The organism is Betaproteobacteria bacterium (genome assembly GCA_016720855.1).
Taxonomy (GTDB): domain Bacteria; phylum Pseudomonadota; class Gammaproteobacteria; order Burkholderiales; family Usitatibacteraceae; genus FEB-7.
Map to the genome: position 1 here is coordinate 1,071,375 of JADKJU010000002.1, position 114,020 is coordinate 1,185,394.

The 114,020-nt window shown below is 66.1% G+C and carries 106 protein-coding genes and 6 pseudogenes (2 of these 112 cut by a window edge); 73 read left to right on the forward strand and 39 right to left on the reverse strand.

The window, feature by feature from the left end:
* Positions 1-69 carry the end of a succinate--CoA ligase subunit alpha gene (gene sucD, locus IPP91_12505; protein MBL0142891.1) on the forward strand. It extends 807 nt beyond the left edge of the window, so 69 of the gene's 876 nt are visible here — the last part of the coding sequence; its start codon lies beyond the left edge, outside the window; it ends in the stop codon at positions 67-69.
* Positions 70-113: 44 nt separating this feature from the next.
* A complete protein-coding gene (locus tag IPP91_12510) occupies positions 114-1,157 on the forward strand; it encodes a cyclic nucleotide-binding domain-containing protein (protein ID MBL0142892.1) in 1,044 nt (347 codons plus the stop codon).
* Positions 1,158-1,159: 2 nt separating this feature from the next.
* Here IPP91_12510 and IPP91_12515 read toward each other — a convergent pair whose 3' ends face one another.
* On the reverse strand, positions 1,160-2,083 hold the full coding sequence (locus IPP91_12515; GenBank protein ID MBL0142893.1) for a class II glutamine amidotransferase: 924 nt from the start codon (positions 2,081-2,083) through the stop codon (positions 1,160-1,162).
* A gap of 224 nt (positions 2,084-2,307) precedes the next feature.
* Between IPP91_12515 and IPP91_12520 the strand changes: the two genes are divergently transcribed.
* From IPP91_12520 to IPP91_12530, 3 genes are read left to right on the forward strand one after another with little or no spacing between them, the layout of a single operon-like run.
* Positions 2,308-7,956 carry an SBBP repeat-containing protein gene (locus IPP91_12520; GenBank protein ID MBL0142894.1) on the forward strand — a complete coding sequence of 1,883 codons (5,649 nt, stop codon included), beginning with the start codon at positions 2,308-2,310 and terminating at the stop codon, positions 7,954-7,956.
* A 38-nt stretch (positions 7,957-7,994) separates the two neighbouring features.
* Entirely contained in the window at positions 7,995-8,663 is a 669-nt protein-coding gene (locus tag IPP91_12525) for a hypothetical protein (protein MBL0142895.1), read from the forward strand.
* A 59-nt stretch (positions 8,664-8,722) separates the two neighbouring features.
* Entirely contained in the window at positions 8,723-9,244 is a 522-nt protein-coding gene (locus IPP91_12530; protein ID MBL0142896.1) for a hypothetical protein, read from the forward strand.
* Here IPP91_12530 and IPP91_12535 read toward each other — a convergent pair.
* Positions 9,226-10,382, reverse strand: a pseudogene (locus IPP91_12535) (IS3 family transposase). The gene IPP91_12530 and the pseudogene IPP91_12535 overlap by 19 nt on opposite strands.
* A gap of 130 nt (positions 10,383-10,512) precedes the next feature.
* On the opposite strand from IPP91_12535, the gene IPP91_12540 reads away from it, so the two are divergent.
* From IPP91_12540 to IPP91_12555, 4 genes are read left to right on the forward strand one after another with little or no spacing between them, the layout of a single operon-like run.
* Positions 10,513-12,351, forward strand: coding sequence for a hypothetical protein (locus IPP91_12540; GenBank protein ID MBL0142897.1), 1,839 nt, complete (start codon positions 10,513-10,515; stop codon positions 12,349-12,351).
* A 13-nt stretch (positions 12,352-12,364) separates the two neighbouring features.
* Positions 12,365-12,541, forward strand: a complete 177-nt coding sequence (locus tag IPP91_12545) for a hypothetical protein (GenBank protein ID MBL0142898.1) — start codon at positions 12,365-12,367, stop codon at positions 12,539-12,541.
* A gap of 20 nt (positions 12,542-12,561) precedes the next feature.
* Entirely contained in the window at positions 12,562-13,863 is a 1,302-nt protein-coding gene (locus IPP91_12550) for a hypothetical protein (protein MBL0142899.1), read from the forward strand.
* Between the two features lie 9 nt (positions 13,864-13,872).
* On the forward strand, positions 13,873-14,493 hold the full coding sequence (locus tag IPP91_12555; GenBank protein MBL0142900.1) for a carboxypeptidase regulatory-like domain-containing protein: 621 nt from the start codon (positions 13,873-13,875) through the stop codon (positions 14,491-14,493).
* A 72-nt stretch (positions 14,494-14,565) separates the two neighbouring features.
* Here the strand turns inward: IPP91_12555 and IPP91_12560 are convergent.
* Positions 14,566-15,674: pseudogene (locus tag IPP91_12560) on the reverse strand (IS3 family transposase).
* A gap of 332 nt (positions 15,675-16,006) precedes the next feature.
* Positions 16,007-16,348, reverse strand: a complete 342-nt coding sequence (locus IPP91_12565) for a hypothetical protein (GenBank protein ID MBL0142901.1) — start codon at positions 16,346-16,348, stop codon at positions 16,007-16,009.
* 595 nt (positions 16,349-16,943) lie between these two features.
* Here IPP91_12565 and IPP91_12570 point away from each other — a divergent pair.
* Positions 16,944-18,122 carry a hypothetical protein gene (locus IPP91_12570; GenBank protein ID MBL0142902.1) on the forward strand — a complete coding sequence of 393 codons (1,179 nt, stop codon included), beginning with the start codon at positions 16,944-16,946 and terminating at the stop codon, positions 18,120-18,122.
* 83 nt (positions 18,123-18,205) lie between these two features.
* Positions 18,206-18,595 (forward strand): Ig-like domain repeat protein, encoded by a 390-nt coding sequence (locus IPP91_12575; GenBank protein ID MBL0142903.1) that lies wholly within the window; start codon positions 18,206-18,208, stop codon positions 18,593-18,595.
* Between the two features lie 37 nt (positions 18,596-18,632).
* Here the strand turns inward: IPP91_12575 and IPP91_12580 are convergent, their stop codons facing one another.
* Together IPP91_12580 and IPP91_12585 are read right to left on the reverse strand one after the other, a co-directional pair.
* Entirely contained in the window at positions 18,633-19,397 is a 765-nt protein-coding gene (locus tag IPP91_12580) for an ATP-binding protein (GenBank protein MBL0142904.1), read from the reverse strand.
* 27 nt (positions 19,398-19,424) lie between these two features.
* Positions 19,425-20,921, reverse strand: a pseudogene (locus IPP91_12585) (IS21 family transposase).
* A gap of 190 nt (positions 20,922-21,111) precedes the next feature.
* Here IPP91_12585 and IPP91_12590 point away from each other — a divergent pair.
* Genes IPP91_12590 through IPP91_12620 form a run of 7 tightly spaced genes read left to right on the forward strand, consistent with a single transcriptional unit; the run spans position 21,112 to position 28,234 of the window.
* Complete coding sequence (locus IPP91_12590) at positions 21,112-21,603, forward strand: hypothetical protein (protein ID MBL0142905.1); 492 nt, start codon at positions 21,112-21,114, stop codon at positions 21,601-21,603.
* Positions 21,546-22,751, forward strand: coding sequence for a hypothetical protein (locus tag IPP91_12595; protein ID MBL0142906.1), 1,206 nt, complete (start codon positions 21,546-21,548; stop codon positions 22,749-22,751). The genes IPP91_12590 and IPP91_12595 overlap by 58 nt, the downstream gene beginning before the upstream one ends.
* A gap of 17 nt (positions 22,752-22,768) precedes the next feature.
* Positions 22,769-23,410 carry a hypothetical protein gene (locus IPP91_12600; GenBank protein MBL0142907.1) on the forward strand — a complete coding sequence of 214 codons (642 nt, stop codon included), beginning with the start codon at positions 22,769-22,771 and terminating at the stop codon, positions 23,408-23,410.
* Positions 23,407-25,971 (forward strand): hypothetical protein, encoded by a 2,565-nt coding sequence (locus tag IPP91_12605; GenBank protein MBL0142908.1) that lies wholly within the window; start codon positions 23,407-23,409, stop codon positions 25,969-25,971. Before IPP91_12600 ends, IPP91_12605 begins: the two co-directional genes overlap by 4 nt.
* A gap of 39 nt (positions 25,972-26,010) precedes the next feature.
* On the forward strand, positions 26,011-26,967 hold the full coding sequence (locus tag IPP91_12610) for a hypothetical protein (protein ID MBL0142909.1): 957 nt from the start codon (positions 26,011-26,013) through the stop codon (positions 26,965-26,967).
* 2 nt (positions 26,968-26,969) lie between these two features.
* Entirely contained in the window at positions 26,970-27,527 is a 558-nt protein-coding gene (locus IPP91_12615; protein MBL0142910.1) for a hypothetical protein, read from the forward strand.
* A gap of 38 nt (positions 27,528-27,565) precedes the next feature.
* Positions 27,566-28,234: a hypothetical protein gene (locus IPP91_12620; GenBank protein ID MBL0142911.1), complete on the forward strand. Its 669-nt coding sequence runs from the start codon at positions 27,566-27,568 to the stop codon at positions 28,232-28,234.
* Positions 28,235-28,561: 327 nt separating this feature from the next.
* Here IPP91_12620 and IPP91_12625 read toward each other — a convergent pair whose 3' ends face one another.
* The 4 genes and pseudogenes from IPP91_12625 to IPP91_12640 all read right to left on the reverse strand — a co-directional run bounded on the left by IPP91_12625 (position 28,562) and on the right by IPP91_12640 (position 30,741).
* The gene (locus IPP91_12625; GenBank protein MBL0142912.1) at positions 28,562-29,125 is read right to left on the reverse strand and encodes a hypothetical protein; all 564 of its coding nucleotides are present in this window, start codon (positions 29,123-29,125) and stop codon (positions 28,562-28,564) included.
* 36 nt (positions 29,126-29,161) lie between these two features.
* A complete protein-coding gene (locus IPP91_12630) occupies positions 29,162-29,449 on the reverse strand; it encodes a hypothetical protein (GenBank protein MBL0142913.1) in 288 nt (95 codons plus the stop codon).
* Positions 29,446-30,237: a CPBP family intramembrane metalloprotease gene (locus tag IPP91_12635; GenBank protein ID MBL0142914.1), complete on the reverse strand. Its 792-nt coding sequence runs from the start codon at positions 30,235-30,237 to the stop codon at positions 29,446-29,448. The genes IPP91_12630 and IPP91_12635 overlap by 4 nt, the downstream gene beginning before the upstream one ends.
* A gap of 255 nt (positions 30,238-30,492) precedes the next feature.
* A pseudogene (locus IPP91_12640) lies at positions 30,493-30,741 on the reverse strand (IS3 family transposase).
* Between IPP91_12640 and IPP91_12645 the strand changes: the two are divergent.
* Positions 30,742-30,966 (forward strand): annotated as a pseudogene (locus IPP91_12645) (transposase).
* A 484-nt stretch (positions 30,967-31,450) separates the two neighbouring features.
* Here the strand turns inward: IPP91_12645 and IPP91_12650 are convergent.
* Together IPP91_12650 and IPP91_12655 are read right to left on the reverse strand one after the other, a co-directional pair.
* A complete protein-coding gene (locus IPP91_12650) occupies positions 31,451-31,831 on the reverse strand; it encodes a PIN domain-containing protein (GenBank protein MBL0142915.1) in 381 nt (126 codons plus the stop codon).
* Positions 31,812-32,081, reverse strand: coding sequence for an AbrB/MazE/SpoVT family DNA-binding domain-containing protein (locus tag IPP91_12655; GenBank protein ID MBL0142916.1), 270 nt, complete (start codon positions 32,079-32,081; stop codon positions 31,812-31,814). Before IPP91_12655 ends, IPP91_12650 begins: the two co-directional genes overlap by 20 nt.
* 192 nt (positions 32,082-32,273) lie before the next feature.
* On the opposite strand from IPP91_12655, the gene IPP91_12660 reads away from it, so the two are divergent.
* From IPP91_12660 to IPP91_12690, 7 genes are all read left to right on the forward strand, one after another.
* On the forward strand, positions 32,274-32,672 hold the full coding sequence (locus IPP91_12660; GenBank protein MBL0142917.1) for a DUF2384 domain-containing protein: 399 nt from the start codon (positions 32,274-32,276) through the stop codon (positions 32,670-32,672).
* Positions 32,669-33,382, forward strand: a complete 714-nt coding sequence (locus IPP91_12665; GenBank protein ID MBL0142918.1) for an RES family NAD+ phosphorylase — start codon at positions 32,669-32,671, stop codon at positions 33,380-33,382. Before IPP91_12660 ends, IPP91_12665 begins: the two co-directional genes overlap by 4 nt.
* 179 nt (positions 33,383-33,561) lie before the next feature.
* Positions 33,562-34,089, forward strand: a complete 528-nt coding sequence (locus tag IPP91_12670; GenBank protein MBL0142919.1) for an ORF6N domain-containing protein — start codon at positions 33,562-33,564, stop codon at positions 34,087-34,089.
* Positions 34,090-34,348: 259 nt separating this feature from the next.
* The gene (locus IPP91_12675) at positions 34,349-36,031 is read left to right on the forward strand and encodes an NAD(P)H-dependent oxidoreductase subunit E (GenBank protein ID MBL0142920.1); all 1,683 of its coding nucleotides are present in this window, start codon (positions 34,349-34,351) and stop codon (positions 36,029-36,031) included.
* A gap of 185 nt (positions 36,032-36,216) precedes the next feature.
* Positions 36,217-39,036 carry a formate dehydrogenase subunit alpha gene (gene fdhF, locus IPP91_12680; protein ID MBL0142921.1) on the forward strand — a complete coding sequence of 940 codons (2,820 nt, stop codon included), beginning with the start codon at positions 36,217-36,219 and terminating at the stop codon, positions 39,034-39,036.
* 58 nt (positions 39,037-39,094) lie between these two features.
* Positions 39,095-40,072, forward strand: coding sequence for a tripartite tricarboxylate transporter substrate binding protein (locus tag IPP91_12685; GenBank protein ID MBL0142922.1), 978 nt, complete (start codon positions 39,095-39,097; stop codon positions 40,070-40,072).
* On the forward strand, positions 40,072-41,136 hold the full coding sequence (locus IPP91_12690; GenBank protein MBL0142923.1) for a tartrate dehydrogenase: 1,065 nt from the start codon (positions 40,072-40,074) through the stop codon (positions 41,134-41,136). The genes IPP91_12685 and IPP91_12690 overlap by 1 nt, the downstream gene beginning before the upstream one ends.
* Before the next feature lie 48 nt (positions 41,137-41,184).
* Here IPP91_12690 and IPP91_12695 read toward each other — a convergent pair whose 3' ends face one another.
* Positions 41,185-41,988: a hypothetical protein gene (locus tag IPP91_12695; protein MBL0142924.1), complete on the reverse strand. Its 804-nt coding sequence runs from the start codon at positions 41,986-41,988 to the stop codon at positions 41,185-41,187.
* A gap of 83 nt (positions 41,989-42,071) precedes the next feature.
* Between IPP91_12695 and IPP91_12700 the strand changes: the two genes are divergently transcribed.
* From IPP91_12700 to IPP91_12710, 3 genes are read left to right on the forward strand one after another with little or no spacing between them, the layout of a single operon-like run.
* Positions 42,072-42,953: an SPFH domain-containing protein gene (locus IPP91_12700; GenBank protein ID MBL0142925.1), complete on the forward strand. Its 882-nt coding sequence runs from the start codon at positions 42,072-42,074 to the stop codon at positions 42,951-42,953.
* A 7-nt stretch (positions 42,954-42,960) separates the two neighbouring features.
* Positions 42,961-43,320: a hypothetical protein gene (locus tag IPP91_12705; protein ID MBL0142926.1), complete on the forward strand. Its 360-nt coding sequence runs from the start codon at positions 42,961-42,963 to the stop codon at positions 43,318-43,320.
* A gap of 6 nt (positions 43,321-43,326) precedes the next feature.
* Entirely contained in the window at positions 43,327-43,509 is a 183-nt protein-coding gene (locus IPP91_12710) for a hypothetical protein (protein MBL0142927.1), read from the forward strand.
* Positions 43,510-43,516: 7 nt separating this feature from the next.
* On the opposite strand, the gene IPP91_12715 is transcribed toward IPP91_12710, so the two are convergent.
* The 9 genes from IPP91_12715 to IPP91_12755 are packed head-to-tail and all read right to left on the reverse strand — an operon-like array spanning position 43,517 to position 55,237.
* Positions 43,517-44,725: an MFS transporter gene (locus IPP91_12715; protein MBL0142928.1), complete on the reverse strand. Its 1,209-nt coding sequence runs from the start codon at positions 44,723-44,725 to the stop codon at positions 43,517-43,519.
* Positions 44,722-45,711: an NAD-dependent epimerase/dehydratase family protein gene (locus tag IPP91_12720; GenBank protein MBL0142929.1), complete on the reverse strand. Its 990-nt coding sequence runs from the start codon at positions 45,709-45,711 to the stop codon at positions 44,722-44,724. The genes IPP91_12715 and IPP91_12720 overlap by 4 nt, the downstream gene beginning before the upstream one ends.
* A 5-nt stretch (positions 45,712-45,716) precedes the next feature.
* Complete coding sequence (locus IPP91_12725) at positions 45,717-46,562, reverse strand: glycosyltransferase (protein MBL0142930.1); 846 nt, start codon at positions 46,560-46,562, stop codon at positions 45,717-45,719.
* 24 nt (positions 46,563-46,586) lie between these two features.
* A complete protein-coding gene (locus IPP91_12730; protein ID MBL0142931.1) occupies positions 46,587-47,750 on the reverse strand; it encodes a radical SAM protein in 1,164 nt (387 codons plus the stop codon).
* Positions 47,751-47,779: 29 nt separating this feature from the next.
* Positions 47,780-51,958: an amino acid adenylation domain-containing protein gene (locus IPP91_12735; protein MBL0142932.1), complete on the reverse strand. Its 4,179-nt coding sequence runs from the start codon at positions 51,956-51,958 to the stop codon at positions 47,780-47,782.
* Between the two features lies 1 nt (position 51,959).
* Positions 51,960-53,144 (reverse strand): radical SAM protein, encoded by a 1,185-nt coding sequence (locus IPP91_12740; GenBank protein ID MBL0142933.1) that lies wholly within the window; start codon positions 53,142-53,144, stop codon positions 51,960-51,962.
* Positions 53,050-54,174, reverse strand: a complete 1,125-nt coding sequence (locus IPP91_12745; GenBank protein ID MBL0142934.1) for a hypothetical protein — start codon at positions 54,172-54,174, stop codon at positions 53,050-53,052. The genes IPP91_12740 and IPP91_12745 overlap by 95 nt, the downstream gene beginning before the upstream one ends.
* Positions 54,171-54,443 carry an acyl carrier protein gene (locus IPP91_12750; protein MBL0142935.1) on the reverse strand — a complete coding sequence of 91 codons (273 nt, stop codon included), beginning with the start codon at positions 54,441-54,443 and terminating at the stop codon, positions 54,171-54,173. The genes IPP91_12745 and IPP91_12750 overlap by 4 nt, the downstream gene beginning before the upstream one ends.
* Entirely contained in the window at positions 54,440-55,237 is a 798-nt protein-coding gene (locus tag IPP91_12755; GenBank protein ID MBL0142936.1) for a class I SAM-dependent methyltransferase, read from the reverse strand. Before IPP91_12755 ends, IPP91_12750 begins: the two co-directional genes overlap by 4 nt.
* A gap of 117 nt (positions 55,238-55,354) precedes the next feature.
* Between IPP91_12755 and IPP91_12760 the strand changes: the two genes are divergently transcribed.
* Complete coding sequence (locus IPP91_12760; GenBank protein ID MBL0142937.1) at positions 55,355-56,911, forward strand: AMP-binding protein; 1,557 nt, start codon at positions 55,355-55,357, stop codon at positions 56,909-56,911.
* Positions 56,908-57,681 (forward strand): 4'-phosphopantetheinyl transferase superfamily protein, encoded by a 774-nt coding sequence (locus IPP91_12765; GenBank protein MBL0142938.1) that lies wholly within the window; start codon positions 56,908-56,910, stop codon positions 57,679-57,681. The genes IPP91_12760 and IPP91_12765 overlap by 4 nt, the downstream gene beginning before the upstream one ends.
* A 45-nt stretch (positions 57,682-57,726) precedes the next feature.
* On the opposite strand, the gene IPP91_12770 is transcribed toward IPP91_12765, so the two are convergent.
* Complete coding sequence (locus IPP91_12770; protein MBL0142939.1) at positions 57,727-58,494, reverse strand: TIM barrel protein; 768 nt, start codon at positions 58,492-58,494, stop codon at positions 57,727-57,729.
* Between the two features lie 40 nt (positions 58,495-58,534).
* Between IPP91_12770 and IPP91_12775 the strand changes: the two genes are divergently transcribed.
* Together IPP91_12775 and IPP91_12780 are read left to right on the forward strand one after the other, a co-directional pair.
* The gene (locus IPP91_12775; protein ID MBL0142940.1) at positions 58,535-60,370 is read left to right on the forward strand and encodes an ABC transporter ATP-binding protein/permease; all 1,836 of its coding nucleotides are present in this window, start codon (positions 58,535-58,537) and stop codon (positions 60,368-60,370) included.
* The gene (locus tag IPP91_12780) at positions 60,367-60,774 is read left to right on the forward strand and encodes a hypothetical protein (protein MBL0142941.1); all 408 of its coding nucleotides are present in this window, start codon (positions 60,367-60,369) and stop codon (positions 60,772-60,774) included. Before IPP91_12775 ends, IPP91_12780 begins: the two co-directional genes overlap by 4 nt.
* Before the next feature lie 47 nt (positions 60,775-60,821).
* Here IPP91_12780 and pepF read toward each other — a convergent pair whose 3' ends face one another.
* Entirely contained in the window at positions 60,822-62,681 is a 1,860-nt protein-coding gene (gene pepF / locus IPP91_12785) for an oligoendopeptidase F (GenBank protein ID MBL0142942.1), read from the reverse strand.
* A 162-nt stretch (positions 62,682-62,843) separates the two neighbouring features.
* On the opposite strand from pepF, the gene IPP91_12790 reads away from it, so the two are divergent.
* From IPP91_12790 to IPP91_12820, 7 genes are all read left to right on the forward strand, one after another.
* Positions 62,844-63,125, forward strand: a complete 282-nt coding sequence (locus IPP91_12790) for a type II toxin-antitoxin system mRNA interferase toxin, RelE/StbE family (protein ID MBL0142943.1) — start codon at positions 62,844-62,846, stop codon at positions 63,123-63,125.
* A complete protein-coding gene (locus IPP91_12795) occupies positions 63,125-63,385 on the forward strand; it encodes a helix-turn-helix transcriptional regulator (protein ID MBL0142944.1) in 261 nt (86 codons plus the stop codon). The genes IPP91_12790 and IPP91_12795 overlap by 1 nt, the downstream gene beginning before the upstream one ends.
* 131 nt (positions 63,386-63,516) lie before the next feature.
* Positions 63,517-63,867 carry a type II toxin-antitoxin system RelE/ParE family toxin gene (locus IPP91_12800; protein MBL0142945.1) on the forward strand — a complete coding sequence of 117 codons (351 nt, stop codon included), beginning with the start codon at positions 63,517-63,519 and terminating at the stop codon, positions 63,865-63,867.
* On the forward strand, positions 63,854-64,141 hold the full coding sequence (locus IPP91_12805; GenBank protein ID MBL0142946.1) for a helix-turn-helix transcriptional regulator: 288 nt from the start codon (positions 63,854-63,856) through the stop codon (positions 64,139-64,141). Before IPP91_12800 ends, IPP91_12805 begins: the two co-directional genes overlap by 14 nt.
* A gap of 136 nt (positions 64,142-64,277) precedes the next feature.
* Positions 64,278-65,270, forward strand: a complete 993-nt coding sequence (locus tag IPP91_12810; protein MBL0142947.1) for a hypothetical protein — start codon at positions 64,278-64,280, stop codon at positions 65,268-65,270.
* Between the two features lie 62 nt (positions 65,271-65,332).
* Positions 65,333-66,562 (forward strand): hypothetical protein, encoded by a 1,230-nt coding sequence (locus tag IPP91_12815; protein ID MBL0142948.1) that lies wholly within the window; start codon positions 65,333-65,335, stop codon positions 66,560-66,562.
* Positions 66,562-66,882, forward strand: a complete 321-nt coding sequence (locus IPP91_12820) for a hypothetical protein (protein MBL0142949.1) — start codon at positions 66,562-66,564, stop codon at positions 66,880-66,882. Before IPP91_12815 ends, IPP91_12820 begins: the two co-directional genes overlap by 1 nt.
* A 78-nt stretch (positions 66,883-66,960) precedes the next feature.
* Here IPP91_12820 and IPP91_12825 read toward each other — a convergent pair whose 3' ends face one another.
* Positions 66,961-67,623 (reverse strand): SDR family NAD(P)-dependent oxidoreductase, encoded by a 663-nt coding sequence (locus IPP91_12825; GenBank protein ID MBL0142950.1) that lies wholly within the window; start codon positions 67,621-67,623, stop codon positions 66,961-66,963.
* A gap of 141 nt (positions 67,624-67,764) precedes the next feature.
* Between IPP91_12825 and IPP91_12830 the strand changes: the two genes are divergently transcribed.
* Both IPP91_12830 and IPP91_12835 read left to right on the forward strand, forming a co-directional pair.
* Positions 67,765-68,364, forward strand: coding sequence for a hypothetical protein (locus IPP91_12830; protein MBL0142951.1), 600 nt, complete (start codon positions 67,765-67,767; stop codon positions 68,362-68,364).
* Positions 68,361-69,056 carry an aspartate/glutamate racemase family protein gene (locus IPP91_12835; protein MBL0142952.1) on the forward strand — a complete coding sequence of 232 codons (696 nt, stop codon included), beginning with the start codon at positions 68,361-68,363 and terminating at the stop codon, positions 69,054-69,056. Before IPP91_12830 ends, IPP91_12835 begins: the two co-directional genes overlap by 4 nt.
* A gap of 16 nt (positions 69,057-69,072) precedes the next feature.
* Here the strand turns inward: IPP91_12835 and argG are convergent, their stop codons facing one another.
* From argG to IPP91_12850, 3 genes are read right to left on the reverse strand one after another with little or no spacing between them, the layout of a single operon-like run.
* Entirely contained in the window at positions 69,073-70,416 is a 1,344-nt protein-coding gene (gene argG, locus IPP91_12840; protein MBL0142953.1) for an argininosuccinate synthase, read from the reverse strand.
* Between the two features lie 58 nt (positions 70,417-70,474).
* Entirely contained in the window at positions 70,475-71,278 is an 804-nt protein-coding gene (locus tag IPP91_12845; protein ID MBL0142954.1) for an alpha/beta hydrolase, read from the reverse strand.
* Positions 71,275-72,573 (reverse strand): O-acetylhomoserine aminocarboxypropyltransferase, encoded by a 1,299-nt coding sequence (locus tag IPP91_12850; protein MBL0142955.1) that lies wholly within the window; start codon positions 72,571-72,573, stop codon positions 71,275-71,277. The genes IPP91_12845 and IPP91_12850 overlap by 4 nt, the downstream gene beginning before the upstream one ends.
* Before the next feature lie 100 nt (positions 72,574-72,673).
* Here IPP91_12850 and IPP91_12855 point away from each other — a divergent pair, with 100 nt between their 5' ends.
* The 25 genes and pseudogenes from IPP91_12855 (at position 72,674) to IPP91_12975 (ending at position 98,475) form a co-directional block, all read left to right on the forward strand.
* Complete coding sequence (locus tag IPP91_12855) at positions 72,674-73,576, forward strand: serine hydrolase (protein ID MBL0142956.1); 903 nt, start codon at positions 72,674-72,676, stop codon at positions 73,574-73,576.
* A gap of 267 nt (positions 73,577-73,843) precedes the next feature.
* Complete coding sequence (locus IPP91_12860; protein MBL0142957.1) at positions 73,844-74,278, forward strand: universal stress protein; 435 nt, start codon at positions 73,844-73,846, stop codon at positions 74,276-74,278.
* Between the two features lie 58 nt (positions 74,279-74,336).
* A complete protein-coding gene (locus IPP91_12865; GenBank protein ID MBL0142958.1) occupies positions 74,337-75,143 on the forward strand; it encodes a hypothetical protein in 807 nt (268 codons plus the stop codon).
* 69 nt (positions 75,144-75,212) lie between these two features.
* Positions 75,213-75,935 (forward strand): (Fe-S)-binding protein, encoded by a 723-nt coding sequence (locus IPP91_12870; GenBank protein MBL0142959.1) that lies wholly within the window; start codon positions 75,213-75,215, stop codon positions 75,933-75,935.
* Between the two features lie 222 nt (positions 75,936-76,157).
* Positions 76,158-77,570, forward strand: coding sequence for an iron-sulfur cluster-binding protein (locus IPP91_12875; GenBank protein MBL0142960.1), 1,413 nt, complete (start codon positions 76,158-76,160; stop codon positions 77,568-77,570).
* A 30-nt stretch (positions 77,571-77,600) separates the two neighbouring features.
* Positions 77,601-78,275, forward strand: coding sequence for a lactate utilization protein C (locus IPP91_12880; protein MBL0142961.1), 675 nt, complete (start codon positions 77,601-77,603; stop codon positions 78,273-78,275).
* 124 nt (positions 78,276-78,399) lie between these two features.
* A complete protein-coding gene (locus IPP91_12885) occupies positions 78,400-79,653 on the forward strand; it encodes a citrate transporter (GenBank protein MBL0142962.1) in 1,254 nt (417 codons plus the stop codon).
* Positions 79,654-79,657: 4 nt separating this feature from the next.
* Positions 79,658-81,037 carry a cation:proton antiporter gene (locus tag IPP91_12890; protein ID MBL0142963.1) on the forward strand — a complete coding sequence of 460 codons (1,380 nt, stop codon included), beginning with the start codon at positions 79,658-79,660 and terminating at the stop codon, positions 81,035-81,037.
* Positions 81,038-81,171: 134 nt separating this feature from the next.
* A complete protein-coding gene (locus IPP91_12895; protein ID MBL0142964.1) occupies positions 81,172-82,311 on the forward strand; it encodes a twin-arginine translocation signal domain-containing protein in 1,140 nt (379 codons plus the stop codon).
* A 117-nt stretch (positions 82,312-82,428) separates the two neighbouring features.
* Positions 82,429-83,007, forward strand: coding sequence for a TRAP transporter small permease subunit (locus IPP91_12900; GenBank protein MBL0142965.1), 579 nt, complete (start codon positions 82,429-82,431; stop codon positions 83,005-83,007).
* Positions 83,004-84,350 carry a TRAP transporter large permease subunit gene (locus IPP91_12905; protein ID MBL0142966.1) on the forward strand — a complete coding sequence of 449 codons (1,347 nt, stop codon included), beginning with the start codon at positions 83,004-83,006 and terminating at the stop codon, positions 84,348-84,350. The genes IPP91_12900 and IPP91_12905 overlap by 4 nt, the downstream gene beginning before the upstream one ends.
* Before the next feature lie 16 nt (positions 84,351-84,366).
* Entirely contained in the window at positions 84,367-85,731 is a 1,365-nt protein-coding gene (locus tag IPP91_12910; GenBank protein ID MBL0142967.1) for an amidase, read from the forward strand.
* Positions 85,732-85,744: 13 nt separating this feature from the next.
* Positions 85,745-85,924 carry a hypothetical protein gene (locus tag IPP91_12915; GenBank protein ID MBL0142968.1) on the forward strand — a complete coding sequence of 60 codons (180 nt, stop codon included), beginning with the start codon at positions 85,745-85,747 and terminating at the stop codon, positions 85,922-85,924.
* Positions 85,925-85,937: 13 nt separating this feature from the next.
* A complete protein-coding gene (locus tag IPP91_12920) occupies positions 85,938-86,915 on the forward strand; it encodes a D-glycerate dehydrogenase (protein MBL0142969.1) in 978 nt (325 codons plus the stop codon).
* Positions 86,916-86,995: 80 nt separating this feature from the next.
* Positions 86,996-87,860: pseudogene (locus IPP91_12925) on the forward strand (NAD(P)-dependent oxidoreductase).
* Between the two features lie 71 nt (positions 87,861-87,931).
* Positions 87,932-88,561 carry a glutathione S-transferase N-terminal domain-containing protein gene (locus IPP91_12930; protein MBL0142970.1) on the forward strand — a complete coding sequence of 210 codons (630 nt, stop codon included), beginning with the start codon at positions 87,932-87,934 and terminating at the stop codon, positions 88,559-88,561.
* Positions 88,562-88,684: 123 nt separating this feature from the next.
* A complete protein-coding gene (locus IPP91_12935; protein MBL0142971.1) occupies positions 88,685-89,050 on the forward strand; it encodes a hypothetical protein in 366 nt (121 codons plus the stop codon).
* Between the two features lie 43 nt (positions 89,051-89,093).
* Positions 89,094-89,558, forward strand: a complete 465-nt coding sequence (locus IPP91_12940; GenBank protein ID MBL0142972.1) for an RNA polymerase sigma factor — start codon at positions 89,094-89,096, stop codon at positions 89,556-89,558.
* Positions 89,555-90,310 (forward strand): anti-sigma factor, encoded by a 756-nt coding sequence (locus IPP91_12945; protein MBL0142973.1) that lies wholly within the window; start codon positions 89,555-89,557, stop codon positions 90,308-90,310. Before IPP91_12940 ends, IPP91_12945 begins: the two co-directional genes overlap by 4 nt.
* 124 nt (positions 90,311-90,434) lie before the next feature.
* Positions 90,435-91,151, forward strand: coding sequence for a hypothetical protein (locus tag IPP91_12950; GenBank protein ID MBL0142974.1), 717 nt, complete (start codon positions 90,435-90,437; stop codon positions 91,149-91,151).
* A gap of 100 nt (positions 91,152-91,251) precedes the next feature.
* Positions 91,252-95,130 (forward strand): ATP-dependent RNA helicase HrpA, encoded by a 3,879-nt coding sequence (gene hrpA, locus IPP91_12955; protein ID MBL0142975.1) that lies wholly within the window; start codon positions 91,252-91,254, stop codon positions 95,128-95,130.
* A gap of 79 nt (positions 95,131-95,209) precedes the next feature.
* A complete protein-coding gene (locus IPP91_12960) occupies positions 95,210-95,638 on the forward strand; it encodes a PH domain-containing protein (GenBank protein ID MBL0142976.1) in 429 nt (142 codons plus the stop codon).
* A gap of 7 nt (positions 95,639-95,645) precedes the next feature.
* Positions 95,646-96,830 (forward strand): pyridoxal phosphate-dependent aminotransferase, encoded by a 1,185-nt coding sequence (locus IPP91_12965; protein MBL0142977.1) that lies wholly within the window; start codon positions 95,646-95,648, stop codon positions 96,828-96,830.
* A gap of 2 nt (positions 96,831-96,832) precedes the next feature.
* Positions 96,833-97,285, forward strand: coding sequence for a DUF2214 family protein (locus IPP91_12970; protein ID MBL0142978.1), 453 nt, complete (start codon positions 96,833-96,835; stop codon positions 97,283-97,285).
* A complete protein-coding gene (locus IPP91_12975) occupies positions 97,282-98,475 on the forward strand; it encodes a class I SAM-dependent methyltransferase (protein ID MBL0142979.1) in 1,194 nt (397 codons plus the stop codon). The genes IPP91_12970 and IPP91_12975 overlap by 4 nt, the downstream gene beginning before the upstream one ends.
* Here the strand turns inward: IPP91_12975 and IPP91_12980 are convergent.
* The 9 genes from IPP91_12980 to IPP91_13020 form a co-directional block, all read right to left on the reverse strand.
* Positions 98,472-99,503: an ATP-binding cassette domain-containing protein gene (locus IPP91_12980; protein MBL0142980.1), complete on the reverse strand. Its 1,032-nt coding sequence runs from the start codon at positions 99,501-99,503 to the stop codon at positions 98,472-98,474. The two genes, IPP91_12975 and IPP91_12980, sit on opposite strands and share 4 nt — an antisense overlap.
* Before the next feature lie 64 nt (positions 99,504-99,567).
* Positions 99,568-100,590, reverse strand: coding sequence for an ABC transporter ATP-binding protein (locus tag IPP91_12985; GenBank protein ID MBL0142981.1), 1,023 nt, complete (start codon positions 100,588-100,590; stop codon positions 99,568-99,570).
* The gene (locus tag IPP91_12990) at positions 100,539-100,964 is read right to left on the reverse strand and encodes a hypothetical protein (protein MBL0142982.1); all 426 of its coding nucleotides are present in this window, start codon (positions 100,962-100,964) and stop codon (positions 100,539-100,541) included. Before IPP91_12990 ends, IPP91_12985 begins: the two co-directional genes overlap by 52 nt.
* Positions 100,961-101,377 carry a RidA family protein gene (locus tag IPP91_12995; protein ID MBL0142983.1) on the reverse strand — a complete coding sequence of 139 codons (417 nt, stop codon included), beginning with the start codon at positions 101,375-101,377 and terminating at the stop codon, positions 100,961-100,963. The genes IPP91_12990 and IPP91_12995 overlap by 4 nt, the downstream gene beginning before the upstream one ends.
* A complete protein-coding gene (locus IPP91_13000; GenBank protein ID MBL0142984.1) occupies positions 101,374-101,772 on the reverse strand; it encodes a hypothetical protein in 399 nt (132 codons plus the stop codon). Before IPP91_13000 ends, IPP91_12995 begins: the two co-directional genes overlap by 4 nt.
* A gap of 12 nt (positions 101,773-101,784) precedes the next feature.
* Positions 101,785-102,696, reverse strand: coding sequence for an ABC transporter permease (locus IPP91_13005; protein ID MBL0142985.1), 912 nt, complete (start codon positions 102,694-102,696; stop codon positions 101,785-101,787).
* Positions 102,696-103,682 carry an ABC transporter permease gene (locus IPP91_13010; protein MBL0142986.1) on the reverse strand — a complete coding sequence of 329 codons (987 nt, stop codon included), beginning with the start codon at positions 103,680-103,682 and terminating at the stop codon, positions 102,696-102,698. Before IPP91_13010 ends, IPP91_13005 begins: the two co-directional genes overlap by 1 nt.
* A gap of 88 nt (positions 103,683-103,770) precedes the next feature.
* Positions 103,771-105,357, reverse strand: coding sequence for an ABC transporter substrate-binding protein (locus IPP91_13015; GenBank protein MBL0142987.1), 1,587 nt, complete (start codon positions 105,355-105,357; stop codon positions 103,771-103,773).
* Complete coding sequence (locus IPP91_13020; protein ID MBL0142988.1) at positions 105,354-106,934, reverse strand: ABC transporter substrate-binding protein; 1,581 nt, start codon at positions 106,932-106,934, stop codon at positions 105,354-105,356. The genes IPP91_13015 and IPP91_13020 overlap by 4 nt, the downstream gene beginning before the upstream one ends.
* Before the next feature lie 221 nt (positions 106,935-107,155).
* On the opposite strand from IPP91_13020, the gene IPP91_13025 reads away from it, so the two are divergent.
* The 6 genes from IPP91_13025 to IPP91_13050 all read left to right on the forward strand — a co-directional run bounded on the left by IPP91_13025 (position 107,156) and on the right by IPP91_13050 (position 113,094).
* Positions 107,156-107,839: a hypothetical protein gene (locus IPP91_13025; protein MBL0142989.1), complete on the forward strand. Its 684-nt coding sequence runs from the start codon at positions 107,156-107,158 to the stop codon at positions 107,837-107,839.
* Positions 107,840-107,846: 7 nt separating this feature from the next.
* The gene (locus tag IPP91_13030; GenBank protein ID MBL0142990.1) at positions 107,847-108,638 is read left to right on the forward strand and encodes a DUF2189 domain-containing protein; all 792 of its coding nucleotides are present in this window, start codon (positions 107,847-107,849) and stop codon (positions 108,636-108,638) included.
* A gap of 78 nt (positions 108,639-108,716) precedes the next feature.
* Positions 108,717-109,799: a 4-hydroxyphenylpyruvate dioxygenase gene (hppD, locus tag IPP91_13035; GenBank protein MBL0142991.1), complete on the forward strand. Its 1,083-nt coding sequence runs from the start codon at positions 108,717-108,719 to the stop codon at positions 109,797-109,799.
* Positions 109,800-109,887: 88 nt separating this feature from the next.
* The gene (locus tag IPP91_13040) at positions 109,888-111,228 is read left to right on the forward strand and encodes a homogentisate 1,2-dioxygenase (GenBank protein MBL0142992.1); all 1,341 of its coding nucleotides are present in this window, start codon (positions 109,888-109,890) and stop codon (positions 111,226-111,228) included.
* Positions 111,225-112,223, forward strand: a complete 999-nt coding sequence (locus IPP91_13045; GenBank protein MBL0142993.1) for a fumarylacetoacetate hydrolase family protein — start codon at positions 111,225-111,227, stop codon at positions 112,221-112,223. The genes IPP91_13040 and IPP91_13045 overlap by 4 nt, the downstream gene beginning before the upstream one ends.
* Positions 112,224-112,227: 4 nt before the next feature.
* The gene (locus tag IPP91_13050) at positions 112,228-113,094 is read left to right on the forward strand and encodes a phenylalanine 4-monooxygenase (GenBank protein MBL0142994.1); all 867 of its coding nucleotides are present in this window, start codon (positions 112,228-112,230) and stop codon (positions 113,092-113,094) included.
* Here the strand turns inward: IPP91_13050 and IPP91_13055 are convergent.
* Together IPP91_13055 and IPP91_13060 are read right to left on the reverse strand one after the other, a co-directional pair.
* Positions 113,067-113,810, reverse strand: a complete 744-nt coding sequence (locus IPP91_13055; GenBank protein ID MBL0142995.1) for a Crp/Fnr family transcriptional regulator — start codon at positions 113,808-113,810, stop codon at positions 113,067-113,069. The genes IPP91_13050 and IPP91_13055 overlap by 28 nt on opposite strands.
* Positions 113,811-113,834: 24 nt before the next feature.
* Positions 113,835-114,020, reverse strand: the final stretch of a protein-coding gene (locus IPP91_13060; GenBank protein MBL0142996.1) for a response regulator. The gene runs 639 nt beyond the window's last position; the window shows 186 of its 825 coding nt (coding positions 640-825); its start codon lies off the right edge, out of view — the gene reads right to left on this strand; the stop codon is at positions 113,835-113,837.

The window sequence follows — 114,020 nt, forward strand, 5'->3', positions numbered from 1 at the left end:
GAGGAGTGCGGCATCAAGGTGACGCGAAACCCCGCCGAGATGGCCAAGCTCCTCAAGTCTGTCCTCTAGAAGGCTCCCCGCTTCCTTGGGGAGAGGGATTGGGGGAGAGGGCCATGCCGCAATCATTCCTGCAGTTGCTGGCACCCGAAGCGCGCGAGCTGCTCCTCGCCTCCGCCCGCCCCGTCTCGTTCGTGAAGGGCGCGACACTCGTGCGTCACGGCGACGCCGCCCGTGGCGCTTTCATCCTGCGCGAGGGTGAAGTCGAGGCCCGCGTCCCCGCGCCCGGCGGCGAGTGCATCGTGGTCGCCCGGCTTGCGAGCGGAGACATCTTCGGCGAGATGGCCCTCATCGAAGCCGGGACCTGCACCGCCACGGTGGTTGCGACGGACCATGTGGACGGCTGGTTCCTCGCCTTCGAGGATTTCCGCGCCGTGGTGACCCAGCGCCACCGCGCCGCCCGGGAACTGCAGCACGCCGTGACGCTGGTGCTGGCGGAAAGGCTTCGCGCCGTGAACGTGCGGATGGTTGCGCTCGCCTCTCACGAGGATCGTCCCGCGCGCGCCGCTACGGCCGCGGAGCATCCCCTGGCGGACATCGAAAGGTCGCGGCGGGGGACTTACGACCTCGCTGCATTCCTTCCGCGCCTCGCGTTCTTCGACCATTTTCCCGCCGAGGAGATCGACGAGGTGGTCGCCGCGGCCCGTGTCCTGGAACTTCCGCGCGGTGCGATGCTGCACGCGCCCGGCGGCGCCGCGGATGCGGTGTTCATCGTGGTGCGAGGCGCGGTGGAGGTCGTGCGCCCCGTGGATGGTCGCGAGCGCCGCGTCGCCGTCCTCGGGCCCGGAAAGCCGCTCGGATTCATGGGCGTGCTGCTCGGAACGCCGCACGGCACGCACGCCTGGGCACGCGAATCATCGACCGTTCTCGAGATACCCGCGCAGGCCTTCCGCACCCTCTACTTCGGCGAAGGGCCGTCGTCATCGCGCCTTCGCGCCGCCGTGCAGCGCAGCCTGCTGGAATCCCTCGGCCGCACCAACCGCGCCCTCACGCGGCTGGCCACCCACGAGCGGCTGGCGGCGTGCGCAAGCCAGGCTGCGCATTTCGAGGCGGCCGGCGCGGCGCAACTCTGGGCCGAACGCGGCGCAGCCCCGGCGTAAGTTCAGTCGAGGTAGCGAAGCGTTGCGGTCGGCCGGCCGTCGCGAACGCCCGCGTGCAGCACGGAATACTCCGGCACCTCGACCCACGAGGCCACGTCGCGCGTGAGCGGCTCGGAGGCGATGAGGATCGAATTGGCGGCCTCGGCGCCGCCGGTCATCTTCCACTCGCCATCGTGCAGGCCATAGTCACGGCCCAGCGTGTACCACAGGCTCAGGAAGCTGAGGTTCGCCTCGTGCAGGCGCGCCGGATCGTCGGTGGCATAGCGGCCGAAATCGAAGCAGTAGCGCACCGCCGCCACCTGCGTGCCGTCGGCGACGAAGAGGTTCACGGAAGAGGAATGGTCGATGCCCAGCTTCCCGCGCTCCTGGCGGATGATGGCCAGCGCCCGCGCGATGGCGTCGACCAGCTCGTCGCCCGCAGGAACGGCGAAGGGGTTGCGAAGCCCGGAGAGGATGAGCGCGTAGATCCACTCGCTGTCGGTGGTGCCGCGGATGTAACGCGAGAGGACGGGGGGCACGTGGGCCGCCAGCGCGGGCTTGAGCTCGGCGAACCGGGCGAGGTCGCCGTTGTGCGCCATCGCGATCGGCGAACCGGGGAACTGGAACGGATGGACATTCGCGAGCGAAATGTCCACGGCCGTGCTGTAGGCCACGCCGCGCACGTGGGCGAGCACCGAGGAGGCCTCGACCTTTTCCGCGAGGCCCTTGAGGTTGCGGTCGAAGACGGGCAGCGCCGTCGAGGTGTAGGACCAGGGCCTGTCCGGCTCCCGGGACTGCCGGTCCCACGCGCGCAGGCCGAATCCCGCAAGGTTCAGCATGTGCAGCATCTTGGGCATGTAGCTCTGCCGCACCAGCGCGGAATCGGGCTGGTAGAGCAGGTCGTCCAGCAGGACGGGCTCGCCGAGGTAGAGGAGGGCGCGGCACATGATCCCCGATTCTGGCACAGGCGGGCGCCCGGCTTCGTTTGGCCCCGCCTTGCGAGGTCCGGTTCGAACGGGCGGCTGCCCCCGCTTGCGGGAATGTATGCCTATGTGTTAAGCTTGTACGGTTTAACAATTTACTATCATCAATTTCTGAGTCGCTTGCCGCCAAGTCACCCACCCGGCCCGTTCGAAGGTCCGGGTTCCCCGTCGAAGCCTGAGGACAGCCCATGAAGGCCCGTGATTTCTGTGCCCGCGTTTTCCTTGCCCTGACCTTGGGGGCGGCCGCGCTCGCCGTCCAGGGGGCGCCGACGGTATCCCTGTCGTCGCCCGCCGCCGGAGCCAAATTTGGCGCTCCGGCCACTGTCACGCTTACCGCGACGGCGACACCGGCTGCGGGCACGACGATCAGCAAAGTCGAGTTCTTCCGCGGCACGACGCTCATCGGCACGGTCACCGCGTCTCCCTATACCTACATCTGGACCAACGCCGCCATCGGCAGCTATTCGCTGACGGCCAAGGCCACGGCGAGCGATACGTCGACGAAGACTTCCACGGCGCGCTCGATCACGGTGAGCACCAACGTGCTGCCCACGGTGAGCATCACCGCCCCCGCGAACAACGCCACCTTCTCGGCACCGGCGGGCATCACGATTTCCGCGAACGCGACCGATACCGATGGAACGATCGCGAAGGTCGAGTTCTTCAGCGGCACGACGCTTCTCAACACCGACACGGCTTCGCCCTATTCCTTCGCCTGGGCCGGCGTCGCGGCGGGGACGTACTCCCTTACCGTCAAGGCCACCGACAACTCCGGCGGCGTGAAGACATCGACTGCCGTTGCCGTGACGGTGACGAATCCCGCGCCGCCGACCGTCAGCCTCACCGCGCCTGCCAACAACGCCACGTTCGCGGCCATCGCGAGCGTCACCATTTCGGCGACGGCGACGGCCGCCACGGGGGCCACGATCAACAAGGTGGAGTTCTTCAACGGCTCGACGCTGCTGAACGCCGACACGACTTCGCCCTACTCCTACGCGTGGACCGGCGTCACCGGGGGAACGTACACCCTTACCGCCAAGGCCACCGACAGCAGGGGCCTCACCACGGTCTCCGCGCCGAGAACCATCACCGTCACCGCGCCGCCGCCGCCCACGGTGAGCCTTGCTTCCCCCGCGAACAACGCGACGTTTTCGCCGCCGGCCAGCATATCGCTCGCGGCCACGGCGACGCCGGGAAGCGGCGCCACGATCAGCAAGGTCGAGTTCTTCAACGGCGCGACGCTGCTGAACACCGACACGACTTCGCCCTACGCCTACACGTGGACCGGGGTCGCCGCGGGCAACTACACGCTGACCGCCAGGGCCACGGACAACAAGGGCTCCGCAACCACCTCGGCACCGGTGGCCGTGGTCGTGTCGGTGCCTCATCAGCCGCCGACGGTCTCCATCACGTCACCCACCACGGGTGCCCCATATACGGCGCCCGCAGCAGTACCCATCGCCGCCACGGCCAGTGCTGCCGCGCCAGCCACGATAAGCCGGGTGGAGTTCTATCAGGGGGCGACGTTGCTGGGAACTGCGCCCACGCCGCCATTCACCTTCAACTGGACCAGCGTGCCTTCGGGCGGCTATTCGATAACGGCCAAGGCGATCGACAGCACCGGAGCCTCCTCCGTTTCGATACCGGCGTTCGCCTCCGTCGACGGCGCCGACAGTTGCGCGACCGCGCCGCCGCTCAGCGCGGCTGAAACTGCCACCAAGCTCGCGTTGCTGGACAAGCTGCCGATGACGTTCGAGGCGAACGCGGGGCAGGCCCATGCGGACGTGCGCTTCCAGGTGCGCGGGCTCGGGTACCAGCTCTTCCTCACGCCATCGGAGAGCGTCCTCGCGCTGCAGCGCATCGAGCACGAGAAATCACTTCCGGGGGCACGGATTGCGAAGATCTCCCGCGCCGAAAGCGTTGCCGTGCGCATGCGCTTCCTCGGCGCCAATCCCCGACCTGCCGTCGTGGGGCTCGAGCCGGCAGGCAATCGCAGCAACTACCTCGTCGGCCGCGATCCGGCGTCGTGGCGCACCAACGTGCCGCATTTCGCCAAGGTGCGCTACGAAGGCCTCTATCGCGGCATCGACCAGGTGTTCTACGGCACCCAGGGTCACCTCGAGTACGACCTCATCGTGGCGCCGGGGGCGAACCCGCGGGCCATCCGCTTCGCCCTCGAAGGGGCGGAACGGGTTTCCCTTGATCGTGACGGCGACCTGATCCTCGAGACACCCCTCGGCAATCTCGTCCAGAAGAAGCCCGTCGCCTACCAGGACTTCGACGGCGAGCGTCGCCCGGTGGAAGCGCGCTACAAGCTCGCCGGCAACCAGGTGTCCTTCGCGGTCGGCAAGTACGACCCGCGGCACGCGCTGGTGATCGACCCCGTCCTCGTCTATTCGACCTTCGCGGGCGGCACCGACAACGGTTCCGGCGCGAACGCCATTGCGCTCAGCCGCTGCGGCGAGGCATTCATCGCCGGCTGGACCTACGCGACGGATTTCCCGACCACCGCGGGCGCGCTTCGCCGCGCGGCCATCACCGAGGGCCAGATGGGCTTCGTCTCGAAGCTCAACCAGGCCGGAACCGCGCTGCTCTACTCGACCTACCTCACCGGCACCATCGTCGATCTCGGCGACGGCTTTCCCTACTCCCAGAACACGGAGGCCACGGCCATCGCGGTGGATGCGTCGGGGCATGCCTTCGTCGCGGGCACCACCAATGCCACGGACTTCCCGACGACGCCGGGAAGCTGGAACGTCGTGCCCGTCTATCCCGGCTCGCCGGGCGGGTTCACGGCAAAGCTCAATACGGACGGCACCGGGTTCGTGTACTCGACCCATGTTCCCGTGGGCCTGGAGGCCATCGCAGTGGATTCAGCCGGAAGCGCCTACATAACGGGCGGCCGTATTGTGTGGAAGCTCGACGCGGCCGGCGCGTCGACGACCTACGAATTCCTGGTCGGCGGTTCGGGGTATTCGCCGTCCGACGAAGCACAGGCAATCGCGGTCGATGCCTCCGGCAACGCCTATGTGGCCGGGATCACTTATTCCAGCGACCTGCCCGTCACCGCAGGCGCGTTCCAGACGACACGCCCCAATCCCTCGGAGACGAGCCGCACCACCGGGTTCGTGAGCAAGATCAATCCGGGCGGCACCGCGCTCGTCTACGGCACCTACCTCGGCACGGCGGGGCTCACCTATCCCTTCGGCCTCGCGGTCGATGCGGCCGGGAATGCCTATGTCACCGGCATGGTGACCGACAAGACGGCGATCCCGAACTTCACTGCGCCATTCACGTCGTTCAACAACAACGTGAACCTTCCCGGCAACCTGCACGCGTTCATCGCCCGGTTGAACGCGAGCGGGGGAAGCCTGGGCTACTTCTCGCGCATCGGCGGCGGCAACTGCAATACGGTCAACTGCACCGCCGCCGATACCCGTGGCCTGGCGATCGCGGTGGACCCGGCCGGCAGCGCGTGGATTGCCGGAACCACGACATCGAACCAGATTCCGCTCGTGAAACCGCTGCAATCCACGTTCTCGGGCAGCAGCCTGAGCGGCGCCGATCTCTTCGCGGCCAAGCTCACGCCGGGCGGAACGTCGCTCGCCTTCTCGACATTGCTGGGCGGGGAAACCACCGCGGCCCCCCCGCTCAACGGTCCCGGGAGCCCCCTCGCGACCGGCATCGCGATCGATTCCATCGGCTCCGCCTACGTGACGGGGATGACGAACAAGTCGGACTTCCCGACGACGGCGGGGGCTTTCCAGGCGACGCTTGGCTCAACGGCGGGCATCAGCGCGTTCGTCACCAAGATCAATGAAACGAAGGACACGACGACCCTGCTCGCCGTCGCGCCGAATCCCGGCGCCGTGGGCGCCGCGACGACGATGACCGCGACCGTCACGGGCAATGCGCCCACGGGCACGGTCACCTTCCGCGACGGCGCGTCGACGCTCGGCACGGGCGCGGTCAGCGGCACCACCGCGCAGCTCGTCACATCCACGCTCGCGGGCGGCGCGCACTCGCTCACCGCCTCGTACGCGGGCGATGCGCACAACAACCCGAGCGCCTCGGAGGCCGTCGTGCTGAGCCTCACCGATCCGCTCACGCCGCCCACGCTCGGCATGTCGGGAATTGCCGACGGCGCCGCCTTCGTCACCAATTCCGGAAACACCTGGACGAGCGGCACCGTCACCGTGAACGCGAACGCCGCGCCCGGCAACACACTTACGCGGGTGACGATCTACCTCGGCGGCAGTTACGTCTATTGGAACGTCGCCAGCCCCACGGCCTACCAGGTCTGGAACCTGCCGGCCCTGGCCCCGGGCGTCTACACGATCTTCGCCACCACGCAGGACAACCAGGGCCACACCACGACCACGCCGGCAGTGCGCTTCGTCGTGAATGGCTCGAGTGCCACCCCGCCCACGGGCGTGGCGATCACCGCGCCGCTCACCGGGGCGAGCTTCATCTCGCCCGAGACCGTTTCGATGACGGCCACCGCCTCGCCCGCCTCCGGCAAGACGATTTCGAGCGTGAGCTTCTACGCGGGGGCGAACGTGGTGGCGGTGGCGAATGCCAGCCCGTACACGGCCCCGTGGACGAACACGCAGCCGGGGGCCTACTCGCTCATGGCGCTCGCCACCGACAGCGCGGGGGGCCTCACGCTCTCCGCTCCTGTCTCGGTGACGGTGAGTGCGCCGCAGCCGCCCGTGGTTTCGATCACCACGCCTGCGGACGGCGCCACCTTCACCTCGCCCGCCACCATCGCGCTCGCCGCCACCGCCACGGCCGCGGGGACGGCGACGATCGCGAAGGTGGAGTACTTCAATGGCGCGGCACTCGTGGGATCCGCGAATGCCGCACCCTTCGCCTTCACCTGGACCAACGTGGCGGCCGGCACCTACGCGATCACCGCCAAGGCGACGGACAGCCGAGCGGCCACGGCCACCTCCGCCCCGGTGAGCTTGACGGTGGCCGCCGGTCCCCCGCCTCCGCCGGCACTTGCCATTGCGGCCGCGCCGGGCCTGGACGGCTCGACGGTGAACGAGAAGACGATGCTGGTGAACGGCACCATCACCGCTCCTGCCAACTCCGGGGTGACGGTGAACGGGATGCTCGCGACCGTGGGCACGGCAGGGGAGTTTGCCCTGAACGAGGTGCCCTTGAGTGCGGGGGCCAATACGATCACGCTCACGGTGACCACGCAGGACGGGGACACGGCGAGCCAGGTGATCACCATCAACAGCAGTGGCGCTACGGCACCCTTTTCCGTGAACGTGGACGAGCCCGACGGGATTGCGCCGCATACGGTGACGTTGTCCGTGAGCGGAGGGGGCACTCCGGTGGCCACGATCGAGTTCGACGTGGACGGCAACGGGACGGTGGATCTCACCACAACCGGTATTCCGCCTGCGGGGGTGCAGGCGACCTACAGCACGGCCGGGACGGTGAGGCCGAGGATCACGTTCAAGGATGCCTCCGGCACTGTGATCTACACGACCACGAAGCAGGTGCACATCGTGGACCCGGCGGACAAGTACGATCTGGTGAAGGGCGCATTCTCGGACATGGTCAACCGGCTCAAGGCGGGAACCAACGCCACGGCGCTCAATCTCTTCTTCGGACATGCCAAGGCGACCTACCAGGATGTCTTCGATAAGCTCGGCACTGACTTGCCGTCGATCGCCAACCAACTGGGAAGCGTCAAGAGTATTTCGTTCTCCCATTCCCGGGCAGAGTTGATCCTCTCCCGCGACGCGAATGCAAGCACCTCCGTGTTCCCGGTCTACCTGATGCGCGGGGAAGACGGGATCTGGAGAATCGAGTCGATGTAATTCGGCGCGCGCGCGAGCCATCAAAAAGGAATCAGATCATGAAGCTGCACAGAATCTTGTCCTGCCTGGCCGTCCTGCTGGCCGCCTCAATTGCCCTTGCCGGCGATGCGAGAGCCAGCGGGGGATCACCTCTTTCCTTCGGCAAACCCGATTTCGAACTCACCGGAACGGTATATGACACCACGACGAAGCAGCCGATCGAGGGCGCCTACGTGGTCGCGCTGTACTACAAGAGCATCGTCGGACCGGCGGCCATGGACATCTGGTGCGTGAAGACGCGTGGGATGTACACGGGAAAGGACGGGACATTCCACTTCCCGGTGGAGAAGCTGGACGGCGACAGCCCGCTTTCCGTGAACGCGATCAAGCCTGGTTACTACAGTGACAGGCCCGTAGTGCCCTCGCCGGAGGTGAGAAAGAAGCAGGGGCGCGAGGCCTACACGGGGCGCGATCTACCCTTGATTCCGCAAAACCCCGCCAAGCCGGAATATCGCTTCGGATCGGGGGACGTGTACTGCAATCACGCCGAGACGAAGCAGGATGCGGCGGCGGGGGTCGAGTTCCTCAAGATCGAGTTGAGCGAGTGCGTGCGACTCAATGCGGACAAGCAGAGCATAAGAGCGGTTGAGGGAATGATTCGAGATCTTGAATCGCGCCCCGAGGTGGCACCGGCCAAGCCCTCGCCGAGGGTGGAAACAGTCAAGTGAAGCTCTTGGCGGCCATGCCAGGACGTATTCCCGTGATCATTCACCAGAGACAGACTGACATGAACAAGATAAGAGTGCTTTCGCTGGTTGTTCTTGAGATTGCTTGCGTCGCTGCGGGGCAAGTCGCATATGCATTTGATCAACACACCCATGGCGCAATGACATCGGAGGCTATGGCGAGTTCGAGTTTCACGCGGGATCCCAATGCAAGCATTGTGCTGAAGCGACTCGGGTTGTTCGACTTTACGCCGGACTTTGCGGGTCGCTATCCCGGCCTTGGAACTAGATACATCGACATGGGAGCCGACGTTCGGGCACGCGACAGCCTTTCAATCGAGGCTGAAATGATACGAACGCTGTCATTTAAGAACATCACGCAACTCACTATCCCCGATCAGTTTACGATCACAGGCTGGTTCATGCGCGGGGCGATTCGTGAGGACGACAACACGCTGGAAACACCTGGTGGAGACGAACCCGGTGGAATCTTTGATCGAGTCTTCGGTCACTTCTTCGATCCCCAGATCGACCGTGGACTGGAATTCCCCCGCTTCTCCGGACACTACGCTAAGCCCGCATGAGTACGTTCGAACTCCATCGGGCTGACCTGCCCAAGCGTCGAATGTCGGCGCCGGGAATTGTAGAACACTTCGATGTAGTCGAAGATGTCGGCGCGCGCGACTTCGCGCGTGGCGTACGTCCTGCGATAGACACGTTCCTTTTGAGCGAGGCGAAGAAGCCTCGACCGCGGAGTTGTCCCAACAGTCGCCGCGCTTGCTCATGCTGCAGGTGATGCCCTCGGCCGACAGCAGGCGCTGGAAGTCCTCGCTGGTGTATTGGCTGCCCTGGTCGGAATGGTGCAAAAGCTCCGAAGGTTTGCCGCGTCGCCACAGCGCCATTATCAACGCGTCCAGCACCAGTTGCGCGGTCATGGTGGGTTGCATAGACCAGCCGACCACGCGCCGGCTGAACAGATCCACCACAACGGCCAGGAACAACCAGCCTCGCCCGTCCAGATGTAGTGAAATCGGCTGCCCACTTCCGGTTCGGGCAGCAGCGGCGAAGTCTCGCTCCAACACGTTCGGTGCGATGCTGTGTTCCGGACGCAATCCAATGTCGGTAGGCATGCGCCGCGGCTTGGGCTGCGCGCTCATGCCAGCCCCTCGCATCAGTCGCGCCACCGATTCTCGCTGCAGGATTGGCCTGCGACGACCATGTCCTTCCAGACCCGCGGCGAGCCGTAGGTCTGGTGACCAGGCGAAGCTTTCCCGGATCAGCACCAGCAAGCCCGCGTTGGCGATCGAGCGCACGCTCGGCGAGCGTCCAAGCCACTCGTAGAACCCACTCGACGACACCTCGAGCAAGCGGCACATCATCCGGGTCGGCCACACCGGCCGATAGCGGGCTACAAACACATACCTCACGTTGGTTCCTTCGCGAAGTAGCCCAGCGCTTTTTTTAGAATGTCGCGCTCCATTCGAACTTTCGCCAACTCTCGCCGAAGCTGCTCGTTCTCCAGCTGCTGCGCAGCCTTCAACGGCAATGCCCGGTCCTTCTCGTATCGACCTGCCGCGAAGTTGTCCACCCACCCCTTCAGGACCGAACGCTCCACGCCAAGCTCAGCGCAACCGCCGACACCGATCGTCCAGGTTGCTGTGTGAGTTTCACTCCCTCGCGCTTGAACTCGGCCGTAAACTTCCGTCTTTGCTTCGTTGCCATCGAACACCTCCAATTGCCAGTTTGGCATCATCAGATGTGTCCGGGGAAACGGGGGAATTCCAGACTGACGGTTCCGCTACTCAGCGCTCAACCGCGCGCCGTGGATTGGGCCATTCAAGCGGGCGCTACCGTGAAGCCGATTCTTGGTGGCAACAGGGAGAACCACTACAAGGTCTCGGATGCCCGGGAGGCCATGTGGCGTGCGCTCACGCTGAAGAAGGTCGGGGCCGGCGGAAGCCTGAGCGATGACGTGTGGCCCTCGGACTGGCAATCGGCCAGCAAGGAGGAGTTGCGCAAGGCCTACTGGGCGACGACGTTTCGTGCCCTTGGCGATGCGGCGCACCTGTTGCAGGACATGGCGCAGCCACAGCATACGAGGAACGACGCCCATTCCGGTCGCGCCTGCGTACCGGGCGTCGGATGTATGGGAGGTCACGACAGCTATTTCGAAAAGCACCTGCGGGCGCGCACATTGCGGGAGAGCTTCGTCTACCTTAAGGAGGGTATCGGGGGCGTTGATCTCTCGACTCTTGAAATCGGGATTGCCCCTGATCAGCTCGAGTACCAGGGATATGCGAAACCGGCTTTCAACAGCTACAGCGACTATTTCGCTACGGCGGTTCAGGGAGGAAACGCGAATGGACGGGGCCTCGCAAACTACAGTAACGCAGGCTTCTATTCCGTAGGCACCAATATCAACAGTGGCGCCGCGGCCGCCTATCCTCATCCCAACCCGACCGGCAGCGGCCTCGGTTACACAATTATCTCCGAGCCCGAGCTCAGGGACGGCGCCAAGAGACCGCTTGCCGGCAGTGTCATCTTTCGCGTGGGAGCGGTGCTGGACAACGTGACCGGCGCTCCGGAGCCGAACGTGAAGCTGGCGGCGATCGGAGCCTGGGACCAGTTCCTGCAGCAAAGGAACTCGACCTGGGGAAGCTACACACTCAACTACTACAACTACGACGACCAAGCGAAATTGCTCGTGCCCCGTGCCGTTGGTTACTCAGCCGGCCTCATCGACTACTTCTTCCGCGGCCAACTCTTCGTGGGCCCGCCGGCGGAGGGCGTCTTTGGTCTCATCGATCACGGCGATTCCGCCTCGAACTGCAAGGACACCTGCGGCTTCAAGACGATCAAGCTGAACCTGGCCAACAGCACGCCCGACATCGTGCCCTCGGGAGTCGGACAGGCGGCACAACCCCAGACGATGCCCGGCGGCACGGTCGTGGCAGTAGCCAAGTACCGACGCAACGGCGCGTGCTATTCAGCCGACCTGTCGAATGAATATGTCGAGGGAAGCGGGACGCTGCCCGAGACGTACTACGGCAACTGCGTGACGTCGGCCGTCGAGGACATCGTGGTCTCCGACCCCCTTCCGTCGCAGAGCATCCCGCCCTGCAATGCGTCCCTGGGCGGGGATTGCCAATCGAAGTCGATTCGGCTGGTATTCAACTTCGCCAATCCGATTCCGGTCAATGCCACGGACCTTCGCCTGCAGGTGGTCTACCGCGGTGCACTGGGAGCGGAGGCGGATGCGGTCGTGGTTCAGACGGTCGATTTGGCCGAGCCTAGCTACTACATTCCTGAACTCGACCGACTACATCAAGCTCGCAGATCGTGTCTTCACTCGGGACGAGATTGCCGCCTCCAGCGGGTTGTTGGAGCAGGTCCGGCCGACGAACTGCGTCGTGAACAACCAGCTTCTCGACAGTTGTCTCAGGCCGCTCGCGTTCGATTTCCCGCTCAAGGTGGGCCTTTCGCCCCCCGCGCCGGCAATTGCGCCGACGGTGCCCATTGTCCTGCCGGGCGTCCGGTCGTATGTTCGCCTGGCACTACTGGTTCCTCGGGACGCGACGGCTCCGTTCGATCATTCCGCGAGTTCATGCGTCCCGAGCGCAACACTCAATGCAAACGGAAGGGTATTCCAGGTGGACTATCCGCCGGTGGCGGGGTCGCCAGGCGACTATGAAGAGAGGAAGACGGTGATAAAGCTGCCGGTCCCCGTGCGCGGAGTCAGGAGCTGGGAGATGGTGGAGTGTGTTCTCAACGGGGACTTCTCGGATCCCACCGCTCTCGATGATCGCAAGACAAAGATGACCGTGCTGTCGGGGGGCGAACTGGTTCCGGTACCGGTTTCCGGGTTCACGTTCGGGAACTAGGCTGCACGACTGCTGCGTCCGTGAATTTCTACGCGGGGGCGAACGTGGTGGCGGTGGCGAATGCCAGCCCGTACACGGCCCCATGGACGAACACGCAGCCGGGGGCCTACTCGCTCATGGCGCTCGCCACCGACAGCGCGGGGGGCCTCACGCTCTCCGCTCCTGTCTCGGTGACGGTGAGTGCGCCGCAGCCGCCCGTGGTTGCCATCACCACGCCTGCGGACGGCGCCACCTTCACCTCGCCCGCCACCATCGCGCTCGCCGCCAATGCCACGGCCGCGGGGACGGCGACGATCGCGAAGGTGGAGTTCTTCAATGGCGCCACACTCGTGGGATCCGCGACGGGTGCCCCCTTCGTCTTCACCTGGACCAACGTGGCGGCGGGCACCTACGCGATCACCGCCAAGGCGACCGACAGCCGGGCGGCGACGGCCACCTCCGCCCCGGTGAACTTGACCGTGGCCGCCGGTCCACCGCCCCCGCCGGCACTTGCCATTGCGGCCGCGCCGGGCCTGGACGGCTCGACGGTGAACGAGAAGACGATGCTGGTGAACGGCACCATCACCGCTCCTGCCAACTCCGGGGTGACGGTGAACGGAATCTTGGCAACAGTGGGCACCGACAACCAGTTCTCGGTGAACGACGTGCCGTTGAGCGCCGGAGCCAACACGATCACCCTCGTGGTGACCACGCAGGATGGCGACACCGCGAGCCAGGCGATCACGGTTACGAGCAGCGGAGCGGCGGCACCATTCACCGTCTCGATCGACGAGCCCGACGGAATTGCGCCGCACACGGTGACGTTCACGATCACCGGGGGCGCTACACCGATCACGTCCATCGAGTTCGACGTGGACGGCAACGGGACGGTGGACATCACCACGCAGGGCATTCCGCCGGCGGGGGTGGAGGCAACGTACTCGAGTGCGGGGACGGTGCGGCCGAGGGTCACTTTCAAGGATGCCTCGGGCAGCGTGATCTATACCACGACCAAGCAGGTGCACATCGTGGATCCCATCGCGAAGTACAACATTCTCAAGGGCGTCTACACGGACATCGTCGGTCGACTGTCAGCCGGAAACGGGACATCGGCAAGCGGGCTCTTTGTCGAGGACAGGCAAACGGACTATCAGGACTTCTTCACACAGATCGGGTCGAATCTGGCGAGCGTCGCAGGACAGCTCGGGCAGCTCAGGGGCGGTTCGATTACGGGCAACCATGCCGAGCTGGTTGTTGTTCGAACCACGGCCGATGGCCCAACGGCCTTCATCATTCACGTCATTCGAGGCGCCGATGGTATCTGGCGCGTCGAGAGCATGTAGGGAGAACACATGAAGATCAGGCTCAGGCACATGGCGTGGGTAGGGGGGCTAGCCATCCTTTTCGGCTTGTACAGCGTCTACGCGGCGCAGGGCACCGTCATCGACGGCTCGACCGGCAAGCCGATGGCGGGCGTCCATGTCGTGGCCTCATGGACCGGCTCAGTGTCGATAGCCGTTCAGCCGTTCACGCGCTGCTACCGCGCCGAGGCGACGGTCACCGACGAGCGTGGCCGATTCAGCCTGTCGACCTTCTCCGGCAACTGGAATCCGATTCTGTGGGATAGGAACCGTTCGGTCTGGGTTCTCGCGCCAAGTTATACGATCTCGGACAAGAGTGACTTCGGCGAACTGAAGATCGTTCTGGAGCCCGCCAAAGGAACAAAGTCGGAGCAATTCAAATCCCTGCCGAGCAGCTACGTACTTGGATGCGGCGTCGACAATCGACAATTTCTGCCGTACTTGTTGGCACTGCACAAGGAAATGCTTCGCCTTGCCAGTACGCGTGACGAGCGACGGGTCGCATCCAGCAGGCTCTTTGATATCGAGGAAATTGAACTTGGTGAAAGGGAGGCATATCGACGGCTGAACGCCAGATCGCGCCTCGAGAATCTTGGAGGTGGCAATGATTGAGATTACCAAGGGCAGGTTATGCCTATTTATGCTGATGACCGCTTCTGACCTGCATGGGGATTTCCGGGCCATTCATAACTTGGAAATGGCCCCCGCGGTTGTGGAATCGTAGCGTAGCTTGAATTCAACGGGCGTGAGGTAGTCGTGACTCGAATGCGGACGCACATGGTTGAAGTGTCGGCGCCACTGCTCGATCACGACGCGGGGCCTCCTCGCGGCTTCGGAACCACTCGAGGCTCAGGCACTCGTCCCGGAATTTCCCGTTGAAACTCTCGTCGGTGCCGTTTTGCCAAGGCTTTCCGGGATCAATGTGGGCCGTATGGATGCCGGAGCGCGTCAGCCACTCGAGAATGGCGCGGCTGACGAATTCGGGGCCGTTGTCGGAACGCAAGGCCGTCGGCGCTCCGTGCAGACTCACCAGGCGCGAGAGCACCTCGATCACTCGATTCGAGCGGATGCTCCCGGCTACGTCGATCGCGAGGCATTCCCGGGTAAATTCATCGACTACCGTCAGGCACTTGATCTGCTGGCCGTTGGCGCAGGCGTCGAACACGAAGTCATAGGCCCAGACATGGTTCGGGGCTAGGGCGGCAAGGGACGCGGGCGGCTCGTCGCAATGCGGCGTCGCGGCCGGCGCCGCGGCAGTTGCAGTCCTGCCGACTTCCAGAGGCGATGAGCTCGTTCTGGCCCCATCCCGTGGCCCTCGCGTCCCAGAAAGATCCGGATGCGCCGATAGCCATAGCGCGGATACTGCGCCGAGAGCCTGCGCATGGCCGAAATCGCCGGCACGTCTCTTTCGGCTCGAATCGACTGGTATCCCATCATCGATCGCGCCACGCCAATCAGCCCGCACGCACGTCTGGTCGAGTGGCCGCGCTGCACGGCCAACACAACCTGCTCACGACGCGCCTGCGGGCTTACCACTTTCGCCGGTTGATTTCCTTCAGGGTATCGATCGCCATTTCCCGCTCGGCGAGCATGCGTTTCAACTTGGCGTTCTCGGCCTCCAGGGCGCGCAGCCGTTTGACGTCCGCAGGCTGGAGCTGTCCGAAACGCTTGCGCCAGCTGTACAACGTCTGGTCGCTGACCTTGTACTTGCGCGATACGTCGGCAATCGTAGTCCGGTCGGCCTCGCGCAACATCGCGACCATCTGTTCTTCTGTAAATCGGCTTTTCTTCATGGGCTCCTCTTGGCAGAGCAGGAGCCATTCTCTCAAGTTATGATCGGTCCGAAAAACCCAGGCAGGTCACTTCCATGGCCTCGCAGGGTTATGAAGTTTCGACACATGCAGCGCTTACCAATGCTGGGCTGGCGAAGACGAGCTTGAGTGCGTCCGGGAGCCTACTCAAGCGAGACCTAGGCATTCTTCCTTGGATAGTTCAACAACCCGATCAACCTTTTACTTCTGACAGCGGCTCATTTCACTTCAACTTCGGGGACGGCCAGGTGTTTGCCATTGCGCAAACCGATTACGAGGTCAAGACCCTCCGTGAACTACAGCTTCGAGGAGAGCTACTTAGCATTAATGGCTGGCTCATGCGAGGGGCGATTCGTGAAGACGACGGCGCGGACAATGTCCGTCGTTTGGTTGGGATTCCTGTGGACGATCCCTTCCCGCCGTTGATAAATCGATTCTGCAATCATTTCCTTGATCCGGTCGTTCAGAGAACGCAGTATGGTCGCGCGCTTTCCAATTTCTGCTTCTGGGAAAGCCCTGTATTCGATTCCGCCCAGTGGACCCTTGGGAGCCTGGAACCATTCGCTTCGATGCCGGCTGAGTGGACATTGCGGCGCAATCACTACACCGTTGTCGATGCCCGTGAGGCGATGGCGTGCACTTACCTTGACCGACAAGGCGGGAAATGCACTGGCAAGGCAGGTCGGGTCCTACACGTTTGCCTTCGAAGAGCTCCGTCGCTTCTATTGGGCCACGACGTTTCGAGCGCTGGGGGATGCCGTGCATGCCATTCAGGATATGGGGCAACCTCAGCACACTCGAAACGAGAGCCACGGATTCATGGATAGTGGGTACGAAAAATACATCGATGCTCGTGCCAGGCAGCTTCCCGAATACAAGATCGATGGCTTTCAGTTGATCGCAACAAAGGGGACGCCGCCTGTTCTCGCTTACGACAGTGGCTATCCCATTCCCCGATTCAAGCGCTATAGCGATTACTGGAGCACTCGGCTGGGACCGAATTCGGATGCGCGCTATGCAGGCTTGGCCGACTACTCCAACCGCGGCTTCTTTACGATCGACTCCAACATCGGCAATTCGACCTACCCGCTTCCTTCACCCTCGGCCTCGAGCTACGGCAGGATTAGGGCGGATTCGGGTTACTTCGGGACATCGGCTACGTATCTAATGGGCAGCGTGCCGGATGACCTGACGAACTCCTTGGATCCCGTGTCGATGTCGACCGAGGGCGTGTTTGTCGGACTTGTAGGAATGACGCCAACTGTTCGGCGGCAGTACACTCTGTCCAAGCGAAACTACGACGACCGGGCGAGCTTGCTCATTCCGAGGGCAGTCGCATACAGCGCGGGATTCCTCGACTATTTCTTCCGCGGCACGATGCAGATCAGCCTGCCGGACGACGGCGTGTACGCCGTCATGGACCAATCGCAGTTCACGCCCACGATGTCTTCGAGCGGCTTTACGAAGGTGAAGTTGAAGCTCGCCAACACGACGCCGGCGATCGGCACCGGGCAGGGTTCGGCCCAGGACATGACTGGCGGGCGGCTCGTGGCGGTGGCGAAGTTCCGGCGAGCGAAGACGACCTATTCCACGGACCTGAGCGGGGATTGCGGGGCGCCGAACCAGTCCTTCCCCGCATGTCGCGGCGACGTGGAGGACATCGTCGTGTCTTCGGCCGTCACGCTGCCGGACGGTTCGCCCGTGACGTCGGCTACCCTCGTGGCCGGCGCCGCCCCTCAGGAGTTCCACTTCACGTTTTCCGAAGCCATCCCCCTCAACGTGACGGACCTGTACCTGCAAGTGGTCTATCGCGGGCCGCTGGGGAGCGAAGCCGACGCGGTGGCGGTGACCACGAAGAACACCCCGGAGCCGACCCACCTGTCGATCTTCAACCTCACGGACTCAGTGGCCTGCTACAAGGGTGCTTGGTTCAAGCTCAACGCGGACGGATCGGTTCTGGCGACGGTGGCGGCCACGATCGTCGCCGATGGCAACAATCCCGCAAGTCTCGCTCCGCAGACATTCTCGCGCTCGAGCGTGACGTTCAAGGGGCCCTTCACGTACCCGCTCTCCGCCAACGGGCCGCTCGCCACCGTGACCAATATCGCGCCGGGCTCGTTCTACCGGCTGGCGGTCCTCACGGACGACCAGAAATCGTTCGACTACGACATCCAGAACTACGAGTTCTATGCCGAACGGCCCCTGAGCACGGCGGCGAACTCGATCGACTACGACACGGGCACGCCGAACACGATGAGCAGCCTCCTCACGAAGATCCGGGATGCGAACACCTTCGTCTATGGATTCGGGTATCGCTTCCTCGGTGCCGATTGCGCGAACACGCCGAGCCCGCCACTGGACGCCGCTGCTGCCGGCGGCGGGACCTTTGCGACCCCGACGCTGGTCCCGGTCACCACGCTGGCGTTCTAGGCGATCGTCGCTACGTTGCGGTGCCCGGTCATCCGAGCGCAGTCAGTTGCTCCGCCGCCGGGACTCGCGGCCTGGCGGTAGCGGTGAACCCGGCCGGCAGCGCGTGGATCGCGGGCAACGCCCCCACGGGCACCGTCACCTTCCGCGATGGCGCCGCGACGCTCGGCACGGCCGCGGTCAGCGGCACCACCGCGCAGCTCGTCACATCCACGCTCGCGGGCGGCGCGCACTCGCTCACCGCCTCGTACGCGGGCGACGCGCACAACAACCCGAGCGCCTCGGAGGCCGTCGTGCTGAGCCTCACCGATCCGCTCACGCCGCCCACGCTCGGCATGTCGGGAATTGCCGACGGCGCCTCCTTCGTCACCAATTCCGGAAACACCTGGACGAGCGGTGCGGATTCCGGTGAAGTCGGGCCGGCGTTCCGGCGGAAGCCGGGCCATCGTTCCGGTCGATGCCGGGCCGTGGCGTGATGCGGGTAGCGCACTGTCGCTGAGTTGATGGGAGGCGTCAATGTGCCTTGGTGCGTGTTGGTGGTTTCGGGTTGGTGGTCTTCTGCTTTCGCATCGAGTCGCCCTTGAGGGCGAGGCGATAGCTGTTGTGAACGAGCCGGTCGAGGATTGCGTCGGCAAGGGTGGGGTCGGCCAGGTGCGTGTGCCACTGTTCGACGGGCAGTTGGCTGGTGACGATGGTGGAGCGGCGGTCATAGCGGTCGTCGAAGATTTCCAGGAGGTCGCGCTTGGTCTGCTCGGCGAGCGGGGTGAGGCCGAAGTCGTCGAGGACCAGGAGGTCGACCTTGGCCAGGAGCTTGAGGAAGGCGGAGCGGTTTTGCAGCGCGTGATAGCGGGCGAGTTCATCGACGAGCCGCGGCAGGCGGAAGAAGCGCACCGAGAAGTCCGCACGGCAGGCCGAGTGGGCGAGCGCGCAGCCCAGGAAGCTCTTTCCGACGCCGGTGGGCCCGGTGATGAGCACGTTCAAGTGTTCGGCGATCCAGGCCAGGTCGCGCACCCGGACCATGGCGCCGGGGTCGAGGCCGCGAAGGGCGCTCGTGTCCATGTCCTCGATGACGGCGCCCTGCGGCAAGCGAGCCCAGCGCAGGCGCTGTGCCAGGCGAGCCGAACCGCGCTCGGTGATCTCGTGCTGGATCATGAGCCCGAGGCGCTCCTCGAAGGTAAGTTGCGAACGATCCGGGGTGCACAGTTGCTGCTCAAGGGCGGCGGCCATGCCGCGCAGGCGCAGTTGCTGGAGTTGCTCGACGAGCGGTTGGGTCAGCATCGATGTCCTCTGGGGTGGGTGACGGGCCTACTGGAAGTACTTCTCGCCGCGCACGTTGTCGTGCTCCAGGGGAGCGCGGCCTGGGCGGGCGGGGCGGGCGCGGGCGTGTTGATGAGCGTTCGAAGCGAGCGGTAGCTGAAGCTGCGGATCGCAACCGCCCGCGTGGCGGCCCCTCGAGCGCCTCGGGGCTGAAGTCGCGCGCAAGGCGAAGGATCCCCAGGCTCGAGCGCAGGCACTCCTCGGGATGGCGCCTGCGGTGCAGTTGCTCGGTGAGCACCTCGGCGGTGGCCGGTCCGATGGCCAAGGCGCGCTGCATCAAGCGCTCGTGGGTGAGGTCGATGACGGCGCTGTGCCGCTCGGGACGATGATCGGCGAGGGTCACGAACTGCCCGCGCGAGGGCGCACGCAGGTGCGTGGCGACCAGGTGCTGGCGATGGAAGATCTCAATCACACGCGCGCTCAGGCGTACCTCGACCGTGCGTCCGACCAGCTTGTAAGGCACGGAGTAGTAGGCGCGCTCGACCTCGACGTGATAGTCCAGGTGCACCTTGGCCTTCTTCCAGGTGGCGAATTCGTAAGGCCTGTGCGGAAGCGGGCGCAGCGCCGCACGCTCGATGTCGGCAAACAGGCTCGCGCGGCACCCTTCGCGCTTCTTGAAGGGGCGAGCGTTGAGATCGGCCACGAGGAGCGCGATCGCGGCATTGAGTTCGCCAAGCGAGAAGAACGTCCGGTTACGAAGACGGGCAAGGATCCAGCGCTCGACCACCAGCACGCCCGCCTCGACCTTGGCCTTGTCGCGGGGCTTTCGCACCCGCGCCGGCAGAATCGCCACCGCGTAGTGCTCGGCGAAGTCCTGGTAGGCGGGATTCAAGTCCGGCTCGTAGCGGTGCGCCTTGTGGACGGCGCTCTTCAGGTTGTCGGGCACGAGGGCACGAGGAACGCCGCCGAGGAATTCCAGAGTGCGCACCTGGGAGCCCAGCCAATCGGGCAACGCCTGCGTCCAGGTCGCTTCCGCATAGGTGTAGCTGCTCGCGCCCAGGACGGCCACGAAGATCTGGGCCGCGCGCAGCTCCCCGCTCGTGCGATCCACGACCGGCATCGTCTGCCCGGCGTAATCGAGGAAGAGCTTGTCGCCGGGAACGTGGTTCTGGCGCAGGACCAGATCCTGGTTGGCGAGCCAGCGCCGGTACTGGTCGCAGAAGACGCTGTACTGCCAGCCATCGGGGAGCCTCGCCTTGTACTCCTGCCAGAGCAATTGCCGCGTCACCCCGGGGCGCTTGACGCATGCAGAAACGCGAAGTCCGGCTGCGGGGTGCGAGACAGCGGCACCTCGCGCTGGTAGAGCCGCGCCTGAAGGCCCGCCTCGTCAAGCCCGGCCGGCAGCGGCCAGCCCACGCCCGCCGCGTGCGCGCGGCGCAGGCACTCCTGCACCGTCGAACGGGCGCTCCCGACGGCCGCGGCAATCTCGCGGTCGCTCAGACGGACTTCAAACTTGAGACGCAGAACCTCTCGGATCTTCCGCATGGGTAACCTCGGTTGCGCCACCGCCGGACTCCTTCCAGATGGGAAAGGAGCCCACGGTAGCCCTGGTTACCCGCATCACCCCGGCCGGCATGGACCGGAACGCTGGCCCGGCATGCTCCGGAATGGTGGCCCGGCATGCTCCGGAACGCTGGCCCGGCATGGACCGGAATCCGCAAGCGGCACCGTCACCGTGAACGCGAACGCCGCGCCCGGCAACACACTTACGCGGGTGACGATCTACCTCGGCGGCAGTTACTTCTATTGGAACGTCGCCAGCCCCACGGCCTACCAGGTCTGGAACCTGCCGGCCCTGGCCCCGGGCGTCTACACGATCTTCGCCACCACGCAGGACAACCAGGGCCACATCACGACCACGCCGGCAGTGCGCTTCGTCGTGAATGGCTCGAGTGCCACCCCGCCCACGGGCGTGGCGATCACCTCACCGTTTCCCGGGGCGAGCTTCATTTCGCCCGAGACCGTTTCGATGACGGCCACCGCCTCGCCCGCCTCCGGCAAGACGATTTCGAGCGTGAGCTTCTACGCGGGGCGAACGTGGTGGCGGTGGCGAATGCCAGCCCGTACACGGCCCCGTGGACGAACACGCAGCCGGGGGCCTACTCGCTCATGGCGCTCGCAACCGACAGCGCGGGGGGCCTCACGCTCTCCGCTCCTGTCTCGGTGACGGTGAGTGCGCCGCAGCCGCCCGTGGTTGCCATCACCACGCCTGCGGACGGCGCCACCTTCACCTCGCCCGCCACGATTGCCCTCGCCGCCAATGCCACGGCCGCGGGGACGGCGACGATCGCGAAGGTGGAGTTCTTCAATGGCGCCACACTCGTGGGATCCGCGACGGGTGCACCCTTCACCTTCACCTGGACCAACGTGGCGGCGGGCACCTACGCGATCACCGCCAAGGCGACCGACAGCCGGGCGGCGACGGCCACCTCCGCCCCGGTGAACTTGACCGTGGCCGCCGGTCCACCGCCCCCGCCGGCACTTGCCATTGCGGCCGCGCCGGGCCTGGACGGCTCGACGGTGAACGAGAAGACGATGCTGGTGAACGGCACCATCACCGCTCCTGCCAACTCCGGGGTGACGGTGAACGGGATGCTCGCGACCGTGGGCACGGCAGGGGAGTTTGCCCTGAACGAGGTGCCCTTGAGTGCCGGGGCCAATACGATCACGCTCACGGTGACCACGCAGGACGGGAACACGGCGAGCCAGGTGATCACGGTTGCGAGCAGTGGCGCTGCCGCGCCCTTCTCGGTGAGCGTGGACGAGCCCGACGGGATTGCGCCGCACACGGTGACCTTCAGCGTGACGGGGGGATCGACCCCGGTCACCTCCATCGAGTTCGACGTGGACGGCAATGGGACGGTGGATCTCACCACAACCGGTATTCCGCCGGCGGGGGTGCAGGCGACTTACAGCACGGCCGGGACGGTGAGGCCGAGGATCACGTTCAAGGATGCCTCCGGCACTGTGATCTACACGACCACGAAGCAGGTGCACATCGTGGACCCGGCGGACAAGTACGACCTGGTGAAGGGCGCCTTCTCGGACATGGTGAACCGGCTCAAGGCGGGAACCAACGCCACGGCGCTCAATCTCTTCTTCGGACATGCCCGGTCTACCTACGAGGACGTGTTCACGAGGCTGGGCGCGGACCTTCCGACGGTAGCCAATCAACTCGGGACAGTGGAGAGCATCAACTTCTCGAAGAGCTCGGCCGAGGTGATCATGTCCCGAATGGTGAACGGCACAAAGCAGATATTCATGATCTACCTGATGCGCGGCGAGGACGGCATCTGGCGGATCGAATCGTTGTGAGGCGAACGGAGAGCGACATGGAAACGAGACAGGTGAAGACCTTCGTGGTGGCCGCGGCGATGATCGTGTGCGGAATGTCGGGGAGCACGCTCGCAGCGGGGGGCAACCCACTTTCCTTCGGCAAGTCGGACTTCGAGATGACGGGGCGCGTGTACGACGATGCGACCAAGGAGCCGATCGAGGGGGCGTATGTGGTGGCGCTTTACTACGAGGGCATCGTCGGACCGGCTGCTTTGACAAAGCGGTGCAAGCGCGCCAAGGGAATGTACACCGGCAAGGACGGCACGTTTCATTTCCCGGTTGAGAAACTCGATGGCCTGAATCCTGGGATGGCCATGGCGATCAAGCCTGGCTACTTCAGCCTGTGGGCCGTGCTGGCGGAACCGGAGGCCTGGCGCAAGCAGACAAAGGAGGCCTACACGGGCCGCGACCTGCCGCTGAAGAAGCAGGATCCCCAGAAGCCATCGTGGCAGCACGGTCATGGCGATGTCTATTGCACGGGAGCCGATTGGCGCGAAGACGTCGAGGCGGCGATCGAATTCATAACGATAAGGCTTGCTGAGGCAAAGCGCTTGGGCGCCGGAATTCAGGGAACTAGGGCGATAGAAAGCATGATTGAAGACCTACAGTCGCTTCCATCGAGAAAGAGGGGCAAGTGAACATGACGAAGCGGATTGGTCGTCGTTTCTACTCTGGCGTGGCGAGATCATGGATGGCCGCATTTGCGTTGTCTTCACTCACAATTGCCAATGCGTTCGATTTGGCGACGCACGCAGCGATGACGTCCGAAGCAGCTGCCGCCTCGCAGATTACGCGAGATCCGAATGCAAGCACGATACTCAAACGTCTGGGCATTGTGGATCTTCCGTTCAGCTCGGGTCAGTTGGATAGGAGTCTCGGAAAGAACTACGTGTATCAAGGTAGTGTGCCATCCCCGGCGGCGGGAATAGCTATCGAGGCCAGAGTAATGGGCCGCATTCGAGATTCGCGAACGGGGCTACAAGTTGCCGACGACTTTTCCGCCTCGGGTTGGTTCATGCGCGGCGCGATTCGCGAAGACGACAACACACTCGAAACCCCTGATGGCGACGATCCGGGCGGCGTGTTCGACCGCGTGTTCGGACACTTCTTCGATCCCGTCCTCAATCGCGGATTGACGGTACCGCTGCTCGGGACTCAACCCAGAGCGGTTGAATGGGCGCTATCGGATGCGGCTCGCGTCCAACCGGTTATCGGCAGTGGCCGCGCCAACCAGTTCAAGATCGCCGATGCCCGCGAAGCGATGTGGCGTGCCCTTACGCTGAAAACCGGCTCATGGACGGACGCCGTTGTCCCGAGCGGCTGGGACACCCTTCCCGCGACGAAGGAGGCCATTCGCAAGGCCTACTGGGCTACGACGTTCCGGGCCCTGGGCGACGTCGTTCACCTGCTCCAGGACATGGCGCAGCCGCAGCACACGAGGAACGACGCTCACTCGGGGCGGCTTTGCGCGCCCGGCGTCGGTTGCTACGGCGGCCATGCGAGCTTTTTCGAGAACTATCTTGCTGCACGGACAATCTCTGAACCGACTTTCTCTCTTGAAGAGGGTCTGGGTGGCGTTGTTCTCTCAAGCCTGCAAGTCAACATCAGTTCGCCTCAGCTTGCCTATGCGAACTACCCCCCGCCGCGATTTACGAACTATGCCGACTATTTTTCGAAGGGAACCAATGCGGAAGGACAGGGGCTCGCGAATTACAGCAATCGTGGCTTCTATTCATTTGGCACGAACGTCAATAGCGCCGCGGCCGCTCAATATCCCGATCCTAGCCCGACAGGCAGCGGCCTGGGCTTCAGGACGGTGACGAGCGGCTTGACGGACCGGCTTGGCAAGGCGGTGACCGGGAGCGTGACGTTTCGCACCGGTGCTGTTCAGGACAAGGTGATCAATGCCACGGCGATCGATGTCAAGCTCGCGACCACCGGGATGTTCGACCAGTTTCTGATCGAACGAAATGCGGGTCCGAGCCAGTACACGCTCAACTATGTCAACTACAACGAGCATGCGGACCTGCTGGTACCCAGGGCTGTCGGCTACTCGGCCGGCCTTGTCGACTACTTCTTTCGTGGGCAGATGTACGTCGCCCCACCTGTCGAGGGCGTCTATGCCGTGATCGATCACGGAAGCGCTGCCTCGAACTGCGAGAACACCTGCGGCTTCGCGAAGGTCAACCTGAAGGTGGCGAACGCCACTCCTCCGATCTTTCCGCCGGCTCCTCAGGGCCCGGTAGAACCGGTCGCACAGACGCTGGGTGCCGGCATGCTCGTTGCCGTCGCGAAATTCCGACGGAACACCTGCTACACGACCAACCTCTCGGGCGAGTACGACAGCGCCACCGGCGAGACGGTCGTCCAGTACTACAACCGCTGTGTCGCCTCGCAACCGGAGGAGATCGTGGTGTCGGAGTCCCAGAACGTACTGAACCTTCCGGCCTGCGACCGCACTGTGTTGGGAGATTGCCCGGGCAAGGCGGTTGCGAAGGCGTTCAATTTCCCGACGCCGATCCCGATCAACGCGGCATCAATCGCGCTACAAGTCGTGTTCCGCGGGTCGTTGGGGTCGGAGGCCGATGCGGTCGTCGTCGAGACGGTGGACGTGTCGGAGCCGACCTACTTCACCTACATGAACGCGACGGACTACATCAAGATCGAGATGGGCCTCTACACTCGTAGCCATGTGATCGGGGATCCTTCGCTGCTTTCGAAAGTGGAGCAAGCGATGCCCGGTTGCATCGTCAACGGCCAACTCAAGGACACGTGCCTTCAGCCCTTCCCCATTTCTTTCCCCCTCAGGTGGGGCAATCCGGGCACCACCGTGGTCAATGCGCTGCTCGACCTCGCGCAGCCCGGCACCTTCAGCCGCTTCGCGATGCTGCTGGATCCCCACCAGTATGCCGCCATTGACCAGAGCGGCACGCCCTGCGAGCCCAAGTTGCCCGTCAACGTCCTCTGGCGGCTAACGCAGGAGCGGCTCATCAACATACCGGGCCAAAATGCGCAGGAGTTCCTTGTCACCGACTCACTAAGCGTTCGGGGGGTCAAGAGCGATGGAATGGTGGTTTGTCACAACCAGGGAGACGGATTGAGCCAGTCGCTCCCCACGCCGGTACTTTCGACGATGCCGGCCTTGGTCGGAAACAACGCGAATCCGGTGCCCATTCAGCAATTCGCGGTCGGGCCTTGAGGGGAGGGTGCCGAACCGCGCGGCCACGATAGCGGCACCGTGAGCGCCGGAACCGCCCAGCTCGCCACCACGCAGGACAACCAGGGCCATACCACGACGCTCGCCTCGGCGCGCTTCGTGGTGAACGCCTCGGGTTCCACGCCGCCCACGGGTGTGGCGATCACCGCACCGCTCGTCGGGGCGAGCTTCATCTCGCCGGAGACGATCTCGATGACGGCCACGGCCACCCCCGCCTCCGGCAAGACGATTTCGAGCGTGAGCTTCTACGCGGGGGCGAACGTGGTGGCGGTGGCGAATGCCAGCCCGTACACGGCCCCGTGGACGAACACGCAGCCGGGGGCCTACTCGCTCATGGCGCTCGCAACCGACAGCGCGGGGGGCCTCACGCTCTCCGCTCCTGTCTCGGTGACGGTGAGTGCGCCGCAGCCGCCCGTGGTTTCGATCACCACGCCTGCGGACGGCGCCACCTTCACCTCGCCCGCCACCATCGCGCTCGCCGCCACCGCCACGGCCGCGGGGACGGCGACGATCGCGAAGGTGGAGTTCTTCGATGGTGCGACACTCGTGGGATCCGCGAATGCCGCACCCTTCGCCTTCACCTGGACCAACGTGGCGGCCGGCACCTACGCGATCACCGCCAAGGCGACGGACAGCCGAGCGGCCACGGCCACCTCCGCCCCGGTGAGCTTGACGGTGGCCGCCGGTCCCCCGCCTCCGCCGGCACTTGCCATCGCGGCCGCGCCGGGCCTGGACGGCTCGACGGTGAACGAGAAGACGATGCTGGTGAACGGCACCATCACCGCTCCTGCCAACTCCGGGGTGACGGTGAACGGGATGCTCGCGACCGTGGGCACGGGGGGGGAGTTTGCCCTGAACGAGGTGCCCTTGAGTGCCGGGGCCAATACGATCACGCTCACGGTGACCACGCAGGACGGGAACACGGCGAGCCAGGTGATCACGGTTGCGAGCAGTGGCGCTGCCGCGCCTTCTCGGTGAGCGTGGACGAGCCCGACGGGATTGCGCCGCACACGGTGACCTTCAGCGTGACGGGGGGATCGACCCCGGTCACCTCCATCGAGTTCGACGTGGACGGCAATGGGACGGTGGATCTCACCACAACCGGTATTCCGCCGGCGGGGGTGCAGGCGACTTACAGCACGGCCGGGACGGTGAGGCCGAGGATCACGTTCAAGGATGCCTCCGGCACTGTGATCTACACGACCACGAAGCAGACGCACATCGTGGACCCGGCGGACAAGTACGACCTGGTGAAGGGCGCCTTCTCGGACATGGTGAACCGGCTCAAGGCCGGAACCAACGCCACGGCGCTCAATCTCTTCTTCGGGCACGCCAAGGCGACCTACCAGGATGTCTTCGATAAGCTCGGCACTGACTTGCCGTCGATCGCCAACCAACTGGGAAGCGTCAAGAGTATTTCGTTCTCCCATTCCCGGGCAGAGTTGATCCTCTCCCGCGACGCGCATGGAAGCACCTCCGTGTTCCCGGTCTACCTGATGCGCGGGGAAGACGGGATCTGGAGAATCGAGTCGATGTAATTCGGCTCGCGCGCGAGCCATCAAAAGGGAATCAGATCATGAAGCTGCACAGAGTCTTGTCCTGCCTGGCCGTCCTGCTGGCCGCCTCAATTGCCCTTGCCGGCGATGCGAGAGCCAGCGGGGGATCACCGCTTTCCTTCGGCAAACCCGATTTCGAACTCACCGGAACGGTATATGACACCACGACGAAGCAGCCGATCGAGGGCGCCTACGTGGTCGCGCTGTACTACAAGAGCATCGTCGGACCGGCGGCCATGGCCATCTGGTGCGTGAAGACGCGTGGGATGTACACGGGAAAGGACGGGACATTCCACTTCCCGGTGGAGAAGCTGGACGGCGACAGCCCGCTTTCCGTGAACGCGATCAAGCCTGGTTACTACAGTGACAGGCCCGTAGTGCCCTCGCCGGAGGTGAGAAAGAAGCAGGGGCGCGAGGCCTACACGGGGCGCGATCTTCCCTTGATTCTGCAAAACCCCGCCAAGCCGGAATTTCGCTTCGGATCGGGGGACGTGTTCTGCAATCACGCCGAGACGAAGCAGGATGCGGCGGCGGGGGTCGAGTTCCTCAAGATAGAGCTGGCGGAGTTCATTCAACTGGGGGCGGATGAAAAGACCATTCAGGTGACCAGGAGAATGATTCAAAGGCTCGAGTCGCGTCCAGAAGTCGCTCCCGCAAAGCCTGCGCCGACAGTGGAAACAATCAAGTAAGTGTCATGCGCTCCACCGAACAGCTTTCCCAGTGACGTTTCTCCGTGACTCGATGAGACCGAAGACATGAAAATACTCGTGCTGATAGGATCTTGCATTGCATTATTTACGGCGGGTGGGGGCGCATGGGGGTTCGATCAACGCACGCACGCTGCGATGACGTCAGAGGCGATTGCGAGTTCGCGTTTCACGCGCGATCCCAATGCGAGCACTTTGCTGATGCGACTCGGGCTATTCGACTTTACGCAGAACTTTACGGGTCGCTATCCCGGCCTTGGAACTCGATACATCGACTTGGGCGCCGACGTTCGGGCACGCAACAGCCTCTCAATCGAAGCTGAAATGATTGAACAACTGTCGAGGAAAGCCATTACTGAACTCACCATTCCCGACCAGTTTACGATCACGGGCTGGTTCATGCGCGGGGCGATTCGTGAGGACGACAACACTTTGGAGGCGCCCGCGCCGATAGGGGACGAGCCCGATGGTGTCTTCGATCGGGTCTTCGGCCACTTCTTCGATCCCCGGAACAATCGCGGGCTGACCTTCGTCGGCGTGAACATCGGGTCGAGAGCCCCGGACTGGGCGCTTCAGTCCGACGCCACGGTGCTGAGCACCTCTGGCGTCCGGAAGAATCATTTCAAGATCTCCGATGCACGCGAGGCCATGTGGCGCGCGCTCACGCTTCGCGACGGAAGTGGAGCGCCGGTGACCGCCGTGGAAAGCATCACGCAACCGGCCGATCTCAGAAAGGCCTATTGGGCGACCACGTTCAGGGCGCTGGGCGATGCGGTGCACCTGATCCAAGACATGGCGCAGCCCCAACACACGCGAAATGACATCCACTCCGGAAGAGGTTGTGTTCCGAGCGTGGGCTGCCTTGTCGGGCACGATAGCTTTTTCGAGAGATATCTTCGGCAGCGGACGCTAAGAAGCGACCAGTTCCAGCTGGAAGAGGGCTTCGTAAAACCATTGCCCGTCGGAAGCGTTCCCAAGATCAAGAAGGCGCAACTCAAATATGACGGCTACACCAAGCCGTCCTTTGCAAGTTACGCCGATTACTTTGGTACCTCGATAGGCGATGACAACGCTGCCGGCAAGGGACTGGCGAACTACAGCAATCGGGGTTTCTACAGTTTCGGCACCAACATCGGAAGCGCCGCGGCGATACTTTCCTATCCTTCCCCGAGTCCCATGTTGTTCAAGCCAGCTCAACTGCCGCGATTTGGACGCGGTATGAATCGGCCTCGAACGTGCGCGCGGTGCAGCAATAGTGCGCTCGCTAGTGACCACACCAGCAGCGCCGAAGCTGAGGCCTCCACCCCGTACGCTCCACCGCTCAGCCACGCGGGGCCGCTCATCGCGCCGTGCAGCCAGCCCTCGGCGGCATGGCCTGAAACTGGCACCGAGAACACGGCCGAGAACAGGTAGTTCCAGGCGAAGTGCATGCCGATGGGCAGCCACAGGCGCTGGCTGAGTTGATAGGCAGCCGTGAAGGCGAGTGAAGCCGCTGCTGTCACCAGCACGCCCATCACGCTGATATCGCCTGGCAGGTGGGCGACCACGAAAACCAGGGTCGAGAGCATCAGCGCACGCCAGCTGCCCCAGGCATGCTCGGCAATGCGGAAGATTACGCCGCGGATCAACAATTCCTCGAACACCGAGACCAGAAGCATCTCGGGGATCTGCTTGAGGAGCGGGAAGGCGTCGCCGTAGCCCTCGATGCGGTATACACCGAGCCCACCCAGTGGCGCAAGGGTGAGCAGCCCCAGCACCACGCCGAGCCCGGCACCGCGCGTCCATTCGGCCAGCGCGCCCGAGCCGCCAAGTTCGTTGACTTCACGCCGCTCGACCCGGTTCGCATAGGCCCAGTAGCCCATCGCACAAGCGAGCGCCGCCACCAAGTTCGGCCAACCGACGAGCCTGTCCTTGGGCAGCAAGGCTTCCAACAGAGCGAAGCTCAGCGCCAGCGCCAGAAACATTGCCAGCGATGCGGCGAGCATCCGCGCGAGCGGATGGCGGAGTGCCCGACGCCAGCGCGGGCTGGACCCGGACTTAGGTGACGGGTAGGTTTGGGGAGTGGGCGTCATGTCGGAGGACGTTGTGCCTGGAAACGCTGAGGGTCCACCTCAGAACGTGAAGCGGGTGCCAACGGTCAGCGCGTTGCCCTTGATTTTGTCGGAAATCTTGTCGTAGCTTTCTGGAGTTACCAGGATTCAGTGGACACCCTTCCTTCTGGCGTTGTGTGCCACCTCGAACTACTCCGGGCTCAAGCCGCCTAGGTGGCTTTGACGGCGGGTCTTATTGTAGAAGGCCTCGATATAGTCGACTAAATCGGCGATAGCGAGTTCACGATTCTTGTAAATGTGCTTCTTGATTAGCTCCTTCTTCAAACTGTTGAAGACGGACTCTGCGACGGCATTGTCCCAGCAGTTGCCTTTGCGGCTCATGCTGGGCTCGAGGTGATTGGCACCACAGAAGCGCCGCCAGGAGTCGCTTCCGCACTGTACACGAGCCTTGCCTTCGGTCAGCGTTGCCGCATGCTCGGCGTGCGGCCATCGATGGGCAGCGTCGGCGACGCCTACGACAACGCGATGGCTGAAAGTTTCTTCGCCAGCCTCGAGTGCGAACTGCTCGACAGGAAAAGCTTCGAGACCAAGTCGCAGGCCCGGCTGGCCCTCTTCAGCTACATCGAGGGCTGGTACAACCCGCGGCGGCGACACTCCGCGCTCGGCCGGGTATCGCCGGCCACGTTCGAGAGCAATCACGCCGCACAGACGTCCCTGAAAGCCCGAAATGCAGCGCTTGAACCCGCTTGAAATCCAAGCGGCAGACCGTCCGCGGAACCGGGTCAACTCCACTCGATGCGCCCGTTCAGCCACGGACAGTGCGGATCGGCGTGTTCATGCCGGATACCGAGAACCCGGAGTGCGAAGCGAAGGAGCCTTGCCGTGAATACGCTCTCGTTGTTGGTGCGAATCGACCAAGGCTTGCCGTATCGCTCGATCGCATCCAATAGCGCCCGAAGAAGGGTCACGGCCGCCTTGGCCGCGAGGGCGCGAAGGGTAACGGATAGACGGCGGCAGGAACGAAGTGCCGTCCGCGTGAGGTTCCGCGAAGTGGGGCGAAGACGGGCGCGAGGAAGATGAACCATACGAAGAGGACGAGCATGCGCGGGCAAAGCCGCGGATTCTACGTGGGCCCCACCGTTTCTGGTCAGAGGCGGGTCGCGCCGTCGAGTTTGGCCAGGTTCCTGTCGAAGGTCCCGAGAGGAACGTGCCCCGCCTTGACGGCCAACTCGAGCATCAGGCAATCGGAAAATCCGAGCGCCGGCTTGGCGCGGAAGCGCGCGAGCGCGGATGCCACGACTTCGGGGTCCTGGAGCGTGAGCTGCTTGTGTTCCAAAAGCATCTCGATGGCGCCGGCGATCCGGCGCGAATCGAGTTCGTATACGGAGGACAAGACCCAGGTCGCCCCCGCGAGTGCAAGGACGGAGACCCATGCCCCATCGATAACGAACGACTCTGCCGCCATCGCTTGCCTGGCGTTATCCCGGACGATAAGCCGGACAAGGACGTTAGTATCGACCGCGCGCATGGCGCTTCCGGATGTGCTTGGCGATGCCCGCCTTCATGTCTTCGACCGAGGCCTGCGCGGGGGGTCCGCCGGGGAACAGGGCCTTGTGAATGTCGTCGGAGGAATACCGCCCTGCGTGGCGAACCACGACTCGCCCCTCTTCTTCGACCCATTCGATCACCGAGCCCGGGCCGACGCCCAGCTTGCGCCGGACCTCGGCGGGAACAGAAATCTGTCCCTGCCGGGTGAGCTTGGAGTGTGCGATGGCCATGGGGTAAATTACCACGGTAATGTACGCGAGCGCAATCGATTTGCGACACCCGGAGTCCCGGTGAAGTCGACCAACCCCGGCGTCCCCGGGCCATGCACGGCCTGGCAACGGCCTCGAAGGGCTGGCGCTTCGGGTCGGCGGCGTTGCACATGAAAGAGTTGGCGTGTAATATTGCAGATGAAAGGACGCCCGATGCCCGCTTCCCCCTCTCCCGTACGTCGTACCCGCCCCCGCCGCGAGCCCGCCGCGGATGCCGTGCTCACGAAGGCGGTCCTGCGTGCCGGCGGGCTCCTCGCCCTGACCAACGCGGTTCTGGCGCGCACCCTGGGCGTGAGCGAGGCGGGCGTTTCCCGCCTCTCGACGGGCCTGCGCACCATCGACCCGAGCAGCAAGGAAGGGGAACTCGCGCTCCTGCTGATCCGCGCCTACCGGTCCCTCGATGCACTCGTGGGCTCGGACGAGGCGGCGCGGCGCGCGTGGATGACGAGCCACAACCGCTTTCTGAACGGCAAGCCCGTGGCCCTCATCGAGCGCGCGGAGGGGCTGGCCGCGGTGGTCGTGTACCTGGACGCCATGCGGGCGCCTGCGTGAAGCCGGCCTGGAAGGCCACGTGGTTCGAGCGCGGGGTGCGTTCCAGGCAAGCGGCCCTCTGGCGCGGCGTGGAGGCGCAGCATGTTGTCGCCACGATGCGCCTCGTGGACGGTCTCGCCGAGCAGGAAATGCTCGAATCCCTGATCGAGGCCAGCAAGCCGCCCGTGCCGGCTGGCGCGCAGGGCTTGCATTTCCTGCTCTTCACCCCGTTTCGCTACCGTTCGCCGATCGCGTCGCGCTTCCGGGGCGTAACCGATCCCGGCGTCTGGTATGGGGCGGAGGAGATCGAGACGGCCTGCGCGGAAGTGGCCTACTGGAAGTGGCGCTTCCTGCAGGACAGCGAAGGGCTCCAGGGACGCACGCTGTACACCGGGCACACGTTGTTCATGGCGGGGGTGCGAGGCCGTTGCGCGGACCTGACTGCGCAGCCCTGGAGCGCCTCGGCCAGGACCTGGAGCCACAAGAGCGACTACGCGGGGTGCCGGATGCTCGCGCGCGAGGCTCGCGATCGGGCCGTGAAGTGGATTCGCTACGCCTCGGCGCGCGCGGAGCAAGGCATCTGCGGCGCGGTGCTCGAACCGGAAGCCCTGTCGATCGCCGAGCCCCTGCGCCAGCAGACGTGGGCCTGCAGCACGACGCGCGAAGGGGCGTTCATGAAGCACGCGGCCAGCGGGCAGGCCCTGGAGTTCCCGGCGGCCCGGTGGGCGTGAGTCCTTGTGCTTGGCTCGGGTCAAGCCCAAGCTGCCCGCAATCGCCACCCGCCTCGCAGGGCCACGACCAATGCCGAATTGCAAAATCCCGGCCGGGTTGATCGGGATTTCGGGAAGGAAGCGGCCAACCAGCTCGTCAGAATGATCGCCCGGTCCATCACGGGACGGGCTCGTCTGCCGTGTCACCCACTGCCGCCACGCCCGAGAACGTCGCATCCCTCATCCTCTTCCTGAGAGGGGAGAAGGTGCTGTTGAGCGAGCATCTCGCCGCGCTCTACGCAGTGCCCGTCAAGGCGCTGAATCAGGCCGTGAAGCGCAACATCGAGCGATTCCCGGAGGATTTCATGTTCCAGCTCACGACCGGGGAGGCGAATGCGATCCTGCGTTCAAGGTCACAATCCGTGACCTTGAAACGGGGTCGGAACGTCAAGTACCTCCCCTATGCCTTCACGGAGCAAGGCATCGCGATGCTGTCGAGCGTCCTGCGCTCGCCGAACGCGGCGGAGGTAAATATCGCGATCATGCGCACCTTCGTCCAGTTGCGCCGCCTCATGGACTCCAATCGGGACCTCGCGCGCAAGATCGAGGCGATGGAGCGGAAGTACGACGAACAGTTCGCGGCTGTCTTCAACGCCATCAGGCAATTGATCGCCGATGACCGGGAACGAAAGGCGCAGCCCAAGCGTCGTATCGGATTCAATACCTGAGGCGAACATGCCCAAGGCGCGCCTTCCGACCAAACCGTGCCGGTTCTCCGGGCAAATCGGCCAACTTGGCGCAGCGGGGCCCTTGCGCCTCAAATCGGGCTCGCGCCTCCTCGGGACGCGCTTGACTCGGGTCAAGCCCAATTTAGGTGCGATTTCGGTAGTCTAGTCACCTGAATCCCCAGCCCTTGCCCCGACGCGAGGGTGCCGCCCCCCGGACTGCCAGCCAAGCCGGTCCCGTGTAGACAACCAAGAGCACGCCATGAGCGACCGCGTCGCCATTCCGCTTTCGAAGATCCGCAAGGCCCGTCCCACGCCGAAGGGCCGCGCCGTCGAGGCCGTTGCCCGCGGGGAGATTGCCTCGCTCCTGGGCGCCGCACCCCTCGAACGCGAATTCCTCATCGAGAACCTGCACAAGGTGCAGGACCGCTTCGGGAGCCTCTCGGCCGCGCACCTGGCCGCGCTGGCGGAACTGATGAAGCTCTCGCAGACGGAAGTGTTCGAGGTGGCCACGTTCTACCACCACTTCGATGTCGTGAAGGAGGGCGAGGCGGCGCCGCAGAAGCTCACGGTGCGGGTGTGCGACACGCTCTCCTGTCAGATGGCCGGGGCGCAGGGCCTCCTCGATCGCCTCAAGATCACGCTGGGTCAGAATGTCCGGGTCGTCTCCGCGCCGTGCATCGGGCGCTGCGAGCAGGCGCCGGCGGTCTGCGTCGGCCAGAACGCCTTCGGGAATGCGACGGTGGAAAAGGTCGCCAACGCCGTGAAGGAGGGCAACGCGAAGGCCCCGAGAACCTCCCATATCCCGTACGCGGAATACCGGCAGAAGGGCGGCTATGCGCTGTGGGCCGATTGCGTGGGCGGCAAGCGCGACCTCGAGAGCGTCCTCAAGACCATGGAGGACGCCGGGCTTCGTGGCCTGGGCGGCGCCGGCTTCCCCACCGGCCGCAAGTGGCGCATCGTCCGCGCCGAAGCGGGCCCGCGCTACATGGCCGTCAACATCGACGAGGGCGAGCCGGGCACCTTCAAGGATCGGTACTACCTCGAACGTGACCCGCACCGCTTCCTCGAGGGCATGCTCGTCGCCGCCTGGGCGGTGGGCGTGGAGAAGATCTGGATCTACCTGCGCGACGAATACCACGGCTGCCGCGAGGCGCTCGAGCGCGAAATCGCGGCGCTCAAGGCCGACCCGCCGGGACCGCTGCCGCAGATCCACCTTCGCCGCGGCGCGGGCGCCTACATCTGCGGCGAGGAATCCGCGATGATCGAGTCGATCGAGGGCAAGCGCGGCATGCCGCGCCTTCGCCCCCCGTACGTCGCGCAGGTGGGCGTCTTCGGCCGCCCGACGCTCGAGCACAACTTCGAGACGCTCTTCTGGGTGCGCGAGATCCTGGAGAAGGGCGCCGGGTGGTTCGCCTCCCAGGGGCGAAACGGCCGCAAGGGGCTGCGCTCGTTCTCGGTGTCCGGCCGCGTGAAGAAGCCGGGCGTGCACGTGGCGCCGGCGGGTATCACCGTGAAGGAACTCATCACGGAATTCTGCGGCGGCATGCTCGACGGCCACGAGTTCCACGCGTATCTCCCCGGTGGCGCCTCGGGCGGGATCCTGCCGGCCTCGATGGGCGACATTCCCCTCGACTTCGACACGTTGCAGCCGCACGGGTGCTTCATCGGCTCGGCGGCGGTGATCGTGCTCTCGAACCAGGACAAGGCGCGCGACGCTGCGCTCAACATGATGCGTTTCTTCGAGGACGAGTCCTGCGGCCAGTGCACCCCGTGCCGCGTGGGTACCGCGAAGGCCGCGAAGCTCATGCAGGCGCCGAAGTGGAATGCCGCGCTCCTGGAGGAACTCTCGCAGGCGATGGCCGACGCCTCCATCTGCGGGCTGGGGCAGGCGGCGCCCAACCCCATTCGATGCGTGATCAAGCACTTCCCGGACGAAATTTGACGCGCCGGCGCACGCAATGGGCCAAAGACGGGGACACGGATGAACACGGATGAACACGGATTGATTGGAGTTGATTCCGATCATGTCGGTCGCGATGGCGAATTGCGCCACCGTGAATGCAGGATTCCATTCGCTGTTATCCGTGTGCATCCGTGTTCATCCGTGTTCCAAAGGGGTACCGCCAAATGAACGCGATGAACGAGCCGGTTGCGATGGCCGAGACGATCGACTTCAAGCTGAACGGCGAGACGATCTCCGCGATCGAAGGCGAGACGATCATCCAGGCCGCGAAGCGCCATGGCGTGGACATCCCGCACCTTTGCTACAAGGAAGGCTACCGCCCCGACGGCAACTGCCGCGCCTGCATGGTGGAGATCAAGGGCGAGCGCGTGCTGGCGCCGTCGTGCTGCCGCAACCCGTCCAAGGGCATGGATGTCTCGAGCGTCTCGGAACGCGCCGTGCACTCGCAGAGGATGGTGCTCGAGCTCCTGGAGAGCGACGCGCCCGCGGCGGACCTGAAGCCCGGCAACAACGAGTTGCGGTACTGGAGCGGGAAACTGGGCGTGGGCAAGCCTCGCTTCGAAGCCCGCCACCAACCTGCCGGCGACCCCTCGCACCCCGCGATGTCGGTGAACCTCGACGCCTGCATCCAGTGCACGAGATGCGTGCGCGCCTGCCGCGAGGAGCAGGTGAACGACGTGATCGGCTACGCGTGGCGAGGGTCGGAAGCGAAGATCGTCTTCGACTTCGACGACCCGATGGGCGACTCCACCTGTGTCGCATGCGGCGAGTGCGTGCAGGCCTGCCCCACGGGCGCGCTGGCGCCGGCGAAGAACGCCTACCTCGTGAAGGCCGACAGGACCGTCGATTCGGTCTGCCCGTTCTGCGGCGTGGGCTGCCGGCTGACCTACCACGTGAAGGACAACGAGATCGTGCGCGTGGACGGCATCGACGGCCCCGCGAACCACGGCCGCCTGTGCGTGAAGGGCCGCTACGGCTTCGATTACGTGCATCACCCACACCGTCTCACGAAGCCGCTCATCCGCAGGCCCGATGCGCCCAAGCACGCCGGGTTCACCGTCGATCCCACGCGCTGGAGCGAGGTGTTCCGCGAGGCGACATGGGAAGAGGCGCTCGATCTCGCAGCGGGCGGATTGAAGAAGGTGCGCGACCAGCACGGGGGAAAGGCACTGGCGGGCTTCGGAAGCGCCAAGGGCTCCAACGAGGAAGCCTATCTCTTCCAGAAGCTGGTGCGCACGGGCTTCGGCTCGAACAACGTGGACCACTGCACGCGCCTGTGCCACGCCTCGTCGGTGGCGGCGTTGCTGGAAGGCATCGGCTCTGGTGCGGTCTCCAACCAGGTCTCCGACGTCGCCAAGGCCGACTTCATCTTCCTCATCGGCTCCAACCCAACCTCGAACCACCCGGTCGCGGCCACGTGGATCAAGAACGCGGTGCAGCGCGGCGCGAGGCTCGTCCTCGCCGATCCGCGGCGCACCGACATCGCGCGTCACGCGTGGCGCGTGCTGCAGTTCAAGCCGGACATGGATGTCGCGCTCCTCAACGCGATGATCTTCACGATCCTCGAGGAGAACCTCACCGACCCGGAATTCATCCGCACCCGCACCACGGGCTTCGAGGCGCTCAAGGAGAATGCGAAGGGCTTCAGCCCCGAGGCGATGGCGCCGCTGTGCGGGATCGAGGCAGGGACGATCCGCGAGGTGGCGAGGGCGTACGCGACCTCGAAGGGCTCGATGATCCTCTGGGGCATGGGCATTTCGCAGCACGTGCACGGCACCGACAACGCGCGCTGCCTCATCGCGCTCGCCCTCATGACGGGCCAGATCGGGCGTCCCGGCACGGGGCTGCATCCGCTGCGCGGCCAGAACAACGTGCAGGGCGCCTCAGACGCGGGGCTCATCCCGATGATGTTCCCGGACTACCAGCGCGTGGACAACCCGGAAGTCAACGCGCGCTTCGAGAAGTACTGGGGGCAGAAGCTCGATTCGAAGCCGGGACTCACGGTGGTCGAGATCATCGACGCCGCGTGCGAAGGGAAGATCCGCGGCATGTACGTGATGGGCGAGAACCCGGCGATGTCGGATCCGAACGCGCACCATGCGCGCGAGGGCCTCGCGAAGCTCGAGCACCTCGTGGTGCAGGACATCTTCCTGACCGAAACCGCCTACCTCGCCGACGTCGTGTTGCCGGCTTCGGCGTGGCCGGAGAAGACGGGCACCGTCACCAACACCGACCGCATCGTGCAGATGGGGCGCCGCGCGCTCGACATGCCGGGGGAAGCGCGCCAGGACCTGTGGATCACGCAACAGATCGCCAACCGCCTGGGCCTGCCGTGGAACTACGAGGGTCCGGAGAGCGGCGTGGCGCAGGTGTTCGAGGAGATGCGCGGCGCCATGAACTCGATCGGCGGCATCTCGTGGGAGCGGCTCGAGGCGAATTCGAGCGTCACCTATCCGTGCCGCACCGAGAGCGATCCGGGGCAATCCGTCGTCTTCACCGACAAGTTCCCGACCGGCGATGGAAAGGCGAAGTTCGTCCCGGCGGACATCATCCCGGCCAACGAGCGGCCCGATGCCGAGTATCCCTTCGTGCTCATCACCGGCCGGCAGCTCGAGCACTGGCACACGGGCTCGATGACGCGCCGCGCGTCGGTGCTCGACGCGATCGAACCACGGGCGGTGGTGTCGATGCATCCGCTGGACCTCGATGCGCTGGACGCGCTTCCCGGCGACGTGATCACCGTGGCCTCGCGCCGCGGCGAGATTTCACTTTCCGCGCGCGCCGACGACGGCACGCCGCGCGGCAGTGTCTTCATCCCGTTCGCCTTCTACGAGGCGGCGGCAAACCTGCTCACGAACCCGGCGCTGGATCCGTTCGGCAAGATCGCGGAGCTCAAGTACTGCGCGGTGAAGGTCTCGAAGGGCGGCAAGCTCGCGGAACTCGCGAGCTATGGCGGGGGGCAGTCCTTCGCGCCGGTTACCTGAACCGGACGCGGCCCGCGTTCTGATATTGTTTTCGGTTCATCAAGAAAAGAGGCATTCCATGCGCATTCTTCGCAGCCTGACCGCGTTCGTCGCGGGTTCCCTCGTCGCCGTTTTCCCGCCTTTCGCGCTTGCCCAGGCCTGGCCCGCGAAGACGGTCAAGATCATCGCCGTCTTTCCGCCGGGCGGCTCGGTGGACCAGGTGTCGCGCATCTTCGCCGCCCAACTCACCACGCAGCTCGGACAGCAGTTCATCGTCGAGAACAAGGGGGGCGCATCCGGCTCCATCGGAGCGGCGGCCGTCGCGCAATCGCCGCCGGACGGCTACACCTTTGGCGTGGTGTTCGACACGCATGGCGTGAACCCATCGCTCATCCCCAACATGTCTTTCAGCACCACGAAGGACCTCGCCTCGGTGATGCTCGTGGGCACCTCTCCCATGGCGATCGTGGCCCATGTGGGACAGCCCTACAAGGATTTCCGGGATGTCCTTGCCGCGGCCAAGGCGAAGCCGGGAAGCGTCGCCTATGGCTCCATAGGCTCGGGCAGCCTCGGTCACCTCGCGATGACGCAGGTCGGAAACCAGCTCGGCCTGGAATTCAATCACATCCCCTATCGCGGGGGCGGCCCTCTCATGACGGATGCCGTCGGCGGGCAGGTGCCCCTGGCGATCGGCACGGTGTTCCTCGTGAATCCGCACGTGAAGGGAGGCAAGCTCAAGGCGCTGGGCGTGACGTCGGCGAAAGCCTCCGCGCAGATGCCCGGCGTCGCACCGATCGCCGATCAGGGCGTGCCCGGGTTCTCGGCTCTGGCCTGGTGGGGCGTGATCGCGCCCGCCGGCACGCCGCCTGCGATCGTGAAGCGCATGCACGACGAGCTCGCCAAGGCACTCAAGGTTCCCGCCGTGGCCGACAAGCTGACGGCGCAAGGCATGGACATCATCGGCGGCGAACCGGCGGAGCTCGACCGCTTCCTGAAGTCCGAGATCGACCGCTGGGCCAAGGTGATCAAGGACAACAAGATCAAGGCGGGCGACTGATGCGCCAATACCGGATCGCGGTCGTCCCCGGGGACGGCATCGGCAAGGAAGTGGTGCCCGAGGGCCTGCGGCTTCTCGCGGCGGTGGAGAAGAAGGCGGGCGGTTTTCATTGCGAGGCGACGCACTTCCCGTGGGGTTCGGACTACTACCGCGCTCACGGCGAGATGATGCCGCCGGACGGCAACGAGACGCTCAAGCCCTATTCCGCCATCCTCTTCGGCGCAGTGGGCGACCCGGAGCTCCCGGACCACCTCACGCTGTGGGGCCTCAGGCTCAAGATCTGCCAGGGATTCGACCAGTACGCCAACGTGCGGCCCACGCGAATCTTCCCGGGCATTGCGAGCCCGCTGGCCAACCGCGGGCCCGGCGACATCGACTGGGTGATCGTGCGCGAGAACACCGAAGGCGAGTACTCCGGCGCCGGCGGGCGCGTGCATCCGGGCCTGCCGATCGAGGTGGCGATGGAAACCTCGGTCTTCACGCGCGTGGGCGTGGAGCGCGTGATGCGCTTCGCGTTCAGGCTGGCGCAATCGCGGCCCCGCAAGCACCTCACCGTCATCACCAAGTCCAACGCCCAGCGCCACGGCATGGTGCTGTGGGACGAGATCGCGCGCGAGGTGGCGAAGGAATTTCCCGACGTCGCCGTGCGCAAGCTCCTCGTGGATGCGGCGACCACGGTGATGGTCCAGGACCCGCGCTCGCTCGACACGATCGTGGCGACCAACCTGCACGCCGACATCCTCTCCGACCTCGCCGGCGCCCTCGCGGGTAGCCTTGGCATCGCGCCGACGGCCAACCTCAACCCCGAGCGCGTCTTCCCGTCGATGTTCGAGCCCATCCACGGCTCGGCCTTCGACATCACCGGCAAGGGCGTGGCCAATCCCATCGCCACCTTCTGGACGGTGGCGATGATGCTCGAGCACCTGGGGGAAAAGCCAGCGGCCGACGCGATCATGGCGGCGATCGAGCGCGTGTGCCGCGACGGCAAGGCGCTTCCCCGCGACATCGGCGGCACGGCCCGCACGACGGAAGTCACCGACGCAGTGATCGCCGCGCTGGGTTAAGAAAATGGGGACAGACCCCTTTTCCGAAAAGGGAGTCTGTCCCCTTTTTCAGCCGAGGCCGAGCAGGCGCGCGACGGCTTCCCTGGCGGTCATGCCCTCGGTGACGCCCAGCCGCGCGGCGGTCTCGTTCACGCGCGAGAGCACGCCGTCCTCGTAGGTCGAGCGCCCGTCGCCGATACGCGCGCTCCCGCTCCAGACCGTGGCGGCCGCAATGCCCCGCGGGTCCAGCGTTGGCAGCCGCGCGAAGCCCGCGCCATCCTTGCCGCCGCCCGCGTCGTTGAAGAAGGCCGCGAACACATCAATCGCGAGGATGGCATCGGGCTCGCCGCCCGGAAGCCCGCCGTGCGAGCCGCTGACCACGATGGCGCGGGCGTCCCGGGGTTCCAGGAGGGCGACGGAATCGAGCGCCCAGGCCGGGCGGTGGCCCACGTTGGGGATGGAAACGCGTGTCTCGCCGATGTCGGGGATCGTAAGCACCTGCGGGGCATGCGCGTGGGCGAGGTGGGCCACCGCTTCGCGCACCGGCTGGCCGGGACGGCAACCCAGCGCCGCCGCCGCGTCGTTCACGGTGGATAACACGCCGTTGGCCATCGTGTCGGCGCCATCCGCGATGCGCGCGCTCTGGAAATCGACGGCGCAGGCAGCGATGCCCAGGCCGCCCAGCCAGTAGACGCCGCCCACGCCCGAGGCGCTGCGGCCGATGCCGGCGTCGTTGAAGACCACGGCGCGAACGCCGGCCCGCGCGGCAAGCCACGCCGGGTAGAGGCCGCCATGGGAGCCGCATACCGCCACCTGGGCGCGCGCCTGGGCGTCGAGCTGGATGGCCGAATCGCGTATGAGAGGAGGATGCATGCCCCGATTCTAGCGCGCTTGACGACGCGCCCGGTTTGTATCAGTATGATATCACTTCAATAGCCCCCGCCGGGAGGTGCCCGATGAACGAGTATCGCAAGCCAGGCAACTTCGAGAAGCCCGCCACCACCTTCAACGGCATCTTCATGCTCATGGTGCTGTTCGGATTCGTGGCGCTGCTGGTCACGGCCATCGCGGGCGTGCGATCGCCGGCCCTGGCCGTGCCCCTGGGGCTCGCCATCGCCTTCATTGCCGGCGGCTTCTTCATGCTCCAGCCCAACGAGGCGGTCGTGCTCACCCTCTTCGGGGACTATTCCGGCACCGAACGCAACGCCGGTCTTCGCTGGACATGGCCCTGGCTCATCCGCAAGAAGTTGAGCGTGCGCGCGCGCAATCACAACGTGGACACGCTCAAGGTGAACGACAAGCGCGGCAACCCGGTCGAGATCGGGGCGGTCGTGGTGTGGCGGGTGGAAGACACCGCGCAGGCGCTCTTCGACGTGGACGACTTCGAGCATTTCGTGAAGGTGCAGAGCGAATCGGCGCTGCGGCACGTGGCCACGCGCTACAACTACGACGAGGGCGAGGAGCACGGCGCGCACGAGGTGACGCTGCGCGCCGGGGCCGACACGGTGGCGGGCGACTTGCGCGACGAGTTGCAGGCGCGCGTGCAGCTCACGGGCGTGAAGATCGAGGAGGCGAAGCTCACGCACCTCGCCTACGCGGCGGAGATCGCGGGCGCGATGCTGCGCCGCCAGCAGGCCGAGGCGGTGATCGCCGCGCGCTCCAAGATCGTCATCGGCGCGGTTTCGATGGTCGAGATGGCGCTGAAGAGCCTTTCGGAAAAGAACGTGGTCGAGCTGGACGACGAGCGGCGCGCCGCGATGGTCTCCAACCTCATGGTCGTGCTCTGCTCGGAGCGCGACACCCAGCCCATCGTGAACACGGGCACTCTCTACCAGTAGGCGCGCGATGAATCCCGTCCATGCCGGCGTCGTGGGACTCTCGCTCGCCTCGATCCTGCTTCTTGCGCTCGCCTGGCTCATCGGCGTGCAAGGCATGCTTCGCCTCATCTCGAACTACCGCGCGCATCCGGAGCGCTATCCGGATGGTGCGGGCCTGGGGCGCTGGATGGGTTGGACGCTCACCGCGGGCGGCGCCTCGTTCGGGCTCCTCGCGCTGGCGGTGGGCAGCGAGGCGATTTCCCCCCTTGCCTTGGGACCGTGGGCGGGTGCGACGGGACTGGCCCTGGGGGGGTTGGCCTTCGCGGGGCTTTCGCGGTACCGCCGCCGGGCGCCGCCGGGCGACGGGTCAGGAAAGGCGCGTCCCTAGCCGGCGATGGCGAGCCCCGACAAGAAGGCGTTCCTGCTGCGCATCGACCCGGAACTCTGGGCCGGAATCGAGCGCCTCGCCCAGTCGGAGCTGCGCAGCGTGAACGCGCAGATCGAATACCTCCTGCGCGATTCGCTGGAGCGACGCGGCATCCGCCCGGCGGGCGCGAAAAGGGCGCGCAAGGCCTGAGGCAGCCCTACTGCTCCTCCGGCGGCTTCACGCGCCGGAATTCGCGCCACAGGGCGAGGTCGTAGCCGACCTTCGCGATCCCAGCGACCACCAGAGGCACGCCCAGCCCGGCGGTCTGCATGAGGACGCCCGCCAGCATCGGCCCGAGCGCCCAGCCGCAGGAGCACACGAGGTTGGTGATCCCCGCCGCCGCAAGCCTCTCCGCGGGCTTCACCACCGCCATCACGTACGACTGGCGGGTGGGGACGTCCATCTCGTTGAGCGACTCGCGCAGCAGGAAGAAGAAGGCGGCCCACCCGAAGTCGTCGGCCACGACGATGGTGAAGAGGAGCAGGCTCGAGGGCATATGCGTGAAGACCATCGTGTTGATGAGCCCGATGCGCTTCGCGAGCCACGCCGCCGCGATGTGCGAGGCGGCCGACAGCAGGCGCCCGGCGCTGAAAAGGATCGCGACCGTGGCGGCGGAGGCGCCGAACCGCTCGGAAAACCAGTAGGCGAAGATCGCGGAGCCGATGAACCCTCCGCCGAGGGCATCGACGAAGAAAAGCGCGGAGATCTTGGCGACGATCGGCCGGCTTTCCGGCGAAAGGTCCCTCAGCCTCGAGGTTGCCGCATGGCCCACGCGCGGCGGAAGGCGCGAATACAGGATCGCCGAAGCGACATAGAGCGCGCAGAAGAGGCCGAGCGTGAGCTTCATGCCGGCGAGCGTCCCGATTCCCGACGCGTGCTCGAGCAAAGTGGGCAGGCCGGCCAGGAGCCCGCCGACGGCATAGCCGGCGTCGAGCAGCACGTTGTACCAGGCGAAGACGCGCGTGCGGTCGCCGTCGGTCGTGGTCGCGGGAAACATCGCCTGCTCGAGGATGGGAATGGCGCCCCGGTCGCGGCCGTTCACGTTGAACATGCCCACGAACGCGGCGGCGACAATCACGGGAAAGGCGTCGGTCGCGAGGAGCAGGGCGCAGCCCAGAACCGGAAGGCCGGAGAGCGCCACGAGCAGGCTTCGCTCCGAGTAGCGGCTGCCGGCGAGCATCGTGAGTAGCGTGGCTGTCGCGGCCCCCCACAGCGCCGCTGACAGCACGATGCCGATCTGCGTCGCCGAAAATCCGAGCTTCGCGCAGTAAAGCCCGATGAGCACCGCCATCATCCCGATGGCAAGGGCGCGCAGGAACGCGCCGGCGTAGAGGAGGCGGCGAAGGCGCGCCGGGCTGCTTGTCACCGGCCGATGATACCCGGCCGGTCCGGGGCTCGACGGGGTGCCGGGTGCGCGAGCGCCTGCCCCCACGCCACCGCGCGAGACACGCCGTCGCGCAATGCGATCTTGGGCGCGAAGTCCAGCAGGGCGCGCGCTTTTTCGAGATTGGCCACGTAGCGGATGACCTCGCCGGCCTGCGGCTGCGCAAGGACGATTCTCGGTTGCTTTCCTAGGCAGTCGCCGACCCAGGCGGCCAGTTGCAGCAACGAATGACCCTCCCCGGACGCAAGATTGATCGTCTGGTTCCGGACGCGCCCGTCACCCAGGCGCTCGATCCCGCTTACGATTCCGTCTATGCAGTCGTCCACATGGGTGAAATCGAGCACCTTCCCGGCTCCGAAAACGGTGATCGATTGGTCGTCGGCGATCCTGCGGATGAACAGCGGAACGACCCGCTCCATCCGGTCGAGGTCGTTGTCGAAGCGCCCGTACACGTTGCTTAGCCGGAAAACGAGATATGGGAGACCGTAGCAGCGCGAATAGGCGTAGACCATCGACTCGACGGCAATCTTGCCGGCTGCATAGGCGCTTGCGGCGCCGCTGAAGTCGGCATCGCTTTCACGCGCGCTGGAGCAGTGCAGGTCGCCGTACACCTCGCGGCTGCTTGCGAAGACGATGGGAACGGAAAGGCGGCGGCAGTACTCGAGGACGAGGTGCGCCATCGACACGTTGGCGAGCGCCCGGCGCGGGTCCTGCACCAGTTCATGCACCTTCGCGTGAGCCGCCAGATGCACGACGATGTCCGGTCGCTCTTGCCCGAAGCCGGCGAAGTCCGCCGCCGGATCCATGCCGCCGACCGGCTTTTCCAAGTCGCGAAGCTCGCACCGGAACGCGTTCGTCCAGCCGTTTGCACGGCAATCGACGCCGGTCACCTCGTGGCCCCTTTCAACGCATCGCAGCGCCAGGTTGGTTCCGATCTGCCCGCTCGAGCCGGTGACAAGTATCCGCATCGCCTTCACTTTTCCGTCACGTCGTAGCCGGCATAGTAACGGCCCAGGAAAACGAGCTTCGCCGAGCGAAGCAGCGGCTGGATCTCGCCCGTGGCGAGAAACCGCTCCGCCGTCGCCACTTCGGATCCGGAATAGACGTCCCGGTTGTTCAGCATGATCTGCGCATGGAGCCGCTCGTACTGGTCGAGTATCCGCCAGAGGTGGGATTGACGGTGCCGGCGGTGCTTGAGAAACGGTTTCGCCACGTGCCTGCCGCCGTAGCCCCGGGCGGCCGCGGCGAGCCAGAAGTCCCAGTCGTCGAAGCCGCTCACGTTGGCGCGGTATCCCCCCAGGTCGGCCCACATCGCCTTCCGGAACAGGGCGCAGTACGCGAACTGATTGAAATACTTGAGATGCTGCAGGTCATAGCTCCCAGCGGCCCACACGCGCTCGATGTCCCCGAAATCCTGCCGATCCGGGTACACCAGGGCAATGTCGGGCTCCGCATCGAGGATCGCCGCGCATTCCTCCAGCATCGTCGGGGCGATCAGGTCGTCTGCATCGAGCGGGAGGATGTACCGCCCGAGCGCAGCGCCGATCCCGCGATTGCGCGCGGCCGCCACCCCGGCGTTCGCCTGGCAAACGAGCCGCAGGCGGCGCTCCGCGCTTGCGTCCACCAGGCGCCGGATCACTTCCCGCGTATCGTCGCTGCTGCCGTCGTCCACGAACACGATCTCGAAGTCGCGAAGCGTCTGCGCGAGGACGCTCTGTACGGTCTGCGCGAGGAATGCGGACGAATTGAAGCAGGGAATGACCACGCTCACCGACACCGCCGGGGCGTCCGGGGGGGAGGAGGGCGCGGGCCTGCTCATGATGTCCGGGCGGCCGAGCGCATGTCACATGCCCCGTGTGTAGAGGAGATTGCATTTTGCGCAGACCGGCATCAAGCCGCACCGCGAAACCGTTTCCCGAAGCTGGCTGAAGCGCGCTCCTTCCCAGACCTCGGCAACCGTGCTTTCGTCCAGGTTGCCGACGCGGAACTCGGGGAAGAACTTGCACGAGACGACATCGCCGTTTGGAAAGATATCCATCCGCGTGAGGATGGACCCGCAGCTCGTCTTGTTCTGGGCGGGCTTGTCACTGCCCGCGATGAAGGCCGGCATTTCGCCCGGATCGAGCCTGGGGTTGTAGCGGACCTGCAAGCGCCAGTCCGCAGCATCGATGCGGGCGAGTTCCGCGCTCAACTCGTCCAGCCGGTCCGGCATCAGCCTGTACTTGTACGAGTGCCAGCTGGGCTTGCCGCAAGCCTCCCATGCGAAGTGCTCCGCGAAGAACCGATCCATTTTGGCGGAGGTCTCGTCGGAGATGAACCACGGGAAGCTCACGTAGACGGTTTGCGCGCCCTCCTGCTCCAGGAAACGCACGAACTCGAACAACCGCGTCACCATGGCGTCGGTGATGACGAAGTTGACGGTGATCTGGCCGGGGAAGACGCCGGCCTTTTTCTGCGCGACCAGCAGGCGAAGCCCCGACATCGCTTTCGCGAACGCGCCCTTGCCGCGTACGCCGTCATGCTCCGATTCGAATCCGTCGATCGAAATGGACACTTCGAGGTGACTGGCGATCTTCAGCAGCGACGGCAGGCGCCTCTCGATCAGCGTGCCGTTCGTGCAGACGGAGGTCCACCGCGGGTCCCCGGCGAGCAGATCCACGAGCCCGTCCCATTCCCGGTAGACGAGGGGCTCGCCTCCCCAGAGATAGACGTTGGAGCCCAGGGCACGCGTAGCCTCCAGCACCCTGGCGATGACGGAGAGCTTCAGGTCGTCTCGCTTGCCTGCCGGTGAAAGCTGGTGGTGATACCCATCCTCGTTCCACTGGTAGCAGTGCGCGCAGCGCAGGTCGCATCGGTTCGTCAGCTTGAACGCCACTTCCTCCGGCAAGGGCCTCGCCTGCGAACCGCTCGCCTCCCGGCTGCGACCTCTCTCGAGCAGGTTCGGCAAGATCCGCCGCATCCTCTCGAAGGTTATCGGGTCGAGCGCGGGACCGGGTTTCCTGGGCATCTTCGTTCCGTGAATGGAAGGGGCGCGCGTCAGCCGCCCGGCAACGCTTCGTCGAGGCAGGCCTGCATCAGCCGCGCCGTCGCCTCGGGCGTATCCCTGATGTACGAGTCGTGGTCGCCGGGAATGCTGTGAACCGCGAGCCCGCCGGCGGCAAAGCGGCGCCAACCCTCGGCGAGACCCTGCCGATGATTTGCGGAACTGACCAGCAATGTCACGCGGCCGTCGTAGGGTTGCGGTCGATAGCGCATGGCCAGGTCGACATAGTTGGACTCCGCGCCGGCGATCCGCTCCGTCCCCGGAGCCGGCTTGCCGACGCGCTCGACGGCGGCGAGCCAGGGGTCCGCCACGCGTTTCAGGGTCCGTGCCACATTGACGCCGTAGCGCAACGAGCGCAGGGGCCCGAAGGGGGGGCGATCGCGAATGTGGTCGTGCAATACCCGGCGCAAGTCCGCGGCGCCGTCACGCGCGACGGCTTTCCGGGCGCGCAGGAGCGTCCGGGGAGCCTCGATATATCGATAGTGCGCCCCACCGGCGAAGCTCGGGCACCACGTATCCATGAGGAGCAGCAAGGCAATCGCCTGCCCTTGCGCGAGCAGTTGCCGGGCCATCTCGAAAGCCACGACGCCGCCGACGCACTCGCCCCCGAGCGCGTAGGGGCCGCGCGGCTGCATGCCACGAACGGTGCGGACGTAGGCTTCCGCCATTTCGGTGACAGAAGCATGCGGTTGCGTTCGTCCGTCGAGGCCGTGCGCGAGCAGGCCGAAGACAGGCTGTTCGCGCTTCAGATGTCGCATCAGTTGCGCGTAGAGGGTCATCTCGGCCATTCCCCCGTGCCCGCCCGGGACGAGGAACAGCGGCGTTCCCGCCTGGCTGCGCTTGATCTCCACGAGATTCGACTCGCCGCCGATGGGGCTTCGCGGCAGTTGCAGGGCCGACTTCTCGCAATTGCGGAGCTGCGCGGCCATGCCGGCAACCGTCGGATGCTCGTAGAGACTGACGAGCGGCAGACTCGTCAGGAATGCGTCCTCGAGGGTCGCCACGAGGCGAAGCGCCGCGAGCGACGTTCCGCCGTGGTCGAAGAAGTCGTCATCGAGGCCGATCGACCCGACTGCCAGGACCTGCGCGAACGCGTCGGCCACGGCGCGCTCGACCTCGTCGCGAGGCAAGGCGGCAACGTTCGTCCGCGCCACGGGTGCCGCGCCGGGTGGTGGCAGGGCTTCCCGATCGACCTTGCCGCTGTCAGTGAGCGGAATCGACTCCAACGCGACGAATGCGGACGGGACGTGGGATTCCGGGAGTCGCGCACGAAGGAAATCGCGAATGCTCCGGAACAGGTCGTCGGGCGCCGCCTCGTCCGTCGCGGGGACAAGATAGGCGACGAGGCACTTGCCGCCGGGGGAACGCTGCCGCGCCACGACGGTGGCCCGCTTGACGAGCGGACTGCGGCAAAGGACCGCTTCGACCTCGCCCGGCTCGACGCGGAAGCCGCGTATTTTCACCTGGTCGTCGGTCCGGCCGAGGAACTCGAGGCTGCCGTCGCGACGGTACCGCACGATGTCTCCGGACCGGTAAAGGTAGGCTCCGGGTCGGTCGGGAAACGGATTCGGGATCAAACGCTCACCGGTCGAATCCGCATCGCCGACGTAGCCCTGCATGAGGCCGTCGCCGCCGATGAATGCCTCGCCGGCGACGCCGATCGGAACCGGCTGTCGAAGGGGGTCGAGCACATAGACCTGCGTGTTGGAGACGGGACGGCCGATGGGGATGGGTCCATCGCCAGCCCGGTGACCGCGTTCGACCGGGTGAAACGTCGTAAACGTGGTGTTCTCCGTCGGGCCATAGCAGTTGATGAGCCGGCAGCCTTCGGCACGCTGCAGGAAGAGCTCTGCATGCGCGACCGAAAGGACTTCGCCGCCCGACAGCAGCTGCCGCACTCCCGCCAGATCCGCGAGATGCGATTCGACCATGAGCTCGAAGAGCCCGGCGGTGAGCCAGAGGACGCTCACCCGGTGACGGCGGATCATGCGCGCGATCTCCTGCAACGACGGCTTGCCGGCGGGCGGCAGCACGAGCCTCGCGCCATTCAGCAGGGCACCCCAGATCTCGAAGGTCGACGCATCGAAGGAAACGGGCGCGAGCTGGAGAAGGACTTCCCGGGGCCCCAGCTCGGCGTAATTGGCCGCCTTCACGAGCCGCACGACTCCCCGGTGCGTGATGCCGACTCCCTTCGGACTCCCCGTCGATCCCGAGGTGGCCATGACGCAGGCGAGGCTCGAGGCCGCGATTTCCACGGCAGGGGCTTCGGGGCTGCCCGAGTCGATGGCCTCGCGCTCGCGGGCGAGATGAATCACCCGTACGCCTGGTCCCGAGGCGCCGCGTTCGAGCGATCCGTCCGTGACCACCATGCCGACCGCCGCGCGTTGCAGGATCCCGGCAACGCGCTCGGCGGGGGACGAGGGCTCAACCGGCACATAGGCGGCGCCCGCCTTCAGGATCGCCAGCAAGGCGACGATGAGCGAAGGCGACGATTCGATGCAGACACCCACCCGCGCCCCGGGCACGACGCCGACCGCTTCCAGGTAGCGCGCGAGCCGGTTGGCGTGCCTGTCGAGCTGCGCGTACGTGATCTCGCCGCCGGGGAAGACGAGAGCGGTGGCGTCCGGGGACCGCTGCGCCCGGGCTTCGAACACGCGCGGTATCGCCATGTCTCGCGGGTAATCGACCGTCGTGTCGTTCCACTCCTGCAACACCTGCCGCGTTTCGGCGACCGACATCAGGGGCACCGTCGCAATGCTCTCGCCGGGATCGCGGACGATGCCCTCGAGCAGCGCGCGAAAATGCTCGAGCAGCCGGGCCATCGCGGCGGCGTCGAAGAGATCCGCGTCGTACTCCAGCAACGTGGACAGGCCGCTCCCGCTTTCGAGCATGAAGAGCGTCACGTCGAATTTTGCCGTGCCGTTGCCGATGTTCCAGGCGTCCACCTCCAGATCCGGAAACGGCCATGCGGACCGGGGCAGGTTCTGGTAGGCAAACATGACCTCGAACAGCGGCGATGCGTGCGTCCGCTGCGGCTCCCCGAGCGCCTCGACCAGCATCTCGAACGGCAGGTCCTGGTGCGCGTAGGCGCCGAGGACCGTGCGGCGCACGCGGGCGAGGAGTTCGCGAAAGTCCGGCTGCCCTGCAAGCGAGGTGCGCAGGGCCAGCGTATTCGCGAAGAGGCCCACGAGGTTCTCGATCTCCGCGCGATTGCGATTCGCGACGGGCGTGCCCACGATCACATCCTCCACGCCCGTGTATCGGTGTAGCAGGGCCTGGAAACCCGCCAGGAACGTCATGAACGGCGTTGCCCCTTCGCGGGCGCCGAGACGCTTCAAGGCATCGGTCAGCTCCTGCGAAAGCGCAAGTGACCGGCATGCGCCGCGCCGCGTTCGCGCCGGATTGCGCGGGCAATTCGACGGCAGCCGCAGCACCGTCCGCGGGCCGCGCATCTGCGTCGTCCAGTAGTCCAGCAAGGGCTTGCGCGAATCGCCCTCCAGCCATCGGCGCTGCCAGGCGGCGACGTCCGCGTATTGCAGCGAAAGCCCGGGGAGCGGTGAGGGCGCTCCAGCGAGGAAGGCGCCATAGAGCGCGCAGAGTTCGCGCATGAACACGTCGAACGACCACCCGTCGAAGGCGAGGTGATGCATCGTGAGTACCAGCAGATGCTCCCGCGGCGTCAGCCGGAAGAGGCGGGCTCGCAGCAACGGCACGCGGTCGAGGTCGAAGGGCTCTTGTGCCTCGTGCTCGGCCTGGCGCTTCGCCTCGTCCTCCCGCAGCGCCGGCTCGAGCATGCCGAGGTCCACCACCGGCAGCGTGAAGGCGGGGGGCGCATGAATGCGCTGGACGAGCTGCCCGTCCACCGTCCGGAGCGTCGTCCGAAGGACTTCGTGGCGCTCCAGCATCCCGGACAGGCTTCGCTCGAGGTCACGAACGGAAAGCGATCCGGACAGGCGGCAGGCGACGGTTTGATTGTGGATCGGGCTGCCCGGCGCCAGTCGCTCGAGAAACCAGAGTCGCTGCTGGGCGAACGACGCCGGAAGCGTAGCGTCCCGGGACATGGGCTCGAGCGGCGGGGCGGCCCGCTGGGACTGCAGGACCGAGCGCACCGCCTCCCAGAGCGCTTCCCGCCCTTCCCTTCCGGCGCGCGAAGCGGGGCCGCTTCCCGGCATCTCAGCTCTCCCCGGCCCGCGGGGTGCCCAGCGCACCTGCGCCACCATAGTATCGGCAGCAGGCCGTGCAGATGGGAAAAAGCCGGTCCCGCAAATGCGACTGCACTTGCTTCAGGCGCGCGCCGCGCCATATCTCGAGCAGGCCCTGCTCGTGGATGTTGCCGATCGGGAGATCGTAGAAAGTGTGGCAGGTCGTCACGTCGCCGCGCGCGGAAATCTCGGCGCAGACCCACGGGACACCGCACCGGGATTTCCGGTCGGCCATTCCGTCCCAGTCGGCGCCGAAATAGCTGCGGATATTCCCGACCTCGAGCGTCTTTGGCTGGCTGTAGAAGGAGATCCCGCGTTCGGCGCAGGCCCGGGAGACATTCTTCATCTGCTCCGTGAGGCGTTCCATGTCGATGCCGGCGAAGGTCGCGGGGTCGCGAACGTACGCATCGGCGCAGGGCGTCGACTTGACTCCGAACCCGGTGGCCAGCACCTGCGCGTACGCCCTTGCCTGTTCCGCGGTCGCGTAGCTCTGCAGTTCGATGCTCACGCAGGAAAGCATCGAGAGGTCGAAGGATCCGAGGAAGAACTCCTCGACGTATTCGTGGTTGGCTGGCGTCACGACGAAGGTGACTCCGAGTTGCGGGAAGGCGCCGCCCTTCGCGCGCCGGACTTCGCGCAATTTCTCCAGCCCGCGCAGGACCCGCTTGTGGACGCCGCGGCCCCGCTGCCGGTCGTTGACCTCTTCCGGGCCATCCAGCGAAACCCAGAGCCGCGTGGGCGCGGTCGTGACCAGGCGCTCCGCGTGCTCCTCCAGGAGCATCCCGTTGGTCGGGAACGCGAGGCCGCAGCCGCCTTCGCGGATCAGCGCGATGACATCCCAGATGCCGGGATAGAGCAGCGGCTCGCCGCCGAAGAACTCGAACGCCGGCCGGGTCGGCAGGCACTCCCGCACCGTGCGCAGGACGAGCGGGAGTTCCAGCATCGCGGAATCGGCCCGCGCGTGATATGCGCCGGTCTCGCCCCACTCGTAGCACATCCGGCAACGCAGGTTGCAGTGCTCGAGGAGCTGGATGACGACCCAGGAAGGGGCCCTCAACGTCTCAGACAGCTTCACGGGCCTGCCTTCGCTGCAGTCGCTCGGCGTACGCGCGCGGATAGTCGGTTCCGGTGCGCGCCCTGCCGACGATGTTTGCATGCAGGCGTTCGAGAACGGACTCGTCGCAGTTTGTCTCGCGCCACGCCGCATACGAGATGCCGAAGCCCAGGTGCTCCCAGATTCTTGCGTTGCTTTCCTCCGCATGGCCATACGGCTCGAGAAGCACGACCGGGGTGCCCGAGTCCAGCGAATCGATCAACGTGCATCCGCCGGGCTTGCTCACGATGGCCTTGCTGCGGCGGATGACGTCGTGCAGCACATGGTGGTCGGGAGTTTGCCGATAGCGGATGTCGTCCGCATCGAGCACTTCGCCCATGGGAGGAAAGTCGTGCCCGCCGCCTGCGTTCCGGCTCCACGGGTGCCATTCGGGATCGAGCATGAAGCATCGGTCGCGGGGCCGCCTGCCGGCCGCCTCGGCAGGGTCGTCGATGACAACATCCAGCGCGTACCGCGTCCTCGCGAGATCGCTGGCCATGCCCCGGTACGTGCCGATTCCCCAGCCGCCCCCGTGCACGACCAGGCGGTCGTCCCGCCCGGCGAACGGGATCGGCGCTTCATCGGCAACCGGAATCCTGAACACGAGCTTCCTCTCGTCCCAATTCCACAGCCAGACCTCGTTGCCGGCCGCCTGCAGGTCGCGATGGATCCTGAACGAGGCGGACATCTCCGCGTCGATCCGGCAGTGATCGACGTCGAGCGGCGCGCCGCCCGCCATCTGCCGGTAGTCCTCGATGAGCGGCAGCCAGAACCCCGACCATACAATGAAATGCCGGCGTCCCTCGCCTGCCCATCGCTCGAGCAGGCGCCGGGCGCGGACGGCATCGATGCAATCGGAGACGGGGCGCGCCATCCGGTGCGCGATCTGCGCCAGCGCAAAGCTCTCGTGATGCGCCTTCTTGTGCGCGAGGTGCGCGCGCAGGTGCTCCGGCGTGAAGTACTCCTCGAGGACTTCCGTTTCCGCCTCGCATTGCCGCCGGCGCAACCGGCGCTCGATGAGCAACGCCGGGATGTGCGTTCCCAGCCCGACCCCGGAGGTGAGTATCGTCACCTGGGGATGCCGGGGTCTCAAGCCGGGCTCGCGGGCGGGTAGCTCGGCGGCATCGTGTCCAGGAAGAGCGCGAGCGCGCTGATCGAGTTGAGCGCTGAATACTCGAGCTGCTCGAAATCGATCCGGATCGCCAGGCGCTCCTCGAGCTCGAGCATGAACTGCAGCAGCTCCAGCGAATCCAGGCCGACGTCCTGGAGAATGTCCGCGGTGTCCGGCAGTTGCGCGGATAGATCCGGGGTGCCCCGCAACTTTCCGATGATGTCCTTGATGGTGGCGACGGTGGCTGTCAAGTCGATCGCCCTGCCTGGAGGCGCCCGTCGCCGGCCGCAAGCCTCTCCTTCTTCACCGCCAGTCCGATGCCCATGTACGGCCCCATGGCGCCGTATTGATCGGTGTATTCGGAGCAATCGAAGCCGGCGTCGGCTTTCACGTCGTCCCACACCCGCGCGATGCCCGGGCAGTTCACGTTCGCGATATCGTGAAACGCGATCATATTGGTGCTGTCCCTGACGGAGGCGAATTCCCTGCGGCACTGCGACTCTTCATGGTGGGAGTCGATGAAAACCAGGTCGATGGGCTTCAAGCGATCCACGAGCGCGGTGAATCCGGCGCCCTGCGTGTTCATGCACGCGAACTCGGCGCGCGGATTGAGTTTCCCGTATTCGATCATCGCCGGACAGGGAATGATATCGACGCCGACGGCAAAGGCCAGGGGAGAGAAGCGATCGAGGACCTCGACTGTCGCGACAAAGGAGCCGCCGTGACGTATGCCCAGCTCGAGATACGATTCCACCTCGAGCCCGCCCAGCCGTGCGAGATACCTGCCGAACTGCACGGGGTATTGCCAGATGCGCAAACCGTATCCGCAGAAAGGGTGGAGAGACTCGGGAAACTCGTTCAGGCCCTCGTCGTTCAGGCCGAGATCCGGAAGCAGCCTTTCCAGGTTTCCGGGCAGGGCGAGGTATTCGGGGGTCTTGTCGCGGATCAGGGATATGCGCCGCAGGTCCAGCGGCGCCGGATGCAGCCCTTTCAGCGTTCGCCATCCGCTCTGCTGTGCATTCCAGCCGGGAGTCTTCGTCGCCATAATGAGGTGCCGTGACGCAACGGTCGCGAGGCGCAATGATGCAAATGTCAGTTTAGCAGCGATGATGGGAAAGTCGATACTCGGCCACCTCGCGCGACGCGGAAAGGACACGTCCGGATGACCCCCCGCTCCCCACTGCTCCACGGCTACCTGATCGACTCCGCCCGCCGCCTTCCCGACAAGGTCGCGCTGGTGTGCGAGCGCATGCGCGTGACGTACGCGCAGCTCGATCGGCAGTCGGATGCGCTCGCGCGAGCCCTGGCCGGGCGTGGCGTGAAACGCGGCGACCGGGTCGCGGTGTTCGGCGAGAACAGCGTCGAGACGGTCGTCTCGTTCTGGGCCGTGCTGAAGGCGAACGCGGTCGTCTCGCTCATCAATCCCCGGACGAAGGCGGAGAAGCTCGCGTATTGTCTCGATGACCTGCGGGCGGCCGCGCTGATCGCCGAGGCCCATCTTGCGGACGTGTTCGTCCCGGCGATCGCCCGGGCGAAGCGCCCGGCGACGGTCATCGTGTCCGGCGAGCTCGATCCGGCGCGCGCGAAGGAGCTCACGGGCTGCACGACGTTCGCCGAGGCTCTCGGCGCAATGCCCGGCGACTGCGCGGTTGCTTGCACATCGATCGACATCGACCTCGCGGCGATCATCTACACGTCCGGGAGCATGGGAGAGGCGAAGGGCGTCATGCTCACCCACCGCAACATGCTCACGGCGGCGACTTCGATCAACGCCTATCTGGGGAATGTGGAAGACGACGTCATCCTGGGTGCGCTGCCGCTCGCGTTCGATTACGGCCTCTACCAGATGATCCTTGCGTTCGCCGTCGGCGCGCGGCTGGTCCTGGAACGCTCGTTCGCCCTCCTTCCCCGGGTCGTTGCGCGCATGGAAAAGGAGGGCGTGAGCGCGTTCCCTTGCCTGCCGACGGTCTGCGCGTTGCTGGCGGAGATGCCCACGCTTGCGCGATTCGACCTGTCCCGCATCCGCTATGTCACGGTCAGCGGCGCCGCGCTGCCGCAGAAGCACCTCGCGCTGCTGAAGCGGGTATTTCCGGCGGCGCGCATCTTCTCGATGTTCGGGCTGACCGAATGCAAGCGGTGCACGTACCTTCCGCCAGAGGATCTCGACCGGAAACCCGGGAGCGTCGGCATCGCGATTCCCGACACCGAACTCTGGCTCGTGGACGAGAACGATCGCGAGGTCGGACCGCACCAGGTCGGGCAGCTGGTCATCCGCGGGGCGACGGTGATGCAGGGCTACTGGGGAGACCCGGAGCTGACGGCCACGCGCCTCAGGCCCGGGAAGCTGCCGGGCGAGCGGGTGCTCTACACCGGCGATCTGTGCACGCGAGACGAGGAGGGCTATCTGTACTTCGTCGCGCGGATGGACGACATCATCAAGTCCCGCGGCGAGAAGATCGCGCCACGCGAAGTCGAGGCTGCGCTCATGGACATTCCCGAGGTGAAGGAAGTCGCCGTCATCGGCGTCCCCGATGAGATCCAGGGGCAGGCGATCAAGGCATTCGTGGTCATCGACCAGGGCGCGTCGCTTTCGGAGACGCAAGTCCTTGCCGAGTGCCGGCGCCGGCTCGCGGCGGTCATGGTGCCGCGCTACGTACGCTTCGTCACCGGGTTGCCGAAGACTCCCACCGGAAAGATCGACAAGTCGGGGCTCTCATGACGACACCCGACACCGAATCGGGCCGGCCTGCCACGCCCGAAACGCGGATACCCCGGCAATCCCTGCCACTCGCACCTTCCTTTCCGCCCGAACTTGCGGCGGACGAGGTCCATGTGTGGCGCCTGGACCTGTCGGGGGATTGCCCGGAGGATTCCGGTCGATGTCGGCACGAGTGCGATCTGCAGCGCGCTGCCCGCTTCGTGCTCGAGCGCGATCGCAAGCGCTTCCTTCGCGCGAGGTACGAGATGCGGCGTTTGCTGGGGGGCTACCTCGACATCGCGCCTGTGCAGCTGGTCTTCGCATTCAATCCGCATGGAAAGCCGATGCTGGATCCCCGGTTCGGGCTCGGCTTCAACTTCAGCCACTCCGGCGATCTGGGACTGCTCGCGATCGGCCGCATGTTGCGGATCGGGATCGACATCGAGAAAACCGCCGCCAGGCCCGACATGCGCCGGTTGGCGCACAAGGCGTTCACGCCAGGAGAAGTGGCCTCGCTGGCTGGCGTGGGGGACGGGGAGCTGCTCCTTTCCTTCCTGACGTGCTGGACGCGCAAGGAAGCCTGCCTGAAGGCGCTGGGAATGGGGCTTGCCCTCGCGCCGGAATCCCTGCACGTGGGGACCGACCCGGATCGCCGGCGCATCGCCGGCAGCGACGCGACAGGCGGAGAGTTCATGGAGGTCGCAAGCGTCATCCGGGACGATCGCTGCGTCGCGGCGCTGGCCGTCGCGGGCGGCTACTCGGAGGCGAGGATCTTCGATCGGCCCCCTTGAGGCGAGGCCACCCCGGCAGAGCCCGGGGCTTCGCAATCGGCCGGTTCAGGTCAGCCAGCCGAGCGTATCGGCCGTGGCTTTCGAGGGCCGGTACTCGGCAGACGTCCAGCCTCCGTATCCCATGGCGTCAAGGCGCGCGAAGCAGGCGGCGATGTCGACCTTTCCCGTGCCCGGCTCGTTGCGCCCGGGAGCGTCGGCGAACTGCACGTGGCGGATCACCGGGGAGAAGCGCGCGAGGCCCTCGACCGGGTCGTCGCCCATCATCGCCGCGTGGTAGATGTCGTACTGCAGCCCCACGTTGTTCGCCCCGGTTTCGGCCACGAGGTCGGCGCCGTCGGCCGGCCGGGGCACGACGAAGCCGGGCGCGTCGACGGTATTGATGGGCTCCAGCAGCAGCGTGCGGCCGGCGATCCCGAATTCACGTGCCGCGAACCGGAGGTTGGAAAGGAGCGTTTCGCGCAGCAGCGCCGGATCGGCGCCCGGCGGGGCCTTTCCCGCGATGCAGTTGATGCGCTCGTTTCCGAGCACCTCGGCGTAAGCGATCGCCTTGCGAACACCCTCGCGGAAGTCCGCCTCGCGCCCGGGCAGGCAGGCCAGGCCGAAGTCGCCGGCGGAAGTGTTGCCCATGGGAAGGTTGAAAAGCACCATCTCGAGGCCGTTGGCCTTCAGCAGCTCGGCGAGCTCGCGCGCGTCCCACGCATAGGGCTGCGCGAACTCCACGGCCTTGAAGCCCGCGGATGCGGCGGCGCCGAAGCGACCCGTGAAGGGGTGCTCCGGAAACAGGAAACCCAGGTTGGCGGCGAATCGCGGCATCGTCTCGCTGCTACTATAACGGACGAAGCGCCCCGTCCCGATGAGCACCGCCACCGTCCCCCAGGAATCCCCGAAAGCCGCCGAGCCCCCCGTCACGGGCGATGCGGGCGTGATCGCCAAGCTCCTGCCCTACCTGTGGGAGTACCGCGGCCGGGTGATCCTCGCGCTCGTCTTTCTCATCACCGCGAAGTTCGCGAACCTGACGGTCCCGCTCGTCATGAAGGCCGTGGTGGACGGCCTGTCGGGCCCCAAGGCGGTGCTGGCGGTGCCGATCGTGCTGCTCGCCTCGTATGGCCTGCTGCGCCTGTCCTCCACGCTCTTCAACGAGCTGCGCGACATCGTGTTCGCGAAGGTGGCGCAGCGCGCCATGCGGCGCGTGGCGCTGGAGGTCTTCGAGCACATGCACTCGCTCTCGCTCCGGTTCCATCTCGAGCGGCAGACGGGCGGGCTCACGCGCGACATCGAGCGCGGCACGCGCGGCATCTCCACGCTCCTGAACTTCATGGTGTTCAGCGTGCTGCCGACGTTCTTCGAGATCGCGCTGGTGACCGGGTTCCTGATCGTGAAGTTCGACGTGTGGTTCGGCGTGATCACCGTGGGCGCGCTGGTCCTTTACATCTCGGCCACCTTCGTGATCTCGGAGCGGCGCATCCACCACCGGCGAACCATGAACGAGATGGACTCGAAGGCCAACACGCGCGCCATCGATTCGCTCATCAACTACGAGACGGTCAAGTACTTCGGCAACGAATCCTGGGAGGCGAGGCGCTACGACGAGAACCTCTCGCGCTACGAGCACGCCGTGGTGACGAGCGAGACCTCGCTCGGATTCCTGAACGTCGTGCAGGCGGCGATCATCGCGCTCACGGTTTCGCTCCTCATGTGGCGGGCCGCCGACGGCATCGTGAACGGCGCGCTGACCCTGGGCGACCTGGTCATGGTGAACGCGCTCCTCATCCAGCTCTACATCCCGCTCAACTTCCTGGGCGTGCTCTATCGCGAGATCAAGCAGTCGCTCACCGACATGGAAAAGATGTTCCGCCTCATGTCCGTGAACCGCGAGATCCAGGACAAGCCCGGCGCCCCGGCGCTCGCGGTGGGCGGCGGCGCCCTGCGCTTCGAGGGCGTCGATTTCAGCTACGACGGAAAGCGCCAGATCCTGTCGGACGTGGATTTCGAGGTGCCGGCCGGCAGGACCGTCGCGGTGGTGGGCGCCAGCGGCTCGGGCAAGTCCACGCTGGGACGCCTGCTTTTCCGCTTCTACGACGTGCAGAAGGGGCGGATCACCATCGACGGGCAGGACATACGCGACGTGACGCAGCTCTCCGTGCGCTCGGCGATCGGCATCGTTCCCCAGGACACCGTCCTCTTCAACGACACGATCTACTACAACATCGCCTACGGGCGAACGGGCGCCACGCGCGACGAGGTGGTGGAGACGGCCAAGGTGGCCCACATCCTCGACTTCATCGAGCGCCTGCCCGACGGGTGGGAGACCTCGGTGGGGGAGAGGGGTCTCAAGCTTTCCGGCGGCGAGAAGCAGCGCGTATCGATCGCGAGGACGCTCCTCAAGAACCCGCCCATCATGATGTTCGACGAGGCCACCTCCGCGCTCGACTCGAAGACCGAGAAGGCCATCCAGGCCGAGTTCGCCGAGATCTCGAGGAACCGCACGACGCTCATGATCGCGCACCGGCTTTCCACCATCGTGGATGCCGACCAGATACTCGTGATGGAGGCGGGCAGGATCGTCGAGCGGGGGACCTTCAGGGAACTGATCGCGCAGGAGGGCCGCTTCGCCGAGATGTGGCGGCTGCAGCAGCAGGAAGAGGCAGAAGGCGCCGACAAGGCGCAGACCGGGGAGGCAATCCGATGAGGAAGAAGGCAGGCAGGGGCGCGGGGCGCGCAGTCGTTGCCGCGTGCGCGGCCGCATTGCTGGCGGGCTGCGCCGCACCCCCGCGCGAAGCGCACGACGGTGCCATCGTCGTCCTCAAGATCGACCGGGCGGCGTGGAATGCGCCTTTGGAGGAGCGCCTCTTCCGCCTGGACTTCGACGCGAAGGCGGCGTTGTGGATCCGGCGGCAGGCGGGCGTGCTGCAGGCCCCCGAGAGCCAGGACGCCTACTTCTCGCAGATCGAGGTGCTGGAGGATGAGGCCGGGCGCGAACTCAGGTCCCGCGCCCTCTGCGGGGGAAGCGCGCAGTTCGTGTCCTACCTCGACGGGGCATCGGGACAAGGCGGAATCACCGCGATCTTCCGGTGCCGCCTGCAGCTCTTCTGAAGGCTGCTCGCGGCGTCGCGGCACTCACGGACGAGCTGGGAAGCGGCCTACTTCTTCCGCGCGAGGATTGCCTCGATCTCGTCCATGATGAGGTTCATGCGGGCAACGAGCGCACGGTACGGGGCGGGGGTGGCGAGATCCACGCCCGCGGCCTTCACCAGTTCGTGGGGATAATCGGAGCTGCCCGCGGAGATGAGCTTGAGGTAACGCTCCTTCGCGCCGGGCTCGCCCTTCAGGACCGCGTCGGCGAAGAGCGAGGAGGCCGCGACCGAGGTCGCGTACTGGTACACGTAGAACGCCCGGTAGAAGTGGGGAATGTAGGCCCACTCGACGGTGTAGAGGTCGTCGATCTTCACCACCCCCTCGGCATCCCCGTGATAGCGGCGCAGGATGTCGCCGTAGATCTTCGTGAACGTCTCGCCCGTGAGCGATTCGCCCTTGTCCACGCGCCCGTGCACGTCGCGCTCGAACTCCGCGAACATCGCCTGGCGGAAGAAGGTGGCGCGCAGGTTCTCCAGCGCCGAGCCCAGGTAGAGCATCCGCTCCTCGTCCGACTTCGCGCCCTTCAGGACGCTTTCGAGCAGGAGCGCCTCGTTGAACGTGGAGGCGATTTCCGCCACGAAGATGGCGTAGTCGGACGTCACGAACGGCTGCGTCCTGTTCGAGTAGTACGAATGCATCGCGTGGCCCCACTCGTGGGCGAGCGTCGTCACCGACTCGTAGCTGTCGGTGTAGTTCATGAGCACGTACGGGTGCACGTCGTAGGCCGAGCCCGCCATGTGCGCGCCCGGGTTCTTGCGCGGACGGGGGTAGGTGTCCATCCAGCGGCTGCCGAAACCCTTGGCCATCGCGGCGACATAGGCCTCGCCCATGGGCTTCACGGCCTCGAGCGTCATGCGCTTGCCCTGGTCGACTGGATAGCGCAGGTCGCTCTTCACGAGCGGCGGGTAGATGTCGTAGTAGCGCATCTCGCCCGGGGGGATGCCCAGCATCTTCGCGCGCAGGCGGAAGTAACGATGCAGCGTCGGCAGGTTCGCGCGCGTCTCGGCGATGAGCGTGTCGTATACCGCCGGCGGCACGCGGTTGTTGTTGAGGGCACGGGCGATCGTGTCGTCGTACTTGCGAACCTTCGTGTACGCCGTGTCCTGCTTGAGATGCTCGTAGAAGGTGACGCCGAAGGTGCGCTCGTACTCCTTCCAGCGGCCCCAGAAGGCATCGAAGACCTTCTTGCGGTCGTCGCGGTTCGGCAGTTCGCGCAGGTCGCCGTACGCGGACTGGTCCACCGTCACCTCGCGCCCGTCGGCGAGGTTCACCTTGGGCCAGGGCAGGTCCGCGCTCGCAAGGATTTCATAGGTGGCGCTCGCCGCGCCGGTGGCGAGGCCCAGCGTCGCAAGGATGGCCTCCCCCTTGTCGTCGAGCGTGTGCGGCGCCATGCGCAGGACCTGGTCGAGGGGCTGGCGGTAGATCGCGAGGCCCTTCTCCTGCTTCTGGAAGTCCGAAACCTTCGCTTTCCCGAGGTGCAGGATCTCCGGCTTCAGGAACGAGCTGGCCTCGTCGTACTTCGTGGAGAGCACGGTCGAGCGTTGGCGTAGCTCGAGGCTCGAGGGGACGCCGGTGTCCTCCGCAAAGCGTTCCGAGGCGTAGAGGTCCAGGCGGTAAAGGCGCTTGGCAATGTCGGCGTCCAGGTCGAGGCAGGTCCTGAAGCGCTTCGCGGATTCACCGAGGTGGCCGCGGCACGTCATGAGGTCCTTCAACTGCGATTCCATCCTGGCGGAGTCTGCGTTCCACGCTTCGACGGACGGGTAGACATCGCCCAGATTCCAGCGGTCCTCGGGCTTTTCCGCGGCGAGGACGGGGATGGCGAGGATTGCGAGTGCTGCGGCGAGGAGGGGGGTAGGCATTTTCATGGGCGGAATGATGCCCGAAAGGCCGGCGCCGTGTAACGCAATGGATTGCGCGCTCGCCAGGTCGCAAAGGCGATCGTGGCCGGCCGCTCAACTCGGTCGTTGTGCCGCTTGAGTGATGCGCCGTGAGTTGACATACCATATGTGATATAGGCACAATATGGCATGTGGCGCATTGAAGAACATCGTCGAGTCGACAAGCAGGCCGCATTGGTCCCCCAGGAGATCCTTAAGCGCTACGAGAAGTGGAAAGACATTGCGTCCATGTCTGGGCACCTGGGTCTTCGACTCATCAAGGGATTCCACGATGAGGCGCTTTCGGGAGAATGGAAGGGTTTCCGATCCTCCCGGCTCGGAGATCAATGGCGCGTCATTTATCGGGTGGTGGCTGAAGAGCTGTTGTTTCAGGTGGCCTCGGTCACCGCCCACGACTATCGGAGGCCATGATGAAAGACTTTCGCCCTGCCAAAAAACGCGTAACCGTTACTGTCGGAGAGTCGGTTCGCATCGTTCGCGAGTTGCAGGAACTGAGCCAAAACCAGCTCGCCCAGGAATCGGGAATTCCCCAAGCCACCATCTCCGCCATTGAGAACGGACGTGTTCGTCTTGGCGTCGAACGTGCCAAGGTGTTGGCGCAGGCCCTCAAGTGCCATCCCGGAGTGCTGGTGTTTCCGGGCTGGGAGATGCCACATGAGAAAGCGGCATAACAATTCGTTCGAGCGGTCCGTGGCAAATCGTGGGTCGCGTCCGGCCGCGGCAAGGCAGCGGTGGTCGGCCGCTCAGCTCAACCGTCTAGGCTCGCACATCAGCAACGCGAGTTGTGGCAGCGCAGTAACATATTTGTTATGCTGCGCAAGCGGAATGCACGATCACGTACTGCAGCGAAGTAGTGCAGGACGAGATTCTCGCCTTGCCCGACACGCTGGCTGCGCGGTATGTGGTTCTCACTCGGCGAATGGTTGCCCTGGGACCCAATCTCGGCGAACCGCATACCAAGGCATTCGGTGAACGTCTGTTCGAGCTTCGCCTAAAGGGTGCTGAGGGCATTGCGAGGGCTTTCTACTGCACCCTCGTCGGCAGGCGAATCGTCATGCTCCACAGTTACATCAAGAAATCGTCAAAGACACCTCGGCGGAAGTTGGAGATCGCCAGAGGGCGAACAATCGAGGTCAAACATGCGAACCCATGAACAGATCGTCAAGAAGCTTATGCAACGGCCCGGCGTCCATGCTGGGGTGGACCGCATTGAGCGCGAAGAAGCGGCCCTGCTGGATGCTCTTCTGAAGGCGCGCCAGGAGGCCGGGTTGACCCAGGCGCAAGTTGCCGAACTAATGGGTACGCAGGCGCCGGCTGTAGCTCGCCTGGAGCGCGCGCTTGCCACTGGAAAGCATTCCCCATCGGTCGCCACGCTTCGCAAGTACGTCAAGGCATGCGGCAAGAGGCTTGTGCTGCAGGTGGCGTGAGCGACCCTCACCACGCGTTGGAGCGGACCGTGAAGCGTTGTGGGCCGCGTCTCGCCGCGGCTTGGTCGTCGTGGTCGGTCGACGAATCGGCGCGAGTGACGCTGCAGAAACTCGGCATTCGAGAAAGGAAATGGCAATGAGGACGGCAAGTCGATTGATCGCGTTGGTTGCGGGACTGTTGGCGGTGATCCTTTCCACGGGCGCGATGAGCGCTTCGGACGAGCCTTCCGTGGACCAACTCATCAAAGAGGCGCGGGAGCTGATCTGGAAATGGAACGGGGAGCGGGGCATCCTGATCGAGGCGGACAAGCTGATCAACGAAGCGCTTCGGCGGGATCCGAAATCCGTCGAGGGGCGCATCACGAAAGCGAAACTCCTGGTCCGGGTCGCCAATTCGAGCAATCCCCCCCGTACCCAGCCTCTCGAAATGGCCGAGGCTTACCTTAAGGAAGCGCTGGCGCTCGATCCCGGCAACGCGGACGCCTATTCCGCCCTCGGCTTCGTCTACCTGCACGGGAACCGTCTGCCCGATGCCAAGGCGGCGTTCCTGAAGAACAATGAGCTCAAGCCAGACGATGCGTGGAGCAAGCTCGCGCTCGCGGAGTACTACAAGAAGGCTGGCGACGAGAAGAATTGCGTTCGATTCAGCGAGGAGGCCGTCGCCTTGGCCAGCCCCACCGACGAGACGCTCCTCAAGGCCGCACTTTTCCACATCCACGTGCATTACAGCCGGATCGAGCCGGACCGCAAGAAGGCGGACGACTCGTTCAGGAAACTGCTGAAGTTGAGCCCGGAGGACGCATTCCTGCGCGGGGACCACGCGCGCAACCTGATGCTTCACTTCAGCGATTTCAACGCCGGTGAGACGCTGATCAGGGAAACCCTGGTCATCCAGGACTACCCGCATGCGCGCCAGACGCTCTCCCTGGCGCTCTACGGCAAGTGGGCGGTCTATCGCAAGGCGGGCGCCGCGCCGACCAAGGTGGAGACCGCGTACCGGGAAGCCCAGGCGAACGATCCCAATGGGGCATACCTGCCGGGGTGCGCGTTGAGCTATCCCTCGATGAAAGTTTTGGTGGAAGCGCTGGAGTCGAAGCGCCTTGCCGGCATGCCTCATCAACGGTGCTAGATTCGCATGACGCGGATCAGCCAGGGCCAATAGTCGGGAATCCGACTCCCCGGGAGAACCTGATGGCAACCGACTCGCCCGGTGTATCCACTCCCATCCGTGCCGGGTTGTTCATCCGGCTCGTCTACAGCGTTGCGTTGCTGGCGTTCCTTCTGTCGGCGCTCGTCGGCGCCTCGGGTTGGATTTCGCTCGCGATCGGCGGCGGGGTGGCGGGCGGCACCGGCCTCACCGGTTTCCTGATCATCGCTGCGTTGGTGTTGTTCCGAAACTACCAGGTGCTGCGATATCCGGCGGCACTGGACGCGCGGCCGCCGACCGCCTTCGGCACGTTCCTGCGCAACGCGGGTGTGCTTGCCATGCTTGCGGGGGCCGCGTCGGGAGTGGGGCTCTTCCTGGTGAAGCCCATCACGCTCCTGGTATTCCGGTCCGCCGGAGACGCGGGCATCGGCTATTTCGTCGTCGGCCTCGCGCTCGTGGTGCTCGCCAATCTCGGCTGGCTTGGCTGCCTGGCCTTCGAACTGAGCCGCGCCTGCGGGAAACCGCTGCCTCCTGAAATGGAGTCGCCGCCGTGGTGGAAGCGCCGCCAGGATGTCGCCGTGCTGGGCGTGCTCGTCGTCGCCGCGATCGGCGCACCGCCACTCCTGCGTCAGGGGGCGGGAAAGCAATGCCGCGACAACGATCTCGCGAACTGCGAGTCGCCAATGAAGAAGGACTTGCAGTTCTTTGGGGATCCTTCCCACCCGCAAGCGCCTGGGCAACCGTCCCAGACGGCGGTGTTCGAGGTCCTGGAGACCAAGGTCCACGAACCGGAGTTGATCATCAAGGGCGATGACTGGTCGTCCGTCTCCTGGGACAAGGAGGGCTACGCGAAATGCCGTTCGCTGTTGAAGAGCGCAGATGACCGCGGCAGGCCCGAGCTGCGCGGCTGGCAGCTTTTCGTAAACGATCCCAAGGGGACCAGGAAGGCGCGCGAGTTCGGGGCGCTCTTCTGCAATGCGGAGGCGTTGTGGTTCGTCGACTATGCCCAGGTCCCGGGGCACGTCATCCTGACCAAGTTCACGATTGCGGGCGAATTCGTGTATCGGCTGAAATTCGAGAAGCCCAGGGAGCCAGGCCCCTACGACGGGCACTTCATGAATCCGACCTTCCGCGCCGAGGACGGCTACCTGTACTTCGAGTGGTGGAACACCAACCAGTCCGGTTCGGACCGGCACGTGAAGAGCTCGATGAAGGCGAGGGTGCGCGAGCCTCTGCCTGTCGTGCCGGCCGCCCCGCCGGGTGGACAGCCCTGATGGCCGTGACCGGAGTGGCCGTGCTGATACTCCTGGCGGCCATGGCCAGCGGGTGGATGTTGCGTGCGCTTCTTCTCAGGACGCTTCGTACCAGGCACCCGCGTGAGTTCGAGGCGCTGGGCAACCCATCCGCCCGTCATCTCTCGTCGATGTTGCCCCGCCACAACGAAATGCACGTTCAATTCTGGAAGTATCTCTGGGAAGGGAAGGTCTTTCTGCTGAAGGACGACCTGGCCACGGGTCTCGCATGGGCTGCGTTGACTTCGGACGTCACATTGGTGGCAAGCGTGGTGCTCCTCTTCTGGTCTGCCTGGAAATGACGCCGTCCAACGGGGCCTGACTGGCCGCAGCGCATGGTGGGACGCCCCGCGCGTGGCCAACCGGGCCTGTGGATGGAGTCACCACGCGATCTCCCGCCGGTCATGGAAGAACTTTCCGGTGGCGCTCGTCGGCGCGTCGAGCGCGAGCCACACGATCCCTTCCGCGCCGGACTCCACCGTGCCCGGCGCTTCCTCGCCCCCCATGTCGGTCCTGACCCAGCCCGGGCAGACGCTGTTCACGCGCAGGGAGCGCGAGCGGCCTTCCATCGCGAGCTGGATGGTGAGTGCGTTCAGCGCCGCCTTCGAAAGACTGTAGCCGGGCGACCACGAGTCCATCCCGGAGAGCGAGCCCGAGACGCTGGAGACGTTCACCACGAAGCCGCCCTTGCGGATGAGGGGCCAGAACGCCTGCGCCATCCGAAGCGCACCGACCACGTTCGTTTCCAGGGTTGCCCTGAGCGTCTCGCGCGACAGTTCGAGGATCGAGCGGCCCTTGTCGAGCGCCACGGCCGCGTTGTTCACGAGCCCGTCGATCCGTTCCCACTTCGCGGCGACTGTCGTCGCGGCCTGCTTCACGCTCGCCTCGTCGTTCACGTCGAGGGCCACGGCCTCGCCGTAAGGATTGGGTTTCCCCTTCCGTGAGGCTGCGATCACCTTCACCCCACGCGCCGCGAGCTGCTTGCAGGTTTCCAGGCCGATGCCGCGGTTGGCGCCGGTGACCAGGACGACCGCTTCTCCCATCCTTGCTGCTCCTCGAGAATCACGGATCCGGGAGTAATATCACGCCCTGATTGCGCAGCCAATCCAGGATCGCATGGACCGCTTCGACCTCTCCCGCTTCGTGACGGCCCAGGAGGGCCGCTACGAGAGGCCTTCTCGTCGATGACGCCGGGCACGTCCACCGTGGTGATGCTGGCGCTTTCGCCATTGATCGCGTGGCGCGTCTACGTCCGCATTCGCAGGATGGTGGGGCGCCAGCGGCTCTCCCGGATCCGGCCCTGGATCACGGTGACGGTCTTCTCCCTGCTCGTGGTGCTGATCGGCGTTACGTCGTTTGCGCATCCCGTGGCCCTCGCCATGCTGGTCGCCGGAGTGGGCGCGGGAACGGCCCTCGCCGTCTATGGACTGCGCCTGACGCGATTCGAGTACACACCGGGGGGAATCTTCTACACGCCCAATGCGCACCTCGGGATCGCACTGTCGCTCCTCTTCGTGGGCCGCCTGCTGTATCGCGTGATCGAGGTGTACCCGATGGCCTCGCATTCCGCGGCGCAACCCCCCGACTTCGTGCGCAGCCCCCTGACGCTCGTGATCTTCGGCACGCTGGCCGGCTACTACGTCGCCTATGCCGTCGGGCTCATCCGGTATCGCCGGCGCGTGCTGCGCGATCGGGCGGATTGTGCGGAGGGGGCCGCATCCGGGGAGGAGCGAGCCGCATCAGGGGAGGGGCGGGCCGCATCCGAGGGGGAGGCGCTCGAATGAAGACCATCGGCCTGCTCGGCGGCATGAGCTGGGAATCCACGGTTCCGTACTATCGTTTCGTCAACGAGGCTGTCCGGGATGCGCTGGGCGGCCTGCACTCCGCGAAGGTGCTGCTGCTGAGCGTCGATTTCCACGAACTCGAAACGCTGATGCGCGAGGGCCGCTGGGACGGCGTGGGCCGCGAACTTGCGCAGGCGGCCGCCACGCTCGAGGTGGCGGGCGCGGATTTCCTCGTCCTGTGCACGAACACGATGCACCGGGTGGCCCCTTCCATCGAGGCGGCGGTGAAAATCCCGCTGCTGCACATCGCGGACCCCACGGCCGAGGCGATCCGTCGCGCAGGCTGTACAAAAGTGGGCCTGCTCGGCACGCGCTTCACCATGGAAGAGGACTTCTATCGCGACCGCCTGGAGTCGAAGCACGGTATCGGCGTGCTCGTTCCGGCCGCGGCCGACCGGGACGTGATCCATCGCATCATCTTCGACGAGCTTTGCCTCGGCATCGTCCGGGACGCCTCGCGCGGCGAGTATCGCCGGGTCATCGCGGAACTGGCGGGGCGGGGCGCGCAGGCCGTGGTGCTGGGTTGCACCGAGATCGCGATGCTCGTCGAGCCCGCGGATTCGCCCGTGCCCCTGTTCGACACCACGGAACTGCACGCCCGGGCGGCGGCGCGGATGGCCCTGGCGGGCTAGCCGCGCGGCGCGGCGACTACTTTTCCTCGACCCCGGAACCCGAGAGCCTGGGCAGGTCCGTGCCGAGGGACGGCGCGAGAAGCCCCGTCTTCGCGTAGGTGACGAGCTTCTCGCGCGTGTCCACGATGTCGAGGTTGCGCATCGTGAGCTGGCCGATGCGGTCCTGCGGCGTGAAGAACGCCTCGCCCTTTTCCATCGTGAGGCGCTCGGGCTTGTAGGTGAGGTTCGGGCTCGTCGTGTCCAGGATCGAGTAGTCGTTGCCGCGGCGCAGTTCAACCGTCACCTCGCCCGTGATCGGGCGCGCGACCCAGCGTTGCGCGGTGTCGCGCAGCATCATCGCCTGCGGGTCGAACCAGCGGCCCTGGTAGAGCAGGCGCCCGAGGCGCCGGCCCTGGTCGCGGTACTGCTCGATCGTGTCCTCGTTGTGGATGCCGGTGACGAGCCGCTCGTAGGCGATGTGCAGCAGCGCCATGCCGGGAGCCTCGTAGATGCCGCGGCTCTTCGCCTCGATGATGCGGTTCTCGATCTGGTCGCACATGCCCAGCCCGTGGCGACCGCCGATCTCGTTGGCGGCGAGGAGGAGCGCCACCTCGTCGCCGTAGGTCTGGCCGTTGAGGGCGACGGGCACGCCTTCCTCGAAGCGGATCGTGACCTCCTCGGCGCGGACCGTGACGTCGTCGCGCCAGAAGGCCACGCCCATGATCGGCTGGACGATCTTCACGCCCTTGTCGAGAAACTCCAGGTCCTTGGCCTCGTGCGTGGCGCCGAGGATGTTGGAGTCCGTGGAGTACGCCTTCTCGGTGCTCATCTTGTAGCCGAACCCCGCGCGCTCCAGGTATTCCGACATTTCCTTGCGCCCGCCCAGCTCGTCGATGAAGCGCTGGTCGAGCCACGGCTTGTAGATGCGCAGGTTCGGGTTCGCGAGCAGGCCATAGCGGTAGAAGCGCTCGATGTCGTTGCCCTTGAAGGTGCTGCCGTCGCCCCAGATGTGGACGTCGTCCTCCTTCATGGAGACGACGAGCATCGTGCCGGTCACCGCGCGGCCCAGGGGCGTGGTGTTGAAGTAGGCCACTCCCGCCGTCGTGATGTGGAAGGCCCCGCACTGCAGCGCGGCGAAACCTTCCGAGACGAGCTGGCGGCGGCAGTCCACGAGTCTCGCGTTCTCGGCGCCGTACTGCAGCGCGCGGCGCGGGATCTCGTCGTAATCGGGCTCGTCGGGCTGGCCCAGGTTCGCCGTGTAGGCATAGGGGATCGCGCCCTTCGCGCGCATCCAGTGCAGCGCGGCGCTGGTGTCGAGGCCGCCGGAGAAGGCGATGCCGACTTTCTCGCCCGCGGGAAGGGATTGCAGGATCGTTGCCATCGTTCGGGGTTCCGGGAGGAAGGCGGTTGCCGGGGAATCCCGTATTTTGCCCTAAACGCTACGCGGCACCGGCTTCGCGAAGGTGGGAGCGCAGCGCGGCGGTCACCTCGCGCGGCGCCTCGCTCGTCATCGCGTGTCCCGTGTCGAGCGCCAGGAGCTTCGCACCCGGAATCCCCTTCGCGAGTGCCTGCCCCGCCTTCAGCGGCGTCATCGTGTCGCGCCGGCCCGCGATCACCAGCGTCGAGACGTTCAACGCGCGGATCGCCTCGATCGACGGCGCGTAGCCGTGGCAGGCCGCGAGGTCCGCATGCTGCACGCCCGGGTGCGCCCGCGCCACGAGCTGCCGGCTCGCGCCGGGCAGCGTAAGCCCCGGGATGGCGCTCGTCGCAAGCGCCGCCTGGCGCGCATGTCCCCACGCAGTCTGCATGTCGAAGGCGGCTGGAGAGTCTTCCCTGGCGGCCGCGAGGAACGCGTCGCCCACCGGCATCGGCACGCCGGCCCCGAGCAGCGCCAGCTTCGCAACGCGCCCCCCGTGCCGCAGCGCCGTGTCGAGCGCCACCAGCGAGCCCATGCTGTGGCCGACGACGTGCGCCCTTTCCGTGCAGGCCGCCTCGATGAAGGCCGCCACCCAATCGCCCATGGCCTCGATGGAGTTGCGCATGGTTCCCGGACTGCGTCCGTGGCCGGGCAGGTCGACGGCGAGCGATGCGAACCCGTGGTGGGCGAGGTAACGCGCCTGGTAGTGCCACACGCTGTGGTCGAGCGCTGCGCCATGGATGAAGACGATGGCCGGCAGGTTCGGGTCGAAGGGCCGGCCGCCGGTGTAGGCGTAGGCGGGGTAGCCCTGGACGATGAAATTCATTTCTGCGAAGCGCGCAGCGCGCGCGAAAGATCCTCGATGAGGTCGTCGGGATGCTCGAGACCGATCGACAGGCGCACCGTGCCGGCGGTTATGCCCGCGGCCTGGAGCGCCGCGTCGTCCATGCGGAAGTGGGTCGTGGAGGCAGGGTGGATCACGAGCGACTTCGCATCGCCGATGTTGGCCAGGTGCGAGAAGAGCGTGAGCGCCTCGATGAACCTGCGCCCGGCCTCGCGCCCGCCCTTGAGTTCGAAGGAAAGGATTGCGCTGCATCCGTTGGGGTACAGCCGCTTCGCGAGTTCGTGGTCGGGGTGTCCGGCCGCGTCCGGGTGATGCACGCGCGCCACGGCCTCGTGCTTCGCCAGGAACCCGGCCAGCGTCGCGGTCGACTGCACGTGGCGCGGCATGCGCAGGTGCAGCGTCTCCAGCCCCTGCAGGATCTGGAACGCGGTCATCGCCGCCATGCACGCGCCGAAGTCGCGCAAGCCCTCGCGCCGCGCGCGCAGCAGGAATGCGGACACCGTGGACTCCTCGCTGAACACCATCCCGTGGAAGCCCTCGTAGGGCTCGGTGAGCGTGGGAAATTTTCCCGAGGCGTCCCAGTCGAACCTTCCTCCATCCACGAGGACGCCGCCGATCACGACTCCGTGCCCCGACAGGAACTTGGTGGCCGAATGCATCACGAGGTGCGCGCCCATGTCGAGGGCGCGGCCCAGGTAGGGCGTGGTCACCGTGGCGTCCACGAGGAGCGGGATGGCGTTCTCGTTGGCGATCGCCGCGAGGGCGGGGATATCGAGCACGTCTACCGAGGGGTTGCCCACCGACTCCCCGAAAAGAAGCCGCGTGTCGGGCCGGATCGCGCGCCGCCACGCATCGATGTCGCGCGAGGGCACGAAGGTCGTCTCGATGCCGAAGCGGGGCAGCGTGTAGTGCAGCAGGTTGTGCGAGCCCCCGTAGAGGCTGGCGGACGACACGATGTGCCCGCCCCGGCCCATGAGGGTCGCGATGGCCAGATGCATCGCCGCCTGACCGCTCGCCGTGGCCACGGCGCCCACGCCGCCTTCGAGCGCGGCGATGCGCTCCTCGAATACGGCAACGGTCGGATTGGACAGGCGTGAGTACACGTGCCCCGGCAACTCCATGTTGAAGAGCGCCGCCGCGGTGTCCGTATCCGGCAGGACATAGCTCGCCGTCTGGTAGATGGGGACGGCCCGGCTGCCGGTCGCCGGGTCGGGCGATTGGCCGGCGTGGACCGCGAGCGTGTCCGGATGGGCTGTCTTTGGGGAGGAATGGGCCATCGAATCAGGGATTTGGGAAATCTTCTTGAACTTTCTTATCTTGTCACGGACCGGACATCTTTGCTATGGTGTCGGTTGCCTCGATCCCCCACCGGTCCCCATGAAGCGCGTCGCCGCTGTTTTCGTCCTGCTCGCCCTTGCCACCGCTTCGTTTGCGGCGGACAAGTCTGCTCCCAAGGCGAAGGCCGCGAAGGCTTCGAAAGCCGTGTCCGATTTCGACAAGGACGGCGACCCGAGGCTCATGTCCACGGCCGCGCTGGTGCTGGACGCGAAGACGGGCGAGACGCTTTTCGCGAAGAACGCGGACGTGGTGCATCCCATCGCCTCGATCACCAAGCTGATGACGGCGATGGTGGTTCTCGATGCGAAGCTGCCCATGGACGAGGCGGTCCAGATCTCTTCCGAGGATCTCGATACCCTCAAGGGCACGAAGTCGCGCCTGCCGGTGGGCGCGCATTTCCGCCGCGATGACCTGATCCGTATCGCGCTCGTCGCTTCCGACAATCGCGCGGCGGCCGCCCTCGGGCGCAGCTATCCTGGCGGCATCTCCGCCTTCGTCGACGCGATGAACGCGAAGGCGAAAGTCCTCGGGCTGGGCGCGACGCGGTTCGTGGATTCCAGCGGCCTCGACCCGGAGAACGTCTCGAGCCCCGCGGATCTCGGCCGGCTCGTCGCCCGGGCCTCGACCTACGAGATCATCCGCGACTACTCGACCACGCCGGCGCTCGATGTGACGCTTCCCGATACCGGGCGCAAGGTGAATTACCTCAACACCAACGCACTGGTGCGCGCCGGCACCTGGGACATCGGTCTGTCCAAGACCGGCTACATCAGCGAGTCGGGCAAGTGCCTCGTCATGCAGGCGATGATCGCCAATACGCCGATCGTGATCGTGCTCCTCGATTCCTGGGGCCGGCTCACGCGCATCGGCGACGCCAACCGCATCAAGCGCTGGCTCGAGAAGAACCCCGCCAAGCTCGCCGCCGCATTGCGCGCCGGCTGATTCCTCCGCGCTGAATTCCTCGGCGCGCCACCGTCGAGCGCGAATTTCCTGACGCTCGTGTTTGGTGCGGGGCGAGGCCCTTCCTCTTCGCCAGCCTCAGGACCGTACAGGGCCTCGCCGAAGTGATCCCGTTCATCGAGACGCACGGGTTGCCGCGCACCGTGGACCGAATGCGTCCGGCCGGCCCGCGCCCGTTGACTGCGGTCAAGCGTGCCGCGCGCCGTGCGGCTACCATGGCGGCATTTCCGCGAGATTCCAGGAATGCCCATGGCCATCACCTCACCCGCCCTCATCCTGCTTCCCGTAGACGGCTCGGCCTCGTCCGTGCGCGCCGCGAATCATTGCGCCACGCTCGCGAAGGCTTTCGGCGCGACCGTGATCCTGCTGAACGTGCAGCCCGAGATCGAGGACTGGCAGACCCACGGCGTCGGACGCCAGGCGGCCGAGGACCACCTCGCGGCGCTGGCGAAGACTGTCACCGCGGAGCCCGCGAAAGCGCTCGCCGACGCCGGTATCGCCTTCGAGTCGATCGTCGAGAGCGGCGACGCTCCCGAGGTCATCGCGCGCGTGGCGGAAGAGCGCAAGTGCACCTCGGTGGTGATGGGCACGCGAGGCCAGAGCAAGCTCAAGGGCCTGCTCATGGGCTCCGTCGGGATGAAGGTGATCTCCCTCGTCCAGGTTCCGGTCACGCTGGTCCACTGACGGGGTGGCGGTATCATCTGCGTATCCGGTTCCCTGCCGATCCATCGAGGATGACAACATGAAATTGCGCCTTCCCCGCGGCCTCGTGCCGCTTATCGCCGCGCTCGCCCTGGCCGGGTGCGCTTCCAACCCGCCGCCTCCTGCCTCGGTGGCCCCGGACGGTCCTCCCCAGGCGATGCTCTGGGTCGGCAACAGCTTTTTCTACTACAACAACAGCATGCACGGGCACGTCGCACAGCTCGTGAGCGGCGGCGACAAGTCCGTCAAGCACCGCGGCGTCTCCGTGACGATCAGCGGCTCGGGCATCGATTGGCACGACATGTCGAGCTACCTCTCCGGCGGCATCGGCAGGTACTCGTTCCTGCCGGGCAACCAGATCAGGTTCAACCCGCCCGGCCGGCAGTTCGACGCCGTGATGTTCATGGACTGCAGCCAATGCCCGATCCATCCGCAGCTCGGCCCCATCTTCCATGAATATGCGAAGAAGAACGCGGACATCATTCGCGCGTATGGCGCGAAACCCGTGCTCTTCATGTCCTGGGCCTACAAGGACAAGCCCGAGATGACGCAGCAGCTCGCCGAACAGTACGTCAAGGCGGGCAAGGAAAACGGCGCGCAGGTCGTGCCGGCGGGCCTCGCGTTCGCCAAATCGATGGCGAGGAAGCCGGACCTGAACCTCTACGCGCCCGACCTGCGGCACCCGAGCCTCGCGGGCACCTACCTCGCCGCGTGCACCGTGTACGCCTCGCTCCTGGGCAAGTCGCCCGTGGGCAACACCTACACGGCAGGCCTGCCCGCGGACGTCGCCGTGCACCTGCAGCAGGTGGCGTGGGACACGGTCAAGGAATTCGGCGCGAAGCAGTAGTCGGGCGCGCAGCCTCCGGCTGCGGCGCTGCAGCGTGAGGCCCGTTCTTCGCGCTGATACACTGCGGCCATGAAAGTCGGCCTCTTCGTCACCTGCCTCGTGGACCTCGTGCGGCCCGGCATCGGGTTCGCGGCGCTGAAGCTCCTCGAGGGCGCCGGCTGCGAGGTCGTGGTGCCGGAATCGCAGACCTGCTGCGGGCAGCCGGGCTACAACTCCGGGGGTCGCGAGATCGCGAAGACGCTTGCGCGCAAGGTGCTCGCCGAGTTCCGCGGCTGCGACTACGTCGTGGCGCCCTCGGGCTCCTGCTCCGGCCAGATGAAATGGGCGACCGTGCACGACCTCTTCCAGGGCGAGCCGGACCTGCCGGAATTCGAGGATCTCTCGGCAAAGTGGTACGAGCTTTCACAGTTCCTCGTGCAGGTGCTCAAGGTCGACAAGGTGCCTGGGAGATTCACGGGCAGCGTCACCTATCACGACAGCTGCGCGGGGCTGCGCGAGCTGGGCGTGAAGATGGAGCCCCGCTACCTGCTGCAGATGGCGGGCGCCTCCATCGCCGAAATGGACGGCTCGGAACGCTGCTGCGGGTTCGGCGGGACGTTCTCCATCAAGCTGGGCGAGATCTCGACCCGCATGTGCGAGAACAAGTGCGAATCGATCCGCGCATCCAAGGCGGGCGCCATCGTGGGCGGTGACCTCGGATGCCTGCTCAACATCGAGGGGCGGCTGCGGCGCACCGGGGACAAGGACACGAGGGTCCTCCACTTCGCGCAAGTGATCGCTGGTGGTGAGTGATGCGGGCGCAAGGCGTTGGAACACGGATGAACACGGATAAAGGCGGATGAACACGGATAAGCACGGAACAGAATGGATTCGCGTCCCTGCGATCGCCGTCGCGAAACTCGAGGCGCGCATGGGGTTTCCATCACTTGCTTCCGTCCGGGGTCATCTGTATTCATCCGCCTTTATCCGTGTTCATCCGTGTTCCCAAGGTCTACCCCCGAGCGGAGCGTAAGGATGCAGATCCAATCCATGTTCTTCAAGCAGCGCGCGTCGGAAAAGCTCGACGACGCGATCCTGCAGGGGAACATGAAGAAGGCCAAGGGCAAGTTCGTGGACGGGCGCGCGAAGGCCGTGGCCGAGTTCGGCGTGTGGGAAGAGGTGCGCACGCACGCGGCGATGGTGCGCGACCGCGCGCTTGCCAGCCTCGATGCCTACCTCGTGGAGTTCGAGAGGAACGCGACCAGGCGCGGCGCCGTGGTGCACTGGGCCGAAAGCGCCGAGGAGGCGTGCGCGATCATCGCGGACATCGCCGCGAGGAACGGCGTGAAGAAGGTCACCAAGTCCAAGTCGATGGTCTCGGAGGAGGTGAACCTCAACGAGAAGCTGGAGGCGGCCGGCGTCCAGGTCGTCGAGACGGACCTGGGCGAGTACATCCTGCAGCTCGCCCACCAGCCGCCCTCGCACATCGTCGCCCCCGCCGTGCACATGTCGAAGGAGCAGGTGGCGGATCTCTTCGTCGCCGCCCACCACAAGCCGCGCCTCACGGAGATCCCGGCCATGGCGCGAGAGGCGCGCGAGGCCCTGCGCGGACACTTCCTCACCGCGGACATGGGCATCTCGGGGTCGAACTTCGTCATCGCCGAGACGGGCACCACGCTCACCGTCACCAACGAAGGCAACGCGGACATGGTGACGACGATTCCGCGCATCCACGTCGTCATCACCGGCATCGAGAAGGTGATCGGGACGATGGAGGATTTCGCGACCCTCATCCGCCTGCTGCCCCGTTCGGCCATCGGCCAGACCATCGCCAACTACCTCACGGTGACCACGGGTCCGAAGATGCCCGGCGACGTGGACGGCCCGGAGCAGATGCACATCGTGCTCGTGGACGCCGGCCGCACGAAGCTGGTCGGCAGCGACATGCAGGAGATGCTCCGCTGCATCCGCTGCGGGGCCTGCATGAACCACTGTCCGGTCTACCAGAACGTGGGTGGCCATGCCTACGGCTGGGTCTATCCCGGCCCGATGGGCTCCATCCTCACGCCGGTGTACGTGGGCCTCGAGAACGCAGGCGACCTTCCCAACGCGGCGACGTTCTGCGGCGAGTGCGCGGTGGCCTGTCCGGTGAAGATTCCGTTGCCGGACCTGATGCGCAAGCTGCGCGAGCAGCAGTTCGACCGGAAGTTGAGGCCGTGGCCGGAGCGAATGGTGATCGCGGCGTGGAGCTACTCCGCGACGCGCCCGGGACTCTATTCGCTCCTCACGAGGATCGGCGCGCGGGTCGCAAGCTGGATGGGCGGCTCCGAGGGGCTCATCCATTCGCTGCCGGGGATCGATGGCTGGACGAAGGGGCGGGACATGCCTGCTCCCGAGGGGAAGACGTTCAGGCAGTTGTACAAGCAGAAAGTCGCGGAACACGGATGAGCACGGATGGAATCACGCGGATGAACACGGATGAGTTCCGGACGAGGGACTGTGGGCGCTAGGGAGAACATTCTCGCGAGGATCCGCAAGGCGCAGGGGCGCGGCGGGCCGGAGCCGACCGCCGCCGAGCTGGCGCAGGTGCGCGAGACGATCGCGCGCCACGAGATCGGGCCGCAGCCGGCCTTCGCGCATGCCCCCGACCGATTGGCGCAGTTCCGCAGGGAATGCGAACGGCTGGGCACGACGCATGCGACGGTGGCCTCGGAGAGGGACATTCCCGCCGAAATCGCGCGCTACCTCGGCGCGGGCGGGCTCGAACCGCGCGTCGTCGGCTGGCCGGAATTCGCGAGCCTCGACTGGAACGGCGCCGGGATCGCATTCGAGAATCGCCCGGCGGGCGGCGACGACCGGACCGGGCTCACGGGGTGCTTCTGCGCCATCGCCGAGACCGGCACGACGCTGCTGCTTTCCTCGCCGGAAACACCGAAGGTCACGGCGCTCCTGCCCGAGACCCACCTGTGCATCGTGCGCAAGGACCGGGTGCTCGACACGATGGAGGATTCGTTCGCGCTCCTGCGAAAAGAAGTCGGCGAGCCTCCCCGATCCGTGTTCTTCGTCTCCGGCCCTTCCCGCACCGCGGACATCGAGCAGACCATCGTGATCGGCGCCCATGGTCCGTATCGCGTCCACATCATCATCGCCTGACCCTGACCCTGACCAGACCACGAACCGGCGAACCGACATGAACCGAATTCTGATGTTCGCGCTTGCCGCGCTTGCCTGCTTCCCGGCCCTTGCTGCCCCGGCGGCCTACACGCCCCAGCTCGTGATGCTGGGGCCCGTGCCGCTCGACTTCATCCTCTTCGCCTCTGTGTTGCTGAGCATCGCGCTCTTCCATCACTACACCTTCCTCGTCGCCGTGACGGGGCTCGCCGTGATCACGCTCTACAAGGCGCTCCTCACGGGAACGCCGTACGGAATGGGGATCGCGGGGATCGCGGGCGTGTTCGGGCACGAGTGGGTGACGCTCGTGAACCTCTTCTGCCTGCTCATGGGATTCGCGCTCCTGTCGAAGCATTTCGAGGATTCGCATGTTCCCGAGGTGATCCCGCGATTCCTTCCGGATGGCTGGAAGGGCGGGTTCGTGCTCCTCGTGCTGGTGTTCATCCTGTCTTCGTTTCTCGACAACATCGCCGCTGCGCTCATCGGCGGCACCGTGGCGGCGGCGGTGTTCAAGGGGAAAGTCCATATCGGCTACCTCGCGGGAATCGTCGCCGCCTCGAACGCGGGCGGGGCCGGCAGCGTGGTGGGAGATACCACGACGACGATGATGTGGATCGACGGCGTGAACCCGCTCGAGGTCATCGATGCCTACATCGCGGCTGTCGTGGCGCTGGTGATCTTCGGGGTGATCGCCGCTCGCCAGCAGCAGGCGCATGCGCCCATAGTCAGGGATGCGAATGAAGGCGTGCATATCGACTGGGCACGCGTCGCCATCGTGGTCTTCATCCTGGTCACCGCGATCACCGCGAACGTCGTCGCGAACATCTGGTATCCCGTGGCGATCGACCACTTCCCGGTGATCGGCGCGACGGTCATCGCCGCCATCCTCGTGACGGCACCACTGCGGCGGCCGGACTGGTCCCTGCTGCCCTCGAGCCTCAAGGGCACCGTCTTCCTGCTCTGCCTCGTCTCGTGCGCCGCCCTCATGCCCGTGGAAAAGCTTCCCCCCGCCTCCTGGCAGAGCACGCTCGGGCTGGGCTTCGTCTCGGCGGTCTTCGACAACATCCCGCTCACCTCCCTTGCCCTTCACCAGGGCGGCTACGATTGGGGAATGCTCGCCTATGCGGTGGGCTTCGGCGGTTCGATGGTCTGGTTCGGTTCCTCGGCGGGCGTTGCGCTCTCGAACCTGTTCCCCGAGGCGCGCTCCGTGGGCCAGTGGCTGCGGCACGGCTGGTACGTGGCGATCGCCTACGTGGTCGGCTTTTTCGTGCTGCTGATGGTGCTGGGCTGGCATCCCGGGCCGAAGCGGGTGAAGGGGCAGCCCGTTCCGCTTCCCGCCATCCTCCAGCCCGCGCGCTGAGGCGGTGCGTTCGCAGCGCCTCTTCGTCGCGGTCGCCGCACTCGCCGCCTTCGGTACGGGAGAGGCGTTCGCGGCGGGCTCGGCCGCGGCGGGGCAGACCTTTCTCTGGCTCGCCGCCATCCTGTTCCTGGCGCGGCTGTCTTCGCTGGTCGAAAAGGTGGGCATTCCGGGGGTGCTGGGCGAACTGCTGATGGGGGTGGTGCTCGGCAACCTGGGGCTGCTCGGGGTCACCATTTTCGACACGATCGCCGACGACACCACGATCGCGGTTTTCGCCGAGCTGGGCGTGGTGATCCTCCTCTTCCAGATCGGCCTCGAGACGACAGTCGCGGACCTCGCCAGGGTAGGCTGGCGGGCGCTCTCCGTGGCCGTGATCGGCGTCATCGTCCCCTTCCTGCTCGGAACCTTCGTCGTCGGCCCGCTGCTGCTGCCGGGGCTCTCGTTCAATGCCTACCTTTTTCTGGGCGCGACGCTGTGCGCCACGTCGGTGGGGATCACCGGGCGCGTGTTCCGCGATGCGAGGCGCCTCGACTCGCCTGAGGCGCAAATCGTCCTGGGCGCCGCGATCATCGACGACGTGCTGGGACTCGTGATCCTCGCCGTCGTCACCGGCTTCGTGCAGAGCGGGACCGTCAGTGCGGGCGACGTGGCGAAGATCGTCCTGGAGGCGTTCGCCTTTCTCGTGGGCGCCGTCGTCATCGGCCGGGCCGCCGCGCCCCACGTTGCGCGTGCGCTTCGCGGCGTGAGCGATTCCGTGGCGACGAAGCTCACGCTCCTCCTGTCGGTGGGCCTGGGCCTCGCCTGGCTCGCGCACGCCATCGGCCTGGCACCCATCATCGGGGCGTTTGCCGCCGGCGTGCTGCTGGAGCCCATCTTCCTCAAGGATTTCGAGGCGCCGGAGATCGTGCGCGAACTCAAGCCGCTGGTGGACAAGCTCCCGGCCCCGGAAGCCGAGCGGGCCCACCGGGCGCTGGATCGCTATCGCGACCACCACCACGCCCATATCCTCGAGCCCCTGGGTCACTTCCTCGTCCCGGTATTCTTCGTTTTTACCGGGATGCAGGTAAAGCTGGATACCCTGGCCGACCCGATGGTGGTCGCGGTGGCGCTGGCGGTCACGGTGGCCGCCATCGCCGGAAAGGTCGTCGCCGGGGTGGGCGCCGGCCCCGTCAACCGCTGGGTGGTGGGCTGGGGCATGGTCCCGCGGGGCGAAGTCGGCCTGATCTTCGCGGCCATGGGCAAGCAGCTGGACGTCGTGGACGACAGGCTGTTTTCGGTCATCGTGGCGATGGTGATACTCACGACCCTCGCCACCCCGCCCATCCTCGCCTGGCTGCTGGAGCGGCAGGGCGCCCGCAGCCGGCCGGCGGACCCCATTTCCTGACGGTTTCTATTGCCTTCCACCGACCGGGGAATTAGGATTGAACGTCACATTGACGGGCCAGGCTCTCGACAGGGTCGTCCCGCTCCAGAAAGACTTCCAAAGAGCGCAGCACAACAACCCCGAGGAGTAATTCCATGACCGACAAGACCCCTGTCGCGAAACCCGCGGCCCCAATCACCCGTCGCAAGTTCCTCACCGGCGCCACTGTCGCGACCGGCGCGGCGATCACCGGCTTCCCGATGATCTCGGTGGCCCAGTCGCCGATCGTGCTGAAGATGCAGGGCGCCTGGGGCGCCAAGGACATCTTCAACGAGATGGCCGAGCAGTACGTCGCCCGCGTGAACGAGATGGCGGGCGGGCGCATGCGCATCGACTACCTGGTCGCCGGCTCCGTCGTGAAGCCCTTCGAGGTGATGGACGCGACGAGCAAGGGCGTGATCGACTGCTGCCACCAGGTGGCGGTGTACTGGTACGGCAAGAGCAAGGTCGCCTCCCTCTTCGGCTCCGGCCCCGTCAACGGCTGCGACGCGAACCAGATGCTCGCGTGGATCCAGCGCAAGGGGATGCCGTTTTTCGATGAGCTGGTGAAGAAGCTCGGGCTCGACGTTGTCGCGTTCTTCGCGATGCCGATGCCGACGCAGCCGCTGGGCTGGTTCAAGAAGCCCATCAAGGGTGCCGCGGACCTCAAGGGATTCAAGTACCGCACCGTGGGCCTGGCCGCCGACCTCATGCAGGACATGGGCATGAAGGTCACGCAGCTGCCCGGCGGCGAGATCGTGCCGGCGATGGAGCGCGGCGTGATCGACGCCTTCGAGTACAACAACCCGACCTCCGACCGCCGGTTCGGCGCGCAGGACGTCGCCAAGAACTACTACATGGGCAGCTACCACCAGGCCATGGAGTTCTTCGAGATCGACTTCAACAAGAAGAAGTTCAACTCCCTGCCGAAGGACCTCCAGGCGATCCTTACCTACGCGGCGGAAGCGGCCTCGACCGCCAACTACGCGCTCGCCATGGACCAGTACTCCATCGACCTGCAGGGGCTCAAGACCAAGGACAAGGTGAACGTCCTCCGCACGCCCAAGGATGTGTTCACCGCTCAGCTCAAGAGCTGGGACACCCTGGTCAAGAAGCTGACCACCGAGGACCCGTTCTTCGCCAAGGTCTGGGATTCGCAGAAAGAATGGGCCAAGCGCGTCGGCTACTACCACTTCTTCAACAACGCCGACTACCAGCAGGCCTACGAGCACCTCTACGGCAAGCTCGGTTTCTGAGCCGTCTGCCCAGGAGCGCTGGTTTTCGGAACGGAAAAGGCGGCGCAGGCCTGCGCCGCCTTTTTTCTGCATGATTCGCCACCCAGGTTACCCGCCATGCTCAATCGCCTGCTCCTGATGATCGACCGCTTCAGCATGATGGTCGGCCACACCTTCGCGTGGTGCATCCTCATCCTCACGATCGGCACGTCGTACGAGGTGTTCGTGCGCTATGTGCTGAGGGACCCGACGAGCTGGGCCTTCGACATGAGCTACATCCTGTACGGGGCGCTGTTCATCATGTCGGGTGCCTATGCCCTGTCGCGCAACGCCCACGTGCGCGGCGACGTGTTTTTCCGGCTGATGCCACCGCGCGTCCAGGCGACCATCGAGCTGGTGCTGTACTTCATCTTCTTCTACCCCGGGGTCACCTCGCTCATCATCGCCGGCTACGGCTACGCGCACGATTCCTTCGGCTACAAGGAGGTGAGCGTGAACAGCCCCGTGGGCGTGCCCATCTGGCAGCTGAAGGCGCTGATCCCGATCGCCGGGTTGCTGCTGTTCATCCAGGGCATCGCGCAGGTCACCCGTTGCATCATCACCATCCGGACGGGCAAGTGGCCGCGCCAGCTGCACGACGTCGAGGAACTCGATGCCGTCCTGCAGAAGGAACATGAAAAGCAGATGGCCATGCAGATCAAGGAAGCGACGAAATGAGCAATCCAGAACTTGCCCTGCTGATGCTGGGGTCGTTCATTTTCATCATCCTGCTGGGATTCCCCATCGCGTTCACGCTGATGGCGATGGGCGTGGGCTTCGGGTTCTACGCCTACTACGTGCCGGGCCAGGAGTTCTTCGACAACCGGGTTTTCTACCTGCTGTCGCAGAACACCTTCAGCATCATGAACAACGACGTGCTGACTGCGGTGCCGCTCTTCCTGTTCATGGGCTACATGATAGAAAGATCGAACATCCTCGACCGGCTCTTCTACAGCCTGCAGGTCGCGTTGAAGCACATACCGGGATCGATGGCGGTCGCGGCCCTCATCACCTGTGCGCTTTTCGCCACGGCGACGGGCATCGTCGGCGCAGTGGTGACGCTGATGGGCCTGCTCGCGTTCCCGGCGATGCTCAAGGCGGGTTACGACCAGAAGCTGTCCGCGGGGGTCATCTGTGCCGGTGGCACGCTGGGCATCCTCATCCCGCCGTCGATCATGCTCATCGTCTACGGGGCCACGTCCGCCGTGTCGGTGGTCAAGCTCTATGCGGCGGCGATCATTCCCGGGTTCCTTCTCGCCGGCCTGTACATCGTGTACGTCGTCGTGCGCACGACGATCAATCCGAAGCTCGCGCCCAAGCTGCCGAAGGAAGAGACCGACTTGCCGTTCCTGAGGATCGTGCTGCTGCTGATCCAGGCGTTCTTCCCGCTGGCGGTCCTCATCCTCTCGGTGCTCGGGGCGATCCTGTTCGGACTCGCCACGCCGAGCGAGGCGGCCGCCGTCGGCGCGATGGGTGCCATGGTGCTTGCCATCGGCTATCGCGCGTTCACCTGGGGGCGTCTCAAGGAAGCGGTGTTCCTCACGGCGCGCACCTCAGCGATGGTGTGCTGGCTGTTCGTGGGCTCGTGGACCTTCTCGTCGATCTTTTCCTACCTCGGGGGCGAGGGCCTCATCAAGGAGTTCGTGACGCATCTCGATCTCAACACGGTCACGTTCCTGCTCCTGTCGCAGGTCATCATCTTCCTGCTGGGCTGGCCGCTCGAGTGGAGCGAGATCATCATCATCTTCGTGCCGATCTTCCTGCCGCTGCTCGCGCACTTCAATGTCGACCCGATGTTCTTCGGGGTGCTCGTGGCGCTCAACCTGCAGACGTCCTTCCTTACCCCGCCCATGGCGATGTCGGCGTACTACCTGAAGGGAATCGCGCCGCCGTACGTGGAGCTGTGGACCATCTTCAAGGGCTGCTTCCCCTTCCTCGCCATGGTCTTCGTGACGATGTTCCTCGTCTACGTCTTCCCCCAGCTCGTGTATTGGCTGCCCGAACTCTTCTACGGCAACTGAGGCGGGAGCAGCCGGCATGAAACCGGAGGCATTCATCGACGCGACCTCGCTCACGGCTGCACAGGCGCTGGAGGCCCTGCACGAGGGGCGAACGACCGCCGAGGAGCTCGTCGGCGCGTTCCTCGCGCGCATCCGCGCCGACGAGCCTCGTGTCCAGGCCTGGGCATTCCTCGACGAGAAGCGCGCCCTCGACCAGGCGCGGAATGTGGACCGGGTACGTCGCGAAGGCCACCCGACGGGGCCGCTGCACGGCCTTCCGGTGGGCGTGAAGGACATCATCGACACGGCCGACATGCCCACCGAGAACGGCACGGTGCTGCATGCCGGCCGGCGACCGGAATACGACGCGACGATCGTCTCGAGGCTGCGCGCAGCCGGGGCGATCATCCTGGGGAAGACGGTCACGACCGAGCTGGCGACCTATTCGCCAGGCAGGACGCGCAATCCCCACGATCCGGAGCGCACGCCAGGAGGCTCGTCCAGCGGCTCGGCGGCCGCGGTGGCCGCGCAGATGGTGCCCGTGGCCATCGGAACGCAGACCAACGGCAGCGTCATCAGGCCGGCCGCCTTTTGCGGCGTCTGCGGATACAAGCCGACGTTCGGGCTCGTGCCGCGCGCGGGCATCCTTCGGCAGTCGCGCCCGCTCGACCAGGTCGGCTTCATGGCGCGCACGGTCGAGGATCTCGCGATCATCGCCGAACCCCTGATCGGTTTCGACGAGGACGACCCCGACACGCGCCCCGTCGCCACGCCCCGGCTTCGCAAGATCGCCCTCGAGGAGCCGCCCCTGGCGCCGGTGTTCGCGTTCACGCGGCCTCCGAACTGGGACGACGCCGAGGAGCAGACGCGCCTTGCCTTCGAGGAAGTCGGCGAGGCGCTCGGCCCGCAGTCCAAGCAGTTCATCGTGCCGGCCGTCTTCCGCGACGTGTGGGAGTGGCACCGGGTGATCATGGAAGCGGACCTCGCGCGCAATTTCCGGCACGAGTACGATCGGGGGCGCGACAGGCTCAGCGATTCGCTGCTGGCGCAGATCGATCGTGGCCGGCTCGTGACGGCTGTCGACTACAATGACGCCGTCGAGCGGATCGACGCCGTGGCCTCGGGCTTCGAAGAGATCTTCGACTGGTGCGACGCCATCCTGACGCCGGCCGCGTCCGGGCCCGCTCCGCGCGGGCTCGAGTCGACCGGCAGCCCCGCCTTCTGCACGCTGTGGACGTTCGCGGGGATGCCGGCGGTGACGCTGCCGATTCTGCGGGCGGAGGACGGGATGCCGATGGGCGTTCAGCTCGTGGGGCGGCGCGGCGACGATGCACGGCTACTGCGGACCGCCCGCTGGCTTGCCGGCTGGGCCAGCGCCCAGGAATCCGACAGTCAACCGTAAGGAGCACACGAACATGCATGGAAAGATTTCGAAGATCGTGATGGGCCTCATCGCACTGGCCCTTGCCATCGTCTTTTTCGCCGTTCCGGTGATCAAGATCCGCGACGTCGCGATGACCATCATCATTGTCATCGGCGTGGCCGCGATGATCGTGAGCTTCGTCGAGATGGTCAACGAGAAGGACATGGACTGAGGCTGGCGGGACGATGGGCAAGCCCAGGGTACTCATCACGCGGGCCGTCTTCCCGGAAGTCGTCGAGGCGCTGCGCCCGCGCTTCGAGGTCGTCACCAACGACGACGACACGCCGTGGCCGCCCGACGAGCTCGCCAGACGCCTCGCGGGCTGCCAAGGGGCGCTCGCGACCATCATGGACCGCTTCGACGAGCCCTTGCTCGCCCGGTGTCCGGACCTGTTGGTGGTCTCCAACATTGCCGTGGGCGTGAACAACATCGAAGTGCCGGCCTGCACCAGGCGGCGCATCATCGTGACCAACACGCCCGGCGTGCTCGACGACACGACGGCGGACCTGACCTGGGCCCTCCTCATGGCTGCGGCGCGGCGCATCGCCGAAGGCGACGCCCATGTTCGTCGCGGCGGCTGGAAGATCGGTTTCGAGATGACAGCCAATCTCGGCACCGACGTGCACCACGCGACACTGGGCATCATCGGGATGGGACGCATCGGGCAGGCCATCGCGAAGCGCGCCACGGGCTTCGACATGCGCGTCCTCTACCACAATCGCAACCGCATTCCCGAGGCGGACGAGATGCGCCTCAATGCCACGCGGGTGGAGCGCGACCAGCTTCTGGCGCAGTCCGATTTCGTCGTCGTGATGGTGCCCTACTCGCCGGCGGTTCACCACCTGATCGGCGCGGCCGAAATCGCGAAGATGAAGCCGACCGCGATCCTCGTGAACACCGCGCGCGGTGGGGTGGTCGATGACGCGGCCCTTGTCGAGGCGCTCGAGGCCGGGCGCATTGCCGGCGCAGGCATCGACGTATTCGAGGGGGAGCCGAATGTGAACCCCGGGTATTTCGCCCTTCACAATGCTGTCCTCACGCCGCACGTGGGCAGCGCCACGCGTGCCACGCGCCTCAGGATGTGCGAGACAGCCGCGGCCAACCTCACGGCCGCCCTCGAGGGTCGCACGCCCCCGAATCTGGTGAACAAGGAACTCGCCTGAACCGCGCCCCGGCACGCGCCGGGTCGCCCGCGCAACGATACCGGCGGGTGCAGCAACCGCCGAACCACTAAGGAGTCAGCATGTCCGCGAAAGTCGCTTTTCTCGGTCTCGGCGTCATGGGCTTCCCCATGGCCGGGCATCTCAAGGCAAAAGGTTACGACGTCACCGTGTACAACCGTTCCGCCGCCAAGGCCGACGCCTGGGTGGCCAGGCATGGCGGAAAGTCCGCCCCGACGCCGGCCGCAGCCGCGAAGGACTGCGATTTCGTGATGATGTGCGTGGGCAACGATCGAGATCTCCTCGCCGTGGCGCTCGAGGCGCAGGGAGCACTCGCCGGCATGAGGAAGGGCGCGGTCCTGGTCGATCACACCACGGCGTCCGCGGACGCGGCGCGCAGGATCTTTGCCGCGGCGAAGGAAAAGGGCGTGGACTTCATCGATGCGCCCGTCTCCGGCGGCCAGGCCGGCGCGGAGAACGGCAAGCTCACCGTGATGTGCGGAGGAGAACCGGAGGCGTTCGGGCGTGCCAGGCCGGTGATGGACTCCTACGGGAAGGCCGTGACGCTGCTTGGCACGAGCGGTGCCGGCCAGCTCACCAAGATGGTCAACCAGATCTGCATCGCCGGGCTCGTCCAGGCGCTCTCCGAGGGCATCGCCTTCGCGGAGAAGGCCGGCCTCGACGGCAAGCCTCGTGCTCGACGTGATCTCCAAGGGCGCCGCGCAGAGCTGGCAGATGGAGAACCGCGGCAAGACCATGGCCGAGCGCAAGTTCGATTTCGGGTTCGCGGTGGACTGGATGCGCAAGGACCTGGGCATCTGCCTTGACGAGGCCAAGCGCAACGGCGCCAGCCTGCCCGTGACGGCGCTTGTCGACCAGTTCTACGGCGACGTCCAGAAGGCCGGCGGCAACCGCTGGGACACCTCCTCCCTCATCACCCGCCTGTAACAATGGGGTCAGGTTCGCGAACCTGACCCCATTGTTACACCATTGTTACATCGGACCGATTGGATTTGACCATGAAGATCTCGCTCTACTACTCCCCCGGTGCCTGCTCGCTCGCTCCGCATATTGTCCTGGAAGAGCTGGGACTGCCCTACGAGGCGGTGAAGATCAGCACGGCCGACGGGCAGCAGCGCTCCCCCGGGTACCTGAAGATCAATCCTCGTGCGCGCGTCCCCGCGCTCGCGGTGGACGGCAAAGTGCTGGTGGAAAACGTGGCCATCCTCTCGTTTCTCGGCGGCGGATTCCCGGCCAAGGGTCTGTGGCCCGAGAAGACCTGGGACCAGGCGCAGGCGGTGTCCCTGATGGCGTGGCTTGCGGATACGGTCCACCCGGCCTTCGCACACATCTACCGGCCCGAGCGCTATGTGGAAGGCCAGCCGTGCGTCGACGCGGTGAAGGCCAGGGGGCGTCAGGTGTTCGGAGATTGCCTGCACGAGATCGACCGCCTCGTTACCGGCCGGAAGTGGGCCATCGGCAATCGCTTTTCGGTCGTCGATGCCTATCTGGTCGTGTTCTACCGCTGGGGCAACCGCATCGCCTTCCCGATGAAGGAACTTGCGCACTACACGGCAATCATGGATCGCGTCCTTGCACGCCCGGCGGTTCGCAAGGTGATGGCCGACGAAGGCATCACGTTGGCTTGAATCACGCGCAGCGGCGCTTTCCGGCCCTCGCAGCGCAATTCTCGGGGAACCCGCCTGCCGGGAATAAACCGACTGCACGGGGTGTTCTCCCCCCGTAACCCCCAACCACACAGGACCGGACCTATGAAGACGCCCCGTATCCTCATCCTCGCCGCCGCCCTTGCCCTGCCCGCCCTTGCTTTCGCGCAGGCGCCCACGAAGGCCGCCGACGGTGTTGTCACCAACGCGGCCGGAATGACGCTCTACACGTTCGACAAGGACGCGGCCGGCAAGAGCGCCTGCAACGGCCCGTGCGCCACGAATTGGCCGCCCCTCATGGCCGCCGCGGACGCGAAGCCCGCCGGCGACTACACCATCGTCACGCGCGACGACGGCAGCAAGCAATGGGCCCTCAAGGGCAAGCCGCTCTACGCCTGGATTAAGGATGCGAAGCCCGGCGACAAGACGGGCGACGGCGTGAACACCGTCTGGCACGTGGCCAAGCCCTGATTCATCGGGTCGGGCCTTGGACTACGAGCTCGTCGTCCCGTACATCCCCAACCTGCGCCGCTACGCGCGCGCGCTGGTCGGGGATCGCCACGCGGCCGACGACCTCGTGCAGGACACCCTCGAGCGCGCGGTGAGGAAGTTCCACCTGTGGCGCCCCGGGGACCTCAGGGCCTGGCTTTTTTCTGTCATGCACAACGTCTTCGTGAACCAGGTCAAGGCTCGCAGGATCACCTCGTCCGCGGAGGTCGATGAGAGCTGCATCGGAGCGACCACGCCGGACTGGGTCACGGACGTCCGCGACCTCGAGCGCGGGCTGGCGACGATCCCGGCGGAGCAGCGTGAAGTGGTGCTCATGGTGAGCCTGGAGGACATGAGCTACGAGGAAGTCAGCCGCGCGCTGGGCGTGCCGATCGGAACGGTGATGTCGCGCCTGTCCCGCGGCCGCGAGAAACTGCGCGCCTACATGGACGGCGAGGCATCGCGCACGACCCTCAAGGTGGTCCGGTGAACCTGGACGACGATCTCCTGCAGGCCTTCGTGGACGGCGCCCTGAACGGCCCCGAGCGCGCAGCAGTGGAAGCGGCCCTCGCCCGCGATGCCGACGCCAATCGCCGCGTGCTGCGCCTGACAGAGCAGCGGCGCATGCTGCACGATCGGTTTGATCCGGTGCTGCTCGAGCCTGTCCCGGCGCGCCTGCAGATGCGGCGCCCCCCGTGGCTCGGCTACGCGCGCGCGGCCTCGGTCCTCGCGGTGGGCATCGCCATCGGGCTCGCGATGCCCTATGCCTGGCAGGGCGGCGCTGCGCCTGGCCTGGCCGCTTCGGCGTCGGTCTCCACCTTGCCGGCGCGCGCCGCGCGCGCCCATCTGGTCTATGCCATGGAGGTGCGGCACCCCGTAGAGGTGGAAGCGTCGCAGCAGGAACACCTCGTGAACTGGCTCTCGAAGCGGCTGGGCACGACCCTCAAGGTGCCGGTGCTTTCGTCCGAGGGGTTCGAGCTGCTCGGCGGGCGGCTGCTGCCCGGCCCCGAGGGTCCGGTTGCGCAATTCATGTTCCAGGATGCGGGCGGCAAGCGCCTCACCCTCTACGTTTCCGCCCGCGCGAAGAGCGAGGGCCAGACCGCCTTCCGCGTCGCGCAGGAGGGGGGCGTGTCGGTCTTCTACTGGATCGACGGCAACTGGGGCTATGCGCTCTCCGGCGAGATCGACAAGGCTTCCCTCGCGCGCGTCTCCACCAGCGTTTACCGCCAGCTCAACCCCTGAGCGGTTCGCCGCTGCCTGCCTTGCGAAGGAATGTGACGCAGTTCACATGACTCGCGCCCGACACTATGTTAATGTGATGCAACAATAAATAAACATATGGGCGGATATCGCCCGCGAGGCGCACATGAAAACGACATTTCCCCCGGGCGACCGCGACGCGGCCGCATCGGCATCGGCATACGAAGTCGAGGCGCTCCAGGTCGCGGAATTGTTCCGCAACCTTCCGGTTGGAGCCGCTTCCGCCTTCTTCGGCACCCTGCTTTGCATGGCCGTCTTCATGGAGGACGGGCTGCGAGACTCGCACATCGCGTGGTTCGCCTACGGGGTGACAGTCGCCGTCCTGCGCCTGGGCCTGTGCTGGCTGTACCGCAACAGCGCGTCCCTGGGGCTGGACCTGGATACGGGAACGTGGGCCATGTTTGCGGTGCTGGGGAACCTGCTCGCGGGCGTCCAATGGGGGCTCCTCGGAACGTGGCTCTTCCCCGAAGTGCCCGGATACCGGCAGAGCTTCGTGATGATGGTCATCACCTGCTTTGTGGGAGGGTCGATCACGGCCTACGCCGCCGTGCGCTGGGCCCACCCCGCGCTGTCGATCCCGGCCACCTTTCCAGCCACCGCCTACATCTTCTTCTTCGATTCGGGCGTGCATTACATGGCCGGATTCACGGCGCTGTTCTTCAGTGCCATGGTGCTCTATTACGCCTTGCGGGAAACCGAGCAGATCGCGCAGCGACTGCGGGCGGACGTGCGTGTGCACCGGCAGCTCAAGAACCTGGAATCGGAAGTCAGGACGCGCTCGGGGGGCTGGTATGCGCCGGGAGGCATGACGCGCAGGAGCTGAGGTCGGGGGAAGCTAGAATGAGGGGACCAGCTTGACGGACCGATAAAGGGGACAGACCCCTTTTCCAGACAAGGGGTCTGTCCCCTTTATGCCTTTCCCGATGACGCAGCTCCCCGAAGACCTCCCTGCCGCCACGCTCGCGGCCGACCACCCGAAGATCGCCGCGCTTGCCGCCTCGGTGCGTGCTCGCACGGACGGCGGGAGACCGGCCGAGCGGGAAAGGGCGCTCCTAGAGGCGTTGCTTGAACGATCGCAGAGGGCGTATGCGATGCGACTGGCGAAGCTGCCGGATCCGCGCTTCCCCGACGACCTTCCCATCGCGCAGAGGCGCGACGACATCGCGGCCCTCGTCGCGAAGCATCCGGTCACCATCGTCTGCGGCGAGACGGGGTCGGGGAAGACCACGCAACTGCCAAAAATCTGCCTTGCGCTGAAGCGCGGAAGCGCCGGTCTCATCGGGTGCACCCAGCCGCGCCGCATTGCCGCCCGCAGCCTCTCCACCCGCCTCGCCAGGGAGCTGCCCGGCACCCCCAAGGGCTTCGTGGGTCACAAGATCCGCTTCCAGGACCGCACCGGGCCGGAGACGGTCATCAAGGTGATGACGGACGGCATCCTCCTTGCCGAGACGCACTCCGACCGGGAGTTGCGCGCCTACGACACGATCATCGTGGACGAGGCCCACGAGCGCAGCCTCAACATCGATTTCCTTCTCGGGTACGTCCGGCGCCTGGTCACGCTGCGCCCCGAGCTCAAGGTCATCGTCACCTCGGCCACCATCGATACCCAGCGCTTCTCCGATTTCTTCGGCGGCGCGCCGGTGATCGAGATTTCCGGGCGTACCTATCCGGTAGAGGTGCGCTACCGCCCCGAGTTCTTCGAGGTGGAGGACGAGGACGACGAGCCCGTGGACATGAACGAGGCCATCGCGAAGGCGGTGGACGAGATCGAGCGCACGAGCCGCAGCGGCGACATCCTCGTCTTCCTGCCGGGCGAGCGCGAGATCCGCGAGGCGGCCGAGACGCTGAGGAAGCACCACCCGAAGGGCGCGGAGATCCTGCCGCTCTTCTCGCGCCTGTCGGCCGAGGAGCAGGACCGGGTCTTCGAGCCCGCCTCGCACCGCAGGATCGTGCTGGCGACCAACGTCGCCGAGACTTCCCTCACGGTGCCGGGAATCCATTACGTGATCGACACGGGGCTTGCGCGCATCAAGCGCTTCAGCCCGCGCCAGAAGATCGACCAGCTTCGCATCGAGCCCGTCTCGCAGGCCGCGGCGAAGCAGCGCGCAGGCCGTTGCGGGCGCGTGGCGAGCGGGATCGCGATCCGCCTCTACGCGCAGGACGACTACGAGGCCCGGCCGGACTTCACGACGCCGGAAATCCTTCGCACCTCGCTGGCGAGCGTGATCCTGCGCATGGCCGCGCTCGAACTGGGCGACGTGGCCGCCTTTCCCTTCATCGAGCCGCCGAGCGCCCGCCAGATCGAGGACGGCTATCGCAGCCTCTTCGAGCTGGGTGCCATCGACGAGAAGCGCGCCCTCACGCCGCTGGGCCACGAACTCGGCAGGCTGCCGGTGGACCCGCGCATCGGCCGAATGCTGCTGGCCGCGCGCGAGTTCAACTGCCTGGCCGAGATGCTGATCCTGGCCGCGGCCCTCTCCATCCAGGACCCGCGCGACCGCCCGCAGGAAAAGCGGCAAGAGTCCGATCGCGCCCACGAGGAGTTCCGCGACGAATCCTCGGACTTCGTGCAGCTCATCAACCTGTGGAACTTCTTCGACGACGCGTTCCGGCACAAGGAATCCGGCCGCAAGCTCTGGGAGACCCGCCGCGAGCACTTTCTTTCCTACGTGCGCATGCGCGAATGGCGCGAGCTTGCCGGGCAGCTTCGCGAGCTGGCCGCGGAGCTGGGAATCCGCGAGAACGCGACCGCCGCGACCTACGAGCAGGTGCACCGCGCGCTCCTCACGGGGCTCATCTCCAACGTCGGCCTCAAGGCGCAGGAAGGCGACCACTACAACGCTCCGCGCGGCATCCCGTTCGCCATCTGGCCGGGGTCGGGCCTGAAGAAGGGCCGTCCGCGGTGGATCATGGCCGGCGAGTTGCAGGAGACCACGCGTGTCTATGCCCGAAACGTCGCGCGCATCGACCCGGAGTGGATCGAGAAGGCGGCCGCGCACCTCCTCACGCGCCATCACGCCGAGCCCCACTGGGACCGCGCGCGGGGCGAAGTGATGGCCTACGAGACGGTGTCTCTCTACGGGCTCACGATCGCGGCGCGCCGCAAGGTGAGCTTCGGTCGCCTCGACCCGGTGCGGGCGCGCGAGATCTTCATCGAGGGCGCGCTGGTCGCAGGCGAATTCGACACGAAGGCGCCGTTCTTCGCGCACAACCGGGCCCTCATCCGCGAGGTGGAGGACCTGGAGCACCGCGCGCGTCGCCAGGACGTGCTGGTGGACGACCGCGCCCTCATCGCCTTCTACGCCGCGCGGCTGCCGGCCGAGGTTCGCGATGCGCCTTCTTTCGAGTCCTGGCACAAGGAGGCGGTGAGGGACGATGCGAGGCTCCTCTTCCTCACCAGGGCCGACCTCATGCGCCACGGCGCCGAGTCGGTGACGGAGGAACTGTTCCCGAGGCAGCTTCGCCTCGGCGACCATACCTTCGCGCTCGCCTACCGCTTCGAGCCCGGGCATCCGCTGGATGGCGTCACGATGAACGTGCCGCTGGCGCTCCTCAACCAGGTGGACGAGGCGGCCATCGACTGGCTGGTGCCCGGCATGGTGCGGGACAAGGTGGCATGGACCATGAAGGCGCTGCCCAAGCGCGTGCGCACCGTCCTCGTGCCGGTGCCGGAGCACGTGACGAAATTCCTCGAGCAGACGAAGGCGGGCGGGAAACGCATTGCCGACGAGGTGCTCGCCTTCGTGTCGCGCCTGGCCGGCGAACGGGTCGAAGGCGACGTGTGGTCGAAGGAGGCGCTGCCCGCGCACCTGGCCATGAATCTGCGCGTGGTGGACGATGCCCGGCGCGAGCTTGCCATGGGCCGGGACCTCGCCGCGCTTCGCCGGCAGCTGGGCGAGGCCGCGCAGCTCACGCTCGCGCAATCGAAGCCGGGACTGGAGCGCGAGGGCATCACGGCCTGGGACTTCGGCGACCTGCCGGCGGAGGTCACCTTCCGCAGGAACAACCAGACGCTGACCGGCTATCCGGCTCTCACGGACGAAGGCGCGAGCGTCGCCATCCGCCTCTTCGACACGAAGGACAAGGCGGCGCAAGCCCAGCGGGGCGGCGTGAAGCGCCTCCTCGCCTTCGAGCTGAAGGATCAGGTGAAGCAACTGGAGCGCGGGCCCTCGGGGTTCAACGCCCTTGCGCTACGCCTTCAGTCGGTGATGCCGGCGGAAAAGCTGCGCGAGGATCTTGCCGCAGCGGTCCTCGACCGGGCTTTCATCGGCGAGGACGACCCGCCGCGCACGCCCGGGGGGTTCGACGAGCAGAAGAAGCGCGCCAAGGCCCGGCTTCCCGCGGTCACCGAGGGAGCCACGCGCCATGCCAATGCCATCGCCGAGGCGTACCAGGCGCTGGCCGCCGAGGTGGCGCGTAGTGGCGCGCTCGGGCGCATCGTGTCCGAAGTGAAAGCGCAGCGCGATCGCCTCGTTTTCCCCGGATTCCTCGCGCTCACACCCTGGGAGCGCCTCGAGCACGTGCCTCGCTACCTGAAGGGCGCGGCGCTTCGCCTCGTGAAGTACCGGGGCAACCCGGAGCGCGACCAGCGCCACGCGCCCGCGGTCGCCGGGCTGTGGGCTCAGTACGAAGCGCGCGCCGAGGCGGACCACAAGGCCGGCCTGCCCCGTGCGAAACTCGAGGAGTTCCGCTGGCTCGTGGAGGAGTTGCGAATCTCGCTTTTCGCGCAGGAGCTGAAGACCCCGTTCCCGGTCTCCTCCAAGCGCCTGCAGAAGTTCTGGGACGAGCACCTGCGCCCCTGATGATTCGTGGATTCCGCGCCTGCCGTCCCTCGCGCTTTGGAGTAGAGTGCCGATCGTCGCCGAAACCCGAAAGGCCGCCATGAGCAGCGAAGAGGAGATCCTGTGGCAGGGCAGTCCCTCGCAGTGGACCAACTTCTGGCCGTTCGTCCTGTGCCTTTTCATCATCCCGATCCCGTGGGCGATCTGGCGCTGGCTGTCGACCCGGTGTTTCGCCTACGAGGTGACGAACCAGCGCATTCGCATCCGCCAGGGGGTCTTCGGCCGGCGCACGGACAGCCTCGAGCTCTTCCGCGTGAAGGACGCGAGTTTCGAGCAGCCTTTCGTGATGCGCCTCGTGGGCATCGGCAACGTGGAGCTGGAGACCTCCGACGTGACCACGCCGCTCCTCTGGATCCGCGGCGTGCCGGATGCCGACGCGCTGCGGGAGAGAATCCTCAAGGCCGTGGACGCGGTGCGCGACCGCAAGGGCGTGCGCGAGCTCGACGTGAGCGACCGCCTGCACGGCTGAGGGCCCGATGAACGATCGCGCATCCCGCCTGCACGTCGCCTCGCGAATGGCCTCCATCGCGCCCTTCGAGGTGATGGAGATCCAGACGCTGGCGCGTGGCCTCGAGGCGCAGGGCCGCGACGTGATCCACCTGGAGATCGGCGAGCCGGACTTCACCACGCCGGCCCCCGTGGTCGAGGCGGCCAGGCGCGCGCTCGACGGCAGGCCGATGTTCTACACCTCCGCGCTCGGGATGCCGGCTCTTCGCGAGGCCATCTCGGACTTCTATCGCGACCGTTATCGCCTCGAGGTTCCGGCGGAGCGGATCATGGTGACCTCGGGATCGAGCGCGGCGCTCCTGCTCGCTTTCGGCGTGCTGCTCGACGCCGGCGACGAGGTGCTGCTCTCCGATCCGGGCTACCCCTGCAACCGCCACTTCGTGCATGCGCTGGGCGGCATTGCGCGGCCCGTTCCCGTAGGAGCGTCGTCCCGGTACCAGCTCACGCCGGACCTGGCCGCGAAGGCATGGACGCCGCGCACCCGCATCGTGATGGTGGCGAGCCCGTCCAACCCCACCGGCACGATGGTGACTCCGGGCGAGATCGCCGCTTCTGCGGCACTGGCCCGCGAGCGGGGCGCCACGCTCCTGGTGGACGAGATCTACCACGGCCTCACCTACGGCCTCGACGCGCGCTCGGCGCTCGAGGCGGGCGACGACGTGTTCGTCATCAACAGCTTCTCGAAGTATTTCCAGATGACGGGGTGGCGGCTGGGCTGGCTCGTGGCGCCGGTCGAGGCGGTGCGCGAGATCGAGAAGCTCGCGCAGAACCTCTACATCTCGCCCTCGACGCTCTCGCAGTACGCCGCACTGGCGGCTTTCGAGCCCGGGACGCTGTCGATCCTCGAGGCGCGGCGCAGGGAGCTCGCGCAGCGGCGTGATTTCCTCGTCCACGCGCTGGAAGACCTGGGCTTCGGCATTCCCGTCAAGCCCGAGGGCGCCTTCTACGTCTATGCGGACTGCTCGAAACTTGCGGACGACAGCTTCGCTTTCGCGCGCGCGGTGCTCGAACAAACCGGCGTCGCGATCACCCCCGGCAAGGATTTCGGCTTCCACCAGCCGGAGAAGCACGTCCGTATCGCCTACACGCAGCCGGTGGCGCGACTCGAGGAAGCGGTGGCCCGCCTGGGCGCCTTCCTCTCCCGGAGAGACTGACCATGTGGCTCGATGCAGGGCTTGCCTACCTTCATTTCACGGCGATGTTCGCGCTGTTCGCCTTCCTCACCGTCGAGGTGATGCTCGCCCGGGGCGAGATCGACGCACGGACGATACGCCTGCTCGCGAGGGTGGACCTCTGGTACCTCGGGTCGGCGATCGCCACGGTCCTCTTCGGCATCGCGCGCGCCGTCTGGGGCGCCAAGGGGTGGGCGTTCCATTCGGGTAGCTGGGTCTTCTGGGCCAAGGTGGCGCTCGTGGCGCTGGTGGTCGCGGTCTCGATTGCGCCTGCGCGCGCCTTCATTCGATGGCGCAAGCGCCTCGAGGCGCAGGCGGGTTTCGCGGTCCCCGAGCCGGAGCGTGCTCGCCTTCGCCGGTACCTCATGGTCGAGTTGCACGTCCTGGCGATCGTCCCGCTCCTTGCCGTCCTCACGGCCCGGGGGATTGCGCGATGACGGCGATCCGGTTCGACGGACCCCTGGCGCTCGAGGAGGCGGGCGGGCGAACTGTTCTCGCGGGACGGATCGCGGTACAGGCGCCGGTGGTCTTCGTGCCCCAGGTCCGGATCCGGATCGAAGGCGCAGGCGAGGCGGTGGCCGCCCATTCCGCCGATACGTACTACATCGGCTGGCTTCCGCGAGGCACGTACCGCTTTCGCTGCTTCCTGCCCGGAAGCCTCTGCGCGGGCGAGTGGCGCTTCTCGGCGCAAGCCTGCCACCGCGTGCTTGCGCAGGATTGCTGCGAGGCGACGGTGGCGGGTGCGTTCGCGCTTGCGCGAAGCGCGGCGCAGGCGGGCGAGGCGATGGCGTGGTCCTTCGAGGCGCTGCCCCCGGGCGTCGCGCTCGAGAACCTTTCCTGGAGGCGCGGCCACGAGGACTGGTTCTTCCGCCACTTCGATCACGCGTCCGCCACGGTGATGAGCTACATGCTGGCCGACTCTCCCCTCCAGAAGGGGCGCATCCTCGACGTGGGCTGCGGAGACGGCATCACCGCGCTCGGCGTGGCGCTGCGCACCGGGTGCGAGGAGCTTGTCGCCATCGATCCCTTCCGCGGATTCGATCGCCTGCCGGAAATCCTTCGGGCCAACCATCTGCCCGGGGACACGATTCCGAAGCGCGTGAAGTATCTTGGCGAGGACGCGAACTTCCTGCCCTTCGCGGACGACAGCTTCGATGTCGTGATTTCGTGGGCGGCCGTCGAGCACTTCGCGGGCGGATACCTGCAGGCGATGCGCGAGATGAAGCGCGTGCTGCGCTCGGACGGGTTGCTTTTCATCCACCCGGGGCTCTACTACTGCAATGCGGGGCACCACCTCGCGGAGTATTCGAGCGAGCCGTTCTTCCACCTGCGCAAATCTCGCGAGCAGATCCGCGAGCTGGTGTTTTCCGCGAAGGCGAAGTACGAGGACCGCGCCGGGGAGACGCCCACGCCCGCGCAGCACTGGCAGTGGTTCAACGAGCTGAACCCCATCACGGTGACCCGTTTCGAGCAGGAGCTGCGCGCGCTGGAGTTCGAACCCTGGCGCGTGGCGATCCGCACCGAAGGCCTCGTGGAATACAAGCCCGAGACCCTTGACTACCCGATGCAGGATCTCGCGACCAGCGAGCTGTACGTCTCCTGCGTGAACCGCAAGAAGCGCCGCTAGGCCGGCGGGGGGCGTAACCGCCCTTCCTCGACCGCATGGCAGGCCACCTGCGCGCCATCGACCTCCCGAAGCTCCGGGCGCTCCGAGCGGCATCGGTCGTTGGCGTGCGGACAGCGTGGATGAAATGCGCAGCCCGCGGGCGGATCGAGCGGGTTGGGCACCTCGCCCGCAACGGGCGTGCGCGCCCGGCCGCTCATCGTGATGTCGGGGATCGCGCTCTCGAGCATCTGCGTATAGGGGTGCAGGGGCCTTCGAAAGAGCGTCCTCGTCGGCGCGATCTCGACGATGCGTCCGAGGTACATCACGCCTACCCGATTGGAAATGTGCGAGACGACGGCGAGGTTGTGCGAGATGAAAAGGTAGGTCAGGCCGTGCTCGCGCTGCAGGTCCTTCATGAGGTTCAGGATCTGCGCCTGGACCGACACGTCCAGCGCGCTCGTCGGCTCGTCGCACACGAGAAATTCCGGGTTCGACGAAAGCGCCCGCGCGATCGAGATGCGCTGCCGCTGCCCGCCCGAGAACTCGTGCGGAAACTTCTCGGCATCGTGGACTGAAAGGCGCACGTCTTCCAGCAGCTCGCCCACGCGCTTCCGGATCGCCGCCTCGCCCTGGATGATGCCGTGCTGGCGAATGGGTTCCGCGATGATTCTGCCCACCCGCCAGCGCGGGTTCAGGCTCGCGTACGGATCCTGGAAGATCATCTGGAAGCGCCGGCGCATGCGCAGCATCTGCGCGCGCCGGGAGATTTGCGCCATGTCCACGCCGTCGAACACCACCGAGCCTCGCGACGGCGCGTAGAGCCCGCAGATGAGTCGCGCCACCGTGGACTTGCCGCAACCGGATTCGCCCACGAGGGAGAGCGTCTCGCCCCGGTTGATCGTGAAGGAGACGCCGTCCACCGCCTTGAGAAGCTGCCTTGGGGAGCCCTCCAGGACGCGGTTGAGCCAGGGCCTCGACACGTCGAAATCGCGCGCGAGGTCCTTTACCTCGAGCAGCACCTTCGGCGTGCCTGCCGCCGAAACCGCCATCGCCTCCCGTTCAGCACTCATCCGTGTTCATCCGTGCAGATCCGTGTTCATCCGTGTTCCCGCGCTACCTTGCGTGCAGCCAGCAGGCTGCGCGCGTCTTCCCGGCAGGCAGCAGGTCCGGCCTTTCCAGCCGGCAGCGGTCGAAGACCTTCGGGCAGCGCGGATTGAAGGCGCACCCGCGCGGAATCGCATTCAGCCGGGGCATCGACCCCTCGATCTGGGGCAGGCGCTCCACCTCCGTGCCGATGGCCGGGATGGAGCCCATCAGCCCCATCGTGTAGGGATGCTGCGGGCTGTGGATCACCTCCTGCACCGGCCCGATCTCGGCGAGCCGGCCCGCATACATCACGGCCACGCGATCCGCCGTCTCGGCGATCACGCCCATGTCGTGGGTGACCAGCATCACCGCCGTGCCGTGTTCGCGGCACAGCTTCTTCAGGAGCGTGATGATCTGCGCCTGGATGGATACGTCCAGGGCGGTCGTGGGCTCGTCCGCGATGATGAGCTGCGGGTTGGCGCACAGGGCGAGCGCGATCACGACGCGCTGGCGCATGCCGCCGGAGAACTGGTGCGGGTAATGATCGATGCGCCGCTCCGCTGCCGGGATGCCCACTTCCTTCAGCAACTCGACGGCCCGCTCGCGCGCCTGCCGGGCATTCATCGGCAGGTGCGTCTCGATCGTCTCCGTGATCTGGCGCCCGATGGTGTACAGCGGGTTGAGCGAGGTGAGGGGGTCCTGGAAGATGGCGCCGATTCTCCGGCCGCGGATCCTGCGCATCGATTCGGCGGGCAGATTGTCGATGCGCTGGCCGTCCAGGAGAACCTCGCCGCCGGAAATGCGTCCCGGCGGCTCGAGCAGCCCGATGATCGCCGAACCCGTGATCGACTTGCCCGCTCCCGACTCGCCCACCACGCCCAGTACCTCGCCCGGCGCGATGTCCAGGCTCACGTCGTCGATGGCGACGAGCGTGCCGCGGCGCGTGTTGAACTCCACCCGCAGGTGGCGCACCTCCAGCAGCGGGCGGGCGTCGGTGCTCACCTGGCGGGCTTCTGCGCGGGCTGGTCCTTCATGAACTTCCTGCGGCATTCACCGATGGGCTCGGTGTAAACGCCGGGCTTCCAGTCGGGGCCCGTCGGCACCTCGTAGATCGCGTTGAAGAGATAGCGCGTGCACGGCTTGAAGTCGATCTCCAGTTCCCGGAACTCCGGCCGGAACGTGCCCCGCGCGCTCGTGAAGTGCAGCGTCACCATGTGCTTGCCGGGTTCGATGGGATCGCTTCCGCGCGTGTCGCGCGTGCTCTTGCCGTCGATCTTCGTGATCGCGACGCGCGCCTCCTTGCGGACTTCGGAATGCCGGCCCGTCTGCGCGAGCGCATAAGGCTGGTCGTACATGCCGGCGCCGGCAGCCAGCACGGCAAGGGCGGGAACGGCGGCGAAGGCCGCGAAGGGCCGGATTCTCACGGCGTCCTCAGTTCCGCTTGCGGGGCATAGGCCTCGGCCTCGATTTCCACCAGCATGCCGGGGTCCACGAGTTTCGATACCTCGATCATCGTGCACGCCGGGCGGATGTCCGCGAACACTTCGCCGTGGGCGCGTCCGACGCACTCCCATCCGGCGATGTCGGTGACGTAAAGGCGCGTGCGGACGACATCCTGCATCGTCGCGCCGGCGCGCACGAGTGCGGCCGCGATGTTGTCCAGGGCCTGCCGGGTTTGCGCGTAGGCGTCGCCTGCGCCCACCAGCGTGCCGTCCGGTCCGGTGGCCGTCGTGCCCGCCACCCAGATGTGCGGCCCGCAGCGCACCGCGCGCGAATAGCCCACGATCGGCTCCCACGGCGTGCCGCTGGCGAAATTGCGCCGGAGTCCCGCCGTCATTTCGCGGCCGCGCCCGACTTGAACTTCGTGGCGCACTCGCCGATCAGCTCGCTTCTGCGCACCATCGGCTTCCAGGCCTGCGTGACGGGCGTGTCGAGCTTCGCGGCGATGAAATAGCGCATGCACGCGCTCGTCTCGAGGTCGAAGGTCTCCTGCGTGCCGATCTTGAAACCCTTGCGGGGCGGCAGGTCCACCGTGACCATGTGCGGGCCCGGGAGGGTGACCACCTGGTTGCGGATGGAGTTCTGGCCGTCCACGCGGTTCACGATCACGGGCTTGAGCTCGGGGTCCGCGGATGGCGCCGTATCGGTGGCGATGATCACCCAGGGCTGGTCGTAGGGGCCGGCCAGGGCGCCGAGCGGGATCAGCAAGGTGGCGAGCAGCAGTCGATTCACGTCGATCCTCCTCTAGCGAAGCTTCGGGTTGAGCGCGTCGCGAAGCCAGTCGCCCAGCAGGTTCATCGCGAGCACCATGATCACCAGCCAGGCGCCGGGGAAGACGGTGATCCACCACTCTCCGGAGAAAAGGAAATCGTTGCCGATGCGGATCAGGGTGCCGAGCGAGGGCTGGGTCGGCGGCACGCCGACGCCCAGGAAGGAAAGCGTGGCCTCCGTGATGATGGCGGTGCCGATGTGCAGCGTTGCGAGCACCAGGACGGGGCCCAGCACGTTCGGCAGCACGTGCGAGAACATGATGGCCACCGGGTGCCTGCCGATCACGCGGGCGGCCTGCACGTATTCCTTGTTGCGCTCGACCAGCGTGGAGCCGCGCACGGTGCGCGCGTACTGCACCCAGCCGGAAGCCGCGATGGCGAGAATCAGCACGTAGAGCGCCAGGGTGTCGTGGGAATCCTTGGGCAGCGCCACCCGCGCCACGCCGTCGATGAGGAGCGCGATGAGGATCGCGGGGAACGAGAGCTGCACATCGGCCACGCGCATGATGAAGGCATCGACCTTGCCGCCCACGTAGCCGGAAATGAGCCCGAGCGCGATACCGATCGTCATCGCGAGCACCACCGCGAAGAACCCCACCATCAGCGACACGCGCGAGCCGTACATGATCGCGGAAAGCACGTCGCGGCCCTGGTCGTCCGTGCCGAGCAGGTACGCGGAGTTGCCGCGCTCCGTCCACGCCGGGGGCGTGAAGGCGTCCAGGAGGTTGAGCGTCTTCAGGTCGAAGGGGTTGTGCGGCGCCACCCAGCCCGCGAATGCGGCCGAAACGATGCACACCACCGAGACCACCAGCGCCACGATCGTGAGGGGCGAGTGCCTGAAGCTGTGGAACAGATCGCCGTCGAAGAACCGCCGGAGCGCATCCATCAGTGCCCCCCCGCCATGGCCCGATCGATGCGCAGCCTCGGGTCCACGAAGTAATAGAGCATGTCCACCGCGAGGTTGATCACCACGAAGATGAGGCCGATGAGGCACAGGTAGGCCCCCATGACCGGGATGTCGGCGAACTGCACCGCCTGGATGAAGAGCAGGCCCATGCCGGGCCACTGGAACACCGTCTCGGTGATGATGGCGAAGGCGATGATCGCGCCCAGTTGCAGGCCCGTGATGGTGATCACCGGCACCAGCGTGTTCTTGAGCGCGTGGCCGAAGTGGATCGAGCGGTTGGTGAGGCCGCGGGCGCGCGCGAACTTGATGTAGTCCGTGCGCAGCACCTCGAGCATCTCGCTTCGCACGAGCCGCATGATGAGCGTGAGCTGGAAGAGGCCCAGCGTGATCGAGGGCAGGATCAGCGCCCTCAGACCCGAGGTGGTGAGAAAGCCCGTGGACCAGAGGCCGATCTTCACGGTGTCGCCCCGCCCGAAGGAGGGCAGCCACCCGAGCCACACGGCGAAGATGAGGATGAGGAAGATGCCGATGAGGAAGGTGGGCAGCGACACCCCGACGAGCGAGACGGTGAGGAACACGCGCGAAAGCCAGCTGCTGCGGTTCAGGCCCGTGTAGACGCCGAGCGGGATGCCCACCAGGAGCGCGATGCTCGCGGCCACGAAAGCGAGCTCGAGCGTGGCGGGCAGCCGCTCGACGAGGAGGGCGGAGACGGGGCGGCCCAGGCGCAGCGAGATGCCGAAATTTCCCTGCACCGCGTTCGAGACGAAGGTCGCGAACTGCACGTAGAAGGGCCGGTCGAGCCCGAGCGTTTCGCGCATCGCCTGCCGGTCGGCCTGCGTGGCTTCCGGCGGCAGCATCAGCGCCACCGGGTCACCCACGAAGTTGAAGAGCGAGAAGGCGATGAAGCCCACCACGAGCATCACGACGACGCCCTGCAGCAGCCGGCGGATCACGAAGGCGATCATGACGGCTCCTTCACCCCAGCCCTCTTCCCGGAGAGCGGGAGACAGTTCCCCCCTCTCTTTCCGGGAGAGGGGCCGGAGGTGATGATTCTCAATCGATCCTCACTCTGTAGAAGTACAGCGTGTTCACCGGGGAAAACCACGCCGACACGTTCTTCTTCATGGCCCACGGGATGAGCGGCTGGTGGATCGTGACGAGGGGCAGTTCCTGCCCGGCCAGCAGGAGCGCCTCGCGGGCCAGGTCATCGCGCCGGGACGGGTCCTTCTCGACCTGCAGCTTCCCGATGATCTCATCCATGCGCGCATTCGACCAGCGGCCCATGTTGAAGTCGCCCTCGCCCTTGCGCGTGACGGAGTGCAGCAGCGCCTGCAGGGTGTAGAGCGCGTCGCCCGTGACCCCGGCACCCCACGAGAGCAGGTAGAAGCTGGTGTCGTGCTTCTCGATCTTGGGGAAGTAGTTCGACTGCGGGACGATGTTGGGGCGCACCCTGATGCCCACCTGCGAGAGCATGACGGCCACGGCCTGCGCGATGTCGGCGGACGGCTGGATGTTGCCGGCGTCCAGCGTCACCTCGAATCCGTCGGGATAGCCCGCTTGCGCGAGAAGCTTCCTCGCCTTCTCCTTGTCGTAGGGCAGGCGCCTGTCGGCCTGCGCCGCGTAGCCCTGCACTCCGGGCGTGAGGATCGTCCCCGCGGGCCGCGAGAAGCCGCGCATCACCTTGGACCGGATCGCCTCCGCGTCGATGGCGTGGGCCACGGCCTGGCGCACTCGGATGTCCTTGAAGGGATTCCTCCCGTTTGCCTTTCCGTAGAGCAGGTCGTCGCGGAAGACGTCGAAAGCGATGTACTGCACGCGAAGCTCGCCGCCCTCGACGATCTTGATGCCCGGATTGGCCGCGAGCCGTGCCACGTCCTGCGTGGGCGGGTCCAGCACGAAGTCCACCTCGCCCGAGAGCAGGGCGGCCAGGCGCGTGGCGTTGGACTTGATGGGCAGCATCACGATCTCGTCGAGGTTGCCCTCGTTCATCCCCGCCTGGTGGCCCCACCAGCCCCTGTGGGAGACGAGCACCGTCTTCACGTCTGTCTGGCGCTCCTTCACCAGGAAGGCGCCCGTGCCGTTGGCATTCCGGGCGGCGAAGGTATCTTCCCTGGCCGTGTAGTCCTGCGGACGCAGGGCGCCGAACTTCTCCGACCAGGCCTTGTTCATGATGCGGAAGTTGGTCATGTGCGAAAGCAGCGCCGGGTTGGGTTCGCGCATCACGAGGTCCACCGTGCGCGCATCCACCTTGACGGCCTTCTCGACGCCTTGCAGCGCGACCTTAAGCTGGGAGGTGGGGGAGAGCGCCCGCTCCACCGAGAAGACCACGTCGTCGGCGGTGAGGATCGCGCCGTCGTGGAACCTGACCCCTTCGCGCAGCGTGAAACGCCAGGTCCGGTCGTTGGGCCGCGTCCACGAGACCGCCAGCCACGGGATGACTTTCCATTCCTTGTCGCGCCAGACCAGGGGCTCGTAGACGTTGCCCGTCAGCCGCGAGGTGGCCAGCAGGTTGGCCGAGTGCGGATCGAGCGTCTGCGGGTCGTCCTGGCTGGCATAGCGCAGCGTCTTCGCTTCCGCGGCCGGCGTGAGGAAGGCGAGGAGCGCGAAGGCGAGGGCGAGGGCGCGGCGAACGGCGGTCAATTGATCCTGACCCACTTCACCATGAGGCGGTTGTCGGCCCGGTGCACCACGCTCACGTTGGAGCGCATCGCCCATGGAATCACCTGGTGATGCAGCGGGATGTGGCCCACGTCGGCCATGTGGACGCGCAGGATCTCGCGGGCGAGCGCCGCGCGCTTGTCGGGATCGACCTCGGTCTTGAGCTTGTCGACGGCGGCATCGACCTTCGGGTTGGAGTACCTGCCCAGGTTGTAGTCGCCGTCCGCCGTCCCGGGCACGTAGGTCCTGAGCAGGCTCTGCACCGCGTACTGGGAATCGAACGTCGGCACGCCCCAGCCCAGCAGGTAGAAGCTGGTGTCGAAGTTCTGGATCTTCGGGAAGTACTGGGCGCGCGGCATCGCGTTCACCTTCACCCTCACGTCGATGCGCGCGAGCATGCCGGCGATGGCCACGCACAGCTTCTCGTCGGCGATGTAGCGGTTGTTGGGGCAATCGAGCGTCACCTCGAACCCGTTCGGGTAGCCGGCCTCGGCGAGCAGCTTCTTCGCGCGCGCGGTGTCCGCGGGCTTCACCTTGTCCAGGTCCCCGGGATAGCCCGCCACCTGCGGGGCGAACATCAGCGCCGTGGGTATCGACATGCCGCGCATCACCCGGGTCTTGAGGATATTCACGTCGATGGCGGCCTGGAAGGCTTCGCGCACCCGCCCGTCCTTGAAGGGGTTCCTGCCCTTCACGTTCGAGTAGGCGAGTTCGTTCCGCCACTGGTCCATGCCCAGGAAGATGGTGCGGTTCTCGTTGCCTTCCACGACCTTCGTCTTCGCCTCCCGCTTCAGGCGCGCAACATCCTGCGGGGGCGGATCGAGCACGAAGTCGATCTCGCCCGAGATGAGCGCGGCCAGGCGCGTGCCGTCGCTCTTGATCGGCTGGTACACGATCTCGTTCACGTTGCCTTCCAGCTTCCCCCACCAGTTGGAGTTGAGGACTGCGACGGTCTTCACGTCCGCCTCGCGGGTGCGAAGGACGTAGGGGCCCGTGCCGTTGGCGTTGCGCGAGGAGAAGGTCTCCTCCTTGTTCTTGTAGTCCTGGGGCTTCGTCACGTTGTGCTTCGTGGCCCAGGCCTTGCTCATGACCCGCACTTCGGTGAGTTGTGCAATCAGGACCGGCGCGGGCCCTTCGGTCACGATGTCCACGGTGAGCTCGTCCACTTTCCGCGCTTGCTTCACGCCCGCGAGGTAGGGCTTGAAGTTCGAGGTGTCGGAGAGGGCGCGGCCGATGGAAAACACGACGTCGTCGGCCGTGAACGGCGTGCCGTCATGGAACTTCACGTTCGGGCGCAGCTTGAAGCGCATCACGGTCGCGCTCACCGGCTGCCACGTCAGCGCGAGGCAGGGCTCGACCTTGAGGTCCTTGCCGCGGGTGACCAGCGGCTCGTAGATGTTGTCGAGGAAAGCGCTGGTGAAGCCCTCGTTGTTGGCGTGCGGGTCGATCGTGGTGATGTCGCCCTGGCTCGAGTAGCGCAGCGTCTTCGCGCCGGCAACGGTGCCGAAGGCAAGCAGGGCGGCCAGTATCACCGCGCGCAGGGCAATGGAGGCGGACATCGGAGGGTTCTCACGGGGACTTGCGTTTCGATACCGGCGCTGCGGGCGCGGAACCGAAACTCTGGCTTGGGAAATCAAGGACTTGGCGCATACCTTGCGACGGGATCGATGATGCCGCAAGGGCCTTCGGGCGTCAACGCGGAAGGCGGCCGGGATTACATTTCCATCGCCGGAAAATGTACCCTGCAACTCCCGTCGCCCCCATCACGAAAGGCATTGCGATGAACTCGAGGATCGCCCTGGCCTGCGCCGCGCTGGCGCTCGCCGCATGCGGCAAGACGGAGCCCCCGAAGCCGGCCGACACCGGTGCCAAGGTGGAACAGGCCGCCAAACAGATGGGCGAGGCGGCCCGCCAGGGCGACGTCGGGCAGGTGGGCGAGGCCATGAAGCAGATGGGAGAGGCCCTTTCGGGATCGGTCAAGGTCGAGCCGGTGGATTTCCGCGTGCTCAAGGAGGTGATGCCCGATTCCGTCGCCGGGATGAAGCGAGTGGGTTCGGAGGGATCGAGGACCAGCGTGGTCGGCATCGCCACTTCGCGGGTGGAGGCGACCTACGAGGACGGCAAGGGCGGGCGCATCGTCCTCGAGGTCAAGGATGTCGGCACGCTGACGGGGGTGACCGCGATGGCCTCTGCCTGGGTGAACATCGAGATCGACAAGGAAGGCGACTCCGGCTACGAGCGCACGACGAGCGCGGGCGGGCGCAAGGCCTACGAGCGCTACGACAAGGCCGCGCGCACCGGCGAGTACGACGTCATCGTCGCCGGGCGCTTCATCGTCGAAGCCAAGGCGACGGGCGTCGAGATGAAGGTGTTCAGGGAGGCGGTGGCGAAGCTCGACCTGGCGAAGCTCGATGCGCTCAAGTCGAAAGGCCTGCCGGCCGCGGCAGCCGCGCCGGCGAAGTAGCGCCGCGATGAGTGCGCCCTCGCCCCTCGTTTCACCCCAGGGCGCCTCCTATGAGCTGAGCGAGGTGCCCGCCAGCTCGCCGTTCACGTGGCTCGCGCGCGGGTGGGACGATTTCCGGGCGGCGCCGGTCGCCAGCGGGTTCTACGGCGTGGCGTTCGCGGCCATGGGCTGGGCGCTCCTCGCCCTTTACGACTTCGCCTACCAGTACGTGTCCACGCTGGCCGGTGCCTTCCTGCTGGCCGCACCCTTTCTTGCCACGGGCCTGTACGCGCTGTCGCGCGATCGGGAGGCGGGTCGGAAGCCGCGGCTCGTGCCCTCGCTCACGGCCTGGCGCGAGAACGTGGGCGGCCTGGGCATCTACGTGCTGGTCATCACCGTGATCTTCCTCGTCTGGGCGCGCGCCTCCCTCGTCACCTTCGCGCTCTTCAGCACCGGGACCATGCCGGACCTGAAGAACTTCCTCGCCAGGGCGTTCTCCCTGGGCAACATCGATTTCGTGCTCGTGTACTTCGCGGTGGGCGGGATTTTCGCGACCCTCGTCTTTGCGGTGAGCGTGGTCTCGGTGCCGATGATGCTCGACCGCGGCAACGACGCGGTGAGCGCGGCGATCCTTTCCGTGCAAGTGCTGGGGAGGAACCCCGGCGCGATGGCCGTGTGGGCGCTGGCCATCGTGACGCTCACCGGAGCGGGATTCGCGACCGCCTTTCTCGGGCTCGTCGTCACCATGCCCGTGATCGGGCACGCCACGTGGCACGCGTACCGCGACTGCGTGGCGTGGGGCGAGGACATTCCCGGATGAAATTCGGGGCGCAGCCAGGCGCAGGGTGATCGCAGCGTACAATTCGCCGGTCCCGCCGCCCGCCCGAGGAGATCCGAAATGACCGAGCCCGACCGTCTGGACAACCCCATGGGCACCGACGGCTTCGAGTTCATCGAGTACACCGCCCCGGACCCGGCGCTTCTCGGCACGCTCTTCGAGCAGCTGGGCTTCTCCCTCGTCGCGAAGCACCGCTCCAAGGACGTCGCGCTCTACCGCCAGGGGCGCGTCAACTTCATCGTGAACCGCGAACCCGACAGCTTCGCGCAGTCGTTCGCGCGCGTGCACGGGCCGTCGGCGTGCGCCTTCGCCATGCGCGTGAAGAACGCGGCGAAAGCCTACCAGCGCGCGCTCGATCTCGGTGCCAAGCCGCACCACGGCCCGGTGGGGCCGATGGAGCTCAACATTCCGGCGATCAAGGGCATCGGCGACAGCCTCATCTACTTCGTCGACCGCTACCCCGGCAACGGCGGCGATCTCACCATCTACGACGTGGACTTCGTGCCGGTGGAGGCAGTCGGGCAGCATCCGGCCGGCGCAGGCCTCCTCGAAGTCGACCACCTCACGCACAACGTCTATGCCGGCCGCATGGACGTGTGGGCGCAGTTCTACGAGAAGCTCTTCAATTTCCGCGAGATCCGCTACTTCGACATCCAGGGGAAGAAGACCGGGCTCACCTCGCGCGCGCTCGTGAGCCCGTGCGGCAAGATCCGCATCCCGATCAACGAGCCCAGCGACCGCAAGAGCCAGATCCAGGAATACCTCGACGCCTACCGTGGGGAGGGGATCCAGCACATCGCGCTTTCGACGGCGGACATCTTCTCCACGGTGGAGGGCTTGCGCGGGCGCGAGGTGCGGTTCCTGGACACCCCCGACAGCTACTACGACCGCGTCGACGCGCGCGTGGCGAACCACGGCGAGGACCTTGCCCTGCTGCGGAAGAGCCGCATCCTCATCGACGGGGAGGGCATCGACAAGGACCGGCACGAGGACAAGCTGCTGCAGATCTTCACCGAGACGGTGATCGGGCCGATCTTCTTCGAGATCATCCAGAGGAAGGGGAACGAGGGGTTCGGAGAGGGCAATTTCCGGGCGCTCTTCGAGTCGATCGAGGCGGACCAGATCGCGAGGGGAGTGGTTTGACGACAACGAGTGATGCGACCCAAAGGCGTCTGACACGGATGAACACGGATGAACACGGATTGTTTGCTGGCGTGAAGGCGAGTCTGTGATGGCCGTCGATCTTCGATACCTGTCGGGATTCGGGTCGCACCATGAGACGGAGGCGGTCGAGGGCGCGCTGCCGGTGGGGCAGAACTCGCCGCAAAGGACGCCCCTGGGGTTGTACGCGGAGCAATTCTCGGCCACGGCCTTCACCGCGCCGCGCGCGCAGAACCTTCGCTCGTGGCTGTATCGCCTGCGGCCGAGCGCGATGCATCCGCCGTTCAGCCGCATCGAGGCTGGAAAGCTTCGCACCGGGCCCTGCCTCGAAGGGGGCGCGGCGGGACCCAATCGCCTGCGGTGGGGGCCGCTGGCGGCGCCCGGGAAGCCGACGGATTTCGTCGCCGGCCTTGCCACGCTCGCGACCAACGGCGATGCGCGGATGCAGGCGGGAATCGGCGTTCACCTGTACGCAGCCAACCGGCCGATGAAGCGCGTGTTCGCAAGCCACGACGGAGAGCTGCTGCTCGTGCCGCAGGAGGGCATGCTCGCGATCGCGACCGAGTTCGGGCATCTGTGCGTGTCGCCGGGTGAGATCGCCGTCATTCCGCGCGGGGTCAGGTTTCGCGTGGCCGTTCAGGGCCCCTCGCGCGGCTGGGCCTGCGAGAACTACGGCGCGGCGCTGCGCCTTCCCGAGCTGGGCCCCATCGGCGCCAATGGCCTTGCGAACGCGCGCGACTTCCTGGCACCCGTGGCAGCGTTCGAGGACGGCGACGCGAGGACCGAGGTGGTGGTGAAGTCCGGCGGACACCTGTGGATGGCCGAGTACGGCCATTCGCCGCTCGACGTCGTGGCATGGCACGGCAACGCGTACCCGTACAAGTACGATCTCGCGCGCTTCAACGCGATCAACACGGTGAGCTTCGACCACCCGGACCCCTCGATTTTCACGGTGCTCACGTCGCCCTCCGACACGCCCGGGACCGCCAACGTGGACTTCGTCATCTTCCCGCCGCGATGGATGGTGGCCGAGCACACGTTCCGGCCGCCGTGGTTCCATCGCAACGTCATGAGCGAGTTCATGGGGCTCGTGAAGGGCGAGTACGACGCGAAGCAGGGCGGCTTCGTGCCGGGAGGCTCGAGCCTGCACAACGCCATGACGGCCCATGGCCCCGACCGCGCCTCGCACGACGCGGCCGTGTCCGCGACACTGGAGCCGAAGCGCCCCGGTGATACGCTCGCGTTCATGTTCGAGAGCCGCTACCCTTTCGACCCCACCGCCTATGCCCTGGCCACGCCGGCGCTCGACAAGGAGTACGACGCGGTATGGGCGGGTTTCGCCAAGGGCACCGTCACCTCGACCCTGTTCCAAGGCAGCGGGGTCGGGGGTCAGGTAAAGGAAGGGAAATGAAACTCGCCTCCCTGAAAGGCCCCACGCGCGACGGCACCCTCGTCCTCGTCAACCGCGACCTCACGACGGCCGTCGCCGCCACCGGCATCTCGCCCTCGATGCAGCATGCCCTGGAGAACTGGGACGCCGTCTATCGGCCGTTGCTGGACGCATACGAAGGCCTGGAGTGCGGCAACGAGCGGCACGCGTTCGATTTCCAGGCGGTGCTCGCGAAGGGGCAGGTGGCCGCTGCGCTTCCGCGCGCCTACGAATGGCTGGACGGCTCGGCCTACGTTTCGCACGTGGAGCGGGTCCGGCGCGCGCGCAACGACCACGTGCCGGAAAGTTTCTACCGCGACCCGCTCATGTACCAGGGCGGGGCGGGCGACATGATGGGCCCGCGCGATCCCATCCGCGCCCTTTCGGAGGATTGGGGCATCGACCTCGAAGGCGAAGTGGTTGCGATCACGGGAGATGTGCCGATGGGGGCGACGCCGGCCCGGGCGTCGGGCGCCATCCGGCTCCTCACGCTGGTGAACGACGTGTCGTTCCGCAAGCTCATTCCGGCCGAGCTCGCCAAGGGCTTCGGCTTCGTGAATGGCAAGGGCGCCAACGCGCTCGCCCCGGTGGCCGTCACGCCGGACGAACTGGGCGGCGCCTGGGACGGCGGCAAGATCCACCTGCGCCTGGTGTGCCACGTGAACGGCAAGTGGCTGGGCAACCCCGACGCGGGCGTGGGCGCCACCTTCGACCTGTTCCAGCTGGTCGCGCACGCGGCGAGGACGCGCGAGCTCGGGGCCGGCACGCTTGTGGGGACCGGGACAATCTCCAATCCGGATGTGGAATCCGGCTACGCCTGCCTCATGGAAAAGCGGCTCGTCGAGCAGGTGGAGGAGGGAGCGTCGAAGACGCCTTTCCTCGCGTTCGGCGACACCGTGCGCATCGAGATGTTCGACCGGCACGGCGCCACGATCTTCGGCGCGATCGAGCAGCGGGTGGAGAAGTACGGGGGTTAGCGCCGTGACCGGCGAAACCGACCACACCCTGCGCGGCGACTATCGCCACATGCGCGCCGACTACACGGTCGAGCAGGATTGGCCGGCGTACACGCCGCAGGAGCATGCCCTGTGGCGGCGCCTCTACGCGCGCCAGGCCGCACTCGTTCCGCGCTACGCATGCCGCGAGTTCACCGATTCGCTCTCGGCGCTGGATTTCGGCGGAGCCATTCCGCGCTTCGACGTCGTGAATGCAAGGCTCCGGGCCGCCACGCGATGGACTCTCGTCGCCGTCCCGGGCCTGCTGCCCGACGCGGTGTTCTTCGAGCACCTGGCCCACCGGCGCTTCCCGGTCACGCTGTGGCTGAGGAAGCCCGAGGAGTTCGACTATATCGTCGAACCCGACGTCTTCCACGATTTCTTCGGTCACGTGCCGCTGCTCTTCGACCCGGTCTTCGCCGACTACCTCGAGGCCTACGGGAAGGGCGGCCTCAAGGCGCACCGGCTCGGCGCCATCGAGCTGCTCTCGCGGCTCTACTGGTACACGGTGGAATTCGGGCTCATCGAGACGCCGGCGGGCGTGCGGGCCTACGGGGCGGGAATGCTTTCCTCGGGCGGCGAGCTGCCGTACTGCGTGGACAGTGGCGAGCCCAATCGCATCGGGTTCGAGCTCCTGCGCATCATGCGCACACGCTACAAGATCGACACCTTCCAGGAAAGCTACTTCGTGATCCGGGATTTCCGCGAGCTGTTCGAGGCGACGGCGCCGGACTTCGCACCGTACTACGCGCAACTCGAGGGGCGCGACTCACATGCGCCGAACGCGGTCCTCCCCGATGATCAGGTGCTGCATCGCGGGGGCGGTCATCCGACCGCGACCGGAACGTCCTGACGGTTGCGCACGTCGGAAAGCAGGCGGTTCATTTCCTGCCTGACCACGGCGTAGCATTCGCACGTGCGCGTCTCGAGCCCTGAGCGCGCGAGCACGGTGATGTGGCCCCGGCGGTAACTGATCAGCCCGGCGCGCTGCAGGTTGCCCGCGGCCTCGGTGATGCCTTCGCGGCGCACGCCGAGCATGCGGGCAACCAGTTCCTGCGTCATGACCAGCTGGCCCGAGGGCACGCGATCAAGCGTCATCAGGAGCCAGCGGCAGAGCTGCTGCTCCACCGAATGGTGCCGGTTGCACACGGCGGTCTGCGTCATCTGCGTGATCAGCGCCTGGGTGTAGCGCAGCAGCAGGCCGCGCATCGGTCCCGCGCGCTCGAATTCCTGCATGAGAATGCCGCGCCTGAGCCGGTAGGCGTGGCCCGCTGTCTGGACCACGGCCGAGCTCGTTGTGGTATCCCCGCCCATGAACAGCGAAATGCCGACCACGCCCTCGTTGCCCACTCCCGCGATCTCGGCCGATGCGCCGGACTCGGTGTCGTAGTGAAGCGACACGATGGAAGTAGTCGGGAAGTAGGCGTGCTGCAACTGCCCGCCGGGCTCGTAAAGGATCTCGCCGAGCGGCATCGGGACCAGTTCCAGGTTCCCGGCCAGGCGCTCGAATTCCGCCGTGGGCAGCGCGGCGAGAAGGTGGTTCTGATTCGGGCTGTGGGGCAAGGGCATCGCCGATCGTCGAGGTGTCGGGTCCTAGGGCTTCGCGGTGAGTTCCACGCCGATGCCCCGGTACCCGATGAAGCGGCAGGATTGGCTGAACATCGGCTCCCCGCTCACCTGGAACTTCTGCGCCGATCCATCGGCATTGACCCGGCTGAAGACGAAATCCAGGAAGGGCTGCCGGGCCGCAATGGTCTCCTGCAGTATCCTCCGCTCCGT

Excerpts from the sequence above, each read along its gene's own strand:
- IPP91_12510 (MBL0142892.1), top strand. The coding sequence starts at position 114 with ATGCCGCAATCATTCCTGCAGTTGCTGGCACCCGAAGCGCGCGAGCTG.
- IPP91_12530 (MBL0142896.1), top strand. The coding sequence starts at position 8,723 with ATGAACAAGATAAGAGTGCTTTCGCTGGTTGTTCTTGAGATTGCTTGC.
- IPP91_12675 (MBL0142920.1), top strand. The coding sequence starts at position 34,349 with ATGAGCGACCGCGTCGCCATTCCGCTTTCGAAGATCCGCAAGGCCCGT.
- IPP91_13005 (MBL0142985.1), bottom strand. The coding sequence starts at position 102,696 with ATGGATGCGCTCCGGCGGTTCTTCGACGGCGATCTGTTCCACAGCTTC.
- IPP91_12790 (MBL0142943.1), top strand. The coding sequence starts at position 62,844 with ATGTGGCGCATTGAAGAACATCGTCGAGTCGACAAGCAGGCCGCATTG.
- IPP91_12995 (MBL0142983.1), bottom strand. The coding sequence starts at position 101,377 with ATGACGGCGGGACTCCGGCGCAATTTCGCCAGCGGCACGCCGTGGGAG.
- IPP91_12660 (MBL0142917.1), top strand. The coding sequence starts at position 32,274 with ATGCCCGCTTCCCCCTCTCCCGTACGTCGTACCCGCCCCCGCCGCGAG.
- IPP91_13010 (MBL0142986.1), bottom strand. The coding sequence starts at position 103,682 with ATGATCGCCTTCGTGATCCGCCGGCTGCTGCAGGGCGTCGTCGTGATG.
- IPP91_12920 (MBL0142969.1), top strand. The coding sequence starts at position 85,938 with ATGGGCAAGCCCAGGGTACTCATCACGCGGGCCGTCTTCCCGGAAGTC.
- IPP91_12915 (MBL0142968.1), top strand. The coding sequence starts at position 85,745 with ATGCATGGAAAGATTTCGAAGATCGTGATGGGCCTCATCGCACTGGCC.
- IPP91_13055 (MBL0142995.1), bottom strand. The coding sequence starts at position 113,810 with ATGCCCTTGCCCCACAGCCCGAATCAGAACCACCTTCTCGCCGCGCTG.
- IPP91_12830 (MBL0142951.1), top strand. The coding sequence starts at position 67,765 with ATGACGCCGGGCACGTCCACCGTGGTGATGCTGGCGCTTTCGCCATTG.
- IPP91_13040 (MBL0142992.1), top strand. The coding sequence starts at position 109,888 with ATGGCCGTCGATCTTCGATACCTGTCGGGATTCGGGTCGCACCATGAG.
- IPP91_12650 (MBL0142915.1), bottom strand. The coding sequence starts at position 31,831 with ATGCGCGCGGTCGATACTAACGTCCTTGTCCGGCTTATCGTCCGGGAT.
- IPP91_12690 (MBL0142923.1), top strand. The coding sequence starts at position 40,072 with ATGCGCCAATACCGGATCGCGGTCGTCCCCGGGGACGGCATCGGCAAG.
- IPP91_12600 (MBL0142907.1), top strand. The coding sequence starts at position 22,769 with ATGGAAACGAGACAGGTGAAGACCTTCGTGGTGGCCGCGGCGATGATC.
- IPP91_12775 (MBL0142940.1), top strand. The coding sequence starts at position 58,535 with ATGAGCACCGCCACCGTCCCCCAGGAATCCCCGAAAGCCGCCGAGCCC.
- IPP91_12985 (MBL0142981.1), bottom strand. The coding sequence starts at position 100,590 with ATGCCGCAGGAAGTTCATGAAGGACCAGCCCGCGCAGAAGCCCGCCAG.
- IPP91_12705 (MBL0142926.1), top strand. The coding sequence starts at position 42,961 with ATGAATCCCGTCCATGCCGGCGTCGTGGGACTCTCGCTCGCCTCGATC.
- IPP91_12900 (MBL0142965.1), top strand. The coding sequence starts at position 82,429 with ATGATCGACCGCTTCAGCATGATGGTCGGCCACACCTTCGCGTGGTGC.
- IPP91_12855 (MBL0142956.1), top strand. The coding sequence starts at position 72,674 with ATGAAGCGCGTCGCCGCTGTTTTCGTCCTGCTCGCCCTTGCCACCGCT.
- IPP91_12960 (MBL0142976.1), top strand. The coding sequence starts at position 95,210 with ATGAGCAGCGAAGAGGAGATCCTGTGGCAGGGCAGTCCCTCGCAGTGG.
- IPP91_12620 (MBL0142911.1), top strand. The coding sequence starts at position 27,566 with ATGAAGCTGCACAGAGTCTTGTCCTGCCTGGCCGTCCTGCTGGCCGCC.
- IPP91_12820 (MBL0142949.1), top strand. The coding sequence starts at position 66,562 with ATGGCCGTGACCGGAGTGGCCGTGCTGATACTCCTGGCGGCCATGGCC.
- IPP91_12795 (MBL0142944.1), top strand. The coding sequence starts at position 63,125 with ATGAAAGACTTTCGCCCTGCCAAAAAACGCGTAACCGTTACTGTCGGA.
- IPP91_12765 (MBL0142938.1), top strand. The coding sequence starts at position 56,908 with ATGACGACACCCGACACCGAATCGGGCCGGCCTGCCACGCCCGAAACG.
- IPP91_12700 (MBL0142925.1), top strand. The coding sequence starts at position 42,072 with ATGAACGAGTATCGCAAGCCAGGCAACTTCGAGAAGCCCGCCACCACC.
- IPP91_12635 (MBL0142914.1), bottom strand. The coding sequence starts at position 30,237 with ATGCTCGCCGCATCGCTGGCAATGTTTCTGGCGCTGGCGCTGAGCTTC.
- IPP91_12950 (MBL0142974.1), top strand. The coding sequence starts at position 90,435 with ATGAAAACGACATTTCCCCCGGGCGACCGCGACGCGGCCGCATCGGCA.
- IPP91_12895 (MBL0142964.1), top strand. The coding sequence starts at position 81,172 with ATGACCGACAAGACCCCTGTCGCGAAACCCGCGGCCCCAATCACCCGT.
- IPP91_12845 (MBL0142954.1), bottom strand. The coding sequence starts at position 71,278 with ATGAATTTCATCGTCCAGGGCTACCCCGCCTACGCCTACACCGGCGGC.
- IPP91_13045 (MBL0142993.1), top strand. The coding sequence starts at position 111,225 with ATGAAACTCGCCTCCCTGAAAGGCCCCACGCGCGACGGCACCCTCGTC.
- IPP91_12835 (MBL0142952.1), top strand. The coding sequence starts at position 68,361 with ATGAAGACCATCGGCCTGCTCGGCGGCATGAGCTGGGAATCCACGGTT.
- hrpA (MBL0142975.1), top strand. The coding sequence starts at position 91,252 with ATGACGCAGCTCCCCGAAGACCTCCCTGCCGCCACGCTCGCGGCCGAC.
- IPP91_12870 (MBL0142959.1), top strand. The coding sequence starts at position 75,213 with ATGAAAGTCGGCCTCTTCGTCACCTGCCTCGTGGACCTCGTGCGGCCC.
- IPP91_12810 (MBL0142947.1), top strand. The coding sequence starts at position 64,278 with ATGAGGACGGCAAGTCGATTGATCGCGTTGGTTGCGGGACTGTTGGCG.
- argG (MBL0142953.1), bottom strand. The coding sequence starts at position 70,416 with ATGGCAACGATCCTGCAATCCCTTCCCGCGGGCGAGAAAGTCGGCATC.
- IPP91_12655 (MBL0142916.1), bottom strand. The coding sequence starts at position 32,081 with ATGGCCATCGCACACTCCAAGCTCACCCGGCAGGGACAGATTTCTGTT.
- IPP91_12740 (MBL0142933.1), bottom strand. The coding sequence starts at position 53,144 with ATGCAAACATCGTCGGCAGGGCGCGCACCGGAACCGACTATCCGCGCG.
- IPP91_13030 (MBL0142990.1), top strand. The coding sequence starts at position 107,847 with ATGAGTGCGCCCTCGCCCCTCGTTTCACCCCAGGGCGCCTCCTATGAG.
- fdhF (MBL0142921.1), top strand. The coding sequence starts at position 36,217 with ATGAACGCGATGAACGAGCCGGTTGCGATGGCCGAGACGATCGACTTC.
- IPP91_12930 (MBL0142970.1), top strand. The coding sequence starts at position 87,932 with ATGAAGATCTCGCTCTACTACTCCCCCGGTGCCTGCTCGCTCGCTCCG.
- IPP91_12555 (MBL0142900.1), top strand. The coding sequence starts at position 13,873 with ATGAAGATCAGGCTCAGGCACATGGCGTGGGTAGGGGGGCTAGCCATC.
- hppD (MBL0142991.1), top strand. The coding sequence starts at position 108,717 with ATGACCGAGCCCGACCGTCTGGACAACCCCATGGGCACCGACGGCTTC.
- IPP91_12725 (MBL0142930.1), bottom strand. The coding sequence starts at position 46,562 with ATGAGCAGGCCCGCGCCCTCCTCCCCCCCGGACGCCCCGGCGGTGTCG.
- IPP91_12755 (MBL0142936.1), bottom strand. The coding sequence starts at position 55,237 with ATGGCGACGAAGACTCCCGGCTGGAATGCACAGCAGAGCGGATGGCGA.
- IPP91_12595 (MBL0142906.1), top strand. The coding sequence starts at position 21,546 with ATGGCGCTCGCAACCGACAGCGCGGGGGGCCTCACGCTCTCCGCTCCT.
- IPP91_12865 (MBL0142958.1), top strand. The coding sequence starts at position 74,337 with ATGAAATTGCGCCTTCCCCGCGGCCTCGTGCCGCTTATCGCCGCGCTC.
- IPP91_12525 (MBL0142895.1), top strand. The coding sequence starts at position 7,995 with ATGAAGCTGCACAGAATCTTGTCCTGCCTGGCCGTCCTGCTGGCCGCC.
- IPP91_12825 (MBL0142950.1), bottom strand. The coding sequence starts at position 67,623 with ATGGGAGAAGCGGTCGTCCTGGTCACCGGCGCCAACCGCGGCATCGGC.
- IPP91_12965 (MBL0142977.1), top strand. The coding sequence starts at position 95,646 with ATGAACGATCGCGCATCCCGCCTGCACGTCGCCTCGCGAATGGCCTCC.
- IPP91_12520 (MBL0142894.1), top strand. The coding sequence starts at position 2,308 with ATGAAGGCCCGTGATTTCTGTGCCCGCGTTTTCCTTGCCCTGACCTTG.
- IPP91_12880 (MBL0142961.1), top strand. The coding sequence starts at position 77,601 with ATGAGTTCCGGACGAGGGACTGTGGGCGCTAGGGAGAACATTCTCGCG.
- IPP91_12885 (MBL0142962.1), top strand. The coding sequence starts at position 78,400 with ATGCTGGGGCCCGTGCCGCTCGACTTCATCCTCTTCGCCTCTGTGTTG.
- IPP91_12580 (MBL0142904.1), bottom strand. The coding sequence starts at position 19,397 with ATGCTGACCCAACCGCTCGTCGAGCAACTCCAGCAACTGCGCCTGCGC.
- IPP91_12710 (MBL0142927.1), top strand. The coding sequence starts at position 43,327 with ATGGCGAGCCCCGACAAGAAGGCGTTCCTGCTGCGCATCGACCCGGAA.
- IPP91_12780 (MBL0142941.1), top strand. The coding sequence starts at position 60,367 with ATGAGGAAGAAGGCAGGCAGGGGCGCGGGGCGCGCAGTCGTTGCCGCG.
- IPP91_12970 (MBL0142978.1), top strand. The coding sequence starts at position 96,833 with ATGTGGCTCGATGCAGGGCTTGCCTACCTTCATTTCACGGCGATGTTC.
- IPP91_12905 (MBL0142966.1), top strand. The coding sequence starts at position 83,004 with ATGAGCAATCCAGAACTTGCCCTGCTGATGCTGGGGTCGTTCATTTTC.
- IPP91_12910 (MBL0142967.1), top strand. The coding sequence starts at position 84,367 with ATGAAACCGGAGGCATTCATCGACGCGACCTCGCTCACGGCTGCACAG.
- IPP91_12685 (MBL0142922.1), top strand. The coding sequence starts at position 39,095 with ATGCGCATTCTTCGCAGCCTGACCGCGTTCGTCGCGGGTTCCCTCGTC.
- IPP91_12735 (MBL0142932.1), bottom strand. The coding sequence starts at position 51,958 with ATGCCGGGAAGCGGCCCCGCTTCGCGCGCCGGAAGGGAAGGGCGGGAA.
- pepF (MBL0142942.1), bottom strand. The coding sequence starts at position 62,681 with ATGAAAATGCCTACCCCCCTCCTCGCCGCAGCACTCGCAATCCTCGCC.
- IPP91_12875 (MBL0142960.1), top strand. The coding sequence starts at position 76,158 with ATGCAGATCCAATCCATGTTCTTCAAGCAGCGCGCGTCGGAAAAGCTC.
- IPP91_12695 (MBL0142924.1), bottom strand. The coding sequence starts at position 41,988 with ATGCATCCTCCTCTCATACGCGATTCGGCCATCCAGCTCGACGCCCAG.
- IPP91_12760 (MBL0142937.1), top strand. The coding sequence starts at position 55,355 with ATGACCCCCCGCTCCCCACTGCTCCACGGCTACCTGATCGACTCCGCC.
- IPP91_12720 (MBL0142929.1), bottom strand. The coding sequence starts at position 45,711 with ATGCGGATACTTGTCACCGGCTCGAGCGGGCAGATCGGAACCAACCTG.
- IPP91_13025 (MBL0142989.1), top strand. The coding sequence starts at position 107,156 with ATGAACTCGAGGATCGCCCTGGCCTGCGCCGCGCTGGCGCTCGCCGCA.
- IPP91_12975 (MBL0142979.1), top strand. The coding sequence starts at position 97,282 with ATGACGGCGATCCGGTTCGACGGACCCCTGGCGCTCGAGGAGGCGGGC.
- IPP91_12770 (MBL0142939.1), bottom strand. The coding sequence starts at position 58,494 with ATGCCGCGATTCGCCGCCAACCTGGGTTTCCTGTTTCCGGAGCACCCC.
- IPP91_12860 (MBL0142957.1), top strand. The coding sequence starts at position 73,844 with ATGGCCATCACCTCACCCGCCCTCATCCTGCTTCCCGTAGACGGCTCG.
- IPP91_12815 (MBL0142948.1), top strand. The coding sequence starts at position 65,333 with ATGGCAACCGACTCGCCCGGTGTATCCACTCCCATCCGTGCCGGGTTG.
- IPP91_12730 (MBL0142931.1), bottom strand. The coding sequence starts at position 47,750 with ATGCCCAGGAAACCCGGTCCCGCGCTCGACCCGATAACCTTCGAGAGG.
- IPP91_12850 (MBL0142955.1), bottom strand. The coding sequence starts at position 72,573 with ATGGCCCATTCCTCCCCAAAGACAGCCCATCCGGACACGCTCGCGGTC.
- IPP91_12935 (MBL0142971.1), top strand. The coding sequence starts at position 88,685 with ATGAAGACGCCCCGTATCCTCATCCTCGCCGCCGCCCTTGCCCTGCCC.
- IPP91_13020 (MBL0142988.1), bottom strand. The coding sequence starts at position 106,934 with ATGTCCGCCTCCATTGCCCTGCGCGCGGTGATACTGGCCGCCCTGCTT.
- IPP91_12515 (MBL0142893.1), bottom strand. The coding sequence starts at position 2,083 with ATGTGCCGCGCCCTCCTCTACCTCGGCGAGCCCGTCCTGCTGGACGAC.
- IPP91_12805 (MBL0142946.1), top strand. The coding sequence starts at position 63,854 with ATGCGAACCCATGAACAGATCGTCAAGAAGCTTATGCAACGGCCCGGC.
- IPP91_12980 (MBL0142980.1), bottom strand. The coding sequence starts at position 99,503 with ATGGCGGTTTCGGCGGCAGGCACGCCGAAGGTGCTGCTCGAGGTAAAG.
- IPP91_12570 (MBL0142902.1), top strand. The coding sequence starts at position 16,944 with ATGACGCCAACTGTTCGGCGGCAGTACACTCTGTCCAAGCGAAACTAC.